The sequence below is a fragment of the Flavobacterium sp. RNTU_13 genome (assembly GCF_046614455.1).
Classification (GTDB): Bacteria; Bacteroidota; Bacteroidia; order Flavobacteriales; family Flavobacteriaceae; genus Flavobacterium.
Genome location: NZ_JBKJHB010000002.1, coordinates 170,268 through 285,610, shown reverse-complemented (window position 1 = coordinate 285,610; position 115,343 = coordinate 170,268). Strand labels below are relative to the sequence as shown.

The 115,343-nt window shown below is 43.1% G+C and carries 104 protein-coding genes and 5 tRNA genes (1 of these 109 only partly in view); 42 read left to right on the top strand and 67 right to left on the bottom strand.

What is annotated here, in order from left to right:
• Together ACLI08_RS06355 and ACLI08_RS06350 are read left to right on the top strand one after the other, a co-directional pair.
• Nucleotides 1-671, top strand: partial view of an acetyl-CoA C-acyltransferase gene (locus tag ACLI08_RS06355; RefSeq protein ID WP_411427625.1) — the 3' portion only. 508 nt of this gene lie to the left of the window's left edge; only the last 671 of its 1,179 coding nucleotides appear in the window; its start codon lies off the left edge, out of view; it ends in the stop codon at nucleotides 669-671.
• A 196-nt stretch (nucleotides 672-867) separates the two neighbouring features.
• On the top strand, nucleotides 868-1,629 hold the full coding sequence (locus tag ACLI08_RS06350) for an NlpC/P60 family protein (protein WP_411427624.1): 762 nt from the start codon (nucleotides 868-870) through the stop codon (nucleotides 1,627-1,629).
• A gap of 52 nt (nucleotides 1,630-1,681) precedes the next feature.
• Here the strand turns inward: ACLI08_RS06350 and ACLI08_RS06345 are convergent, their stop codons facing one another.
• The 3 genes from ACLI08_RS06345 to ACLI08_RS06335 form a co-directional block, all read right to left on the bottom strand.
• Nucleotides 1,682-2,629: a T9SS type A sorting domain-containing protein gene (locus ACLI08_RS06345; protein ID WP_411427623.1), complete on the bottom strand. Its 948-nt coding sequence runs from the start codon at nucleotides 2,627-2,629 to the stop codon at nucleotides 1,682-1,684.
• A 198-nt stretch (nucleotides 2,630-2,827) separates the two neighbouring features.
• Nucleotides 2,828-3,022: a hypothetical protein gene (locus tag ACLI08_RS06340; protein WP_411427622.1), complete on the bottom strand. Its 195-nt coding sequence runs from the start codon at nucleotides 3,020-3,022 to the stop codon at nucleotides 2,828-2,830.
• A gap of 125 nt (nucleotides 3,023-3,147) precedes the next feature.
• A complete protein-coding gene (locus tag ACLI08_RS06335; RefSeq protein ID WP_411427621.1) occupies nucleotides 3,148-3,348 on the bottom strand; it encodes a hypothetical protein in 201 nt (66 codons plus the stop codon).
• A 232-nt stretch (nucleotides 3,349-3,580) separates the two neighbouring features.
• Between ACLI08_RS06335 and ACLI08_RS06330 the strand changes: the two genes are divergently transcribed.
• The 9 genes from ACLI08_RS06330 (at nucleotide 3,581) to ACLI08_RS06290 (ending at nucleotide 11,417) form a co-directional block, all read left to right on the top strand.
• The gene (locus tag ACLI08_RS06330) at nucleotides 3,581-4,516 is read left to right on the top strand and encodes a ring-cleaving dioxygenase (protein ID WP_411427620.1); all 936 of its coding nucleotides are present in this window, start codon (nucleotides 3,581-3,583) and stop codon (nucleotides 4,514-4,516) included.
• A 188-nt stretch (nucleotides 4,517-4,704) separates the two neighbouring features.
• Nucleotides 4,705-5,604: a pirin family protein gene (locus ACLI08_RS06325; protein ID WP_411427619.1), complete on the top strand. Its 900-nt coding sequence runs from the start codon at nucleotides 4,705-4,707 to the stop codon at nucleotides 5,602-5,604.
• Entirely contained in the window at nucleotides 5,604-5,885 is a 282-nt protein-coding gene (locus tag ACLI08_RS06320; RefSeq protein ID WP_411427618.1) for a GNAT family N-acetyltransferase, read from the top strand. Before ACLI08_RS06325 ends, ACLI08_RS06320 begins: the two co-directional genes overlap by 1 nt.
• Nucleotides 5,886-5,926: 41 nt before the next feature.
• Entirely contained in the window at nucleotides 5,927-6,715 is a 789-nt protein-coding gene (locus ACLI08_RS06315; protein ID WP_411427617.1) for an alpha/beta hydrolase, read from the top strand.
• Nucleotides 6,716-6,790: 75 nt separating this feature from the next.
• Nucleotides 6,791-7,177: a rhodanese-like domain-containing protein gene (locus ACLI08_RS06310; protein ID WP_411427616.1), complete on the top strand. Its 387-nt coding sequence runs from the start codon at nucleotides 6,791-6,793 to the stop codon at nucleotides 7,175-7,177.
• Entirely contained in the window at nucleotides 7,177-7,929 is a 753-nt protein-coding gene (locus tag ACLI08_RS06305) for a sensor histidine kinase (protein ID WP_411427615.1), read from the top strand. The genes ACLI08_RS06310 and ACLI08_RS06305 overlap by 1 nt, the downstream gene beginning before the upstream one ends.
• Nucleotides 7,898-8,629: a LytR/AlgR family response regulator transcription factor gene (locus ACLI08_RS06300; RefSeq protein ID WP_411427614.1), complete on the top strand. Its 732-nt coding sequence runs from the start codon at nucleotides 7,898-7,900 to the stop codon at nucleotides 8,627-8,629. The genes ACLI08_RS06305 and ACLI08_RS06300 overlap by 32 nt, the downstream gene beginning before the upstream one ends.
• A 120-nt stretch (nucleotides 8,630-8,749) precedes the next feature.
• Nucleotides 8,750-11,020, top strand: a complete 2,271-nt coding sequence (locus tag ACLI08_RS06295) for a cation:proton antiporter (protein WP_411427613.1) — start codon at nucleotides 8,750-8,752, stop codon at nucleotides 11,018-11,020.
• A gap of 4 nt (nucleotides 11,021-11,024) precedes the next feature.
• Nucleotides 11,025-11,417 carry a hypothetical protein gene (locus ACLI08_RS06290; protein WP_411427612.1) on the top strand — a complete coding sequence of 131 codons (393 nt, stop codon included), beginning with the start codon at nucleotides 11,025-11,027 and terminating at the stop codon, nucleotides 11,415-11,417.
• 218 nt (nucleotides 11,418-11,635) lie between these two features.
• Here ACLI08_RS06290 and ACLI08_RS06285 read toward each other — a convergent pair whose 3' ends face one another.
• The gene (locus ACLI08_RS06285; RefSeq protein ID WP_411427611.1) at nucleotides 11,636-11,968 is read right to left on the bottom strand and encodes a toxin-antitoxin system YwqK family antitoxin; all 333 of its coding nucleotides are present in this window, start codon (nucleotides 11,966-11,968) and stop codon (nucleotides 11,636-11,638) included.
• 202 nt (nucleotides 11,969-12,170) lie between these two features.
• On the opposite strand from ACLI08_RS06285, the gene ACLI08_RS06280 reads away from it, so the two are divergent.
• Nucleotides 12,171-12,911, top strand: coding sequence for a carboxypeptidase-like regulatory domain-containing protein (locus ACLI08_RS06280; protein ID WP_411427610.1), 741 nt, complete (start codon nucleotides 12,171-12,173; stop codon nucleotides 12,909-12,911).
• Between the two features lie 49 nt (nucleotides 12,912-12,960).
• On the top strand, nucleotides 12,961-13,602 hold the full coding sequence (locus tag ACLI08_RS06275; RefSeq protein WP_411427609.1) for a carboxypeptidase-like regulatory domain-containing protein: 642 nt from the start codon (nucleotides 12,961-12,963) through the stop codon (nucleotides 13,600-13,602).
• A 77-nt stretch (nucleotides 13,603-13,679) separates the two neighbouring features.
• Here the strand turns inward: ACLI08_RS06275 and ACLI08_RS06270 are convergent, their stop codons facing one another.
• The 3 genes from ACLI08_RS06270 to ACLI08_RS06260 are packed head-to-tail and all read right to left on the bottom strand — an operon-like array spanning nucleotide 13,680 to nucleotide 19,387.
• On the bottom strand, nucleotides 13,680-14,771 hold the full coding sequence (locus ACLI08_RS06270; RefSeq protein WP_411427608.1) for an efflux RND transporter periplasmic adaptor subunit: 1,092 nt from the start codon (nucleotides 14,769-14,771) through the stop codon (nucleotides 13,680-13,682).
• Nucleotide 14,772: 1 nt separating this feature from the next.
• Nucleotides 14,773-17,994 (bottom strand): efflux RND transporter permease subunit, encoded by a 3,222-nt coding sequence (locus ACLI08_RS06265; RefSeq protein WP_411427607.1) that lies wholly within the window; start codon nucleotides 17,992-17,994, stop codon nucleotides 14,773-14,775.
• Nucleotides 17,995-18,004: 10 nt separating this feature from the next.
• Nucleotides 18,005-19,387 carry a TolC family protein gene (locus ACLI08_RS06260; RefSeq protein ID WP_411427606.1) on the bottom strand — a complete coding sequence of 461 codons (1,383 nt, stop codon included), beginning with the start codon at nucleotides 19,385-19,387 and terminating at the stop codon, nucleotides 18,005-18,007.
• 170 nt (nucleotides 19,388-19,557) lie between these two features.
• Between ACLI08_RS06260 and ACLI08_RS06255 the strand changes: the two genes are divergently transcribed.
• From ACLI08_RS06255 to ACLI08_RS06245, 3 genes are all read left to right on the top strand, one after another.
• A complete protein-coding gene (locus tag ACLI08_RS06255) occupies nucleotides 19,558-20,586 on the top strand; it encodes a sensor histidine kinase (protein WP_411427605.1) in 1,029 nt (342 codons plus the stop codon).
• Nucleotides 20,583-21,290, top strand: coding sequence for a LytR/AlgR family response regulator transcription factor (locus tag ACLI08_RS06250; RefSeq protein WP_411427604.1), 708 nt, complete (start codon nucleotides 20,583-20,585; stop codon nucleotides 21,288-21,290). Before ACLI08_RS06255 ends, ACLI08_RS06250 begins: the two co-directional genes overlap by 4 nt.
• A gap of 131 nt (nucleotides 21,291-21,421) precedes the next feature.
• Nucleotides 21,422-22,471: an NAD(P)-dependent alcohol dehydrogenase gene (locus tag ACLI08_RS06245; protein WP_411427603.1), complete on the top strand. Its 1,050-nt coding sequence runs from the start codon at nucleotides 21,422-21,424 to the stop codon at nucleotides 22,469-22,471.
• Between the two features lie 86 nt (nucleotides 22,472-22,557).
• Here the strand turns inward: ACLI08_RS06245 and ACLI08_RS06240 are convergent, their stop codons facing one another.
• The 7 genes from ACLI08_RS06240 to ACLI08_RS06210 all read right to left on the bottom strand — a co-directional run bounded on the left by ACLI08_RS06240 (nucleotide 22,558) and on the right by ACLI08_RS06210 (nucleotide 27,578).
• A complete protein-coding gene (locus tag ACLI08_RS06240) occupies nucleotides 22,558-23,028 on the bottom strand; it encodes a hypothetical protein (RefSeq protein WP_411427602.1) in 471 nt (156 codons plus the stop codon).
• Nucleotides 23,029-23,075: 47 nt separating this feature from the next.
• On the bottom strand, nucleotides 23,076-23,552 hold the full coding sequence (locus ACLI08_RS06235) for a hypothetical protein (RefSeq protein ID WP_411427601.1): 477 nt from the start codon (nucleotides 23,550-23,552) through the stop codon (nucleotides 23,076-23,078).
• 30 nt (nucleotides 23,553-23,582) lie between these two features.
• Entirely contained in the window at nucleotides 23,583-24,308 is a 726-nt protein-coding gene (locus ACLI08_RS06230; RefSeq protein ID WP_411427600.1) for a hypothetical protein, read from the bottom strand.
• A 113-nt stretch (nucleotides 24,309-24,421) separates the two neighbouring features.
• Nucleotides 24,422-25,810, bottom strand: coding sequence for a dihydrolipoyl dehydrogenase (gene lpdA / locus ACLI08_RS06225; RefSeq protein ID WP_411427599.1), 1,389 nt, complete (start codon nucleotides 25,808-25,810; stop codon nucleotides 24,422-24,424).
• A gap of 250 nt (nucleotides 25,811-26,060) precedes the next feature.
• Nucleotides 26,061-26,375 carry a rhodanese-like domain-containing protein gene (locus tag ACLI08_RS06220; protein ID WP_411427598.1) on the bottom strand — a complete coding sequence of 105 codons (315 nt, stop codon included), beginning with the start codon at nucleotides 26,373-26,375 and terminating at the stop codon, nucleotides 26,061-26,063.
• 37 nt (nucleotides 26,376-26,412) lie between these two features.
• Nucleotides 26,413-27,030: a thioredoxin family protein gene (locus ACLI08_RS06215; protein WP_411427597.1), complete on the bottom strand. Its 618-nt coding sequence runs from the start codon at nucleotides 27,028-27,030 to the stop codon at nucleotides 26,413-26,415.
• An 11-nt stretch (nucleotides 27,031-27,041) separates the two neighbouring features.
• Nucleotides 27,042-27,578 carry a TlpA disulfide reductase family protein gene (locus ACLI08_RS06210; RefSeq protein WP_411427596.1) on the bottom strand — a complete coding sequence of 179 codons (537 nt, stop codon included), beginning with the start codon at nucleotides 27,576-27,578 and terminating at the stop codon, nucleotides 27,042-27,044.
• Nucleotides 27,579-27,813: 235 nt separating this feature from the next.
• On the opposite strand from ACLI08_RS06210, the gene ACLI08_RS06205 reads away from it, so the two are divergent.
• The 10 genes from ACLI08_RS06205 (at nucleotide 27,814) to ACLI08_RS06160 (ending at nucleotide 35,327) form a co-directional block, all read left to right on the top strand.
• A complete protein-coding gene (locus tag ACLI08_RS06205; RefSeq protein WP_411428008.1) occupies nucleotides 27,814-28,209 on the top strand; it encodes a MarR family winged helix-turn-helix transcriptional regulator in 396 nt (131 codons plus the stop codon).
• A 25-nt stretch (nucleotides 28,210-28,234) separates the two neighbouring features.
• Entirely contained in the window at nucleotides 28,235-28,873 is a 639-nt protein-coding gene (locus ACLI08_RS06200; RefSeq protein WP_411427595.1) for an NAD(P)H-dependent oxidoreductase, read from the top strand.
• Between the two features lie 33 nt (nucleotides 28,874-28,906).
• Nucleotides 28,907-29,476: a YceI family protein gene (locus ACLI08_RS06195; protein WP_411427594.1), complete on the top strand. Its 570-nt coding sequence runs from the start codon at nucleotides 28,907-28,909 to the stop codon at nucleotides 29,474-29,476.
• A gap of 105 nt (nucleotides 29,477-29,581) precedes the next feature.
• Nucleotides 29,582-30,214 (top strand): porin family protein, encoded by a 633-nt coding sequence (locus tag ACLI08_RS06190; protein WP_411427593.1) that lies wholly within the window; start codon nucleotides 29,582-29,584, stop codon nucleotides 30,212-30,214.
• 71 nt (nucleotides 30,215-30,285) lie between these two features.
• Nucleotides 30,286-31,503: an RsmB/NOP family class I SAM-dependent RNA methyltransferase gene (locus ACLI08_RS06185; protein ID WP_411427592.1), complete on the top strand. Its 1,218-nt coding sequence runs from the start codon at nucleotides 30,286-30,288 to the stop codon at nucleotides 31,501-31,503.
• Nucleotides 31,504-31,580: 77 nt separating this feature from the next.
• Nucleotides 31,581-32,666, top strand: coding sequence for an endonuclease (locus ACLI08_RS06180; protein ID WP_411427591.1), 1,086 nt, complete (start codon nucleotides 31,581-31,583; stop codon nucleotides 32,664-32,666).
• A 99-nt stretch (nucleotides 32,667-32,765) separates the two neighbouring features.
• A complete protein-coding gene (locus tag ACLI08_RS06175; RefSeq protein WP_411427590.1) occupies nucleotides 32,766-33,521 on the top strand; it encodes a hypothetical protein in 756 nt (251 codons plus the stop codon).
• Complete coding sequence (locus ACLI08_RS06170) at nucleotides 33,473-34,225, top strand: hypothetical protein (RefSeq protein ID WP_411427589.1); 753 nt, start codon at nucleotides 33,473-33,475, stop codon at nucleotides 34,223-34,225. Before ACLI08_RS06175 ends, ACLI08_RS06170 begins: the two co-directional genes overlap by 49 nt.
• Nucleotides 34,177-34,788: a hypothetical protein gene (locus ACLI08_RS06165; RefSeq protein WP_411427588.1), complete on the top strand. Its 612-nt coding sequence runs from the start codon at nucleotides 34,177-34,179 to the stop codon at nucleotides 34,786-34,788. The genes ACLI08_RS06170 and ACLI08_RS06165 overlap by 49 nt, the downstream gene beginning before the upstream one ends.
• A gap of 5 nt (nucleotides 34,789-34,793) precedes the next feature.
• Nucleotides 34,794-35,327, top strand: a complete 534-nt coding sequence (locus ACLI08_RS06160; protein ID WP_411427587.1) for a hypothetical protein — start codon at nucleotides 34,794-34,796, stop codon at nucleotides 35,325-35,327.
• Between the two features lie 26 nt (nucleotides 35,328-35,353).
• Here ACLI08_RS06160 and ytxJ read toward each other — a convergent pair whose 3' ends face one another.
• On the bottom strand, nucleotides 35,354-35,746 hold the full coding sequence (ytxJ, locus tag ACLI08_RS06155; protein WP_411427586.1) for a bacillithiol system redox-active protein YtxJ: 393 nt from the start codon (nucleotides 35,744-35,746) through the stop codon (nucleotides 35,354-35,356).
• Nucleotides 35,747-35,874: 128 nt separating this feature from the next.
• Between ytxJ and clpB the strand changes: the two genes are divergently transcribed.
• Nucleotides 35,875-38,481, top strand: a complete 2,607-nt coding sequence (clpB, locus tag ACLI08_RS06150; protein ID WP_411427585.1) for an ATP-dependent chaperone ClpB — start codon at nucleotides 35,875-35,877, stop codon at nucleotides 38,479-38,481.
• Nucleotides 38,482-38,581: 100 nt separating this feature from the next.
• Here clpB and ACLI08_RS06145 read toward each other — a convergent pair whose 3' ends face one another.
• Nucleotides 38,582-38,824 carry a hypothetical protein gene (locus ACLI08_RS06145; protein ID WP_411427584.1) on the bottom strand — a complete coding sequence of 81 codons (243 nt, stop codon included), beginning with the start codon at nucleotides 38,822-38,824 and terminating at the stop codon, nucleotides 38,582-38,584.
• A gap of 219 nt (nucleotides 38,825-39,043) precedes the next feature.
• Between ACLI08_RS06145 and ACLI08_RS06140 the strand changes: the two genes are divergently transcribed.
• Nucleotides 39,044-39,244: a hypothetical protein gene (locus ACLI08_RS06140; RefSeq protein ID WP_411427583.1), complete on the top strand. Its 201-nt coding sequence runs from the start codon at nucleotides 39,044-39,046 to the stop codon at nucleotides 39,242-39,244.
• Between the two features lie 3 nt (nucleotides 39,245-39,247).
• Here ACLI08_RS06140 and ACLI08_RS06135 read toward each other — a convergent pair whose 3' ends face one another.
• From ACLI08_RS06135 to ACLI08_RS06120, 4 genes are all read right to left on the bottom strand, one after another.
• The gene (locus tag ACLI08_RS06135) at nucleotides 39,248-39,931 is read right to left on the bottom strand and encodes a response regulator (RefSeq protein WP_411427582.1); all 684 of its coding nucleotides are present in this window, start codon (nucleotides 39,929-39,931) and stop codon (nucleotides 39,248-39,250) included.
• 12 nt (nucleotides 39,932-39,943) lie between these two features.
• The gene (locus tag ACLI08_RS06130) at nucleotides 39,944-40,714 is read right to left on the bottom strand and encodes a sensor histidine kinase (protein WP_411427581.1); all 771 of its coding nucleotides are present in this window, start codon (nucleotides 40,712-40,714) and stop codon (nucleotides 39,944-39,946) included.
• Complete coding sequence (locus tag ACLI08_RS06125) at nucleotides 40,704-41,228, bottom strand: hypothetical protein (RefSeq protein WP_411427580.1); 525 nt, start codon at nucleotides 41,226-41,228, stop codon at nucleotides 40,704-40,706. The genes ACLI08_RS06130 and ACLI08_RS06125 overlap by 11 nt, the downstream gene beginning before the upstream one ends.
• Before the next feature lie 129 nt (nucleotides 41,229-41,357).
• Nucleotides 41,358-42,056 carry a hypothetical protein gene (locus tag ACLI08_RS06120; RefSeq protein WP_411427579.1) on the bottom strand — a complete coding sequence of 233 codons (699 nt, stop codon included), beginning with the start codon at nucleotides 42,054-42,056 and terminating at the stop codon, nucleotides 41,358-41,360.
• A 442-nt stretch (nucleotides 42,057-42,498) separates the two neighbouring features.
• On the opposite strand from ACLI08_RS06120, the gene ACLI08_RS06115 reads away from it, so the two are divergent.
• Both ACLI08_RS06115 and ACLI08_RS06110 read left to right on the top strand, forming a co-directional pair.
• Entirely contained in the window at nucleotides 42,499-43,374 is an 876-nt protein-coding gene (locus ACLI08_RS06115; RefSeq protein WP_411427578.1) for a carbon-nitrogen hydrolase, read from the top strand.
• 134 nt (nucleotides 43,375-43,508) lie between these two features.
• A complete protein-coding gene (locus ACLI08_RS06110; protein ID WP_411427577.1) occupies nucleotides 43,509-44,579 on the top strand; it encodes an agmatine/peptidylarginine deiminase in 1,071 nt (356 codons plus the stop codon).
• Between the two features lie 153 nt (nucleotides 44,580-44,732).
• Here ACLI08_RS06110 and trxA read toward each other — a convergent pair whose 3' ends face one another.
• Nucleotides 44,733-45,071 carry a thioredoxin gene (trxA, locus tag ACLI08_RS06105; RefSeq protein WP_411428007.1) on the bottom strand — a complete coding sequence of 113 codons (339 nt, stop codon included), beginning with the start codon at nucleotides 45,069-45,071 and terminating at the stop codon, nucleotides 44,733-44,735.
• A 75-nt stretch (nucleotides 45,072-45,146) separates the two neighbouring features.
• Nucleotides 45,147-46,559, bottom strand: coding sequence for an MBL fold metallo-hydrolase (locus ACLI08_RS06100; protein WP_411427576.1), 1,413 nt, complete (start codon nucleotides 46,557-46,559; stop codon nucleotides 45,147-45,149).
• A gap of 244 nt (nucleotides 46,560-46,803) precedes the next feature.
• Here ACLI08_RS06100 and ACLI08_RS06095 point away from each other — a divergent pair, with 244 nt between their 5' ends.
• The gene (locus ACLI08_RS06095; RefSeq protein ID WP_411427575.1) at nucleotides 46,804-48,381 is read left to right on the top strand and encodes a L,D-transpeptidase family protein; all 1,578 of its coding nucleotides are present in this window, start codon (nucleotides 46,804-46,806) and stop codon (nucleotides 48,379-48,381) included.
• A gap of 85 nt (nucleotides 48,382-48,466) precedes the next feature.
• Here ACLI08_RS06095 and ACLI08_RS06090 read toward each other — a convergent pair whose 3' ends face one another.
• On the bottom strand, nucleotides 48,467-49,132 hold the full coding sequence (locus tag ACLI08_RS06090) for a hypothetical protein (RefSeq protein ID WP_411427574.1): 666 nt from the start codon (nucleotides 49,130-49,132) through the stop codon (nucleotides 48,467-48,469).
• Nucleotides 49,133-49,153: 21 nt separating this feature from the next.
• The gene (locus ACLI08_RS06085) at nucleotides 49,154-49,705 is read right to left on the bottom strand and encodes a hypothetical protein (protein WP_411427573.1); all 552 of its coding nucleotides are present in this window, start codon (nucleotides 49,703-49,705) and stop codon (nucleotides 49,154-49,156) included.
• A 161-nt stretch (nucleotides 49,706-49,866) separates the two neighbouring features.
• On the opposite strand from ACLI08_RS06085, the gene gcvT reads away from it, so the two are divergent.
• The 3 genes from gcvT to ACLI08_RS06070 all read left to right on the top strand — a co-directional run bounded on the left by gcvT (nucleotide 49,867) and on the right by ACLI08_RS06070 (nucleotide 53,853).
• The gene (gcvT, locus tag ACLI08_RS06080) at nucleotides 49,867-50,949 is read left to right on the top strand and encodes a glycine cleavage system aminomethyltransferase GcvT (RefSeq protein WP_411427572.1); all 1,083 of its coding nucleotides are present in this window, start codon (nucleotides 49,867-49,869) and stop codon (nucleotides 50,947-50,949) included.
• Between the two features lie 85 nt (nucleotides 50,950-51,034).
• A complete protein-coding gene (locus ACLI08_RS06075) occupies nucleotides 51,035-53,071 on the top strand; it encodes a carboxy terminal-processing peptidase (protein WP_411427571.1) in 2,037 nt (678 codons plus the stop codon).
• A 71-nt stretch (nucleotides 53,072-53,142) separates the two neighbouring features.
• A complete protein-coding gene (locus tag ACLI08_RS06070; RefSeq protein WP_411427570.1) occupies nucleotides 53,143-53,853 on the top strand; it encodes a YebC/PmpR family DNA-binding transcriptional regulator in 711 nt (236 codons plus the stop codon).
• Between the two features lie 82 nt (nucleotides 53,854-53,935).
• Here ACLI08_RS06070 and ACLI08_RS06065 read toward each other — a convergent pair whose 3' ends face one another.
• Nucleotides 53,936-54,430 carry a DUF6646 family protein gene (locus ACLI08_RS06065; protein WP_411427569.1) on the bottom strand — a complete coding sequence of 165 codons (495 nt, stop codon included), beginning with the start codon at nucleotides 54,428-54,430 and terminating at the stop codon, nucleotides 53,936-53,938.
• Between the two features lie 178 nt (nucleotides 54,431-54,608).
• On the opposite strand from ACLI08_RS06065, the gene ACLI08_RS06060 reads away from it, so the two are divergent.
• The 7 genes from ACLI08_RS06060 (at nucleotide 54,609) to ACLI08_RS06030 (ending at nucleotide 60,347) form a co-directional block, all read left to right on the top strand.
• Nucleotides 54,609-55,163, top strand: coding sequence for an RNA polymerase sigma factor (locus tag ACLI08_RS06060; protein ID WP_411427568.1), 555 nt, complete (start codon nucleotides 54,609-54,611; stop codon nucleotides 55,161-55,163).
• Nucleotides 55,160-55,717 carry a hypothetical protein gene (locus ACLI08_RS06055; RefSeq protein WP_411427567.1) on the top strand — a complete coding sequence of 186 codons (558 nt, stop codon included), beginning with the start codon at nucleotides 55,160-55,162 and terminating at the stop codon, nucleotides 55,715-55,717. The genes ACLI08_RS06060 and ACLI08_RS06055 overlap by 4 nt, the downstream gene beginning before the upstream one ends.
• Nucleotides 55,701-56,753, top strand: a complete 1,053-nt coding sequence (locus ACLI08_RS06050) for a hypothetical protein (protein WP_411427566.1) — start codon at nucleotides 55,701-55,703, stop codon at nucleotides 56,751-56,753. Before ACLI08_RS06055 ends, ACLI08_RS06050 begins: the two co-directional genes overlap by 17 nt.
• 29 nt (nucleotides 56,754-56,782) lie before the next feature.
• Complete coding sequence (locus ACLI08_RS06045) at nucleotides 56,783-57,499, top strand: head GIN domain-containing protein (RefSeq protein ID WP_411427565.1); 717 nt, start codon at nucleotides 56,783-56,785, stop codon at nucleotides 57,497-57,499.
• Nucleotides 57,500-57,670: 171 nt separating this feature from the next.
• Nucleotides 57,671-58,033 (top strand): BlaI/MecI/CopY family transcriptional regulator, encoded by a 363-nt coding sequence (locus ACLI08_RS06040; protein WP_411427564.1) that lies wholly within the window; start codon nucleotides 57,671-57,673, stop codon nucleotides 58,031-58,033.
• Nucleotide 58,034: 1 nt separating this feature from the next.
• A complete protein-coding gene (locus ACLI08_RS06035) occupies nucleotides 58,035-60,092 on the top strand; it encodes a M56 family metallopeptidase (RefSeq protein WP_411427563.1) in 2,058 nt (685 codons plus the stop codon).
• 108 nt (nucleotides 60,093-60,200) lie between these two features.
• Entirely contained in the window at nucleotides 60,201-60,347 is a 147-nt protein-coding gene (locus tag ACLI08_RS06030; RefSeq protein ID WP_411427562.1) for an SsrA-binding protein, read from the top strand.
• Nucleotides 60,348-60,939: 592 nt separating this feature from the next.
• Here ACLI08_RS06030 and ACLI08_RS06025 read toward each other — a convergent pair.
• The 19 genes from ACLI08_RS06025 to ACLI08_RS05935 form a co-directional block, all read right to left on the bottom strand.
• On the bottom strand, nucleotides 60,940-62,511 hold the full coding sequence (locus ACLI08_RS06025; protein WP_411427561.1) for a vWA domain-containing protein: 1,572 nt from the start codon (nucleotides 62,509-62,511) through the stop codon (nucleotides 60,940-60,942).
• Nucleotides 62,512-62,761: 250 nt separating this feature from the next.
• Nucleotides 62,762-65,026: an aconitate hydratase gene (locus ACLI08_RS06020; RefSeq protein WP_411427560.1), complete on the bottom strand. Its 2,265-nt coding sequence runs from the start codon at nucleotides 65,024-65,026 to the stop codon at nucleotides 62,762-62,764.
• Between the two features lie 55 nt (nucleotides 65,027-65,081).
• Entirely contained in the window at nucleotides 65,082-67,862 is a 2,781-nt protein-coding gene (locus ACLI08_RS06015) for a bifunctional aconitate hydratase 2/2-methylisocitrate dehydratase (RefSeq protein WP_411427559.1), read from the bottom strand.
• A 319-nt stretch (nucleotides 67,863-68,181) separates the two neighbouring features.
• Complete coding sequence (locus ACLI08_RS06010) at nucleotides 68,182-68,538, bottom strand: hypothetical protein (RefSeq protein ID WP_411427558.1); 357 nt, start codon at nucleotides 68,536-68,538, stop codon at nucleotides 68,182-68,184.
• 26 nt (nucleotides 68,539-68,564) lie between these two features.
• The gene (locus ACLI08_RS06005; protein ID WP_411427557.1) at nucleotides 68,565-69,518 is read right to left on the bottom strand and encodes an AAA family ATPase; all 954 of its coding nucleotides are present in this window, start codon (nucleotides 69,516-69,518) and stop codon (nucleotides 68,565-68,567) included.
• Nucleotides 69,519-69,627: 109 nt separating this feature from the next.
• Nucleotides 69,628-71,031 carry a peptidylprolyl isomerase gene (locus ACLI08_RS06000; RefSeq protein WP_411427556.1) on the bottom strand — a complete coding sequence of 468 codons (1,404 nt, stop codon included), beginning with the start codon at nucleotides 71,029-71,031 and terminating at the stop codon, nucleotides 69,628-69,630.
• Nucleotides 71,015-71,872, bottom strand: a complete 858-nt coding sequence (locus ACLI08_RS05995) for a hypothetical protein (RefSeq protein WP_411427555.1) — start codon at nucleotides 71,870-71,872, stop codon at nucleotides 71,015-71,017. Before ACLI08_RS05995 ends, ACLI08_RS06000 begins: the two co-directional genes overlap by 17 nt.
• Nucleotides 71,872-73,896, bottom strand: a complete 2,025-nt coding sequence (locus ACLI08_RS05990) for a peptidylprolyl isomerase (RefSeq protein ID WP_411427554.1) — start codon at nucleotides 73,894-73,896, stop codon at nucleotides 71,872-71,874. Before ACLI08_RS05990 ends, ACLI08_RS05995 begins: the two co-directional genes overlap by 1 nt.
• Nucleotides 73,897-74,163: 267 nt before the next feature.
• Complete coding sequence (locus ACLI08_RS05985) at nucleotides 74,164-76,062, bottom strand: OmpA family protein (RefSeq protein WP_411427553.1); 1,899 nt, start codon at nucleotides 76,060-76,062, stop codon at nucleotides 74,164-74,166.
• A gap of 9 nt (nucleotides 76,063-76,071) precedes the next feature.
• A complete protein-coding gene (locus ACLI08_RS05980; protein WP_411427552.1) occupies nucleotides 76,072-77,010 on the bottom strand; it encodes a type IX secretion system membrane protein PorP/SprF in 939 nt (312 codons plus the stop codon).
• An 865-nt stretch (nucleotides 77,011-77,875) separates the two neighbouring features.
• Nucleotides 77,876-77,949 (bottom strand) — tRNA-Pro (locus ACLI08_RS05975).
• Nucleotides 77,950-78,010: 61 nt separating this feature from the next.
• Nucleotides 78,011-78,643, bottom strand: coding sequence for a carbonic anhydrase (locus ACLI08_RS05970; protein WP_411427551.1), 633 nt, complete (start codon nucleotides 78,641-78,643; stop codon nucleotides 78,011-78,013).
• A gap of 122 nt (nucleotides 78,644-78,765) precedes the next feature.
• Complete coding sequence (locus ACLI08_RS05965; protein ID WP_411427550.1) at nucleotides 78,766-79,371, bottom strand: outer membrane beta-barrel protein; 606 nt, start codon at nucleotides 79,369-79,371, stop codon at nucleotides 78,766-78,768.
• Nucleotides 79,372-79,539: 168 nt separating this feature from the next.
• Nucleotides 79,540-81,672 (bottom strand): methylmalonyl-CoA mutase, encoded by a 2,133-nt coding sequence (scpA, locus tag ACLI08_RS05960; protein WP_411427549.1) that lies wholly within the window; start codon nucleotides 81,670-81,672, stop codon nucleotides 79,540-79,542.
• An 11-nt stretch (nucleotides 81,673-81,683) separates the two neighbouring features.
• Nucleotides 81,684-83,057, bottom strand: coding sequence for a methylmalonyl-CoA mutase subunit beta (locus ACLI08_RS05955; protein ID WP_411427548.1), 1,374 nt, complete (start codon nucleotides 83,055-83,057; stop codon nucleotides 81,684-81,686).
• 12 nt (nucleotides 83,058-83,069) lie between these two features.
• Nucleotides 83,070-83,417, bottom strand: coding sequence for an FtsB family cell division protein (locus ACLI08_RS05950; protein WP_411427547.1), 348 nt, complete (start codon nucleotides 83,415-83,417; stop codon nucleotides 83,070-83,072).
• A gap of 73 nt (nucleotides 83,418-83,490) precedes the next feature.
• Nucleotides 83,491-84,099, bottom strand: a complete 609-nt coding sequence (gene udk / locus ACLI08_RS05945; RefSeq protein WP_411427546.1) for a uridine kinase — start codon at nucleotides 84,097-84,099, stop codon at nucleotides 83,491-83,493.
• A 137-nt stretch (nucleotides 84,100-84,236) separates the two neighbouring features.
• A complete protein-coding gene (locus ACLI08_RS05940; protein WP_411427545.1) occupies nucleotides 84,237-85,829 on the bottom strand; it encodes a peptide chain release factor 3 in 1,593 nt (530 codons plus the stop codon).
• A 157-nt stretch (nucleotides 85,830-85,986) separates the two neighbouring features.
• A complete protein-coding gene (locus ACLI08_RS05935) occupies nucleotides 85,987-86,439 on the bottom strand; it encodes a hypothetical protein (protein WP_411427544.1) in 453 nt (150 codons plus the stop codon).
• Nucleotides 86,440-86,586: 147 nt separating this feature from the next.
• Between ACLI08_RS05935 and ACLI08_RS05930 the strand changes: the two genes are divergently transcribed.
• A complete protein-coding gene (locus ACLI08_RS05930; RefSeq protein ID WP_411427543.1) occupies nucleotides 86,587-86,994 on the top strand; it encodes a 5-fold beta-flower protein in 408 nt (135 codons plus the stop codon).
• A 97-nt stretch (nucleotides 86,995-87,091) separates the two neighbouring features.
• Here the strand turns inward: ACLI08_RS05930 and ACLI08_RS05925 are convergent, their stop codons facing one another.
• From ACLI08_RS05925 to ACLI08_RS05815, 23 genes are all read right to left on the bottom strand, one after another.
• On the bottom strand, nucleotides 87,092-87,403 hold the full coding sequence (locus ACLI08_RS05925) for a DUF3467 domain-containing protein (RefSeq protein ID WP_411427542.1): 312 nt from the start codon (nucleotides 87,401-87,403) through the stop codon (nucleotides 87,092-87,094).
• 6 nt (nucleotides 87,404-87,409) lie between these two features.
• Nucleotides 87,410-91,708, bottom strand: coding sequence for a DNA-directed RNA polymerase subunit beta' (gene rpoC, locus ACLI08_RS05920; RefSeq protein ID WP_411427541.1), 4,299 nt, complete (start codon nucleotides 91,706-91,708; stop codon nucleotides 87,410-87,412).
• A gap of 71 nt (nucleotides 91,709-91,779) precedes the next feature.
• Nucleotides 91,780-95,592: a DNA-directed RNA polymerase subunit beta gene (gene rpoB / locus ACLI08_RS05915; protein WP_411427540.1), complete on the bottom strand. Its 3,813-nt coding sequence runs from the start codon at nucleotides 95,590-95,592 to the stop codon at nucleotides 91,780-91,782.
• Nucleotides 95,593-95,728: 136 nt separating this feature from the next.
• Nucleotides 95,729-96,103 (bottom strand): 50S ribosomal protein L7/L12, encoded by a 375-nt coding sequence (gene rplL, locus ACLI08_RS05910; RefSeq protein WP_411427539.1) that lies wholly within the window; start codon nucleotides 96,101-96,103, stop codon nucleotides 95,729-95,731.
• Between the two features lie 55 nt (nucleotides 96,104-96,158).
• The gene (gene rplJ, locus ACLI08_RS05905; RefSeq protein ID WP_411427538.1) at nucleotides 96,159-96,680 is read right to left on the bottom strand and encodes a 50S ribosomal protein L10; all 522 of its coding nucleotides are present in this window, start codon (nucleotides 96,678-96,680) and stop codon (nucleotides 96,159-96,161) included.
• Nucleotides 96,681-96,703: 23 nt separating this feature from the next.
• On the bottom strand, nucleotides 96,704-97,393 hold the full coding sequence (rplA, locus tag ACLI08_RS05900; RefSeq protein ID WP_411427537.1) for a 50S ribosomal protein L1: 690 nt from the start codon (nucleotides 97,391-97,393) through the stop codon (nucleotides 96,704-96,706).
• A 22-nt stretch (nucleotides 97,394-97,415) separates the two neighbouring features.
• Nucleotides 97,416-97,853 carry a 50S ribosomal protein L11 gene (gene rplK / locus ACLI08_RS05895; protein WP_411427536.1) on the bottom strand — a complete coding sequence of 146 codons (438 nt, stop codon included), beginning with the start codon at nucleotides 97,851-97,853 and terminating at the stop codon, nucleotides 97,416-97,418.
• A gap of 64 nt (nucleotides 97,854-97,917) precedes the next feature.
• Complete coding sequence (gene nusG / locus ACLI08_RS05890) at nucleotides 97,918-98,469, bottom strand: transcription termination/antitermination protein NusG (RefSeq protein WP_411427535.1); 552 nt, start codon at nucleotides 98,467-98,469, stop codon at nucleotides 97,918-97,920.
• 11 nt (nucleotides 98,470-98,480) lie between these two features.
• Nucleotides 98,481-98,675 carry a preprotein translocase subunit SecE gene (secE, locus tag ACLI08_RS05885; protein WP_411427534.1) on the bottom strand — a complete coding sequence of 65 codons (195 nt, stop codon included), beginning with the start codon at nucleotides 98,673-98,675 and terminating at the stop codon, nucleotides 98,481-98,483.
• Nucleotides 98,676-98,706: 31 nt separating this feature from the next.
• Nucleotides 98,707-98,777 (bottom strand) — tRNA-Trp (locus tag ACLI08_RS05880).
• A gap of 61 nt (nucleotides 98,778-98,838) precedes the next feature.
• Nucleotides 98,839-100,026 carry an elongation factor Tu gene (gene tuf / locus ACLI08_RS05875; protein ID WP_411427533.1) on the bottom strand — a complete coding sequence of 396 codons (1,188 nt, stop codon included), beginning with the start codon at nucleotides 100,024-100,026 and terminating at the stop codon, nucleotides 98,839-98,841.
• A gap of 55 nt (nucleotides 100,027-100,081) precedes the next feature.
• A tRNA-Thr gene (locus tag ACLI08_RS05870) sits at nucleotides 100,082-100,153 on the bottom strand.
• An 86-nt stretch (nucleotides 100,154-100,239) separates the two neighbouring features.
• A tRNA-Tyr gene (locus ACLI08_RS05865) sits at nucleotides 100,240-100,320 on the bottom strand.
• A 58-nt stretch (nucleotides 100,321-100,378) separates the two neighbouring features.
• Nucleotides 100,379-100,452, bottom strand: a tRNA-Thr gene (locus ACLI08_RS05860).
• A 90-nt stretch (nucleotides 100,453-100,542) separates the two neighbouring features.
• The gene (gene hpf, locus ACLI08_RS05855; protein WP_411427532.1) at nucleotides 100,543-100,845 is read right to left on the bottom strand and encodes a ribosome hibernation-promoting factor, HPF/YfiA family; all 303 of its coding nucleotides are present in this window, start codon (nucleotides 100,843-100,845) and stop codon (nucleotides 100,543-100,545) included.
• Between the two features lie 36 nt (nucleotides 100,846-100,881).
• Nucleotides 100,882-101,781 (bottom strand): tyrosine-type recombinase/integrase, encoded by a 900-nt coding sequence (locus ACLI08_RS05850; RefSeq protein WP_411427531.1) that lies wholly within the window; start codon nucleotides 101,779-101,781, stop codon nucleotides 100,882-100,884.
• Between the two features lie 79 nt (nucleotides 101,782-101,860).
• Nucleotides 101,861-102,055, bottom strand: a complete 195-nt coding sequence (gene rpsU, locus ACLI08_RS05845; RefSeq protein WP_411427530.1) for a 30S ribosomal protein S21 — start codon at nucleotides 102,053-102,055, stop codon at nucleotides 101,861-101,863.
• A 74-nt stretch (nucleotides 102,056-102,129) separates the two neighbouring features.
• On the bottom strand, nucleotides 102,130-103,488 hold the full coding sequence (locus ACLI08_RS05840; RefSeq protein WP_411427529.1) for an alpha-amylase: 1,359 nt from the start codon (nucleotides 103,486-103,488) through the stop codon (nucleotides 102,130-102,132).
• A 237-nt stretch (nucleotides 103,489-103,725) separates the two neighbouring features.
• Nucleotides 103,726-104,865 (bottom strand): acyl-CoA dehydrogenase family protein, encoded by a 1,140-nt coding sequence (locus ACLI08_RS05835; RefSeq protein WP_411427528.1) that lies wholly within the window; start codon nucleotides 104,863-104,865, stop codon nucleotides 103,726-103,728.
• An 18-nt stretch (nucleotides 104,866-104,883) separates the two neighbouring features.
• Nucleotides 104,884-105,813 carry a ComEA family DNA-binding protein gene (locus ACLI08_RS05830; protein ID WP_411427527.1) on the bottom strand — a complete coding sequence of 310 codons (930 nt, stop codon included), beginning with the start codon at nucleotides 105,811-105,813 and terminating at the stop codon, nucleotides 104,884-104,886.
• A gap of 29 nt (nucleotides 105,814-105,842) precedes the next feature.
• Nucleotides 105,843-106,070: a PspC domain-containing protein gene (locus ACLI08_RS05825; RefSeq protein ID WP_411427526.1), complete on the bottom strand. Its 228-nt coding sequence runs from the start codon at nucleotides 106,068-106,070 to the stop codon at nucleotides 105,843-105,845.
• Between the two features lie 46 nt (nucleotides 106,071-106,116).
• Nucleotides 106,117-107,385, bottom strand: coding sequence for a DUF2851 family protein (locus tag ACLI08_RS05820; protein ID WP_411427525.1), 1,269 nt, complete (start codon nucleotides 107,383-107,385; stop codon nucleotides 106,117-106,119).
• Between the two features lie 730 nt (nucleotides 107,386-108,115).
• Nucleotides 108,116-115,294 carry a YDG domain-containing protein gene (locus ACLI08_RS05815; protein ID WP_411427524.1) on the bottom strand — a complete coding sequence of 2,393 codons (7,179 nt, stop codon included), beginning with the start codon at nucleotides 115,292-115,294 and terminating at the stop codon, nucleotides 108,116-108,118.
• Nucleotides 115,295-115,343 lie beyond the last annotated feature (49 nt).

Sequence of the window (115,343 nt, the reverse complement as noted above, 5' to 3'; positions counted from 1 at the left end):
TAAGCCGTGAAGAGCAGGATGAATTTGCGATAAGCTCATACAAGCGTTCGGCTGCTGCATGGGATGCAGGCAAGTTTAACAACGAAGTAGTTCCGGTGGCTGTACCTCAGCGCCGTGGCGAACCGGTTATCGTAAGCAAAGACGAAGAATATACTAACGTAAAGCTGGATAAAATACCATCGTTAAACGCGGTATTTACAAAAGACGGTACTGTTACAGCTGCAAATGCTTCTACCATAAACGACGGTGCGGCAGCACTGGTACTTATGAGCGAAGACAAGGCAAAGGAACTAAACCTTACCCCGCTTGCTTACATAAAAAGCTATGCTGATGCAGAGCAGGAACCAAAATGGTTTACCACTGCCCCTGCTAAGGCACTACCTGTAGCACTAAACAAGGCAGGAATTACTAAGGAAGACGTAGACTTTTTTGAGTTTAACGAAGCGTTTTCTGTAGTAGGCCTTGCTAATGCCAAAATCCTTGGTTTAGATGGCAGCAAAATAAACGTAAACGGTGGTGCGGTATCGCTGGGCCACCCGCTGGGTGCTTCAGGAGCGCGTATTATTGTTACCCTGATTAATGTACTGGAACAAAACAATGCCAAAATAGGTGCGGCAGCCATTTGTAATGGTGGTGGCGGTGCTTCTGCTATTGTTATTGAAAGAGCATAATACCACAAACTAAATTCTATAAATACCCGGGACACAAATAAATTTGTGTCCCGTTTTTTTATGATAAAAATTTTTCCACAAAAGGCTTGTTAATACCCACAGTTACTAAAAAGCTTCAGAATTACTGCTATATTTGTAGCAACGCGAAAACCGCTACAGCAAATTCTATAGAAAATAAAAAATATTAAGTCAAAGGATGTTTGGTATCTGTAACCTTGCTATTGTACCCATAAGGCTGGAACCCAGCGACCGCAGCGAACTTACCACCCAGGTATTGTTTGGCGAGCATTTTAAAATACTGGAGCAAACCGAAAAATGGAGCCGCATAGAGCTTGGCTTTGACGGATATAACGGTTGGATAGACAACAAGCAGTTTCGTATCATAAGCGAAGCGGCGTATAACTTGATGCAACAAACAGACCCGGTTATGAACGGCGACCTTATAGAATACCTGGCTTCGGCAGATAACCAGTTGTTGCCCATTCCGCTGGGAGCATCGGTTACGGCTCTGGAAAATAGCGAACTTAACGCTGAAAAATATTTTTTTGACGGGCTTAAAGTTTCCGGTAAAAAAGACAAGCAAAAACTTATAGATACCGCCTACCTGTACCTTAACGCACCGTATTTGTGGGGTGGCAAAACGCCTTTTGGCATAGACTGCTCTGGTATGGTGCAAATGGTATACAAGCTAAACGGCCATAAACTATTGCGTGATGCCAGCCAACAGGCCACACAGGGCGAAGCACTTAGCTTTATTGAGGAAAGTGAACCCGGCGACCTGGCATTTTTTGATAACGACGAAGGACGTATTATTCACGTAGGGATTATTATGGAAGACAATTACATAATCCACGCCCATGGCAAGGTACGCATAGACCGACTGGATCACCTAGGTATATACAACGTAGACACCAAAAGGCACAGCCACAAACTAAGGGTTATAAAAAAGATTATATAAAAAACGCGCTGTTTACACAGCGCGTTTTTTATATAATCAGCAAACCACTAAGTTAGTTTACAAGCAATTTAATATCCTGAGAGGTAGTGGCTGTGGCAACTTTTAGTACATACGTTCCATTTTGTACTCCCGCCACAGAAAAGCTATTTTGCAGCACATCATATTTTTTTACTAATCTGCCGGTTATATCATAAAGAGAGGCATCTGTAATCGTTTCTCCTTTTGCAGTGTTAATGGTGAATACATCTTGTGCCGGATTAGGATAAACCGATACCATGTTAGCTTTATGCTCTTTTCTGTTAACTTCGCATGTTTCTGTCAATGAATAGGTGCGATGTTCAGACGTTATACGCCAAGTATTGTAGGGAGCTGAATTTGCGCTGGCCAAATTTTCATCGTCAACTAAAATACAGGTGTGCCCGGATATGTAATCGGGTGGTACACCTCCCATACTATAGTCAATAGTTATAGACATTTGTGGCTGGTTATTACCATTCCTAAGATCAATCAACTCTACCCCTATCGCTAGTATATTTGTAATTAGCGGATTATGGCTAAGATCCAGTTGAGATACTTGGTTCATTGGCCAAAGATCTCCAAGGCCTTGTACTATTAAAGATGTTAGCAATGTATTATGAGAAACATCTAACGAAGTAAGATTGTTATCTGCACAATCAAGACTCCTTAGGTTTGTTAACGCCTGAATATTAAGCTCTGTAATCATGGTGCTGTGAACCGTAAGTGACTCCAGGTTTACAAAAGCTTCAATGCCGGTAAGGTCATAAATGTATTCTCCATTGGAAGAATAATTGCTAATTGATAATGTGGTTAGGGCTTCGGCATCGGCTGTAGCCATTTGTCCGTTCACTACCCCGTCTGTATCAATATTCTTTTCTACAAGGTATGCTTCAAACTTAGCATCCGGTATAGCTGTTATTTGGGCATTACCCGTAGCGCAAAAAGCCAAGGTTACCAGGCTAAATAGTAGTTGTTTCTTCATGGTTGATAGGTTAATGTTTTAATTTAACTATGAGTTGTAAAAATAATAAATAATTCACATAATTTACCCGGCCATCATTTGATTGATAACAATTAAATAATAAAACGGTGACAACCCAACACCTTACCATAAAAAAATAGCAGCTCCGCCTTATAGCGAAGCTGCTCCCCTTAACTACCCAAATTTAAACAAATCCATTTATGGAATTTGCCTGTTTTCCTTCATCTGAATATTATCTGCGCTTTTCTCCATTGTGTTTAGCCGTGGGAAAAGCGGTTTATCAGTAATCGTATCTTGCACCGAAGTATTTTGCGGTGCATTCCCCTTAAAAATAATAGGCCCGAAAATCAGTATACCTACTATATGCTGCTGCTGATTAGGTAAAACATTCATACTTTACTGTTTTTCAACATGTATAGTATAAAGTTACCTACTATAAACCCAACATTTTCTTATCTGTTTCACAATTAAATGATAAAAAAAACCGCCTTAGGGGCGGTTCGCTGATTTAACAATAACTATTGCTTCGGAACAGTATCGGTAGTGGGGGCTACGCTGTCTGATGCCGGGGCTACACTTTCGCCCGATGCAGGAATGCTATCGGTAACGGTGGCAGCGGTGTCTACAGCTGTTCCGGAGTTTTCGTCCGTTTTGTTCGACTTGCACGAAACCATCCCGATTCCGGCAGCCATGATTAAGGTCAGGGCAATCTTTTTCATAAGTACTATATCACATTTAATTGACTCAAAGGTATCTGCATCACTCTTAAAAAAATCACAAGGCAATCATAAATTACTGACTGCCAAAATTTAAACAATCTACTACGGTTACGTATCATCTGTTAATAAAAACGCTTGTGTCCGTTCTTAACCTAGTTCAATGCACAGGAGGATGTATGGAAGTAATTTTACATCATCAAAATACAACAACAACATTTTAAATAACAGCATCATGGAAAACAGGATATACGGCATACACCACATTACTGCGATAGCAGGAGATGCCAAAAAGAACTTTAATTTTTACAGCAACGTGTTAGGCTTACGCTTCATAAAAAAAACCGTAAACTTTGACGATCCGGGTACCTACCATTTTTATTTTGGAGATGAAGTAGGCAGTGCAGGTACTATACTTACGTTTTTCCCTTGGGGAGCCGGTATACCACAGGGCAGGCGCGGTAGCGGCATGGCAACCGAAATAGGTTACTCCGTGCCTAAAGGCAGCCTTGAGAAATGGGTGGCGCGTTTTGAACAATACAATGTTATTTATAACAAACCCGCAACAAGGTTTGGCGAGCGCTACCTTACCTTCCTTGACCCGGACGGACTTAAACTGGAATTGTACGAGGTAGATACAGACGATCGCAAACCTTACGAAACAGCCGAGGTTAAAGCTGATATGGCTACAAGGGGGTTTCATAATATTACGCTTACCCTTAATGACATTACTGCAACGGCAGCGGTACTTACCGATATTTTTGGTTACAAACTAATCAGTGCAGAAGCTAACCGCTACCGCTATGCTACAGATGCCGTAGATCAGGCAGCTATTGTAGACCTTGTAGCTTTAAAAGACGAAAAACGCGGCCATGTGGCAAACGGTATTGTACACCACGTAGCCTTTAGGGTAAAAAATGATGAACAGCTTATGTACTTCCGTGAAAAAGTAGCAAACAGTGGGCTAAATATAACCCCTATGATAGACCGCAACTATTTCCACAGCCTTTATTTCAGGGAACCGGGAGGCGTATTGTTTGAAATAGCTACCGACAACCCCGGGTTTATGGTAGACGAAACACTGGAAGACCTTGGCAAGGGACTAAAACTTCCTGCTAAATATGAAAATATAAGGGAAGATATAGAAGCGCACCTTGTACCACTAAACTAAATATACATTTACAACACAACTACTTTGATGCCCTGCAGTAATGCAGGGCATCATTTTTTTAACAAAAGTTAGCTAACTGAAAACCAGTAATGCAACAAAATAACCGATCAATAATTATGTATTTAACATTTTTTGATTTCTGTATTTTATAATATTTAGTAATTTAACATCACGAAAACGATTATATAATGTCAAACATCAATATGGTCATAGAAGAGCGTCCGGCCAATATTGGTAACTTTTGGGTAGGCAGGCTGTTGCCTTTCCGCGAAAAGCGTACCGTAGGGCCATTTGCTTTTATAGACCACATGGGGCCAGCTAAATTAAGCGACCACGAAAATTTTGACGTGGGCCCGCATCCACACATAGGACTCTCTACCCTAACCTACCTGTTTGAAGGTGCCATAATGCACCGCGACAGCCTGGGCAACGAAATTGAAATTTTACCGGGACAGGTAAACTGGATGACATCCGGCAAGGGTATTGTACACTCTGAACGTACACCCGAGCACCTGCGCCAAAGTGATAAAAGCCTGCATGGGCTGCAGATATGGGTAGCACTACCAAAAGACCTGGAACAGTGCGAGCCATCCTTTGCCCATATAGAAGGAACCGGATTGCCGGAATGGCAGGAAAACGGACTTCAATATAAACTTATAGCCGGGGAAATCATGGGACACAAATCGGCCGTTCCGGTGTTTAGCCCACTTTACCTGCTGGAAATAAAAAGTGACGTAGCGCAAACAGTGCAGTTTAACGGTGCGCTATACGGCGAAAGCGGCCTTTATATACTGGAAGGTGGCGTAGAAACCGAAGGTCATACCTTTGGCCCGAAACAACTTCTGGTAGCAAAGGATGCCACACTATGTGAGTTTGTAATACAGGCGAACACTACGCTCTACCTCTTTGGCGGTGAACCTTTGGCAGAGCCAAGATACATCTACTGGAATTTTGTTTCGAGTGATGCTCAGCTAATCGAAGATGCAAAAAAACGATGGATGAACGATGAATTTCCTAAAATACACGGTGAACACGGGCGTGTACCATTACCCGAGATAAATCCTAACCTGACCATAAAAAAACAATAATGGAAATAAAACACAGCGATAACGGTAGCAAAGGATCATTCAGGGCGTTTGAAAATGGCGCTGAAGCCGGAATTATATCATACACCTGGCACGATGAGCATACTTTTATCATAGAACACACCATAGGTAAACCAGAGTTTAAAGGCGTGGGTACCGTACTGCTTAATGCAGCGGTAGACTTCGCAAGACAAAAAGGCGTTAAAATAATACCGGTTTGCTCTTTTGCAAAACGGATGTTTGAAAAACGTCCGGAAATAAATGATGTGCTGGCAGGAGCGTAAATGCTATTGCCACTCTATATTGCCCCCTACTCCACAATTTAATGAAGAAACAACAAACCATCATATTTATTACCGGTGCCTTTGTACATAACAGCATCTGGGAGCCTTGGATTAACTTTTTTACCGAAAAAGGGTTTAATGCAATAGCCCCGGCATGGCCACATAAGCAGGGAACCGCAGCACAACTAAAACAATCACTGCCTGATAATAAAGCTTTTAGCGCACTCCATTTATCTGACCTTATAGCGCATTACGAAAGAATAGCAAAAGAGCAGCCCGAAAAGCCTATAGTTATAGGCCATGCAATGGGCGGGCTCATAGCGCAGGTATTAGTCAACCGCAATGTTGTAGCCGCCGGGGTGGCATTGCACAGTGTACCGCCAAAAGGTGTGTTTTCGTTTGAATGGTCATTTTTAAAATCAGTTTGGAAACCCATAGGGTTTTTACCTTTTGGCAAAAAAGTGTTTATGATGGAGCAAAACGAATGGAATTATTCGTTTGCAAACGGGCTCAGCGCCGCTGAACAAAAGGCTACCTATGAGCAGTATTGCATACCCGAATCACGCCAGATATTACGGGATGCACTTACAGATATGGCGAAGATAGACTTTATAAAACAGCACCCTCCGTTGCTTTTTATTACTGGCACAGACGACCGCATAACACCCAACTCACTTAACTACGAAAACTATGCACGTTATCTTAAAGATCATTCTATTACAGATTATAAAGAGTTTGGCGGCAGGAATCATCTTTCAATAGCATTGCCTGGTTGGCAACAACAGGCCGAATATATTACAGACTGGATAGAAATCCACAGCCTCAGCTAAAGTAACCTTTAAAAGCCATTTACAACCAAATAAAACATTTTGTACCTTGCGGTACGTAAATCAGCAACAAAAGAAATGAAAAAATATATCCTTGCCCTTACGGCACTGGCATTGCTAACGGCTTGCAAAAAAGAGCAAAAAACAGGTACTGAGCAGGTAACACCGGTAGCCTTTGAACAGGAAATGAAAAATGACGCAGGCCAACTGGTAGACGTACGCATGCCTAAAGAGTACAACGAAGGGCATATTGAGGGTGCTAAAAACCTCCATATTTACGACCAGGATTTTCAGCAAAGGCTGGATAGCCTGGATAAAGACGAAACTGTATACGTATATTGTAAGGCCGGCGCACGCAGTGCAGAAGCTGTACAAGTTATGGAACAAAAGGGTTTTAAGCACATTGTAGAACTGGAGGGTGGCCTTGATGCCTGGAACCAAGCCGGAAAACCGGTAGCCAAATAATGCCAGAACAAACGGTAATAATAGCATTATCTGTAAGTACGGGTATACTGCTCGCGGTATCGGCATGGCTTTTTACGGCCTATAAAAAGGCTAAAAAAGTAACCAAGGAGGTGGAAAAAAAGTTTGTAGAGCTGGAAACAAAAACAAATAACCTGCAACTGCAAACCCTTGAAAGCCGCCTGAACCCGCACCTGTTTAAAAATATACTTAACAGTATACAAAGCCATGCGTACCAAACGTACTTTGCCATGGATAAGCTTAGTAACGTGCTGGACTATATTTTGTACGAAAGCCAAAACCGTTATGTAAGCCCGCGCGAAGAAATAGATTTTGCACTAAATCTCATTGAGATAAACAAAATAAAGCTTAGCCCGCTTTTTTCTATATCGGTTAAAAAGAAAATAGACGAAATGGATGAGCTTTACGAACAAAAAATACTGGCTCCGCTGATTTCTATTGATTTGATTGAAAATGCGTTTAAACATGCTGATTTACAAAGCCCTGACGCGTTTATATCTATAATAATAGAATTTAAAAACAACGTTTTTTCGGTATTGGTGCAAAATAAGATTTCGCCAAAATCGGCTTTTTTAAAAGAGCATAGCGGTATAGGTGCCAGCACGCTGGATCAACGACTAAAAATACTGTACAACAACTGCTATAAGCTGGAAAGATATACCGAAGAAGATGTTTATGTAGCACAATTAAAAATCAACCTGCTTGAACACAAAAATAAGATGCTTACTGCTTGACGATGAATTGCCGGGGCTTACCCTACTAAAAATGATTTGCGAGCAACAACCCGAACTTGAAGTAATTAAGGCATTTAACAGCCCTGCCACGTTATTAGAGGAAGCTCCTAAACTGGAATTTGACCTGCTTATTACTGATATAGAAATGCCGGGCATGAACGGGCTTCAGGTAGCAGACCACTTTAAGGGGAAAGCCATTATTTTTACCACTGCCTATAAAAACTTTGCCGTAGATGCCTTTGACAGGGATGCCATAGACTATGTGGTAAAGCCTGTAAAACCAGAAAGGCTACAGCATGCCATACAAAAAGTAGCACAGTTTTTGGCTGCTGCCACTCCGGCCGCTGCATCGGCCCCGAAACAAATTCAGCTTAATACTGACAAGGGTAAGGCACTTATAAGTACCGATAAAATATTTTGCCTGGTTACCAGTAAGGTAGACAGCCGTGACAAAATACTTTTTATGAGCGACAATACAAAAATGACGGTTAAAAACTGTTCGTTTGAAAAGCTGCTGGATATGCTTCCGGCAGAGGAGTTTTGCCGCATTAACAAAAAGGCTATCATAGCACTTAAACACGTTCAGTTTTACACGCACGACCTTGTTACTGCCGATAAACTATTACCCGATGGTAGCCACTACACCTTTCCGTTAAGCGAAATTTACCGTAACGACTTTATTAAAAAAGTGCGGATTTAAAGGTATTTGTTAAAATTTTAAGATTTCATTACAATTTTTCCCGCCCTTGCTGCAAAACGGTTTTTGCAACTATTGGTTTAAAAAAAAGCTGCCTAATATTGCGCTGCTAAAACCAATAAAATGAAAAAATTCAGGAACAGCATTTTTTACGCCATAGTAGTAGCCGTATTTTCTGCTATTATTTACTGGGCCATGAAAAACGGAAAATCGCTGGAGGCAAACCGTGTTATTACCGAAAAAGCTAGTGGCAAAGGACAGTGGCAGGATTTTGTAGATACGCTGTTTCATAACCTGAGCCATCCGTTGGCACTGCTTTTGGTTCAAATCATAACCATACTTTTTGTGGCACGCTTCTTTGCATGGATATGTAAAAAACTGGGGCAGCCCACTGTTATTGGCGAAATGATAGCCGGTATTGTATTAGGGCCTTCATTAGTAGGTACATTTTTCCCGGAATATTCTGCCTTGCTTTTCCCGCCCGAATCTTTGGGTAACCTGCAATTTCTTAGCCAGATAGGACTTATATTGTTTATGTACGTTATAGGTATGGAGCTGGACCTCAGCGTACTGCGAAACAAAGCTAAAGATGCCGTAATTATAAGCCACGCCAGTATTATAATACCGTTTACGTTCGGTATTGTATTGGCCTATTTTATTTACAACCAATTTGCCCCACAAGGCGTAAGCTTTGGTTCGTTCGGGTTATTTTTAGGTATAGCCATGAGTATAACAGCGTTCCCCGTACTAGCGCGCATAGTACAGGAACGTGGCCTGCACCGCACGCGTATAGGCGCCATGGTAATTACCTGCGCCGCCGCAGACGATGTTACTGCGTGGTGTATTTTGGCAGCGGTAATAGCCATTGTAAAAGCTGGTTCGTTTATAAGTTCACTATACATAATTGCACTTTCTGTAGGTTACGTGCTGCTTATGCTGTTTGTGGTTCGCCCGTTCCTTAAACGTATTGGCGAATTGTATTCTAACAAAGAAAACATTACCAAACAGGTTGTAGCCATATTTTTCCTTACGCTTTTAATATCGGCATATACCACAGAGGTAATAGGTATACATGCGCTGTTCGGGGCGTTTATGGCAGGCGCCATTATGCCCGAAAATATGCGTTTCAGGAGTATATTTATTGAAAAGGTAGAAGATGTATCTCAGGTAATGCTACTGCCACTGTTTTTTGTGTTTACGGGTTTACGTACGCAAATAGGCCTGCTAAACGACGTAGAAATGTGGAAGGTATGCGGACTTATTATAGCGGTAGCCGTAGTAGGTAAATTTGTGGGTAGTGCCGTTACAGCTCGGTTTGTGGGTCAAAACTGGCGCGACAGCCTTACCATAGGTGCTCTTATGAATACCCGTGGGCTTATGGAGCTTATTGTACTAAACATAGGGTTTGACCTTGGTGTGCTGTCTAAAGAAATCTTCTCTATGATGGTTATTATGGCACTTACCACCACGTTTATGACAGGGCCATTATTAGATCTTATAGGGCTTATTTATAACCGTGGCAAAAACTATATTCCTACAGAAATCAGGCAGGCGAGCCGCTTTAAAGTACTGTTTTCTTTTGACAGCCCGGAAAGTGCCAAACCGCTGCTAAAACTTGCCCATGCTTTTGTAGCCAAGATGAACACTAACGCTATGGTTACGGCAATGCACGTTCCGCAAAGTTCAGAAATACATACGTTTAACTTACAGGAGTATGAAGAGCAGGCCTTTAAACCCGTGCTGGTAGAAGCAGAAGATTTAGGCCAAAATGTGACCACGTTGTTTAAAGCAACCAGCGACATAGACAGCGACATAGCTACTGTGGCTAATAAAGGCGAATTTGACCTGGTACTGATAGACATAGGGCAATCTATATTTGAAGGAACCCTGCTGGGTAAAATCCTGGGCTTTACTACGAGGATTATAAACCCGGAAAGCCTCCTGAATACCGTAACGGGTAAAGAAAAACTGTTTGAAAATTCACCGTTTGACGATAAAACCCAGCAAATTCTTAGTAAGACCCAAACTCCGGTGGGTATACTGGTAGACAAAGGTTTTAACTGTACAGACCGTATTTTCCTTACGCTTTTTGATGAAGATGATGCTTTCCTGATAGAATATGCGCACAAGCTTATAGCAAATGCAGGATCTCAGGTAACCATACTGGATGCTGATGGATTTGTAAAGAACAATCCGCATATTAAAGAAAGTATACGTAGCGTGGAGCAAGTAGTGCCAAACCACATTCAGTTACTGAGCCAGAAAAAAATGGAGAGAGAGTATCTGCAAAGCCATGACCTCCTTATTATAAGCAAGGAAAGTTGGAAAAAGCAGATAGAACTGCGCAGTGAGTGGCTAAACAATACACCATCGTTACTTATCATCAAGAAATAGTTTCATGAAAAAATATGTCATTACAGCGTTGCTGATATTTTCGGCAGTGGTTACATATGCCCAACAGCAACCCGCCACCACAGACACCGAGCCTAAAAAAACGATGCCTAAAAACGTCGAAGCTGGATTTGACGGTATGCTTGCCATAAGTTACGGCAGCAAAAGTTTTGGTATAAATGTAGGTGGGCCAAGCCTTAAATATAAGTTCAGCAAGAAGTTTAAAGTGGGCGTGGGTGCATTCCCTTCGCTTTTTGTAGCAAGGGGAAAGGCGGCACCAAAACTCGCTGTATCCCCTATTGTAGAATACAGCCACTTAATGTTTATTACCCCTTATTATGGGTTTGATGCACATAACAACCCAATATGGACGTTTGGTGTGGGCTACCGTTTCTTTTAAAGCAATAAGTGTTTTAAAAAAAATACTACTATAACCCGTTGTACATACTTATTTGGATAATTACTACTGCACCACGGGTTTTTATTTAAATTGAGTAGAACTAACTTCTTTCGTAGAATTGTTTCTTACACGACGTTGGATGAGGCACAAAGAGCACGTTGGGTTGCTATATTACTCAATGGATGTTCACCTGAAAACAAGGTTTATAAAAGAAATATTTATTTAATTTTTTTAAAGAGTTCCCCATTGTGCCAGAAAGAGTGCGATATCAGATTTCCATCTTCATCCCATTGTTTGCATTCACCATGTAACTTATTGTTGCTTGATGTAAAATGTGTAGCAATTTTCCCATTTTCATGATATGTAGTCTCAATTCCCTGCTGATATCCGTCTAAATACTCCGTTTCGCTAGCAAGTTGTTCTTCATTTTCAAAAAAATAGTCTTCTATGATTCCCGTAAAAGGCTTACCCTGATACGTATACATAGCAATTCCGCCGCCATCTATGCCTGCAAATTCTAAATCTTCATCTCTTACTCTTAATTTTTCCATAATTTTTAACAGTAGGTAACATATTTGTAATAAAGCTACTAAACTTTCTTCAAAGAATTTCTTCTTTAGTGAGGTTTAAAGTTCTGGTTAAATTGCAAGCTTACACCCTTTCTGTAATGTCATGCCTCAAACCATTATACTTTTGATAAAGGTTGCTAACGGCAACTGCCTTTTTTCGCCGTAAAATTATTATATTTGGCTTATGACCAACCGTATACGCATATCCATCCCTAAGCCGTGCCACGAAAACTGGGACACTATGGCTCCTGCCGAAAGGGGCAGGTTTTGCATGGCATGCCAAAAGCAGGTGATCGACTTTACCAAAGCATCAGACCGGGAAATTGTGGCTGCAATGCAACAGGATAAAAACCTGTGTGGGCGTTTTGTAAGTACGCAACTAAATCGTAATGTAACAATCCGCAAAGAAAAAAACAGCATAACTACTGTACTTGCTTTTGCGCTTAGCCTAATTACACTTAGTGCTACTGCACAGGAGAAAAAGAAATCTCAACAGGTTACCCATACCAAAACCACAACAAAAAAAATTAAGAAACATCAACTGCATCCTGTTATTATTACAGGCACTGTCGTAGACAGTACTAACAAGCCCCTGGTGAGCGTCACGGTATTAATAAAAGGTAAACCTACATTAACTGAAACCGACAGTACAGGCACATTTAAAATACAGGCAAACATAGGAGATAAACTTGTTTTTGAAACCATTGGTTATTCAACAAATGAGATTTTAATTAAAGATATAACTCCTATTACAACTATATTACAGGAGGATCATGGAGCTGTTGTAACAGCATATCGTTCGCATAGAATATCCGTTATCACCGGTGCGGTAGCGGTTATTGAAAGAAAAATAATTACTCAGAAACGTACTTTTTTCGGACGAATCTTTCACAAAATAGGTAACCTTTTCAGTAAAAATGAATAACCGCATACAAATATCCATCCCTAAGCCGTGCCACGAAAACTGGGACACTATGGCTCCTGCCGAAAGGGGCAGGTTTTGCATGGCATGCCAAAAGCAGGTGATCGACTTTACCAAAGCATCAGACCGGGAGATAGCCGAAGCACTAAAACAGGATAAAAACCTGTGCGGACGTTTTATAAATACCCAACTAGACCGTGATCTTGTAGTTCCTAAAAAGAAAAAAGGCTATTCAGTGCTTGCAGGATTTACATTTTTAAGTCTGCTCCTACCTGCTGCGCAAAAAGCAATGGCGCAGGGATCGCCGATTCTTATTACTGAAAAAGATAATAATAAATTCATTACTGATTCCGCCGAGGCAGCAAAAACATCTTTAATCGGTACTATAAAAGGTAGAGTAGTCGATGAGCAAAAGATGCCTTTACCTTATGCAACAATTAAAAACCTCACCAACGGAAAACAAACTTCATCTGATTCTGACGGGATTTTTTATTTGGAAGCTAACGAAGAAGATAGAATTGAAATATCTTTGATAGGATTTAAAACAAAATCAATCAAAAAATCGGAAGCAATCAACATTATCCTTGCAGAAGATACACCGTTATATGATGAAGTGGTTGTAGGATTCGCACAACCCTATAAACGTACTTTCTTCGGGCGAATCTTTCACAGAATAGGTAATCTCTTCCGCTAAAAAACAAACCCCGCCTGCCTTGGCAAACGGGGTGAGTAACCAAACAAAAAATTATAACTTTATATTTCGAGTAAAATTTACGGATTTACAGGTTCGCCATTACGCATTTCTTCATTGGCTGCCTTTACAAGTTTTTGGTTTACGGTAAGGCTGTCGCTGTACACCTCTACCCTATCGCCAAACTCCCTGCCTTTTACAACGCCTGTGTGGTGGTATTTATTGTCTTTTACACTTACCACATAAATACCTTCGGCACTGTTTACCACTGCTGTTTTTGGCACTACAAACGTGCTGTCTTTAGCATTAAGCGGAAGTATAACCTGGGCTACCATACCCGGCAACAGCTTTTTATCGGCATTTACTACATCCATTTCCACGCGTTCAGAACGCAGCTTCAAATCCAGCGCGCCGCTCATGCGGGTAATCTTGCCTTTAAACGTACGGCCCGGAAGCGAGTTTACCGTAAAACTAAGCGCATCGCCATCGGCTATATAACCTGTATATGCCTCAGGGACCGATACCGCCAGCCTTAGCTTGGTTTGGTCTTGTATGCTAAACAAAGGCAAATCGCTGCCTTTACCCTGTGGCCCTACATAAGCACCCGTGTTTACGTTACGGGCCGATATTACTCCATCAAACGGGGCGCGTATCTGCAGGTAACCCTGCATGGTTTGCAGTTCTTTCATGCTGGCCTTAGCCGCCTGTAGCTGCGAGTAATCGCTACTTTTGCGCGATAAGGCTATATCAAGATCATTTTTGCTGATGGTTCCTTCTACCTTGCTGGTTTCCAGCAGGCGGTTGTAGGTAGCGTTACTGGCGGTATACACTGCCTCCGCCGAATGTAAACGGCTTTGTGCAGCCGCAATCTGCGAACTGATTTCCGGGGCTTCCAGCACAATAAGGAGTTGTCCTGCCTTTACCTGGCTGCCTATATCTACCTTAAGTTCTTTAACGTAGCTCGCCACTTTAGCATAGAGGTCTACCTGGCGGAACCCTTGCAATTCAGCAGGAAGGGTTATCTGGCTCGACAGTTTTTCTTTAGAAAGGTCAAAGGTTTCAAGAACGGGCTGTTCAGGAACTGCGGGTGCGGTTTCCTGTTTTTTGTCGCCACAGCCGTATAGTAGCAGCAACGCCAGTGCTGCCGATGATAATAAGGTGATCTTTTTCATATTATGATTGTGTAGGTACATAATGTTTACTTTGTTCGTCTTCCGGGTCTAATGACGGGCTTTGTATGCTTGCTTTACCTTGTGCCCATGCAAAGATAACGGGTAATATAACCAGTACGGTAAGTGTAGAAAATATAAGGCCGCCTATTACCGCACGGCCCAGTGGCGATGTTTGTTCACCGCTTTCGCCGTGGCCTATAGCCATAGGTAGCATACCTACCACCATGGCCACACTGGTCATTATAATAGGGCGCAGGCGTATGCTGGCAGCTTCTCGTGCCGCTTTAAGGGCATCGCCCCCGTTTTCTTTGCGCAGGTGTTCGGCATTAGTTACCAGCAGTACGGCGTTTGCAATTGATACCCCTACCGACATGATGATACCCATATACGACTGAAGGTTTAATGTACTTCCGGTAGCTAACAGCAATAACACGGCGCCTAACACCACCGCAGGCACCGCAGTAAGGATGACCAGCGACACGCGGAACGACTGGAAGTTAGCCGACAGCATAAGGAAGATAACAACCACCGCTATAAGGAGTCCGCTTTCAAGGCTACCCATGGTTTCGGTAAGTACCTTACTCAACCCTATAGGCTCTATAAAAAGTCCGCGTGGCAGTTCGCCAAGGCCTGCAATAACAGCATTAACGTCTTTTGTGGCGGTACCCAGGTCGGTATGGTCAATGTTAGCTGTTATAGAAATATACGGCATGGCACCCAGATTATCATTTTCGCCATGCGTATCGGCGTGGGTTATGGTAGCTACATCGCCCAATACCGGCCGAACGGAGTTTTTAAGCAACGGAATGTTTTTAATATCGTCTTCCGTATTCATTTTATCCAGTGGCACCTGTACCTGCACGTTATAAGACAATCCTGCCTTTTCATCTATCCAGGTATTTTTTTCGGTATAGCGCGATGAAGATGTACTGGCTATGAGCGAGCGCGAAACATCGCTCATGTCTACACCGAGCTGTGCGGCACGTACACGGTCTATCTCTATGTTAAGCGCCGGGTAATGTATGGGTTGTGCCAGCTGCACATCGCGAAAATAGCTTTTCTTCTTTAGCTCAGCTATCAGCTTGTTTGCATACTGTTCGTTCAGCTTTTTGTTTTTGCCCGCTATACGCACCTCAACGGGTGTAGGCGATCCCTGGCTCAATACCTTATCAGTAAGTTCTATGGGTTCAAATGACACCTGTACACCCGGTACTGCCTTAGCTATTTTTTGGCGCAGGGTATCTTTAAACGTGTCCATATCGGTATGCCAGTCTTTAAGGGCCACCTGGAACACCGCCTCATGAGGGCCCGCCATAAACAGATATATAGGCGAAACCGAATACAACGATGGGTGCATACCTACGTATACCGATGAAATGCCTACGTGGTCCTTGCCCACTGTACCTTCTATGATTTTTAGCACTTTAAGGGCTTTTTCTTCTGTGCGCTCTATACGGGTACCGTTTTCGGCTCGCATGCGTAACTGAAACTGGCTACTGTTTACTTTCGGGAATACATCCTGCCCTATAACATTTAGCATAAGCACCGCCAGGCCACTGATAATAACAAGATATGCCAGGGCTATAAACTTACGCTTAGGCAACAGGCGGTCTATCAACTTAATAAAACCAAGTCGGAATTTATCAAAGCCTTTTACCTTGCCGTCTACATCATAATCTTCGCGTTCGGCAAAATCGTCTTTATGAATATAGTTTTCGGGGTTTTGTCCGTGTGCTTCTTCATTGCCGTGGGTTTTCATAATCCAGTTTGCCATTACCGGCACAAACGTCTGCGAAAGCAAGAACGACACCACCATAGAGAAACCAATGGCCAGTGCCAGCGGCAGGAACAACGCCCCCGGTATGCCTGCCATGGTAAAAGCCGGGGCAAATACAGCAAGAATACACAGCAGGATAAGCAGTTTTGGCAAGGCTATTTCGGTACAGGCATGCCAAATGGCAAGTGCCTTGGGTTTACCCATATCAAAATGCTGGTGAATGTTTTCTATGGTTACAGTACTTTCGTCTACCAATATACCTATGGCAAGCGCCAGTCCGCTAAGCGACATAAGGTTTATGGTTTGCCCAAATAACTTAAGGAACAACACGCCCGATATAATAGAGATAGGGATGGTAAGGATAACAATAAGCGCGGCACGCTTATCGCCAAGAAACAGGATTACCATAAGCCCTGTTAGTATAGCGCCTATTACACCTTCTGTTATAAGGCTTTTAACTGAGTTAATTACGTAAACCGACTGGTCAAACTCATAAGATACCGAAACATCGGGTGGCAGTGTGCTTTGTATTTTGGGCAGGTTAGCTTTTAGCTGCTTCACTACATCCCACGTAGAAGCGTCGCCGGCTTTGGCAATACTTACATACACCGACCGTTTACCGTTTACAAGGGCATAGCCGTTTGTAATATCGGCACCGTCTTTTACGCTGGCTACATCGCCCAGGTAAAGGTTTTGTACACCGCCTTTAAAAATGGGTATTTTTTCGAAATCCTTAATTTCCTTAATGGTATTGTTTGTAGGCGTAATGTAGTTTTTATCGCCCACACGTACGTTACCCGAAGGTGCCGTTTGGTTATTAAGCCTTATAGATTCTACAATCTGGTCTGGCGTAAGGTTGTAGGCGTTTAGCCTGGCAGGGTCTACATTTATTTCTATGGTACGCGGGCTACCCCCAAAGGGTGGTGGCGACAGCAATCCCGGTATACTGGTAAAAGACGCGCGCACATACACGTTTGCCAAGTCCTGGAGCTCGTTATTGGTTCTGGATTTACTGCTCAGTACAAGCTGGCCCACAGGCAGCGAGGAAGCATCAAAACGGATAACAAACGGTGGCTGCGACCCCGGTGGAAAGGCAGCCTGAATCCTGTTACTTAATGCACTAAGCTCGGCAGCGGCCTGTGCCATATTTGTGTTTTCGTAGTAGGTTACCTTCATTAAGGTAAGTCCCTGTATGTTTTTGGTTTCAATGCTTTTTACACCATTGGCAAAAAGCATAATGTTAATGTAGTTTTTAGCAAAGTACGACTCCATCTGATCCGGAGTGTAACCGTTAAAGGGGTGTGCCAGGTATATTACCGGCAGGTTCATTTTTGGTAGTATGTCTACCTTAATGTCTCTTATGGCACCTATCCCGAAGAAAAAGAGCCCGGCCACCAGCACCAGTATAGATATGGGTTTGCGAAGCGCAAAACGGATTAAATTCATGGTAAGGTAATTATAGTTCGTTTATAAACAGGTTAAAATCGCCGGTTGCAGCAGCCTTAAGTAATAATGCCTGCCATACGTTAGTGTAAATTACATCGCGGTCTGTCTCGGCACGGTTTAGCGTATACAACGCCTGGGTAACATCTACCAGATTAGTAAGTCCGTTTTTGTATAGCGTAGTGCGCTGCAAATAGGCCTGTTGCGCGGCCTTTACCTGCCTTGGTGCTTCCCCGTAGTTTTGCATGGCAAAGTTTATACGCGCGTTAGCAGCGTCGAGCTGGGCTTTAAGCTGGTTGTCTACCGCATTATATTCTTCCTGAAGCCCTTCGGTAATCAGTTTTTGGGCGCTTACCTTTTTAGACGAACGTGCTATGGCAGTAAGGTTCCAGGTAAGCCCCACACCTGCCAGATAGTTTTGCCTGTTAGGGCTTACACCATCCCAATAGTTTTGTGTAAAGGCATTTTGGTCGCTGGCATAATTAGACTTAAACCCCGACGCCCTGGTTTGAAACACGCCAAATAAGCTTAACGTGGGCCAGTATTCCCGGCTAAACGCTTTTTGCTGCTGGTTGCTAAGGTCTACCCTGCTTTTGTAAAACTGCAAAATAGGATTAGTTTCTGCGCCGGAAGGCCCATCGGTTAAAATAGCTTTTGGTATACGTGCTACCAGCGTAGTATCAGCTACAAAGTCTTTAGGATCTACACCCATAAGGCGCACCAGTTCTGCATTTTGCATCTTTACCTGCTCCTTTAAATGGTTTAGCGAAATTTTAGCGCGGGATACTTCGGCGGAAGCCAACGTAGAATCTACACCCGGCAGTAAGCCGTTTTTTACACGTACCGCCGCGTTTTTTTGTACTACTATGGTACGGTTCAGGTTTTTTTGCTGAGAAATTACCAGCCTTTGGCTCGCAAGCAGGTTTAGGTAAGCGCCTGCTATGCGCACTTTTTGCTGAAACTGCTCCTGCTCGTAGTCTTTACGGCTGCGCTGGGCATCGGCTTTCGCTACGTTTATACGCTCTTTAGTGCGCCCAAACGTAAAGAAATCCCAGTTAACATTTACCAGGTACAGTGCCCCAAAGGCAGCATTCCAGTTTTGCTGAGGCAGTGGCAAGCCCGATGAAGCCACACCAAGGCCACCTAAGCCATAAGCCGGGCCATTTTGGCCATTTACGGTACCGTAATCCTGCTGGGCAGAAAGGTTAAGGTTTGGCAAATAGTCGCGTTTTACCTGCTTTACCGTTTCGTCTGAAGCCTGGGCGTATTTTTCCTTGGCTTTAACCAAACCGTAATTTGCCATACCGGTATCTACCGCCTCGCGCAGGGTAAGCGTTTGGCTATACGAGTACATAACCGGCAGCAAAAGCAGCAGCATGATCTTTTTTGCGTACATGTGATGGTTATTTAAAAAGTAAGGTTTTGAAAAAAAATTGTAGGGCAAAGGTACACACGCATTTTTTTAAACGTTCGTTTAATTTGTTTTAAATGATGAATTCAATTCGTCATACAAAAACCATCAGTTAGCATATTATGTAGTTACTTTGCATAGTAATTACAATAATAATGAAGCGCACTTTTACAAAAATAGCAGAAAACCCCTGGTGGCAGGAACTCCTGATACTGGTGTTCTGCTTTATATTGTTTACGCTTAACGACTGGATACTTATACGCTCCTGGAAAGGTGTGTGGAGCGGTTCGCTATACTTTTGTATGCTGTACTCTCATGCGCAGATAAACCGCTTTTTACTACTGCCTATATTGCTTAAAAAGCACAGGCCCTGGCTGTACCTAATAGCAAGTGCGGCACTTGTGGCGGTGTTTTCGGTTATTATGTACGAGGCCACCACAAACTGGATTTACCGTAACTGCTTTTTGTACAAAACATCTCAGCAAAAAAGTTACTGGTTTCAAACCGCTACATTAGTAGCTACGCTGGTATGTATAATTTCGGTAACGCTGATCTTTAAGTTTTACCGCGACCGTAAAAAGCTGGACAGCGAAAAACTGCTGTACAACCAGGCGCAGCTAAACTCGCTTAAAGAGCAGCTTAATCCGCACTTTTTATTCAACACCTTTAATACCCTATACGGCATTAGCCTGCAGTACCCGGAACGTACACCTAACCTGATTATGCACGTATCGCAACTTATGCGCTACCAGCTGGAAAGTAATGAACGCCAGTGTGTACCGTTTGACGATGAGGTGAACTTTCTGCAAAGCTATACCGAACTGGAAAAGGAACGTGTGGGCTATCGCTGCGATATTCAGTTTAACGTAGACAACGACGAGGAGGGCGCTTACAAAATACCTCCTATGATGCTTATTTGCTTTGTAGAAAATGCTTTTAAGCACGGTACCAGCACTATAGAACGCAGTTTTGTAGATATACACATTAAGGTAAGGGAAGGTAAAATGGATTTTTACGTAAAAAACTCTGTACCGGAAAACAAGCCCGATGTAGTAAGTACCCGTATAGGTATACGCAATACCACGGAGCGACTTAAGCTGCAGTATGGTAATAACTATACGTTAAACATAGAGGAAAACGGTATATTTTCTGTACATTTACAACTACAGCTAAAACGATTATGACAACTGCCACAACCATACGCTGTATTATAGTAGACGACGAACCCGCCGCACACTACGTGCTGGCTAACTACATTAACCAGGATCCGTTTCTGGAGCTTGTACACCAGTGCTATAATGGTGTGGAGGCGTTAGAATACCTGCAAACCCATATGGCAGATCTTATGTTTTTGGATATAGACATGCCCGGTTTAAGCGGTATGGACTTGCTAAAAAAGCTAAAACAACGCCCTAAAACCGTACTCACCACCGCTTACAGCGAATTTGCGCTGGAGAGCTACGAATACGGGGTTATGGATTACCTGCTTAAACCTATTTTTCACCCCAGGTTTAAAAAAGCCATTAAACGCTACCTTGAATTGTCTGATGCCAGCCCTGCAGAACTTCAGGCAGAGATGAGTGGTACTATTACCGTAAAGGTAGACAGCGATAACATAGAAATAGAACTTGCCTCTATACTCTATGCGCAGAGTTACGGCAATTACGTGAAAATATTTACCCAAAAGCGGTATTACCTGGCCAGCATAACCACAAACGACCTGGAGCACCTGCTGCCATCGGGTAATTTTATGCGGGCGCATAAGTCGTTTATTATAGCGCTTGATAAGGTAGATGAGGTTCATAAAGACCACGTGGTTATAAAACGTACCGATATTCCTATAGGGATTACATACCGCAGGGAACTGGCTGAAAAACTGCAACGGTAATCATTATTTTAAATTTTGAATTTTAACGCGAGCCAGCAAGGCGAACTGAGCGAAGATAATTTTGAATTGGCTGATAGCGAATGCCTAAAAGCCGATAGCCTAAATAAATAACCTAAACAAATTAAACAATTATGATTAAAGTAAATGCTTATGCGGCTTACGACGCTACAACACCTTTAAGGCCATTTGACTTTGAACGTAAGGAAGTAGGCCCGCACCAAATCCAGATTGACATACTATACAGTGGCGTGTGCCACAGCGACATCCACACGGCACGCAGCGAATGGGGCCCTGCTAAATACCCTGTAGTTCCGGGTCACGAAATTGTGGGCCGCATTGTAGCGGTAGGTAGCGAGGTTACCAACTTTAAGGTGGGCGAACTTGCCGGTGTTGGGTGCTTTGTAGACTCTTGCCGCCACTGCCAAAGCTGCCTTGACGGCGAGGAACAATACTGCGACGAGGGTATGACGGGTACTTACAACAGCTACGAGCGCGGTACTAACATACCTACCTACGGTGGTTACAGCACCAGCATAAACGTAGACGAAAACTACGCACTGCACGTATCAGACAAGCTTCCGCTAGAGGGTGTGGCACCACTGCTTTGTGCAGGTATTACTACTTATTCGCCGCTACGCCACCTTAAAGTGGGTAAAGGCCATAAGGTAGCTGTACTTGGTCTTGGAGGCCTTGGCCACATGGCAGTTAAGTTTGCCGTATCTTTTGGTGCAGAAGTTACCATGCTTAGTACATCGCCAAGCAAAGAGGCTGATGCCAAATCACTGGGTGCACATAACTTTGCCCTGATTACTGACCCTGCTGTAATGGCATCATTACAAAACAGCTTTGATTTTATTATTAATACTATCTCTGCACAGCACGAATACGCTACGTATCTGAACCTGCTTCGCAAAAATGGTACTATGGTAGTGCTGGGTGTACCTCCTACTCCATCTACTACCCCTGCGTTTAGCCTTATAGGTAAGCGCCGTAGCATTATGGGCAGCCTTATAGGTGGTATTAAAGAAACCCAGGAAATGCTGGACTACTGCGCTGAGCACAACATTACATCTGACGTGGAAGTAATAGACATGAGCTACATTAACGAAGCGTATGACCGTATGCTGAAAAGCGATGTAAAATACCGCTTTGTAATAGACATGGCTTCGATGAAAAATTAGTTATTAGTTGATGGTTGTTAGTTTTAAGATTTACAGCCTAAACAAAATATGCAACGCCGGGGCAGTAATGTTCCGGCTTTTTGTTATTAAAACCTGAAGTACTCCCGCTGGGCTTCGGTAAGGCCGTAAAGATGCATATCAACGTTAAATTTATGGGAATTACCTTCTTGATGTTGGTACTCTAAATACACAGATTTACCGTAAGAATCAGGATTTATTTTCTTCAAATTTACCAAAGCGTACTGCGGGATGACAGCGTTATATAACTCTTTATTATAAGTTAAAAAGACCGGAACCCCTTTTATAACCGTTTTGTATGTTGCTAAAAAAATGGCATCGGATAAAACATAAACATCACACTTTCTAAAGTTAAATTTCCAATCCTGCGCACCATTTGAAAACACTTCTGCTTTTATATTTTTTATTTTTACTACTATTTTACCGTTGATCGCTAAAACAACCGCTGCCGTCCGTTTTTCGTTAATTGTATGTCTTATGTATAAAGCTGCAATTATTATAATCACAAATATTATGATCTGCAAAAAAAATATATCCATTACTCTACTGTTGGTTAATTCGAATCATACATTCACTGCGATAAAATCTAAAACCTAAAACACTCCCGCTGGGCTTCGGTAAGGCCATAGAGATGAATATCTACTTCCATAGAATGTAATGATATATCACCATATTCTATATATACCGAATGGCTAAAAGAATCTGGGTTAATCTTCTTAATCTCGGGCAAAACACCGCCTGCAATAAAGCGTGCGTATTTCTCCTTGTTCGTTGTAAGCAATAATGGCTTTCCGTTGCCAAAAAAAGTATAGGTAACTAAAAATACAGCATCGGGCAGTACGTAAACATCACACCTTCGGAAGTAAAAGTCTTTAGATCTTTTAGTCCCTGAACCTACCACCTCAGCTTTTATATTCTTAATGATTTCTGTAACATTGTCTTGTAACAACGAGAGGGCAAACTTGGTACGCTCTTTATTGGTCTTAGTCTTTTGGTACACAATAAATATACCGATACCTATAATTACAAACGGATATAAAAATCCTAAATAATATGGTTGCATTTTCTACTTCTTTTAAAGCTAGTATAATAGCTATCGCATCCAGCCTTCGATTTTATAAATCTTCTCGCTTAACTTTTTCTCTTTCCCGCCGGCATCGGGTTTAAACCACAATTCAAAACGGGCAAGGTAAGGATCGCCCCAATCGCCTTCGTAAATGGTGAAATCCTCTTGTGCAGGAAGGCTTAGTATAACAGGAGTATCTATAATAGGTTTTTCTATTTTTATCTCAGAACGATAATGTAAGCGTTCAGCAGAGAGGGGAATGTTTTCTGTAACCTCATAGGCTTTTAGATATATAAATCCTGTTGGTAAATTTGTAACCTCAACATTATAATAGTAAATACCGGGTTGGATTCCGTTGTATAAAGTAATCTCGTTTATGGCACTGTTTGATGGTTTGCCTTGTTCTAAAGGAATATTATACTTTACGCCTTCGGGAACCGTATGCGATTGACCAAAAAAGTCGTACGGGTAAAAAAAGCAAATTATTCCTCCTATATAAACTCCTATAAAACCAACTGCCAGTGAACCTGCCAACTGCAAAGTACCATCGAAATAATCCTTACGTAACAATCGTCTAAACCCTAAAAACAGCGATACTATTACTGCTAAAAAAGGAATAAGCACTGATATTTCAAGCACGTAGTTATACCGCACTGAAACTAGAAAAAAAAAGCAGATTATTCCAGAAACAAGCGCTAACAAAACCGGCGCATACCACTTGTTAAAATAAAAATTCACGAGGTTGGTTTTCATACTTTAAAGATATAAAAAATCCGCCCTTAAAAAGGACGGACTTATAATATAGTTTGAGATTCTTCAACTACGCTTTGTTTAGAATGGAACGCCACATAATCTGAAATCTGAAATTACAGGTGAATTACCTCATCATAAGCAGCAGCAACAGCTTCCATCACCGCTTCGCTCATGGTAGGGTGCGGGTGAACTGCTTTTAGTATTTCGTGGCCTGTTGTTTCAAGTTTACGTGCTACAACAGCCTCAGCAATCATATCGGTAACGCCCGCACCAATCATATGGCAGCCCAGCCATTCGCCGTACTTAGCATCGAATATTACTTTTACAAAACCATCCGGAGTACCGGCAGCCTTAGCTTTACCTGAAGCCGAGAACGGGAATTTACCCACTTTGATTTCGTAACCTTTTTCCTTAGCTGCTTTTTCAGTAAGCCCTACCGAAGCAATTTCTGGAGTAGCGTAGGTACAGCCCGGTATGTTACCATAATCAAGCGGCTCTACGTGTAAGCCTGCAAGTTTCTCCACACAAAGAATACCCTCTGCCGAAGCTACGTGTGCAAGCGCCTGACCCGGAACCACGTCGCCAATAGCATAATAACCCGGTACGTTTGTAGCGTAGTACTTGTTTACAAGGATTTTATCCCTGTCTGTAGCAATACCTACATCTTCAAGGCCTATGTTTTCAATGTTTGATTTAATACCTACAGCCGAAAGCAGTACGTCTGCCTCCAACACTTCTTCGCCTTTAGCGGTTTTTACAAACGCTTTAACACCGTTTCCTGTAGTATCTATACGCTCTACAGATGAGTTTGTCATAATCTCGATACCCGACTTTTTAAGCGAACGCTCAAATTGTTTTGATACATCCTCGTCTTCTACCGGAACTATGTTTGGCATAAACTCTACAATGGTAACCTTAGTACCCATAGCATTGTAGAAGTGGGCAAACTCTACGCCTATAGCGCCAGAACCTACTACTATCATGCTCTTAGGCTGCTCAGGAAGCGTCATGGCCTGGCGGTAGCCTATTACTTTTTTACCGTCCTGTGGCAGGTTAGGCAGTTCACGGCTGCGTGCACCTGTAGCAATAATAATGTTATCGGCACTGATTTCGCTTACTTTTCCGTCAGCATCTGTAACCTCAACTTTTTTGCCCGGTTTTACTTTACCGTAACCGTATATAACTTCAATTTTGTTCTTTTTCATAAGGAACTGAACACCTTTGCTCATACCCTCGGCTACGCCACGGCTACGTGCTACAACAGCGCCAAAATCCTTGTCAAACTCTTTTACGGTAAGGCCGTAATCAGATGCATGTTTCAGGTAATCAAATACCTGTGCACTTTTAAGCAGTGCTTTTGTAGGTATACACCCCCAGTTAAGGCAAATGCCACCAAGGCTTTCTTTTTCTACAATGGCTACCTTAAAGCCCAGTTGCGATGCCCTAATAGCAGTAACATAACCACCCGGGCCGCTGCCTAGAACAATGATATCGTATTTCATCAGCTCGTAAATATTTCGCGTTAAAATTTGTGCGCTACGAAATTAAGGATTTATTTGGAATGAGGGAAATGTTTTAGGGAATTGTGAAGGGGTTGATACGTGGATTTGTTAATTTGTTAATCTGATAAAATGATAAAAGACTCACACTAATTTCACGAATTAGCACAAATCAGTTCGTGTTAATTCGTGAAATTAGTGGCTAAAAAAAATCCGCCCGAAGGCGGATTCTTAATACTATAAAAGATAAATTTTACTCCGGTGCTACTAAAGGGCCATCCCAAGCCATGATTCCACCACTAAGGTTAAAGGCTTTTTCAAAACCAAGCTGGCTCATAAGTCCGCATGCGTTACCACTGCGCCCACCCGAACGGCAGTACACGTAATAACTCTTGGTTTTATCCAGCGCATCTATGGCATTTATAAACTCCTGCCCCTGAAAAATATCTATATTAATGGCTCCGGGTATAATACCCTCATTCCATTCCTGCAGGGTGCGCACGTCCAGTATTACCGCATCGGCGTCTGCCTGTGCGCCATCCCACCACTCTTGCTGATTTAAGTCCATGTAAAAAATGTTTGTTTGTGTTACAGCCGTAAAGGTATTATGCTTTTATGGAACAGCCAATAGCCTTTGTTTCTTTTACCGGCACCTCTTTACCGGCAAGCAGTGCATTTACGGCGTCTTCTACATAATGTTTTTTAGCCAGCTTACCATCTTCATAGTTGTCATCTATAGCACCTATGTACTTTACTACGTTGCCGTTTGCAGTTTTTTGTAGCACGTATACATGCGGGGTTTTGGTAGCGCCGTATTGCGGATAAATTTTTTGGCCCTCATCCAGCAGGTACGGGAAACTGTACTTCTTCTCTTTCGCACGCTTCTGCATATTTTCAAAGCTGTCTTCGGCTACCTTGTCCGGGTTGTTAGGGTTAATGGCAATAACCGGATAGCCCTTTGCCTTAAACTTTTTATCGAGCGCCAGTACGCGGTCTTCATACGCCTGTGCATACGGGCAGTGGTTACAGGTAAACACCACTATAAATCCTTTGGCCGACGTAAAATCTTTAAGGCTTACCTTTTTACCATTAATGTTTTTAAGGCTGAAATCAGTGGCTACGTCGCCCACTTTGTAACCTGCTGCGGGAGCATCGGCAGTGGTAAAGGCTGCAAGCGCGCCCATTATTAAAACCAGCGAAAGAAATTTTAAAGTCTTTTTCATTATTGTAGTTATTATTTATGAATTGTATTCAGTTCTTTTTCCAGTTCGGCAAGGGTAAACGAGCGTTCGTAAAACGACCGTTTGTCTTTATTGTAAATTACCGTTGCCGGGATAGCCCCACTCCAGTCGGCATTTACCTTTGGCACCCAGGTGTTTTGGTCGGGGTCGCGCATTAGCAATACCTTGCTTTTTATTTTCTGGCGTTCTATAAAGGGCAGTAACCGGGTTTCGGCCTGCTTAGGCATATCAAGGCTTACCAAAATAACTTTTACCTTTTGCGACTTGTATTTTTGGGCGAGTTGCTCAAAAGCGGGCAACTCTTTTACGCACGGCACGCACCACGTAGCCCAAAAGTTTACCACATAAGTAGTATCGTTTTTTTGGTTAAGAAAGTATTCCAGCCCATCCCACTCGTAGGCTTTTACAGTGGTTTTACCGTTAGTGTATACCTTTACCGGCTTAGGTTCTCCCGCCCTGCTCCGCGCAGAAAAGGCTGTTGCCAGAATAAAAATTGCCAATAAAGGGATTAGTATAAGTATCTTTTTCATGTTTGTAAATGCCTTGTGGCTTTTATTTAAAGTATAAAATTACCCCAAAAACAGGCTGTCTTTTTCTGTTAACAAAAAATTAACAACCGTTTTAACGGCGGATATTCTTTTTACACTTACATTTGTATATACAAATATTGTAAATACAATTGTTGAGAATACAAATGACCTTGAGCTAATGAAAATTCAGGATGTAATAAAAAGCCCTAACATGTCTATAGAAAAACAGGTACTTATGAACCTGATCTATACTGCACGCCTTATGGGCGAAATGGTGCAAGACACTATGAAGGCGTACGACCTGAGCCAGGAACAGTTTAATGTACTGCGCATATTAAGGGGGCAAAAAGGAAACACGGTAAACATGTGCGTAATACAGGAGCGCATGATAGCCAAAACCAGCAACACTACCCGCCTGGTAGACAAGCTGCTGCTAAAAGGCCTGGTAAGCCGCGAAGTATGCCCGGGTAACCGCCGTAAAATGGAAATAGGCATTACAGAAAAAGGCCTGGAGCTGCTTAAAAATCTGGATCCGTTGGTAGAGGAAGCCGAAAACAGGTTTGCAAGAAACCTTTCTGCCGAGGAACTGGAAACGTTAAACAGATTGCTGGAAAAATATAGGAAACAATAATATATAATAGCACATTATATTCATCATGAAAAATTATTTAGATAGTCAGAAATGGCGTTATGCCACAAAAAAATACGATACCACTAAAAAGGTATCGGCAGAAGACCTTGCCCTGCTAAAAGAGGCGGTGCAGCTAAGCGTATCTTCTGTAGGCCTTCAGCCTTACAAGGTGTTTGTTATTGAAAGCCAGGAAATGAAAGAAAAACTTGCCGCAGGCGCCAGCGGAAACAACGCTACGCTTTTTAAAGAGTCATCTCACATTTTCATTTTTGCCAATGAAGTGAACGTGGGCAATGAGCAGGTAGACAAATACATAGAAAACGTAAGCGAAGTACGTGGTATACCTGTAGAGGCAGTAGCCGGTTTTGGCGATTACATTAAAGGCTTTATAGGTACCCTTACCGAAGAGCAAAAAAACACCTGGACTGCCAAGCAAACTTATATAGCACTGGCAAACCTTATACACGCTGCGCCACTACTTAAAATAGACGCAACACCTATGGAAGGTTTTGACCCTGCAACTATAAACGAAATACTTGGGCTAAGTGCACAAGGGCTTAATGCCTCGCTTGTAGCCACCATAGGTTACCGCCATGAAGAAGATGCTAACCAGCATTTTATAAAGGTACGTAAGCCTGAAAATGAATTATTTGTAACAATTTAATTATACCTTTTAATCCTAAAATTTTAAACACAGATGAAAAATCTAAAATCAATTGCTATCGCTCTTGTAGTGGCGCTTACAACTCTTACTACTACAGCACAAACTAAAAAAATCGACGTTAAGAAAAGTACTATTGCATGGGTAGGTAAAAAAGTAACCGGCCAGCACAGTGGTACTATCAGCTTTAAAGACGGTGCTCTTACCTTTAAAGGTGGTAAAGTAGCCGGTGGTGCTTTTACTGTAGACATGAACTCTATTAACTGTACAGACCTTAAAGCAGGTGAAGGTAAAGAGAAACTTGAAGGCCACCTTAAGGCAGACGATTTCTTCGGTACTGACAAATATGCTACTGCTACAATTAAATTTACTTCTGTAAAAGAAAAATCTAAAGGTGTTTACACTGTTACTGCAGACCTTACAATTAAAGGTAAAACTGCTCCTGTAACTTTTGACCTTACTGCTGGTAAAAATGCTGCTTCTGCTGCATTTAACATCGACAGGACTAAATACGACATTAAATACGGTTCTAAGAGCTTCTTTGAAGGCCTTGGCGACAAAGTAATCTATGACGAGTTTGAAGTTTCTGTAAAACTTGTATACTAATTACAGATTTTAAATTGATATGAAAGCCGTTCCGAAAGGAGCGGCTTTTTTAATGTTAAAAAAACAAAACTATAGTTTTTTTCATATATTTGAAAAAACCAACCAATGAAGAAAATACTTCTCTGCTTACTAATCTTGTTAGCCATAAGTGCATATTCACAACAAAAATTAGGCTTCGTTGTGGGTACGGGATATTCTATGTTTACAAATGGTTTTGCTAAACAAATAAACGGCTCAGACGGGTTGAGTTATCACTTTGGAGCTGTGTATGAACTTCCGCTAAACGCCAAAATAACTTTTCGACCAAAACTGTTATACTCTCAACAAGGCAACAGAACACCAAAAAAGATTAGCTTAGCTTCAATCTTAGATGGATATGAAGAGTCAGACGCGGCTAAATCACATAAACTGGACTACGTGACTTTACCTCTTGATTTTAAATTTTGGAGAAATATATATATAATAGCTGGGCCACAAATAGGCTTCCTTATAAAGCAGGAAAACTACAGCTATCTCCCCCCTAAGATAGATAAAAAAACAGACTTAGGATTACATTTGGGTACCGGTTTTACGGTTAACAATTTCTTTGCCGAACTTAGCGCCTACCAGGGTTTAAATACATTATTTATCTATAAAGAATCCGGCCTCATTAATACAAAAGAAGTACGAAATGCAACCTTGCAACTTAGTGTAGGATATACATTTCGGGTACGTAAGGATGTTGTATTTGAAGACTAACCCACTTGCGTACACATTAAATAGCGAAACATCCGCTAAAATATAGTACCTTTGCAGTTCAATTTTTTGCAATGAGATTACACAGAAATTTATGCTTTACGGTGATTGATTCCCTGGGCTATATTTTTAATGACGGAGAGTATGCCGATAAGGTAGTAGCCCGTGCGCTTAAAAAAGACAAGCGCTGGGGCAGCCATGACCGCAAGTTTGTGGCCGAAACCATTTACGAAATTGTACGATGGAAACGCCTTTATGCCGAAATAGCCGAGGTAAAAGAACCGTATGACCGTGATAACCTGTGGCGTATTTTTGCCGTATGGGCTGTCCTGCGCGGGATTCAGTTACCCGACTGGAAATATTTTGAGGAAACTCCCATACGCCGTATTAAAGGCCGTTTTGACGAGCTTAGCAAAATACGCAAATTCCGTGAGGCCATACCAGACTGGATGGACGAGCTGGGTGTAAAAGAACTGGGCGAAGAAAAATGGAGCAAGGAAATTGCCGCCCAAAACGAGCAGGCTCAGGTAATTCTTAGGGTAAATACTCTAAAAACTACCCGCGAAAAACTTCAAAACATACTTCGCGAAAGCAATATAGAAACCATTACTTTAAAAGAATATCCGTTTGCACTAATACTAAAGGAACGCGCTAACGTTTTCCTTACCGATGCTTTTAAGGAAGGTTTGTTTGAAGTACAGGACGCTTCGTCTCAGCTTGTAGCACCGTTTCTTGATGTGCAACCGGGCATGCGTGTGGTAGATACCTGTGCCGGTGCCGGAGGAAAAACCCTGCACCTTGCTGCCCTTATGGAAAACAAAGGCCAGCTTATAGCCATGGATATCTACGAAAGTAAGCTAAAACAGCTTAAGCTTCGCGCCAAGCGCGACAGCGCCTTTAACATAGAATATCGTGTAATTGAAAACACTAAGGTGATTAAAAAACTACACGAAAAGGCAGACCGTGTGCTTATAGATGCCCCTTGTAGCGGCCTTGGCGTACTAAAACGTAACCCAGACTCTAAATGGAAACTGGAGCCTGAGTTTGTAGATAACATCCGTAAGACACAGGCTGAGGTACTGGAAAACTACAGTAAAATCGTAAAGCCGGGCGGTAAACTGGTGTACGCTACCTGTAGTGTTTTACCAAGTGAAAACGAGCAGCAGGTAAAACGATTTTTAGCCGAAACCGAGATAGGTAAAGAGTTCACTTTTGTACAGGATCGTAAAATCCTGGCATCAGAAGGAGGCTTTGACGGGTTCTATATGGCACTCATGGAGCGAAAAAAATAACTTTACACACATTTGTTGTTAAAATTAAGCCAACATTAATGTATTTGTATTTACATTTGTTGGCTTAATTTTTTTAAATGAAAAAAATAATTACTCTGTCTCTGGGGCTTTTATGCGCCCTAGGGTTTGCTCAGGACGGTGCTCCTGCTGCGCCGTACTACAACGGTTTTAACTTTAACCAAACCGGTATGGCATTAAAGGCGGCACTTGCCGACAAAATTTCTACAACCCACACCCGTCAGTTAACTTACTCACAAGTTTGGGATGCGATTAAAAATACCGACCTCGACCCTAACGATTCTCAATACGTACTACTGCTTTACGGTTTTAGCGCTAATGTGTGCCCTGCATCGCCTTCAGACGACAGCGAGCACCGCCGAAGGCTAAAAGAAAGTAACGGTGGTGCTACCAGCTGCGAATGGAACCGCGAGCACGCTTTTCCGCAATCGTTAGGTAATCCTGAACTTGGGCAAATGGGTCCAGGTGCCGATGCTCAGTTACTCCGCGCATGCGACGTAGACCGCAACGGTGCCCGTGCCAATAAGCCATACGCTGCCGGTTCTGGTAACTCAGGCCCTGTAAGTAACGCATACTGGTATCCGGGAGACGAGTGGAAAGGAGATGTAGCACGTATACTTATGTACATGTACCTGCGCTATGGCGACCAGTGTTTGCCTAAAGTAGCCGCTACAGGCGCAACAGTAGCCAGCGACAGCAATATGCCTGAAATCCTGCTACAATGGAATGCCGAAGACCCTACAAGCCGCTACGAGGATAACCGTAACACCTATCTGGGTAACGCCAACAATACGTACGGACAAGGTAACCGTAACCCGTTTATAGATAACCCTTACCTGGCTACACTTATATGGGGTGGCCCTGTGGCACAAGACCGCTGGGGTATAGCCGGTACGGTAACCGTAAACGACCTTCAGGTGGCGGTATTCCCTAATCCGGCGATAAACCATGAAGTAAACGTGTACACCAGCAACGATATAGAGCAAATTGAGGTGGTAAACCTAAATGGGCAACTGGTACAAAAGGTAAGCAAGCCCCAGGCTGTAAACCATACGTATACTGTAAAAGACCTCCCTACAGGCTTTTATATCTTAAAAATGACATCGGGTAATCAATCTACCGCTAAAAAGGTGATTGTAAACTAAACTTGAAAAACATACTTTTAAAACCTCTGCTTTGCGGAGGTTTTTTTATGCTTGCGAACGAAATATTTAGTTACATTTGGATCAAATCATTACCACCAAATGAAATCTTTACAATGGGCTGCGATACTTATTTCATTAAGCCTTTTAGCACAGTGCCATCCTAAAAAAACCGAAACCAAAGCTAAAGGAATCGTAGCTGCTAAAGACACTGTAGCCTATATTACCTTTGAGAAAACAGCCCCGGTAAACGATAGTTCTGACATTGGCGTTGATTGGAAAACCGAAAAACCCACATCAGAATTTACACTTAACGGTAAAAAACCTCTCGCTTACAAATTTGAACTTCTAAACGATAGCATTGCATTGCTTTCGCAAAGGATTGATGATAGGTGGCACGAGCAGGATAGATCTGAATTTCAGCCATGGCATTGGATTATAACAGAAGAAGGGATAGTATCACAATTTGAAATAAAAGATTTTAATAACGATGGTAACGATGACCTTGTGTGCCTTATTTCAAGTAACGTAAATGCAAACGAGTGGGTATATATTTATCTCAACAATGGCAGTAAACTTATAAAGCTTTATAATACTGCCGATGACGATTATATTTGGGATAACCCTCAGTACAATCCAAAAACCAAAACCATAAACACTGAATTATTTTCAAGTGCATATGGTATCTCCAATACTGCAACTTATAAGCTTGATGATTTGATAGCCAAACCATTAGAAAAAAATGAGTCTGACAGTGCAACAAAGGCTGATGCAATAATAAACAAAACCTATATTGGTAAAAACGGCAAATGGAAACTCGTAAAAACAGAAACGGAAGAAATAACGGAGCAGGAATAATATTAGCTGCCTGCTTAGCAATGTGCATGCTTTCTTGTGTTAAAACAAAAATTGTTCCCCGCAATGTTGAAATTACATTTACATCTGTAATGACCAATGAAGAACAAGATAGCATTAACTGGACATCGGGTAATAAACTACGCAATGAATTTGAATTAAACGGTAATAACCCTATCCGTTGTGCTTTAACCGTCGTTGCCGATGAATCGGTAGTTTTTTCGCAATATATAAACGAGCATTGGCAAACTATAGATACACTTCGTTATTCTGTTCTTCCTGGAGTTACTCCTGCATTTAGGATAACGGACTTTAACCAGGATGGAAACGAAGATTTTATGTGCTGGACACATACCAATGTACACGGGAACGAATGGGAGCAAATTTTCCTTAATAATTCTGCAAAGGGTGAGTTGCAAAAACTCCATACCACGCCAGATGAACAGAATGTGTGGTGCGCACCGCAATACAATGCAAAAACAAAAATAATCAGTTGCACAGAAGTATCTGGTGCGTTTGGGATAAGTTCAGGGTACACATACAAACTTGACGGCTTCGCGGCAGTGCCAGTAAAGAAGGAAGTTCAAGATAACACGCAAATAGATACCTACACAGGAGAAGGAGCAGAAATACGTAAATATAACGGCAAAAACGGCAAATGGAAACTCATAAAAACAGAAACGGAAGAAATAACGGAGCAGGAATAATATTAACAGCCTGTTTAGCAATGTGCATGCTTTCCTGTAGTAAAAAAAATATCCCGGAACAGGTAATTGCTTTTAAGGATTTAAACGATACTACACTTTATGCTGATAGCATTTACTTATACAACGGTATACCCGAAGCGCTTACAAACAGCATAACAAAAAAAGTCCTGGAAGATTACTACAAGCCAAAAGGTTTTTATCCGGAGGGAGCATTGAGCTTAGACTCACTGTTAGGTACAAATGATAGTGTCTCACCACGATGTTTTAATTTACTTGACCTTCGTAAAATAAATATAAAAAACCGTAGGTATCCATTGGGTATCGTTAGGTATTTTAAAGGCGATTGTTTTGAAAACGGCAACCATATACGTCCGCATACCGCCATGATTACGGCTAACGAAAATGGAGATTACATACTTGTAAACGAAGATTTTTTACCCGACCATTATTACATAGATAATATTTTGGGTGGTAATGGTATACTCCACATAAAGGATAGTATACTGGACCGTTCACACCCCCCTACTGCTACACCCTACACCGCAAAAATAATTTTGAAGTAAGCAATATGAAACAAACCATAACAATAATCATCGTACTATTAGCTATAATTGCCGGTTCAGCTGGTACAAGACGTGTAAAAACTTTAGCTAACCCTACTCCCGACCTTGATACATTGTTACAGGCAGATAGCCTTACATTCCTGCAAAAGGGCAATAATGATAACCTTACGTTAGAAATGGCTGAAGTAGCACTACAAGAATACTTTTCTAAGAAAAAATCATTTCAAAGTGGTGACTGGCAAATGTGCACAAGGGTAGACAAGCTTTATAAGCTGCATCTCAATAACGACAGATATGTAGATGCTGTATTACGATACGATATATCGCCTTGTGTAGGCAATGGTCAGTATGTTCCGCATACTGCATTGCTCACCCATATTAAAGGTAAGTACCGAATGATTTCACAGGATATTATTCCTAATAATTTCTTTGTTGATACTGTATATCAAAATGGGAAACAAACTATTATAAAAGGTTCACATGATGATGTAATCAACCAGGTTAGATTGAGAAAATTTACTGCCAGGTTAAATAAATAAGTAAAAGATTAAATGAGCATTTTTTGTTAAATACTCCCCTTTACCTCATTGGCATCAATATCGCCGTGTGATTCATTGTACACAGCAACTCCGTTTTTAATTACAATTACCTGTGGGCTTTGGTGCATTACCCCAAAACGGTTGGCTATTTCGTTGCTAATATCGCGGTGGTTCAGCAGGTCCAGGTAATAGGGTTTGGCGTGCTCCTCCCCTATACTGTAATTGCCTTCAAAACCTTTCAGCGCCATGCGGCTGATACCACATCTGGTGCTGTGTTTAAAAATGATTACAGGTGTTTCTACTGATTCCACTACAATATCATCCAGCTGTTTTATTTCTGTTAAATCGTTCCACTTTACTGCAGAAGTGTTTGTATCTTTATTGTCAGAATTACCGAATATACCACCAAACAAACCCATATTTTTAAATATTTACGACATTTTGACGCTTTTTGTTATAATTTCTACAACCAAAACCGTCAATTCGTCAGATTACACGTATTGGAACATAAATTGTCTTACAGATATCAAATTTAAGAAAATACGATATGAACTTTGCCAATTATACTATAAAATCACAAGAGGCCATACAAAGGGCACAACAAATAGCCCAGAGCTTTGGCCACCAGCAGATAGAAAACGAACACATTGTTAAAGCTATCCTGGAAGTAGACGAAAACGTAACGCCGTTTTTGCTTAAAAAGCTAAACGTAAACGTAGCCCTTTTCGGTCAGATACTAGACAGTACACTGAACAGTTTCCCTAAGGTACAGGGCGGCGAAATGGGAATTTCGCGCGAGGCAAGCACTGCACTTAACGAGGCAAGCAACATTGCCCGTAAAATGAACGACGAGTACGTAAGCATAGAACACTTACTGCTTGCCATATTCGGCACAAAAAGCAAGGTAGCCCAGATATTAAAAGACCAGGGCGTTACCGAAAAAGGCCTCAGAGCTGCCATAGACGAGCTTCGTAAAGGCGAAAGGGTAACCAGTGCCAGTGCTGAAGAAACCTACAATTCGCTAAACAAATACGCTAAAAACCTGAACCAACTGGCTAACGATGGTAAGCTAGACCCTGTAATAGGCCGTGACGAGGAAATTCGCCGTGTGCTGCAAATACTGAGCCGACGTACCAAAAACAACCCAATGCTTGTGGGTGAGCCCGGCGTAGGTAAAACGGCTATTGCAGAGGGGCTTGCACACCGTGTTATTCAGGGTGACGTGCCCGAAAACCTTAAAAACAAGGTGGTGTACTCGCTTGATATGGGCGCGCTTATCGCAGGAGCAAAGTACAAAGGTGAGTTTGAAGAAAGGCTAAAATCAGTAGTAAAAGAGGTAACCTCTGCCGAGGGCGACATTGTACTGTTTATAGATGAGATACATACCCTTGTGGGCGCCGGCGGTGGCGAGGGTGCCATGGATGCAGCCAACATACTAAAACCTGCACTTGCCCGAGGTGAACTGCGTGCTATAGGTGCCACTACACTGGACGAGTACCAGAAATATTTTGAAAAAGACAAGGCACTTGAAAGGCGTTTCCAAAAAGTAATGGTAGACGAGCCTGATACTGAAAGCGCTATCTCTATATTACGTGGTATTAAGGAAAAATACGAGGCACACCACCAGGTACGCATTAAAGACGATGCTATTATAGCCGCAGTAGAACTTTCGCAACGCTATATTACCAACCGTTTCTTACCCGATAAGGCGATTGACCTTATGGATGAGGCCGCAAGTAAACTCCGCATGGAAATTAACTCCAAACCCGAGGAGCTTGATGTGCTGGACCGTAAGATAATGCAGCTTGAAATTGAGATTGAAGCCATAAAACGCGAGAATGACGAGCCGAAGCTAAAATCGCTGGGACTGGAACTCGCCAATCTTAAAGAGGAGCGCAACGAGATATTTGCCCGCTGGAAAAGCGAAAAAGATGTGGTAGACAGCATTCAGGCTACAAAAACAGATATTGAGAACTACAAGCTGGATGCCGAAAAGGCCGAACGCGAAGGTAATTACGGTAAGGTGGCTGAGCTGCGTTACGGTAAAATAAAAGAATCTGAAGAAAAGCTGAACAGCCTGCAACAGCAGCTACAGGAAACCCAAAAAGGCCAAAGCCTTATAAAAGAGGAAGTAACCCACGAGGATATTGCCGAAGTAGTAGCAAAATGGACCGGCATACCGGTAACTAAAATGCTGCAAAGTGAACGCGAAAAGCTACTGAACCTGGAAGCCGAACTGCACAAACGCGTAGTAGGTCAGGAAGAAGCCATTGAGGCAGTAAGCGACGCTGTGCGCCGTAGCCGTGCAGGACTTCAGGACCAGCGGAAACCTATAGGTTCGTTCCTGTTCCTGGGTACCACGGGTGTAGGTAAAACAGAGCTCGCAAAAGCCCTTGCCAGTTACCTGTTTGATGACGAAAACGCCATGACCCGTATAGACATGAGCGAGTATCAGGAGCGCCATAGCGTGAGCAGGCTTGTGGGTGCGCCTCCGGGATACGTAGGTTATGACGAAGGTGGACAGCTTACCGAAGCGGTACGCCGTAAACCGTACAGTGTAGTATTGCTGGATGAGATAGAAAAAGCCCACCCAGATACGTTTAACATATTGCTACAGGTATTAGACGAAGGTAGGCTTACCGACAATAAAGGCCGCCTTGCCGATTTTAAAAACTCGATTATTATTATGACGAGTAATATAGGCAGCCACATTATACAGGAAAAATTTGAAGCCGTTAAAGATATAGACACTGCCATTGAGGCCGCTAAGGTAGAAGTACTTGGCCTGCTGAAACAAACCGTAAGGCCGGAGTTCATTAACCGTATAGATGACATAGTGATGTTTACCCCGCTGAGCAGTGCTAACATCCGCGAAATCGTAGGCTTGCAGCTAAACAGCGTTAAAAAGCTGTTGGCTCAGCAAAGCATTACGCTGGATGCTACGCCGGAAGCTTTGGATTATCTATCTAAAAAAGGGTATGATCCTGACTTTGGGGCACGCCCAGTAAAACGTGTAATACAAAAAGAAGTAATGAATCAACTGAGTAAAGAAATCCTAAGCGGAAAAGTTACTACAGACAGTATTATATTACTGGATAGCTTTGATGGGCAACTGGTGTTTCGTAACCAGAGCCACCTTGTAAACAACAACTGAACAACACTTTTTGATAATGAAGAAGCCACCTGCTAAGGGTGGCTTTTTTTATAATGACAAAACCGACTATAACGTCGGTTTTTAATGTTTTTTAGGTGATTTACCTTGCACTTTTATACATGTAGTATTGCCTTATGGTCATAAACCCGCGCCCAGACCTTCGTCTGCGTACTTCGGCAGCTAACCATACCAGTGCAATAACAAATGATAAACCCGTGAGCAGGTACAGCGCATCGGTAATAAGAACCTGAAAGGCTTTATTACCCAACTTTACATAACCGGAGCCTAACGATGCTCCTAACCCCATAACTGACATTGCCAGAAATACATACACCGCTTTCATGATTAACAGGTTTAAACATTAGCTCTTCAAATATCATAAATTAAAACGCTACATACCAGAACTTTATTACACTATAACATTTCATTCAGAAGGTTTTAACACAACTACCCTTACCCAGTTGAATTAACAAAACTATAAGCGTTAACCTATTGTGAAATAACACATTGTATTACAAAAAAATAAGGAATTTTGAGGTTATAACCTTAAAAAACTGAAACTATGAACCTTAAACGTATATTTGGTGCCGTCCTTACCATTTTAGGTATTATAGGCCTTATTTATGCTGCCTATATTTTTATAAATACCAACACCGGAGAAAGCAGCATTAAAGTGCTGGCTATTTACGGAATACTTGGTCTTATATTCTTTATATCGGGCATTGGCCTTATTAAAGGCACACGCGACAGCAGTGCTATGTAAAAATTAATTAAAAGGTGGGGTAAGTTTGTTTTTATAGGAAAACAGTACTAATCCCACTTTTGACTTTATTCCGAACTTATCAAACAATGCACTACGGTAAGCTTCAATGGATTTTACAGACACGCACATAATATCAGCCATGTGATCGTATGTAAGTTCACGCTCATCGCATACCAGTTTAAGGAATTCAAATTCCCTGGCGGTAAGCTCTATTTTAGGTTTGCTTTCCTGATTTACAGCCGCTATATCAAACTTCTTTACCCGCTTTAATATTTCCATTACGTTTACATAGCCCGTGGTAGCTATAGCATCAATAGCATATTTAATATCGGCTGCGGTACAGTTTTTATGTAAAAAACCACGTGCCCCGAAATAATATGCTTGGTCTATAATAGTTTCATCAAAATGCTGGGTTAGCAGCAACACCTTAAACTCTGTTTTATGCTCTTCTGAAGACTGCTGTAATTCGTCTAAGCGCTTTAGAAGATCTACACCTGTAAGTCCCGGCATAGAGTAGTCTACAATAAGCACATCGGGCACAGATTGTAGTGGTAAAGAGGCTATAAAAGCCGTAGCGGTATCCCACTCTGCCACAACTTCGTAATTCCCTATTTTTTCAAGCAGCTGCGCAAGCCCCTGCCTTACAATTTTATGGTCATCTATTAATCCAAGAGATATCTTCTGCATAACTTATTTGGTTTATTTCTCACTTACACATACTGTTGTACCCGCGGGAGAGGAAGTTATTCTTACGTCCATCCCTACAAGTGCTGCACGGTTTTCAATATTAGCAAGCCCCATGCCTTTGCTACCGGAAGCCTTAATAGCCTGGTAGTCAAAACCACACCCGTTATCGGATACTGTAAATTTAAATCTTGGTTCGGTTTTAATACTAATGGTTACTTCGGTAGCATTAGCATATTTTAAAATGTTGTTGGTTATTTCCTGAAAGATACGAAAAATCACGATTTGCGCATTAGGCGCCAGCGATTTTGTTTCATCGGCATCGGTAACAAAATTAACCTTAAAGGCGTTTAGCTGCGTTAGCCGTTGTGTTTCAGCCTGTATGGCGCGCACTATGTTTTGCTGTACCAGCATTTGCCCGTTTAATGAGTGGCTCATCCGCCGTACCGAATTAGATAAATTAGCAAGCGCATTACTTAAGTTATCTAGTCCAGGCGTTATTTCGGGCGCATCGTATTTTAAATGCTCTACCATAAAATTAAGGTAGGTAAGCTGCTGCCCGGCATCGTCATGTAACTCCCTTGATACGTTTAACAGTAGTTGCTCCTGTGTTTCCAGTATGGTTTGCTTTAGCGTACGCTCGTAATCCAGATCTTTTTCGTAAATCAGTTTGGTGTAATTTTTAACCTTACGGATATATAATTTTATAATGAGTGCACAAAAAAGTATAATAAGGCTAACCAGTAATATACTTACAATAATGCCAAAGGCTACGTTATCTTGCATACTTAGGTTGGTTTACTTTTAAAATATAAATAATTAAAAATGTGTAGTATATAATGTTTACAAAATAGCTTATAAAAGTGTATAAACGCACTAAACCGAACACAAGACTGTTACCAAGCTCATAGTTCCTGAAACTAAACTCAAAACTTAAACCTAAAAAAAACATAACCGGGGCAAAAAGCATTAAATACGACGGAGCCGAAAAAAAGTCGAAATTTTCTCGCTGTAATTGCCGGAAACTTTCTGTAATAAAAACAATAAGATACATAAACGAACCTATTATAAAAGTGTTACAGTTAAAGTTATCTATGCCTTCGCCGAAAATCAGGTTGCAAACGCCAAAAATGAAAAAGGATACGGGTACTAAATAGAGTTGTTTTGTGTAGCCAAATTGTCTTACAATAAGCAACAGCCACAGTGTGTGGTGTAACAGCAAAGCGGTATTGTAAGCATAGTTAATACTAACATTATGGTAAACCAGTATAAGTGACCCTATTTCGCTTAACAGGCTCACTGTAATTATGGTTTTTAGTTCTGTATTATTGCTTAATCCGCGGCGTAAGGCCAGCATTAAAAAAAAAGTAACTAAAACGTACAACTGAACAAAATTTAAGTACCCGTATACACTATCCATACTATACCATTAACGTATAGGAGGGTTGTTAGAAAAATCGTAATACATGTAATTACCCCCCGTATTTTTCACCCTAAATATAAGGGTATTTTGGCTATTAATAGTGGCTTGGGCAAATTCAAAAACAGTAATATTCGGGTTAAGCTGATTATTAGCTACAATACTGTTTATTAAAGGCATAGAATAGCATGTGCCGTTTTGCACATAAGGAGCAGCCTGCACCGTTGCCTCTTCGTCTTTTACAGAAAAACTTAAAAAATACTGAAAATGGTTACCAAACACGGCTCCGGAACCCTCAATAGTACTTCTTATATCGGGCAGGGAAATGGCTTTAAAATCGGTATCTGGCACTAAAAGTACCTGCGGATACAGTGCAAGATCTAATTTGTGCGAGGCTTCTATGTTTTGATATGAAGCCAGATAATCTATAACATCATCGTTGTTTATAAGCCAGTTTACAATTTCAGTTACATCTGACTCTAAAGACAAGTCAACATAGTAAAAAATGGAGTCGTTGTCTGCGATTATTTTTGAATAAGATGTAACAAACTTATCGGTAACAGAGTTTTTTCTAACCAGCAAAGGCCAGTTGCCCCCCGGTTTTTTTGTAATAGAGGATGAAACATTTGTTTCAGTTGAAGGCATAGATTCCTCTGCACACTGCACAAATAGAAGTGCGAGTGCGAACACTGCGATAATTTTTTTCATGGTAATGGTTGTTAAAAAATTGGTATTAAAAAGTTGGATAAATAGTGTGTTTACTTCGAAGTAGAATAGTATCGGTTTTGCGCGCGTAGAAAACCAATTTGGGCTCAGTATAAAGTTACCGCCGCGACATGGCGTATGTTATAGGCAAACACCTATAGTTTTTATAGTGAAAATCCTAGCTGATAACTGAAATAAGAGCACTAGATTAGCCATGAAGAAACTTGCTAATCCCTATAATGAAAGATATTAACAGGGGGCTCGTTAATATATAATGCCAACCAACCTGAAAAAGATTGCTGTGCCGGGGCATCGGTACGGCAATCTTATTTTTTTGCCCGCTAGTAACCTTGTTTTTAATTAACCAAACACTAACTATAGCGGTAGATTTAATCCCGAAAAAAATGCGTAAATTTGCCGTTCAAATTTTTATAAACACCAAGAAATGGGTAAAGTAAAAGTAGGATTGGTACAAATGAGCTGCGTAAAAGAAAAGCAGCCAAATATAGATAAGGCCATACGCGAAATTCGTAACGCCGCTGCTAAAGGCGCTCAGATTGTATGCCTTCAGGAACTGTTTACGTCGCTTTATTTTTGCGATGTAGAAGATTATGAAAACTTTAAACTGGCCGAGGCTATACCGGGACCAAGCACAGAAACACTTAGCGAAGTGGCTAAGGAGCTGGGCGTGGTTATTATAGCATCGTTATTTGAAAAACGTACCGAAGGCCTGTACCACAATACTACCGCGGTTATAGATGCAGATGGTACCTACCTGGGCAAATACCGTAAAATGCACATACCGGATGACCCAGCGTTTTATGAGAAGTTTTACTTTACACCGGGCGACCTGGGTTACAAAGTATTCCAGACTAAGTTTGCCAAAATCGGTGTGCTTATCTGTTGGGATCAGTGGTATCCGGAAGCGAGCCGCATAACCGCCCTTATGGGTGCAGAAATTATGTTCTACCCTACGGCCATAGGATGGGCTACAGACCAAGACGAAGACACTAACAAAGAACAATATGACGCTTGGCAAACCATACAGCGCAGCCATGCTGTGGCAAATGGTGTGCACGTAGTAAGCGTTAACCGTGTAGGTTATGAGCAAGACGGTGCCATGAAGTTTTGGGGCGGCAGCTTTGTAGCTAACCCGCAGGGTAAACTGTTGTACCTCGGCACGCATGATGAGGAAGAAACCGTAGTGGTAGATGTAGATACTAAACTTACAGACCACTACCGCACGCACTGGCCTTTCCTTCGAGACCGCCGCATAGACAGCTACCAGCCGATAACAAAGAGGTATCTGGACAACGATTAGTCTGAAGTCCGAAGGTAAAAGTTTCAGGTTGTTTATCCGCATGTCATTGCGAGGAGGTACTACGAAGCAATCTTAATGTTTCACGTTAGCCTATCCTAAAATAAATTAAGGAATAGAGGCTCAATATCAAAAAAATGTCATTACTTACAGATATACAAACGCCTAAATCGTTAGGCTTTAGCTTCCCCGCCGAGTTTGCACCACAGCGTGCGCTTTGGCTTTCATGGCCTCATAAAGAAGAATCATGGCCGGGTAAGCTGCATACCATATATAAGCCCTACTGCGAGTTTATACTACAGGTAAGCCGACACCAAAAGGTATGCATTAACGTGGCCGATGAAGCCATGAAGCAGTTCGCATTAAACGAGCTGAATACCTACTTGCCACTGGTTAAAAACGCTAAGCTGAGCGAAGTTACTTTTTACTCCCACCCTACTAATGATGCCTGGTGCCGCGACCACGGCCCGGCGTTTGTAGTAAACAAACAAACCGGAGAAAAAGCAGTAGTAGACTGGGGCTATAACGCATGGGGCGGTAAGTACCCTCCGTTTAACCTGGACGATGTTATTCCTACCCGTATAGGGGAGGCATTAGGCCTTAAGGTTTTTAATGCCGACATTGTTATGGAAGGCGGTAGCGTGGAGTTTAACGGCAAAGGCACACTGCTTACTACCACAGCTTGTTTGCTTAACGAAAATCGTAACCCGCACCTTAACCAGAGCCAGATTGAAGAGTATCTTACCGAATATTACGGTGTAGAACACATTTTATGGTTAGGCGACGGTATTGTAGGCGATGATACCGATGGCCATATAGATGATATTACCCGTTTTGTAAACGAAGACACCGTAGTTACGGTTGTAGAAGAAAACAAAAACGACGACAACTATCATCTGCTGCAGGAAAACCTGAACCTACTAAAAGGCATGCGCCTTCAGGATGGCAAACAGCTAAATATTATAGAGCTTCCTATGCCAAAGGCTGTTATATGGGAAGACCAAAGGCTACCGGCGTCGTATGCTAACTTTTACATAGCTAATGAAAGCGTGATTGTGCCTACGTTCCAGGATAATATTAACGATAAAAAGGCTTTGGATATACTAACTGACTGCTTTAAAGGGCGTGAGGTTATAGGCATAGACAGTACAGACCTGATTTGGGGCCTTGGCAGTTTCCACTGCCTTAGCCAACAGGAACCTTTATAGATTTCAGCATTAAAATTTTAGATTTTAGATTTCAGATTAAATAACACTCCGATTTTAAATAGAGTGGAATCTGAAATCTAAAATCATATATATACCTTCTCATTTATTAGTACTGGTATATCCAGACTGAGACTGAAAACTGAGACTGAAAACTTAACAGACGCTTTTAATCCGGCTTACAATTTCTTCTTTAGGCACTACGCCGGCTTGTTTCCACAGTACTTTTCCCTCCTTAAAAAGCATAAGCGTAGGCACACCCCTAAGCTGAAACTGCGGGCTTGCCATAAGCGACTGGTTTTTATCTACATCAATTTTTATTATCGTTACGCTGTCGCCCAGGGTTTCCTTTACTTCGGTAAGTATGGGCGCCATCATTTTACAAGGGCCGCACCAGGTAGCAAAAAAATCTACCAGCACCGGCTTGCTTCCGTTTATGAGCGATTGAAATTTATCCATAGTAATTTGCTTATTTTGCTGTTTGTGTCTTAAAATTACTGAATTAAAAAAGCCCCGCCAATAGTATTAACAGGGCTTTAAAAAAAGTGAAAATGGCAACATATTTTTAGCCTACAACAAAGTGCTTGGGCACACGTAGGCAGTTTTCGGCACAGTTGTTTTAGCTATTTCTGCAAATCCCCCCACCACATCGGCAAAGTTATCATAGCCCAGTTGTTTTAATATACTTGCCGCAATCATGCTGCGGTAACCGCCCGCACAGTGCAGTATAAATTCTTTATCCTTAGGGAACAATGCCAAATTCTCGTAGATGGCATTAAGCGGTACATTCTCCACATTAATAACGTGCTCGCTATCATACTCGCTGGCCTTACGCACATCAAAAACAGGTACATTCTTATTATAGTACGTTTCAAACTCGGCAGCTGAAATGCGGTTTACCGTGTCAACGGGTTTACCCTCGGCTTTCCAGGCTTCAAATCCACCTTTAAGGAAACCTATAGTATGGTCATACCCCACCCTACTAAGTCGAATCATAGCCTCTTCTTCAGTACCCGGCTCGGTAATAAGTAGTATCTTTTGGTTAATATCTTTAACCATCTCCCCTACCCACATGGCAAAACTTCCGTTTAACCCTATGTTTATACTGTTAGGCACAAAACCTTTGGCAAATTCCTCAGGGTTGCGTACATCGAGCACAAGGGCGCCGGTTACATTTGCGGTAACCTCAAACTCTACCGGGCTCAGCGGATGTTTTGCACGTTTAAGAACCGCATCAAGGCTTTCGTAGCCCTTTACGTTCATTACCACATTTTTAGGAAAGTAACCCGGTGGTGTGGTAAGCCCGTTAAGCACCTCGTGCACAAACTCATCCTCAGTCATATCCGGGCGCAGGGCATAGTTGGTTTTCTTTTGGTTGCCCAGTGTATCGGTAGTTTCCTTACTCATTTTTTTACCGCACGCACTACCTGCCCCATGATTAGGATATACAATTAAATCATCCGGCAGTGGCATAATCTTATCCCGAAGCGAATGATACAGGTGCCTTGCCAGTTTTTCCTGTGTAAGTTCAAAAACCACGTGACGTGCTAAATCCGGCCTGCCTACATCGCCTATAAATAAGGTATCGCCTGTTATAATACCGTGTTCCTTACCGTTTTCATCTATAAGCAGGTAGGTAGTACTTTCCATGGTATGTCCGGGCGTGTGCAACACCTTTACTTTGCTGTTACCCACGCTAAACACCTGTCCGTCTTCGGCTACAATAGCTTCGTAACCGGGTTTTGCAGTAGGGCCAAACACTATTTGCGCCCCGGTTTTTTCTCTCAAATCCAGGTGACCGCTTACAAAATCGGCATGGAAATGCGTTTCGAAAACGTACTTAATGGTAGCGCCATCTTTTGCGGCACGGTTTATATACGGCTGAACCTCACGTAGCGGATCAAAAATCGCAGCCTCACCGTTACTCTCTATATAATATGCGGCATGCGCCAGGCAGCCTGTGTATATTTGTTCTACTTTCATAGTACTGTAATTAATTTATACTGTAAAATTAGTGCGGCGATGTTACTACCACAGTAACATAAGTTACACTGGTATTACGCAACATAAAGGTAGTGGCGCCTACATCAAAAAACTATGACAAATATCATGTAAGGCACTTTAACAGTCTGTTAGCCAATAGTGCTAATTATGCGTTAATGGTGTATTGGGCTCTTTTATTTATTAAAATTCTTCCTACATTTATAAAAAAAAGGAAACCTACTTTATGAAGAAGATTTTAGCAGTGCTGGGCATTGCCTTATTAACCAGCCTTACGTCTTGCAAAAAAGACAACAAAGACAAAGTGGACGCGTCTACCGAAACGCACGACCACGAAGACAAAATATTACCGCTGGATACTACAGCATTTGTCGGCTTTTTTAATCAATATCCGGATTATAAAACCTACAGCAGCCAGATACGCAAGCTGTACCGTAAACACCCGCATTACATTTGGCACGAAAAACGTGGGCTTATAGAATTTGCCGAGGTTATTTACAACCGTGTAAACCAGCTCGACGACGAGGGTTTACCGGCTAAAGTACCTTACAAAAACGTACTCGACGATTTGTTCCAGGATTCTGGCCGGGGCGAAAAGCCAAACGTAAACTCTGAGTTGCTTATATCTGGTATGTACTTTTACTGGGCAGATAAGACCATGGGCGGACTGCCTACCGATAAAAGCCGCGAAACGGGTTGGTACCTGCCACGCCAGCACACGGATTATGTAGCCTACCTGGACACGCTTATGCAGGATCCGCAAAAGATAAACGGTAGTTCGTCTAAAGTGTTTAGCCAGTACAACAATCTTAAAAAAGGATTACAAAAGTACAGGGACATCGAGAAAAAAGGCGGATGGAAAACCATTACTCTTGACGAAGGACAAAAATCACTTAAAGAGGGCGATACCGGTACTGCTGTAGCGGCCTTAAGGGCGCGCCTTGCCGTAGAGGGGTACCTGAAAAGCGACGATAAAAAACGCGAATTTGACAGCGAACTGAATGACGCAGTTAAAAAATACGAAGATAGCCACTACCGTACTTATAAAGGCGTAGTTACAGAAAGTATTATAAAGGAACTAAACATACCTGTGGCAGAGCGCATACGTACCATTGCCGTTAATATGGAGCGTTGCCGCTGGGTACCTACAGATATAGATAAGGAAAAGGAATACATAGCTGTAAACATACCATCGTACAGGCTGCGCTATGTAAGGGATGGAAAAATAGACCTTACCTCTAATGTAGTGGTGGGTAAAGAAGCTAACCGTACGGTTATTTTTAGCGGAAAAATGAGCTACATAGTGTTTAGCCCATACTGGAACGTGCCGCCGAGCATTGTAGAAAAAGAAATTAAGCCGGGCATAGCTAAGAACCCTAACTACCTTGCCGACCACAATATGGAATACTATAACGGCAAACACATAAGGCAAAAACCGGGCGGAACCAATTCGCTGGGGCTTGTAAAGTTTATGTTCCCAAACACAAACAATATTTACCTGCACGATACACCTGCAAAAGGCTTGTTTAATAAAGACGACAGGGCCTACAGCCACGGCTGTGTACGTGTGGAAAAAGCCCGTGAACTTGCCATAAAAATTACCGGTAAAGATGGTGGATGGAATGAGGCCAAAGTAGATAAGGCTATGAATGCGGGTAAAGAAAACAGTTATGTACTGAAAAAGAAAATACCAGTATACCTTACCTACTTTACCGCATGGGCAGATGAAAATGGTAACGTAGCTTTTTTTGACGACGTGTACCAGCGTGATGCCAGCCTTGCATCGTTATTGTATACCAAATAAACAATGTAACTTCCCTAACCTAAGTGTATAAAAAAAGCCCGTAACCATTGTAAAGTTACGGGCTTTTATATTTTCAGTTAGATTTTTAAAAAACTTTTGTGGCTTCGTTATAATCAAAGCCTTCCATGTAGGATATTTTCCATTCACCACCGTCCTTTACTACCCTGAACTTGTAGCTGAAATCTTTCCAACTTTGATCATCGTTAGGGCTTGTCCGAAATTTCCATTTAAGCTCACCCTTATTATCATCCAGGCTAATAACCTCTGTTTCTACTTCATCCCACTCAAAATTATCCTGGCAGTTGCACCATGGATTTACATCGTTATAAATATTAAACGGTGGAATTTCACGCGTATCCCACACGCCATATTTACCTGCCTTTAAATTCTTGTCTATTGTTTTTGCTATGTTACTGGCGTTATCCACAAACTCCTTAGAAAAAAAACCGGAAGCCTTTAAAATGTTAAGATTTACAACCTGCTTTTTAAAATCGATGCCTGTAGAAACCGTATCCCCTGGATTTTCTAAAGCAGGCAACAAATCAGGGGCTTTCCCGTCTGCCCACACTAATGTTCTGCGTATAAGTTGGGTTATTTGTTCCTTGTCTGCACTTTGATTATCCTTTGGCAATTTAGATGGTGTAGTAACCACAGTATCCGTTTTTTCCGGAGCGGGTTCTTTTTTTTCATTTTTACATGAAATAAATGTTGCGGCAACTAATACAGCCACAAAAGAAATTGATTTAGACATGATTGGTTTATTTGTTTTTTGTTACTTTTTTTCGAGTACTACATCTATAGGCTTATTCATTTTCCGGCCAAACTTTATAGCTGCCTGCTGGCTTTCGTTACTACAAAGCACATACATATTGTATGAATACAGTGGCTGTATCACAGTTTTAAACTGGCCGCCATTTTCCTTACCGTCTACATCTTCTATCTTTAAGCTAAAACGGTCTGCCGGGAAAGTGTTGGCTACTGAGAGTACATAATTATCTTTAGCGTACGGAAAAAACCAGCGTTCCTTTCCGGTAAGCTTAGTGCCTGCGGGTAATGGTTGGTTGTCATCGCCTATGGCGTAGTTTTGCTTAAACTTAAGCGGCTCGTTGGCACGGTTCCAGCTGTATATGTTACCTACATTTATAACATCCCTACCCAGGCTGTCTACCACGGTAACCTTCAGGTTTTTTATGTTTTCTGTTTTTCCGCTTTCATGCGCGTCAATTACCAGGTACGACGTAAAATCGTAGCCGCAGTGCATGGTTACCTGCTGGGCTTTGGCTGAAAAGCCCACGAATAATAATAGTATTACAATATATCGCATAATGCAAATGTACATAATTTGGCTGTTTGGCACACAGGGTTTAAAAAAGGGGAGTCCAATTTTATAACACTGAACAATAAAACAGTTATATCGTAAAATTAGGAGCCTTTATTGTGATTTTTTCAATAAATTAGCGTCCGGAAATTTTATTCTTTAAAAAAATGAAAAACACAGCGCTTACACACATTCACGAATCGTTAGGTGCCAAAATGGTACCGTTTGCAGGCTACAACATGCCCGTACAATATGAAGGAGTAAACATAGAACACGAAACCGTGAGAAGCGGTGTGGGCGTATTTGACGTGTCGCACATGGGTGAGTTTTTACTTACCGGCCCTAATGCCCTTGCCCTGATACAAAAAGTAACCAGTAACGACGCTGCTACCCTTACCGTGGGCCGTGCACAGTACTCTTGCCTGCCTAATAACAACGGTGGCATTGTAGACGACCTTATTGTGTACAAAATTAAAGACGAACAATACCTGCTGGTAGTTAATGCCAGCAACATAGATAAAGACTGGGAATGGATATCTAAACACAACGACCTGGGTGTAGATATGCGAAACCTTTCAGATGACTATTCGCTACTGGCCATACAGGGGCCTAAAGCGGTAGAGGCCATGCAGGCACTTACCAGCATAGACCTTTCGGCAATAAAATACTACCATTTTGAAGTAGCTGATTTTGCAGACATTGAGCACGTTATTATCTCGGCAACAGGTTATACCGGTAGCGGAGGTTTTGAAATTTATGCCAAAAACACCGAGATAGAACAAATATGGAACAAGGTGTTTGAAGCCGGTGCTTCTTTTGGTATTAAGCCAATAGGCCTTGCTGCCCGCGATACACTTCGCCTGGAAATGGGCTTTTGCCTGTACGGTAACGATATTAACGATACCACCTCCCCTATTGAGGCCGGCCTGGGCTGGATAACCAAGTTTACTAAAGACTTTACAAACAGCGAGGCACTTAAAAAACAAAAAGAAGAAGGCGTAAGCCGTAAACTTGTAGGGTTTGAACTTACAGAGCGTGGTATTCCGCGCCATGATTACGAAATTGTAAATGCCGCAGGCGAAGTTATAGGTATAGTAACATCGGGCACGCAATCGCCATCGTTAGGCAAAGGCATCGGGCTGGGTTATGTCCCTACCGAACTTGCTACAGAAGGCAGCGAAATTTTTATCCGCATCCGTAAAAATGATGTAGCTGCAAAAGTGGTAAAACTTCCGTTCTACAAAAAGTAGGTATTTTTTTATAAAATATTTAAGCCGCAAACCGTAAGGGTTTAGCGGCTTTTTTCGTTACATTTGGCATACAATCACGCCGTTTATGAAGAAAACCGCCTTACTATTTTTACTTTTTTCCTGCCATCTGTTTGCACAACAGTATGATGAGGCATGCGACAAGTTTTCTAAAATAAACGCACTGCTACAGCAAAAGCACTTTAAGCCAAAGCCGCTTAACGACAGCCTTTCTGCCTACGTATTTAATACTATAATAGATGACCTGGACGAAAACCACGTACTGTTTACCGAGACAGAGTATAAGGCACTGAGTGTACACCGTTTAAAAATAGACGACTACATACAAAAAACGCAATGCGGCTTTTTAGGTGATTTTGCCAAGACCTATAAAACCGCTTTGTTAAGGCGAAAAAAAATGGTAGAGGAAATACAAAGCGAGCAGCTGAGCTATTTTACCAAAGACACCATTTTTTATTCTAAAAAAGCATTCCCCTTTATAAATGATGTAGAACGCATAAAACGTTATTACCGTAAAAAAATAACCTACGACATACTGGAAGAAATAGCCGAAACCAGCAGCAATAAAGATTCGCTGCTAAAGGTATTGCCAAAGCTTTTTCAGCAAACAAAAAGTAAGGTTACAGATACCTACCTGTGCCGTATAAACAACCTGCTAAACCCTGCCGAAGGATTTGAGAATGCTTTATTCAACAGGTTCTTCTCGGTGTTCTGCTCGTATTTCGATCCGCATTCTACGTACTTTAACTATAACGAAAAATCGTCGTTTGTGTCTAACATCTCCACCCAGGGGTATTCGCTGGGGCTGTATGTAACCACCGAAGATGAAGAAAACCTGGTGGTAGAAGACGTAATTCCCGGAGGGCCATCATTTAAAACCCGTAAAATAGACAAGGGCGATAAAATAATACGGGTAGCGGCAAACGGGCAGGATTTAACCGTGTCTTGCGCCACATTGCAGTCGGTTAATACGTTTTTAACCAGCGACACCTATAAAAGCGTAACGCTTACACTGCGTAAAAAAGACGGTACTACCACACAGGTTGCCGTAGAAAAAGAAGTAATGAAAGACGACCAAAACCTTGTATACTACTATATACTGGGCAAAGGAGATAATAAAACGGGATACCTTAAAATACCCAGCTTTTATACTGATTACGACAATCCTGATGGTAAAGGCGTAGCGGCAGACGCGGCGGCGGCGGTAGCAAAAATGGAAGAACAGGGCATTAAAGGCCTTATAGTAGACCTCCAGTTTAACGGTGGTGGCTCTATGGACGAGGTAATACAACTGTGCGGCATGTTTATAAACTACGGCCCTGTAGCTACCCTTACCGATAAAGACCTTCAGTACAATACCATTCGTGATTATAACCGGGGCATGATTTACAGCGGCCCTATGGTGGTGTTGGTTAACGGTTACAGTGCTTCGGCCAGCGAATTTTTTGCAGGTGTAATGCAGGATTATAACCGGGCGGTTATAGTGGGCAGCACCACGCACGGCAAAGCATCAATGCAAAATATATTGCCCCTTACCGAGAAAGATGAAAACGACTTTGTAAAGGTTACCATAGACCGGTTTTATCGCGTAAGCGGAAAAAGCGCACAGTACAGCGGCATAGTGCCCGATGTAAACATACCGACCCTTTTTGATTTACTGGTACAGCGCGAAAGTGCGCTGCCAAATGCGCTTCCGAACGATTCCATACCTCTAAAACTGCGTTATGCAAAATTGCCCGAACTGCCTATAAAAGAGGCGACCAGCCTTAGCAATGAACGCATAAAAACAAATGCATGTTTTGTAGCTATGCAAAAGCTAAACGACCAGATTAAAAAAGTATACTACGAGGATCGCAAAAAGCTGCCGGTAACGTTTAACGCGATTTTTAACATGGTGCACAGCACAGATGCATTGTATAAAGACATAAAAAAAATAGCCGAAACAGAGCAGGACATCCCCGTAACGGGCAGCTACGAGGCCGAAGGAAGCCCTGAGTTTGTAAAAACGGTAAACGAATTTAAGATAAAAAGCATAAAAACAGACCCTTACATAGCAGAGGGGATAAATATTCTGCACGACCTTAACAAATACAAAAAGCACTAAAAAACGCTTTCGTTTTGTTTTGGCAAAAAGCATGAATAATTATATTTTTGTGCTCCAAATACGTAAACATTATGGGAAGAGCGTTCGAATTCAGGAAAGCCAGGAAAATGAAACGTTGGTCTGCCATGGCCAAAACCTTTACCCGTATAGGTAAAGATATTGTAATGGCGGTTAAAGAAGGTGGGCCAAACCCTGAAACCAACTCAAGGCTAAGGGCTGTTATACAAAATGCCAAGGCAGCAAACATGCCTAAAGACAATGTAGAGCGTGCTATTAAAAAAGCATCTGATAAAGATACCGCTAACTTTAAAGAGGTACTTTTTGAAGGATACGCGCCGCACGGCATTGCCATACTTATAGAAACCGCTACAGATAATAATAACCGTACCGTAGCTAACATACGCAGCTACTTTAATAAGTGTAACGGTACACTGGGAACCCAGGGGTCTGTAGAGTTTATGTTTGACCACACCTGTAACTTCCGTATACCTGCCGAAGGCCAGGATGTAGAAGAACTGGAACTGGAAATGATAGACTTTGGTGTAGAGGAAATCTTTGCCGATGAAGACGGTATTGTTATGTACGCACCGTTTGAAAGCTTTGGAGCCATACAGAAAGAGCTGGAAAACCGCGGCCTTGAAATCCTTTCTTCAGGATTTGAGAGGATACCTCAGGTAACAAAACAGCTTACCGAAGAGCAGGTGGCTGATGTGGAAAAACTTCTTGAAAAAATTGAAGAAGATGACGACGTTATGAACGTGTACCACACCATGCAGGAGTAATTTATTTTAAATTATAAATTTTGAATTATAAAGCGAAAGGCTGCCCATGGGCAGCCTTTTCGCTTTATATATACATTCTACATTACAGGTTAAAGGAAGCCCCTACCTGAAACGTAAACTGGTTATTATAATAATCATACCCTACCGGGTTACTTTTGTATCGGGCAAAAGGCGCAGCAACTTCAGAATATAAACCAAAGCCATCGGTAAAGAAATAACGTACCCCCAGGTGTCCACCAAAGTTACGCAGCCCCAGGTTTAATCCCGGGTACACATCCAGCTTATCTGAAATACCAATTACATCGCCTATGTTAGCATTAAGGCGCGCTTTAAGGTCGGCACGGTCATCAAAACCTGCCTTTTTTGGCTCTATCCTGTCGGCATTTAATAAATATGTAGCCGAAAAACCGTACGAAAGATTTTTGCCTAAGCCAAAGTCTACCGTTCCGGTAATACCGTTAGCATGATCCTGTGCATTAAAACCTATTTGCAGTTTAGTATCGCCTTTACCCTTATAGGCCTGGGCTCCCGCAACGCACGAAAAAGCAAGCGCTGCCATAAGTAGTATTTTTTTCATTAAAATGTATTTAATCAGAATTAGTGTAAAGATACGGTAAAACCCGCACAAAGACAACGCTATTACACTACCGTAAACACACGATAACGATATTCCTTCAAAAAAAAATTATTACAAACTGTAACAAACACTACCTTACAGCTGTCATTATATAAAAGCAACAAACAAACGCAAAACATTGACGGTAACAAGCCAGCATACAGATCCGCTAATAGCCCTTTGCAGGGAGGGTAACCGCAGTGCACAGTTTGAGCTGTACAACCGCTATTATAAGGCCATGTACAACACAGCACTGCGTGTGGTAAAAGATGCGCACTGGGCCGAAGATGTAATGCAGGAGGCGTTTCTTAAAGCATTTACAAAAATAGATACGTATAAGGGAGAGGTGGCCTTTGGCGCCTGGCTAAAACGTATAGTGGTAAACCACAGCCTGGACTGCTATAAAAAACTGAATCAGGGTGCCATGGACCCGTTAGAAGACGTACTGTACAAGGTAGAAGACGATGGCTACAAAGAAGAGATAAAAGTCGACTTTCAGCAAATGCAGGTACAGCAGGTAAACGCCGCCATAAACAGCCTCAAGGAAAATTACCGCATTATCCTTACACTGCTGTATATAGAGGGCTACGACCAGGAAGAAATTAGTGAAATTATGGGTATATCGGCAGGGAATTGCCGCACCACCCTTAGCAGGGCTAAAGAAAGCCTTATTAAAAAACTGAAAGGAATATGAACGAAGAGAAAAAACATGACGACCTGAACCACCTTTTTGCACACCTGCAAGGCCAATGGGATACCGAAGAACCGCCATTGGGGCACCATAAACGCTTTATGGACCGGCTGGAAGAAAAACAACAACCACGAAAAAAAGGTATATTCTGGGTAATTACCCCTGTGGCTGCAGCGGTAATTATGGTACTTGGGCTTGCGTTTATTTTTGTAAACCGCCCTACTGACCACGAGGTGGCGCTAAACAATATGTCGGCTAAAACACGCGAAACACAGGAGTATTTTAATATGGTTATTAAAAAAGAACTGGCCAAGGTAGCCCGCGAAGACAGCCCCGAAACACGAAAACTGGTACAGGATACACAAGCCCGCATGAACGGCCTGGAAGCTGACTATAATAAGCTGGTGAATGAACTGAATACCAAAGGCGAAAGCAAAAAAATACTCCACGCTATGATAACCAACCTGCAAACACGGATATCGTTTCTGGAACATGTACTTACTGAGATAGAAAACATTAAAAAAATAAAGGAAAATTATCATGAAAGCAATACATAAAATTACCTTACTGTTACTGCTGTTTCCCGTGCTTTCGTTTGCCGGGATTACAAAAGGGAAGTATTTAAAAGAGAAAAAAATAAACCGTGCGTTTAACGTAAACAGCACCGCAGCCCTTCAGGTAATGAACAAATACGGTAACGTAACCATTACCACCTGGGATGAAAATAAAACCAACATAGATGTGGTAATTACCGTTAGCGGTAACGATGAGGAAGATGTAAACAACCGCCTTGCAAGTATAAATGTGGAGTTTAAAGACAGCCCGTCTTTAGTGGAAGCCTACACCCGTATGGGTAAGTTTAAAGGCAGGAACATAAGCCTTGAAATTAATTACACCATAAAAATGCCAAAAAACGGCACGCTGGGCATAGGAAACACGTATGGCGATATACGCCTGGGCAAAATGTATGGCGGTATGAATGTAAAAATTCAGTACGGCAGCCTTAATATAGATGAAGCAAATTCTGAAAACAATAAACTGGATTTACAGTATGCTTCGGATTCTAAAATAGGCTATGTAAAATCAGCGGAAATAAGTATGCAATACAGCAGCATTGATGCCGGTAAAATAGGCACTGCCAATGTAAAAAGCGAATATTCTGACCTTAAGGTAAAAAGCGTAATCGACGTAAAAACAAATATGGCATATAGCGAATTTGTTGCAGGCTGGGCAGATAAGGTAATAGTAGATGGCGATTACAGCAACGTAAAATGCGACCGCCTTAATGGTATGCTTACAGCATCATTAAACTACGGCGACCTTAAAGTAAGTACCATTAGTAAAGATACCCGTGTAGTAGCGGTTAAAAACGAGTATGGCGAAACACGCTTAGGGTTTGCAACAGATGCTGGATTTACTTTTGACTTCACTACAGAATATGGCAGCATAAGCGGTAAAGACCTGCTTAACTTTAACGAAGCATCTGAAAAAAGCTTTACAGCCCACTACACAGGATCTAGTAAAAGCGGAAGCGGCAACTGTAAGGTAACCGCAAAAACAAGCTACGGCGACATTAAAATAAGCCGCAATTAATTACACCATCAATCACATACATCTGCATTATGAAAAAAATTGTTTTACTTTTTAGTCTGGGCATCCTTGCATTTGCCTGTAACAGCGTAAGTAATATGGCGGGCATTACACCACAGGGCCCTACCGTAACCGAAAACCGCGAAACCGGAAGCTTTACAAAGCTGGATGCGCATACATCGTTCCTGGTAAAACTGGTACACAGCAATAAAGACGCTGTAAAAATAGAGGCGCCGGAAAATATTGTGCCCCTTATAGAAACCCAGAGTAAGAACGGAGAACTGTACATAGGCCTTAAATCTGGTTATAACCTTAAAAATGGTAAAGGAATAACCGTAACCGTGTACTTTACAACTTTAGAAAAAATACACCTTAGCGGCTCTGGCGACATTGTATCTAATGATGTAATTACTAATAACTGCGCCATAAGCCTAAACGGATCAGGAGATGTAACCGTTCCGGTAAAAGCAAACAAAATTGAGGTAAGGCTACAGGGCTCAGGAGATATTAACGTATCGGGCAGCACAGATGCGCTTGAGTGCAGCTTAACCGGCTCCGGCGATATCCATGCCGATAAACTTACCAGCAGCACTACCGATGTTACCGTTACCGGCAGTGGCGATGTAAGTACCACTACTACATCAGCCATTACAGGCCGTATTACCGGTTCGGGTGGGGTAAGTTACGGTGGCAACCCTGCTAAAAAAGACCTGTCTGTTACGGGCAGCGGAGAATTTTCTACATTTTAATTTCACCAATACAAGTTGTTTTACAGCCTCTTACCTTGAGTAAGGGGCTTTTTTGTTTCAAAAAAAATTGCCTGAACACAATAAAAAACGTATTTTGTAGTTATTAAACTATAAAATTAGTTTGAAAACTAAAAAAATAGTTATACATTTGAATTACTAAAAAAATACACCATGCAAAAGCTAACAAATAAGGAAGAAGAAGTAATGCACATACTATGGAAGCTGGAAAAAGCTTTTGTAAAAGATGTACTTGCCGAAGCGCCCGAAGACAAGCCACACTACAACACCTACAGCACCATTATACGCAACCTGGAAGAAAAAGGATACGTAGGCCATAACGCATACGGTAATACCCACCAGTACTACCCTGTAGTTTCTAAAGAAGACTACCGCACACATTTTGTAAGCAACACGCTGGAAAATTACTTTAACAACTCGTACAAGAGTATGGTATCTTTCTTTGCCAAAGAAGAAAAAATCAGTGCCGATGAGCTTCGCGAAATACTGGATATGATAGAAAAAAATAAGGAATAGTATGGAAACACTGCTACTGTATACGCTTAAGGCTTCGGCATTGCTGCTTACGTTTTTTGCAGCCTATCACCTGTTGCTAAAAAAAGAAACTTTTTTTAGTGCTAACCGGGGCTTTTTACTGGCGGGGCTCATTACCTCTGCCCTATTGCCGCTGGTAGAATACACGCGTGTAATTTGGGTAAACCCAAAACCCGTACAGCAGTTAAGCGCCGCGCAGCTGGCCTACCTAGCCACCGCGCTTAAAGGGCAGGCAGTACAGGTAGCACAACCACAGCCTTTTAACTGGTGGTACGTAGCCGGTGCGGTGTATATACTGGGCATAGCTTTTTTTATGGTGGCACTTTTTACCGATATTTTTAAAATCCGAAAAATGCTGCGTAATAAACAGGTTATACGGCAACAGCCTTACAAACTGGTAGATTCGCCTGCGGTAGCCTCACCGTTCTCTTTTTTTAATTACATCGTTTTTAATTCCTCTACCCTGGCCCCACAGGAACTGGAAAGCATTATAAGCCACGAAAAAGTGCACAGCAGGCAAAAGCATACGCTTGATATGCTACTGTCTCAGGCCTACTGCATACTGTTTTGGTTTAACCCTGTAGCGTGGCTGTATAAAAAAGCCATAGCGCAAAACCTGGAATTTATAGCCGACGCCGAAGCATTAAAACAGGTAGCCGATAAAACGGCGTACCAAAAAACCATGCTACGGTTGGCACTGGGTACACAGCCCATTAGTATTACGAATCATTTTTATCAATCTTTAATCAAAAAACGAATAGTTATGTTAAACAAACAAAGATCGCACAGGTACAGCACGTGGAAATACGCGCTTGTACTGCCTGTATTAGCGCTTTTCACAATGGCGTTTCAGGTAAAAACAGTAGCCCGCGAAAAATCAGCACCGCAAACCACGACCAGTAGCCATTCTGAGGAGTCGGTTACCATTCAAACGGAAATCAACAAAGATTCAGACAAGAACAAGGAGCTGGATGGGCTGAAGAAAAAGTTTGCCGAAATAGGGGTTGATTTTAATGTGAGTTTCATTGAAAAAAATGACAAGGGAGAAATTACCGCCATAAAAGTGGAACTTAAAGGCGAAGGCCAGGAACAGGCTTATAATGTAAAAAGCTCTGACCCCATAAAACCCTTTATAGTAACCGCCAAGCAGCAAAATGGAAAGCTGGTAGGCATATCTGTATACCCGGGGATAAAAAAACTGCCTAAAGACGCTGTAATGGCCGTTGACGCCGCAGATGATGCAATGCCCATAGAAGAAGCCGAAGTAGCCGCAGACATGATACCCGCTCCACCGGTACCCGGTTTAGAACCGCCTATGGCACCACCGGTTCCGCAGAGGGGGTTTGGGCAAGACCCAGACGGTAGTACCGTAGCCATGAATATAACCGACAACACTCTTGTGCTGGTAGATGGTATAAGACAACCTAAAGGTGCACCCGTAAAATTACCTATTGACCGTGAGATAGCTTCGGTAAATGTTTTAAAAGGTAAAGAAGGCAAAAAGAAATACGGCAAGGAGGCAAAAGATGGCGCCATAGAAATAACCACAGCTAAAAAACGTGCTGATAAAGTGAGTGTTAACCGCATTAACGTACCGGGTTCGGCAGCGTTTGCGTTTAGCATGCCCGATGGTGATGTTTCGGGGGACATTATTGAGTTTCACGGCGCATTCCCTGAAGGGCTGGAAGCCTTTGCAGACTTGGGCCAACTTGATTTCTCTGAGCTGGAAAAACTGGGCGACCTAAAGATATTTTCTGATATTGAAAGTATGAGTAACGACGACATAAACGCCTGGGCTGCACATGCTTCAAGGCTTGCCGAACGTGCCGGACGCCAGGCAGAACTGGCAGCAAGGCGTGCTGAAATAGCCGGAAGAAAGGCCATTATTATTGATAAAAGAGCAGACAGGGAAAACCGCAATGCCGATAACGCTACGCTACGCAGGCAACTTGAAGAAGCGAAAAAGCAACTTGAGGAAACAAAAAAGGAGCTGAAAAAACAGATTGCCAAGCAAAAAGCAGCAGCGGGCAAAAAAGCATAAGCTATATTTTGGGTTAGTTTTACATATAGCATAACAAACTGTTATGAATAAAGGCAGCTGATAATCAGCTGCCTTTTGTTATTTTTACAGTACCAAAAACAATGCACCATGTATAAACTACTTGCAAAACTAAATAAATGGCTGTTGCCCAACTATACCCGGCAGCAGCTGGACCTGGCTAAGGCATCTAAACTGCAAAAAGCGATTATAGGATGGAAGTACTGGGTAACTACGCATGCACTGGACGAAAAGTAAACAGCTGCATATCAAACATATAAAATACAACAAGTGGTAGGTATTTTTACCTGATTTTATTTTTCGGGTATTTTCCGATTTTTTTTAGGAGTATGTTTGCAATGTTAAACAGAAACAAAAACAATTCAGGAGCATAAATACTGATACTGAAAGGTTTAAAATATACCTACCAATCTACTGGCAGCCCCCAAATATGCCGGTATCATACAAAGGTGCAGCTTGTAAGAGAATCCCACCTGCACCTTATATTGCCAAAAATGAGTCGCGATACCGTATAAGGTGCGCGACTTTTTTATTTCCGAAAATTCAGTCCACCTTGTAAATCAGGGTGTTTACCGCGCATAGTCTTAAAATCGCTTAAGAAATCATTTTTTAACGAAATTTTATTTTTTTAAATACACAAAATTGTAGTACATTTGTACTATAAGTTTTCTGCACTAGGAAAACTTATTTGGTTGGTTGGTTTTGCCCCTCTCTCAGAGGGGCTTTTTTTTTGGTTGTGGGTGAAATTCAGCTTTACTAATGCCATATCGTCAAACAAAAAACTCCCCAAGAGATTCTTAAGGGAGTTTTGCACTAAAAACCAATATTGTTATCCTTTCTTGGAAGAAAGAGTAGCAGCTTCTTTTACGAGTTTAATAAATTCCTCTTTAAAGTCATCATTACCCGCCATACCTGATTTGGCAAGATCTTCTACCATATCATAAGACAGGGAACCTTTATACTTGCTGTCGCGAAGTAACATCCCGAAACCTGCCACCGCAGAAACAAACCGGGCATCGTTCCCCGGGGTTACGGAAACCGGCGCTACAGGCTGCTCAATCAGTAAACTTTTGTGTTCGCCAATAGACTTGTATCTAAGCTTCACCGTAAGTAAATCGCCGCTGTTACCCGAGGTTACGGTAGGCTTTTGGTACTTCAGCTTATCGGTTTTACGGGTTTCAAAATTAACCCCTACAGGAACCACCTCATACAATGCCGTTACGCGGTGGCCTGCCCCCAGTTCGCCTGCATCTTTAGTATCGTCGTTAAAATCTTCGTTTGCCATAACGCGATTTTCGTAGCCTATAAGCCGGTATGCCTGTACTTTTTCGGGATTAAACTCTACCTGAATCTTTACATCTTTTGCAATCACAAAAAGATTAGCCAGCAATTCTTTTTCAAAAACTTTTTGTGCTTCCTTCATGTTGTCAATATAAAAGTAATTGCCATCGCCCCAATTGCTGATTTCCTCCATGGTGGCATCTTTATAATTACCCATACCAAACCCGCAAATCGTAAGGAAAATTTCGTTGCCCTTATTTTTTTCTATCAGGTCTAAAAGACCTGACCTCGAGCTTACCCCTACATTAAAGTCGCCATCGGTTGCCAGGATAACGCGGTTGTTGCCCCCTTTTATAAAGTTAGCCGCAGCGGTTTTATACGCCAGCTCCAGCCCTTCTCCTCCTGCGGTAGAGCCTCCCGCCTGCAAACTCTGTAACGCCTCTTTAATTTTATCCTTTTCATCTACAGACGTTGAGGGCAACACCAGCCCCGCGCTACCGGCATACGTTACTATAGATACGCGACTACCGGCAGGCAGGTTATCTACCATAAGCATAAAGGCATCGCGCAGTAACGGAAGCTTGTTAGGATCGTCCATAGAGCCGCTGGTATCGAGTAGGAATACCAGATTACCCGGTTTTACGCTGCTGTAATCCAGTTTTTTCCCCTGAAGGCCTATACGTACCAACTGGTGGTCTTTGGCCCAGGGTGCATTCCATACTTCGGTTGTAACAGAAAAAGGCAAATCGCCCGCAGGTTGCGGATAGTTATAGTCAAAATAGTTAATGAACTCCTCAATACGCACAGCCCCTTTTTCTGGCAGGTTACCGGATTCTATGATGCGGCGTACGTTACTGTACGAAGCGTTGTCTACATCTATAGAAAACGTAGAAAGCGGATTTGAAGTAGCGTCTTTAAAATCGTTTTCCACAATACGGTCGTACTCTTCAGTGTTATGCGGTGCGGCGTCTGCCGTTGTTTCTTTAGAAACGGCTTCGGGTATTTCAACCATTTCCATACTTGCAGCATCGGCTGCATCGGCTTCGCCCCCGTCAGCCTTTTTACAGGCGGTAAGCATCATCAGTGCGGCAAAGGCACTGCATAATAAATTAGTTTTCATGTGAAGAAAAAATTGGTGGTTAAAAATAATTGTTAACGGTTAGTGTACACTGTTTTTGCACCAACGCAGTATACCAACCTCATATTTTTAACACGTGCAGATTATAACAGTTTGTTTATAACTAACGGATGTGGGTATGTAACCGATGTTAAAAAATGAAATTAAATTTTAACACTTCGCTCTTCCGCATAAAAAAACTCCCACCGTGTACCGATGGGAGTTTTTGTGTATTTAAGAACTATACTGTGGCTTAGTTAGCGCCGGCAGCAATCAGGTTTAGAGCGCTACCTGCTTTAAACCATTCTATTTGTCCCTGGTTGTAGCTGTGGTTAGCAATAATGTTTTCCACACTGCTATCGGCATGTACAACCTGAAGCGTTAGCGGCTTGCCCGGTGCAAATTCTGTAAGGTCTATAAAGTTAAAGGTATCGTCTTCCTGTATTTTGTCGTAATCAGCCTCGTTAGCAAAGGTAAGCGCAAGCATACCCTGCTTTTTAAGGTTGGTTTCGTGTATACGTGCAAACGACTTAACCAGCACCGCCTTAACGCCAAGGTGGCGTGGCTCCATAGCGGCATGCTCACGAGACGAACCTTCGCCATAGTTGTGGTCGCCCACTACTATACTTGGTACGCCTGCGGCCTTGTAGGCACGCTGTACAGCAGGTACAGCATCGTACGCGCCGGTAAGCTGATTTTTAACGTTGTTTGTTTTTTGGTTAAAGGCGTTTACCGCACCTATAAGCATATTGTTAGAAATATTATCCAGGTGGCCACGGAAACGTAACCATGGACCTGCCATAGAAATGTGGTCTGTAGTACACTTACCAAAGGCTTTAATAAGCAGCTTGGCACCCATAATATTTTTACCATCCCACGGCTGGAACGGATCCAGCAACTGAAGGCGCTCAGATGTAGGGCTTACCGCCACCTGCACACTGCTACCGTCTTCGGCAGGAGCCTGGAAACCAGGATCATCTACGGCAAAACCTTTTTCAGGCAGTTCGTGCCCGGTAGGTTCATCCAGCATTACTTCCTGTCCGTCTTCGTTAATAAGTGTATCGGTAAGTGGGTTAAACCCAAGGTCGCCCGCTATGGCTATAGCCGTTACAAGCTCTGGCGAACCTACAAACGCAAGGGTGTTAGGGTTACCGTCGGCACGCTTAGAGAAGTTTCGGTTAAACGAGTGTACAATAGTGTTACGCTCTTCTTTTTCGGCACCTTCCCTGTCCCACATACCTATACAAGGTCCGCAGGCATTAGCAAATACCGTAGCGCCAATTTTATCAAATGTATCAATAAAACCATCGCGCTCTATAGTGTAGCGCACCTGTTCTGAACCCGGGGTTATGGTAAACTTGGCTTTCGTTTTAAGTTTCTTTTCGGCAACCTGTTTTGCCAGGGAAGCCGAACGCGAAATATCTTCGTAAGACGAGTTTGTACAAGAACCTATAAGGCCTACCTGTACCTGTAGCGGCCAGTTGTTTTTAGCTGCCTCTTCCCTCATTTTAGAAATAGGCGTAGCTAAATCCGGAGTAAAAGGCCCGTTTAGGTGTGGCTCCAGCTCAGAAAGGTTAATTTCTATAACTTGGTCAAAATACTGCTCAGGGTTAGCATACACTTCGGCATCACCGGTTAGGTAACCTTTCACTGCGTTAGCAGCATCGGCTACATCGGCACGGTTTGTAGCGCGCAGGTAGCGGTCCATAGACTCATCATACCCAAAGGTAGATGTAGTAGCACCAATTTCGGCACCCATGTTACAAATGGTACCTTTACCTGTACAAGACATGGCCTGTGCACCTTCGCCAAAATATTCTACAATGGCACCGGTACCCCCTTTTACGGTTAGTATACCGGCTACTTTAAGGATAACATCTTTAGGGGCAGTCCAGCCGCTTAGCTTACCGGTAAGTTTAATACCTATAAGCTTAGGGAATTTAAGCTCCCATGCCATACCGCTCATTACGTCTACCGCATCTGCACCACCTACACCTATGGCAAGCATACCAAGGCCGCCGGCGTTTACGGTGTGAGAGTCGGTACCAATCATCATACCGCCAGGGAACGCATAGTTTTCCAGCACTACCTGGTGGATGATACCGGCACCCGGTTTCCAGAACCCGATGCCGTATTTATTAGAAATTGAAGACAGGAAGTCAAAAACCTCATTGCTTTGCTCTTTAGCACGCTTAAGGTCGGTAGCAGCATCTACTTTTGCCTGTATAAGGTGATCGCAGTGTACTGTGGTAGGTACGGCTACTTTGGCTTTACCGGCATGCATAAACTGCAAAAGGGCCATTTGAGCGGTTGCATCCTGACAGGCTACCCTGTCTGGTGCAAAATCTACATAATCTTTACCTCTTGTAAATGCCTGGGTAGGCGTGCCTTCCCAAAGGTGAGAATATAGGATTTTTTCAGAAAGCGTAAGCGGACGGCCTACCAGTTCGCGTGCTTTATCTACACGCTCGGCCATCTTAGCATACACATTTTTGATCATTTCGATATCAAAAGCCATATGTTTATAATTTAGAATTATACAATGTATTTATGAAACGGCTAAAGCACCACAATTATCCTACCAACTCTTTCTGAGCCGGTGCAAATTTTGTAAGGTTAATGCCTTCAACCGCTGTTTTGTATTCGTTAATTGTAGGGATGCGGCCTAAAATTGCCGACAATACCACTACCGGTGTAGAGGCCAGTAACGATTCGCCTTTTTTGCGCTCGCTGTCTTCTACCACACGGCCCTGGAACAAACGGGTAGACGTAGCCATTACCGTATCTCCTTTTGCCGCTTTTTCCTGGTTACCCATACACAGGTTACAACCCGGACGCTCCAGGTACATCATATTTTCATACTCTGTACGGGCGGTGTTTTTAGGTAACAGGTCGCTAAACTCAAAGCCGGAGTACTTTTGCAGTAAATCCCAGTCGCCCTCCTCTTTAAGTTCGTCTATAATATTATATGTAGGCGCAGCCACTACAAGTGGCGCGTTAAACTTCACTTCGCCCTGTTTTTCTTCCAGGTTCCTTAGCATCTGAGAAACAATCTTCAGGTCACCTTTGTGTACCATACAAGAGCCCACAAACCCAAGGTCTACTTTTTTATCGCCACCATAGTAAGACAAATCGCGGATGGTATCGTGGGTGTATCGTTTAGAAACATCTTCGTTGTTTACATCCGGGTCGGCTATCATTGGCTCAGCAATAGCATCCAGGTCTATAACTACCTCTGCATAATACCTGGCGTTATCATCTGGTGTAAGTGCCGGCTTAATGCGCGATTGTATTTCTTCAATACGCTTGTCTGCCTTATCTATTAGGCCCTGCAGTACATGATTGTGGTTATCCATACCTTTATCAATCATAATCTGGATGCGGCTTTTTGCAATTTCAAGTGACTCAATAAGGGTATCGTCCTGAGAGATGCATATAGATGCCTTAGCTTTCATCTCCGCAGTCCAGTCTGTAAAGGTAAACGCCTGGTCTGCAAGCAACGTGCCAATGTGTACTTCTATAATCCTGCCCTGGAACACGTTTTCGCCATCAAACTGCTGAAGCATTTGCAGCTGTGTAGCGTGTACCACATCTCGGAAATCCATGTGGTCTTTCATCTGGCCTTTAAAGGTAACTTTTACCGATTCAGGAATTGGCATTGAAGCCTCTCCCGTAGCCAGTGCAAGTGCCACAGTACCAGAGTCGGCACCGAAAGCAACACCTTTAGACATCCTTGTATGCGAGTCGCCACCAATAATAATAGCCCACTCATCTACCGTAATATCGTTAAGAACCTTATGAATAACGTCGGTCATAGAATGGTACACCCCTTTAGGGTCGCGTGCCGTAATAACACCAAAGTCGTTCATAAACTTCATAAGCTTAGGTATGTTAGCCTGCGCTTTTTTATCCCAAACCGAAGCGGTGTGGCAACCCGACTGGTACGCACCGTCTACGCTTGGCGAAATCACCGTAGCCGCCATAGACTCCAGCTCCTGAGCCGTCATAAGGCCTGTAGTGTCCTGAGAACCTACTATATTTACCTTAACACGAACGTCTGAACCGGCGTACAGCAGTTTACCCGGAGTAACACCCACGGCGTTTCTGTTAAATATCTTTTCAACCGCGGTAAGACCCTGTCCTTCAATAGTAATTTCTTTTGACGGGGCAAATACCGTTGGCGCTTCGATACCCAATGTCTGGGCTGCGAATGTTTGTATTTTTTTACCAAATACCACCGCGTAAGAACCGCCGGCTTTGATAAATTCTAACTTTTGCGGCGTAAATGATTTAGAAAGGTCTATTAGTTCCTGATCGCCGTTGTATAGTTTTTTTGTTTTTGTATTGATGGTTAAAACCGTACCTGTAGCTACAGAGTAAACCTCCTCAAGCACAGGTTCGCCTTTGTCGTTACGCACAAGGTTACCATCGGCATCATGCTTTTTCACCCAGTTTTTAAGGTCGATACCTATACCACCGGTAACGTCTACGGTTGTAAGGAAGATAGGCGAAATACCGTTTGTACCACCCACAATAGGCGCTATGTTTACAAACGGAATATATGGGCTGGCCTGCTTACCGGTCCAAAGTGCCACGTTGTTTACACCAGACATACGCGATGAACCTACACCCATAGTACCTTTTTCGGCAATAAGCATAACGCTTGCATCCGGGTGCTGCGCCTGAAGGTCTTTAATTTCCTGCTGTTGTGCAGGAGTCATCATGCAAAGGCCGTGCAGTTCGCGGTCTGAGCGCGAGTGCGCCTGGTTACCCGGCGAAAGCAGGTCGGTAGAAATATCACCTTCTGCTGCTATGTAAGTTACCACTTTTATTTCTTCCGGCACCTCTGGCAGCTTGGTAAAAAATTCTGCCTTAGCGTAGCTTTCCAGTATTTCTTTAGCGATTTCGCTTCCGTTTATGTAGGCACCCTTAAGGCGGTCTGTATCTGCCTCGTAAAGGAACACCTGGGTTTTAAGCACATTAGCAGCATCCTTTGCAATAGCAAGATCTTCGCCAAGGGCTAAATCAAGCAGTACCTCAATAGACTTACCACCTTTCATGTGCGATAGTAGTTCGAAGGCAAATGCAGGGGTAATTTCGGCAACAACCTCATTACCAAGAATGATTTCTTTTAAGAACGATGCTTTTACAGCAGCAGCAGGTGTAGTACCAGGAAGCGTGTTGTAAATAAAGTACTTAACAGAATCTGCTCGGTGCGGATTGTTTATATCTTTTATTTGGGCGATTATTGCAGTTAATAATTCTGCTCCGTCAATTGGTTTTGGGTGAAGTCCAAGGGCTTTTCTTTCTTCAATTTCTTTGATATAATCGTTATAAATAGTATCAAAAGCCATATTTAAATATTTATGTTTGTTTGTAAAAATGTGCGTAAATTTACTCAAACTAATTTCAATTAAAAAATTTTTATCGATTCTTTAATTTAGCAAAATTATTATTTATAAAGATTCTACTTTGATGCAGATAATTCAAAAATTTTGTGATAAACAGCCAATTTATTAAGAATTATCATTTATTTAACCTGATATTGCCAAAATGTAAAAATTCAGCCTAAAATTGTATAAACCTGACAATATGCAAAAAACAGCAACGCTGAAAAAAGTAACTAAAACGATATAGTAAATTAGCAAATGTATAATCGGGAGCAGTAATATTTTACGCTTTTTGACTGTAATAACGGTTGTAATACACCATTAAAACAGCCATTATAAACGTAAACCCGTAAATACCCAACTGCATATACAACAGGCTATAGGTGTTTTTAGTAACAATCTCTGTACCGGTAAACATGGTTACGGCATACGAAATCATAAAGCCCGAAAAAAGCAAAAACAAAATACCGTACAAAAACCCTGTGGTTTTGTTGTTAGTAAACAACTGCGCTACCAGAGCCACAAAAAACGCTATAGAAACGTAATGATATGTACCTGTTTCGGCATACTGCTGGTAAAACCAGAACAGCGAAAAAAGGATGAAATATATGGTGGGTGTAAATCGGAGGAGTTTGTTCATAAACATAATATTACAAAAAAAGCTGTTTAAAACAGCTTTTTGATTATCATTTCTTCGGTAATGCCTTCGGCATCGGCCTTGTAGTTTTTAATAATACGGTGGCGCAGTATGCCTGTGGCTACAGCCTGCACATCCTCAATATCAGGGCTAAACTTGCCGCTTAGTGCCGCGTGGGTTTTAGCCGCAAGGATAAGGCTTTGCGATGCACGTGGGCCCGCACCCCAGTCCAGGTACGTTTTTACGTAATCCGTACTCAGCGCATTACCCGGGCGGGTTTTGTTAACCAGTTTTACTGCATATTCTATAACATTATCGGCCACAGGTATGCGGCGTATAAGCTGCTGGTATTCTACAATTTCTTCGGCGGTAAACAGCGGGTTTACGGTAACCTTAGCATCGGTAGTGGTGCTTTTCACCACCTGAACCTCTTCCTCAAACGTAGGGTAATCCAGCTTTATGGCAAACATAAAACGGTCTAGCTGCGCCTCAGGCAGCGGGTAGGTTCCCTCCTGCTCTATGGGGTTTTGTGTAGCCAGTACAAAGTACGGCAACGACAGTTTATGGTGCTGGCCGGCTATGGTAACCGATTTTTCCTGCATTGCCTCAAGCAGAGCCGCCTGGGTTTTAGGTGGCGTACGGTTAATCTCGTCTGCAAGGATAATGTTACTGAATATAGGGCCTTTTATAAACTTAAAATTTCGGTTTTCATCCAGTATTTCGCTACCCAATATATCGCTGGGCATAAGGTCTGGCGTAAACTGTATACGCTTAAAATCGAGTCCAAGTGCCTGGCTTATGGTGTTTACCATAAGTGTTTTGGCAAGCCCCGGAACACCCACTAAAAGCGCGTGCCCTCCTGAAAATATACTCAGTACTATTTGGTTTACAACTTCCTGCTGGCCTATGATTACTTTAGCTATTTCCTGCTTCAGCGCGGCCTGTTTTTGCACTAAATTTTGTATCGCTGCTACGTCTGACATAGTGTGTTTATGGTTCTTTGATTAAAATAAAAGCTAAGGCGTGTACCTTAGCTTTCAAACTTAATAAATTATTTTAAAGCCTGCCCGGTTTATGGAGGCAAAAGTGTTGTTATTTTTTTAGCCAGTTGTTAGCAAACTTGCATCCCTGGTAATCAGCGTTTACCTTAATGTAAGTAGATTTAATTTTTTCCTCGCTCCATTTAGCAATGGTTTTAATCTGCTTTTCCTTAAGAGCCAGCTCTTTGATTTTTATATAGTCTTTAGCGTAGTCTGCAGGGTGCTCGTCGTACCTGTTAATTACCGTGTACAGTTTGTAGCTTACTACGCCCAGCCTGTCCATATCTTCAATAGGTTCTGAAACCTCGTTGTTTTTTAACCCTGAAATTTCGTTGTAAATGTTAGGATCCATTTTAGTAAGTTCAAAGCGCGTACCCAGGTTTGCCGGGTTTATAAGGAGGCCACCGCTGTTACGTGTTTCCTTATCGTTAGACTCTGATTTGGCAGCATCCGAAAACGAGATTTCACCCTTAGCAATGCGCTCCCTTATCTTACTGATTTTTTCTTTCGCTGCTTTTTTAGACTCCTCTGTAACCTTTGGTACCATAAGTATGTGGCGCACATCGCGCTCCTGACCACGTACTTTTTCCACGTAAATAATGTGGTAGCCGTATTCGGTTTCAAAAGGTTCAGAAATCTGCCCTTCCTCTGTACTAAACGCCGTGTCTTTAAACTCCTTTACCAGCTGCGACTTACGCGTTACCGGTATATATCCGCCCGAAGCGCCTGAGCCACGGTCCTCAGAATACAGTACGGCCTTGCTGTAAAAGCTACTGCCCTCCTGCACATCTTTTTTAATCTGCTTTAGCTTATCTATTACCTTTTGCTTTTCGTCTTTGGTAATTTCGGGTTTAATAACAATTTGTGCCACTTCCATTTCGGCACCAAAAACAGGAATATCCTCTTTTTGGAACTTCATAAAGAACTGCCTTACCTCTTCCGGTGTGATTTCTACATCGTCTATAACCTTTTTGCGCATGCGCTCTGTAAGCTCCTGCGTTTTTACAAGGTCAAAAAGCTCCGTTTGAAACGAGTCGAAGTCTTTCTTCTTAAAGTACTCCACCATCTTTTCTTTAGAGCCCAACTGCTCCACAAAGTAATCTACCCTGCGGTTTACCTGCTCGTTTACCTCAGCATCGCTTACCACAATACTGTCCTGAATGGCATGGTGGGCATACAGCTTTTCTTCCATAAGCTTACCCAGTAGCTGACAGCGGGTAATACCCTCTGTAGATATATTTTGTGTTTGAAGCTCTTTATACTGCAAATCAATATCAGACTCTAATACTACATAATCACCCACTACAGCCACCACTCCGTCTACCTTGGCTTTTCCTTTTGGCGCTGTTTGGGTTTTAGGTTTTACGGTATCTTTTATTATTTCCTGTGCGGCCAGTGTAGTACCCACAAAAAGCATTAATAAAAGTACGGTAAACCTACTACTTATAAACTTCATATTTATTGTTTTTAATCGCATCGTCTGTAATGTCTTTTTCAATCTTTTTAAGTAACTCCAGTTTCCTGTTGTTTATTATAACCTCTTTTAAGGTAGGCTTTATGTATTCGTACGGCGCCACGGCATTACGGTCTATAACCTTGTTTACCTTAACAATGTACACATCTGCCGAATCAGGGTACTGGTACGAAATCCCGCTGCTTATATACCTGCCCCTGTTGTCCGGGGTTATAAACGGCAGTTTTTGGTATACCTCATTCATGCTGGTCCAGGTGGTATCGTTAAACGCGTAGCTTTTAAAGTAAAGCGACATATCATTAATCGCCTTTTTATCTTTTTTATTGCCACTTAAAAAACGCTGCCTTGCCAGTGCAAATTTAGGGTGATTTTTTTCCATGCGAAGGTAGCGCATTTTAACGAGCATACCCGTAGTACGGAAATTATCTTTGTTTTTATTGTAATACGCCGCCAGCTGATCTTCGGTAATTGTAGTATCTACACTCTGTTTTACCATTTCTTCCAGGTAGGCACGGGTGTACAAATCCGTTTTATACTGCTGTATAAGCTTATCCAGTTCGGCCTGTTTTTCTGCACTTGTATTTACAATGGCCGCGTCAAACAACAGCTTTTGCGATGCCCAGCGGTCTATGTACGATTTTATAATGGCAAGGCTGTCTTTTTTAGATGTCCCTGCCGGCACCAGCCCTGCAAGCTCCTCTTTACCCAGGTATACGTCGTTAACGCGTGCAGCGGCATCTTCCTTTTTTACGGTAGCATCTTTTTTACCGCAGGAAACCAGTACACACAACAACAGTATAAAAAACCCGGGGCAGGTACGCATTATTTTTTCGTATTGATTTCGGTTTTTACTTTTTCAAACACATCCTGGTTTACTTTTACAGTAAACTCTTTTTTAAGCTGCTCTACCCATGTAGACTCCAGGTACTGCTGATAATCATTAATCACACGGCCTTTGGCGTCTTCAAATGTTTTTTCACCTGCAGGCAATACTTTGTTGGTTTTTACCACGTAGTAGTAATCGCCTTCTTTCACTACATCGCTTACACCGGCTTTCCATACGGCAAGCTTAGGCATGGCATCGGTACCGGTTTCAAACGTACCCGACTTTTCTATAATGTTTACCTTGTCTTTAGTATTAAGCTTGTCTTTTACAGCTTTGGCATCTTTACCTTTAAGCAGTAAAGCACGTGCATCTTTTATCACTTTTTCGTTAGTAGACGAATACACCTCTACATCAGCCCTTTGTTTCCATACGTATTCTGCCTTGTGCAGGTTGTAGTAGTTTTGCTGACCTATTGTGTCGTTTTTAGCTTTTTCCCAAATTTCTTTCTCCATCAGGTCAAACAGCAACAGGCCATCCCTGTACTCCTGCATTATAGCATCAAACTCCGGGAATTCCCTCTCAAGGTTTTGGTTATAGTACGCGTTAAGCTGCTCATCGGTGTAGCGCTCAAAAAGTACCTCAGCAGCACGCGAAAGCGGCTTGGCAGAAACACCATTATTTTGCTGGGAATTAACATAGGTAAGGAAGTCTTTACCGGTAAGCTCTTTGTCTTTGTTAATGGTTATTAGCGGCTTGTTGTACACCTCTATGTTTTTAGGCAGTTTCCACTCCATAACATAAATACTGTCGGTAAGTGCGCCCACCACTTTTTTATACATTTCCTTATCTTTTACCACCGGGTACTTAGCCCTAAGGTTAGCGGTAAGGCTTTGCGCTATAAGTCGCGAACGCTCATCGCGCTTAATGCGGTTTTCAAGTTCCGGCTTAAGGTCTTCAAAACTCTTTATAGGCTTTTTCTCTATCAGTTTTACAATATGCCAACCGAATTGCGACTGGAACGGCTTGCTGATTTCGCCCGGTGTTTTTAATCCGAAAGCAGTATCTTCAAACTCCTGAGAGGTTAACTCCCCTGAGCTGAATGGGTTTAGCACACCGCCTTTTTCTGCACTGGTCTTGTCTTCGCTAAGCTGTTTTGCCAGTACTGTAAAGTCTTCACCCTGTTGCAGTTTTTTGTAAATATCTTCTATTTTAGATTTGGCTTTATTCTCTGCAGCCTTATCATCCTCTTTTTGTGGCCTTGCCACCATAATATGTGCTACAGCTACTTCTCCCCTGTTGTCCCTTACATCGGTAACCTTAATTAGGTGGTAGCCAAAACGCGTACGTGCCGGCCTGCTTACCTGGCCTTTTGGCGTGTTGTACGCGGCGGTTTCAAAAGGGTACACCATACGGAAAACCGTAAAATACCCCAGGTCGCCTTTATTGTCTTTAGCCGATGGGTCTTCTGAAAGTTCTGCGGCAAGCTTGCCGAAGTCTTCTCCGGCCACAAGCCTTTTGCGCGCTTCTACAGCTTTGTTGTACGCCTTAAGCGTATCTGCAGGGGAAGCGTTTTCATCTACCATAAACAGTATGTGAGACGCCTTTATTTCTTTCTGCATACGGTTGTATGCTTCCTGTACAAGGCCTGTGGTTACTTTACTGTCAGTCAGGTAATTTTTAGCAAGCTGGTTACGGTAGCTTTTTAATTCGCCCTGGTATTTTTTGCCTTCCTGAAGGTTTAGTTTATACGCCTTATTTACTTTTAGCTTGTAGCCAATAAATAAGTCCAGGTAGTTGTTAAGGTCTTTTTGCGAATCATCTTTTACAAGATCAAGGTTCTTTTTGTAAACCCTTATAAACTCGTCTGTATAGTACGGTTTGTCATTTACGGTAAAAAGAACATCTTTTTGCTGAACCTTAGCGGTAGTTTGTGTAGCGGGAGTGGTATCTTTTGTTGTTTTACAACCGGTTACAAGAATTGTTGCAGCCAATAGGCCTGAATAAAACCTGTTAATTTTCATTATAAATACGAATTTATTTTATCGGTATACGGTTAAGTAAACGCAGCCTTATGGGTTATAGTATACATAACGCTGCTTTGCAACCCACAAAAGTAAACATATATAGGTATTGTGCAAGATTTATGGGGTAAAAAGCTACAAGTGTAGGGTGTATATTAAAACGTAAGCGGCTTTACCGGCAGAAAATACAACCCTAATAAAGCAGACCGGTAATCAAAAAAAACAAATTATCACATTCCGCTATGCTTTGTTAGCAAAGATGTCCAACTATTTTTTTACAATAATAAAGTTGCTTCGCCTGTTTAGCTGATGGTCTTCCTCGCTGCACTCCACGCCGTTGCTGCACTTATTAAGCAATCGGCTTTCGCCAAAACCTTTTACGCTTTCTATACGCTTAGGATCTATGCCTTTACTCACAAGATAGCTATAAGTACTTTTGGCACGGTCATCGCTTAGGCGCAGGTTGTAGTCGTCCTTGCCCCTGCTGTCTGTATGCGATTCTATTTTAATAACCACATTAGGGAAATGCTCCATTAGGTACACCACCTTATCCAGCTCTGCGGCTGCCTGCGGTGTTATATAGTACTTATCAAAATCAAAGTAAATCGGGTTAATGTCTACCATTTCCTGGTTGCCTTCGCCTTTTTTAACCAAATCAGTGTAGGCCTGCAGGTTAATATTGCCCTTATCGTCAGGGGCATTGGCGGCATAGCCTTCTTTTTTAGCACTGGTAATTGGTGTGCCTTCGCACGGTACGGTAATGCTGTAGCTGCCGTCTTCAGCGGTTGTTTCGGTAAGCTGTTTTTCGCCCACGGTAATGGTTACTTCTACACCTGGTATGGGTTGGCCCAACTTTTTATCGGTTACTACGCCCGCTATTACTTTTTCGCAAGGCGTTTCGGCTTTTGGCACCACAAGGTAAATATCGTCATCGCCCCTGCCGCCGGCCCTGTTGCTGCTTAGGTACACCAGCTTACCGTCTGCCGACTGCACATACGCAAAATCATCGCGGTTACTGTTTACCGGTTTACCCAGGTTCCGCGGAAGCGAAAACTGCCCCACACCGCTTACGCTGCTGCTAAACACGTCGAGCCCGCCCAGGCCGTAATGACCATCTGAAGCGAAATACAGTACATTCTCTTTCAGGAAAGGGAACATTTCCTTGCCTTCGGTATTAATCATTACCCCGGCGTTTATGGGTTTACCCAGCTTACCATCGCTGTATATTTCGCAATAGTAAATATCGGTTTCGCCATAGCCCCCCGGCATATCGCTTACAAAGTACAGCCATTTACCATCGGCACTTACCGCAGGCTGCCCCACAGAATAGTCTTTGCTGTTAAAGGGTGCATACTGTTTTTTATCAAAGCGTTCGCCCTGTATTTTTCCGTAAACCAGCTGAATGTTATTCGTCCCCGCCTTGTCGTTTTGCAGGCGGTTGGCTTTATTTACATTATTTACACTTACGTATACCGTTTTATAATCCGGCGAAAAAGCTACAGCCGCATTATGGTAATCGGTCTGGGCACTGTTAAGAAATGGCTTTTCCTTGCCAAAGGAACCATCGGCATTCAGGTCGGCTACAAACAGCGAAAGGTAGGGCTGCTTGTTCCACGCGTAGGTTTTGGCACCATCGCGTAAGGTATCTTTTGCCGACGTGTATACTATCTTCTTCCCAAAAAACGTAGCCCCAAAATCCGACTTATCAGTATTTGATGCCAGGCCTTTCAGTTCGTATTTTTCTTTCTGCTTCAGCAGCACATCAAGCGCTTGCTTTTGGGCTTCAAGGTTAGATTTAAGCGTGTCGTTCAGGGCTGTATATTGCCAAAGCAGAGCATCAGCCCTATCATAACGTTCCTCTCCCCTTAGTGCCAGGATGTACATACGCATATACTTGGCGGGCAGCGTATTGCCACCTGCCTGGTAAGCCTTTTCGAGCCAACGCGCAGCGGCACCTGTGTTACCGGTATAGTAGTTAGCCTCGGCTGCGTGCATTAACACCTCAGCTTTTGGTGTTTTATTGTTTTGCAGATACTCCTCGTATGCGGCAGCGGCCTCAGTATAGGCAAGGTCGCGATAATGGAGTTCTGCCTTACGCAATGCGCCCTGCCCCATCATGGTACCGATGCAAAAAAACAAGGCTGCTATGTAGTAATGTTTTTTCATAATCATGATTTAGAAGAAGCGTGGCGATTTAATGCGTTTGGTTTTTGGTGCTACCTCAAAGCGCAGCATAAACTCGTGCGTGCCGTTATTGTACTTGTTCAGTTCGGTTACCGAGTAGTCATACGAATAACCAACAAATACATTTCGGGAAATCTGTATTCCGGCAAGCGCGCTAACCGAATCGTCCCAGCGGTAGCCGGCTCCCAGCGTTACAACATCCTGAAACAGGAAGTTAGCCGAAACATCGGCCGTTATGGGTGCGCCGTTAACTACCTTGGCTAAAACGGCAGGCTTAAACTTTATATCATCCGAAAGCGTAAACACATAGCCACCAATTACATAGTAATGCTGGCGGTCGTTCATCAGGCTTTCCTGAACATCGTTGTAATAGTTATTCCGCAAAAAATTAGGGATAGAAACCCCGGCGTACCAATTATCTGTATAGTAGTATATACCTGCACCTATTGTGGGGTTAAAACGGTTGTTGATGTTGGTATTAAGCAGTGGGTCGCCTTCCTGGCGGTAGGTGCCTTTACTCCAGTCGATATTAAGCACCCGCACACCTGCCTTAAGCCCGAAAGCCAACTTGCCTTGTTCGCCCATTTTAAGGGTGTAGCTAAAGTTAGCATCGGTATACACCTCATTGCTTGGCCCCAGCCTGTCGTTTACCACGCTAAGCCCCACGCCTATTTGCTCGTACATTTCGCTCCACGGGGTATGTATGCTAAAGGCCTGCGTTTGTGGCGCGCCGCGCATGCCCACCCACTGGCTGCGGTGCAGCAAATTAGCCTGCAACACGCCGGGCGAACCCGTGTAGCCGGGATTTACCGTAAGTGTATTGTACATATACTGGGTATACTGAGGTTCTTGCTGGGCATAGGCGGTAGTACCGCAAAGCAGCAGGATAAGGGATAAGCAGGATATACGAAACGTAGTTTTTATTGGCATAGGCTCCGGTGGTAATGGGCTGTGTGCCGTAAAAATAACATTTTTTTTCTGCCGTTAGCAGATTTACCCTTAAGCTTTTAATAACGGGAGGTAAATATCTTTACAATATATTTATTTCCTGACTTTCAACAAAACGAGTCCGGTATCTGAAATTACCTGGAATCCAAATCTTATTTCTCCCTAAAATGTCCGGATTTTGCTAAGGCTTCCTTATTGTTTGAAACTATCATCGCATGCTCCTCTCTGTTGAAATCAGGATGTCTTTTATCTCAAAGGGTAGGGCTATCGCTAACTTTAAACAAAGATTTTTTTCAAAAGCCTCAGAAATAAATTCCCTATCATAAAGTATATCCACACGAAAAAGGTTATCATTGCTACTGTAAACGGAGTAAAAAGAATTATCACAATAACTGCTTTAAATCCGAAAATTTGCTTACCATTAAAATTAACTGGTATAATATGCAAAAGATTAAAAATAATATGCAACACTGCAAAGGGTATATACCCAAACAAAAAGTTAACGTATAACAACTTAAATTGTCCTTTTTGTTGTACCGAATATTTTTCAAGAAAGTTTCTCATGTTTTATAAATTGGTTGGTTTTTAAATATTTCTATAAAACAATTCAATTATAAATAAAATTGTCCTTGCGAAAATAACAAACAATATTAATATTACTATTTATTTTCTTCCATCTTATAACGTGATTACGCACTTCTTTCTCATAAAACAAACATTTATTTTCATACCGTTTTGTATCTAATGATAACCCCAAGGCGTAAAATAGCAATTTTTATCGCTTAAAAGTAAAAGTTTGGGATATCAAAAAAACCACCTGATTGCTCAGATGGTTTTTTGTAAATTGTCGGGATGACTGGATTCGAACCAGCGACCACTAGCACCCCATGCTAGTACGCTACCAGGCTGCGCTACATCCCGAATGTGCCGTAAAACACATGGCAAATATAGCATTTCTGCACCCTGAAAGCAATACCTTGCACTATTCTGTATCGATACGGTAAATATCTACAATACCATGAGTTATATTTTCAAAATCGATATTCAGGTCTATAAGCTTACCCGTTTTTATGTCAAAAATCCATCCGTGTACGGTAATACCGCGTTCTGCCGCTGCTTTTTGTACCTCGGCAGTCTTAATCACGTTAATACACTGCTCCTGTACGTTTAGCTCTACCAGGCGGTTATAGCGCTCTGCCATATCGGCTATACCGTTTAGTTCTTTGCGGTGCATACGGTACACGTCTCTAATGTTACGCAGCCATGGGTTTAGTATGCCTAAATCTGTTTGTTCCATAGCGGCCTTAACACCACCACAGTTATAATGCCCGCATACCACTACGTGATTTACCTTAAGGTGGCTTACCGCATAGTTTATAACAGACATTACATTCAGGTCGGTATTCGGAACCATGTTAGCAATGTTACGGTGTACAAACGCCTGTCCCGGAGCTATCCCCATAAGTTCTTCGGCGGTAACGCGGCTGTCGCTGCATCCTATGTAAAGAATTTCAGGCGACTGCCCCTGGTTAAGATGCTCAAAGTACTGGTCGTCTATGCTTAGCTGCTTATCTATCCACTCGCGGTTGTTTTCAAAAACCTTTTTAATGTCCATTGTGTAGTTTTTTGTTGCGGGATAAAGTTAAATAAAGTAAACCAAATTATACACACCCATTTTTTCATTATTAACAAAAAAAGCCGGACTAACAGCCCGGCCATACTAACTACGTATATCAATTAAAGTTTGTACAAAAGACCAAATGATAGGTTGCTAAAATCAATACCTGCATCAAAACCGGTAGAAGTATTTTCTGCACCGCCTGATTTTGTTTTCGAGCTTCCGTAAGACAATAAGCCCAACGAGGTTTGTAACGAAAAACGGGGCGAAATAAAGTAATTTATACCAGGGCCTGCCTGTACGCCAAACCCATTGCCTGTCCTGTCGGCTAATTCATTACTGTCAAGCTTATTGTGGTTATAGCTTACCCTTACATTACCAAAAAAGGAAAACTTATTTGCCGGGGTAAAGTAGTACCTGCCAAAAACACCTGCACTGTAACTGTTTGTTTTGTTAACCGAAGGATACGTAATACCTTCAGATTTAATTGCTGAATACGAACCAGAGAATCCAAGCGCTATTTTATCGCTTACAAAATAGCCAACAGCCGGCCCCACACTAAATTGATTTACTTTGCTGGCATCATTTTTTGTGTAGTCATACGAAACGCTGCCTGTAATAAACGCGTCGCCTTTTTTAAAGCCTTCGCTAGCGGTTTCTGATTCCTGGGCAGATAATGCGCTAACCGCAAGCAATGCCACAACAGATAATAGTGATTTTTTCATAAAATGGTTTATTAAAGTTTGTACACTTTATTATCCAATTTTATGCCGAAAATTTTCACAAAACCATGTTACGTGATTTTTCATCAAGTAAAACAGAGACTTTAACACTAAGTACTTTAATAGTATAACATAGCATAAAAAAAGCTCCCGGTTTTCGGGAGCTTCTTTCTATTCAAATCCTTTGAGCAGGATTTCCAGTATTTTAATCGCGGCATCGCTGATTTTGGTTCCGGGCCCAAAGACCGCTACGGCACCGCAATCAAACAGGTATTGATAGTCCTGCGCCGGTATTACACCGCCCACAATAACCATAATATCATCGCGACCGTATTTTTTAAGTTCCTCTATAACCTGTGGCACCAGTGTTTTGTGCCCTGCGGCCAGGCTAGATACGCCCAGGATGTGAACATCGTTCTCCACCGCCTGCTTGGCTGCCTCAGCCGGGGTTTGGAAAAGCGGCCCAATGTCTACATCAAAGCCCACATCGGCATAACCCGTAGCTACTACCTTAGCACCCCGGTCATGCCCATCCTGACCCATTTTTGCTATCATAATACGCGGCCTGCGGCCTTCCTGTTTTGCAAAGGCATCGGCAAGCTGACGTGCTTTCTCAAAGCTTTCGTCGTTTTTAATTTCTTTACTGTACACGCCACTAAACGATCTGATTTGTGCTTTATACCTACCGTATACTTTTTCCAGCGCATCGCTTATTTCGCCCAGTGTAGCCCTGTTTCGCGCAGCCTCTACCGCCAGTGCCAAAAGGTTACCCGTGCCAGATTGTGCCGCGGCTGTAAGCGCCTCAAGGCTTGCGGTTACTTTAGCCGTATCACGCGTGGCTTTTATTTGCTCCAGGCGCGCTATCTGCTGGCGGCGCACCGTTTGGTTATCTACCTCAAGTATTTGCAGCGGATCTTCCTTTTTAAGGCGGTATTTGTTTACCCCCACTATTACATCCTGTCCGCTGTCTATGCGTGCCTGCTTACGTGCGGCAGCTTCCTCTATGCGTAGTTTAGGTATACCGGCTTCTATGGCTTTGGTCATACCGCCCAGCTCCTCTACCTCCTCTATAAGCGCCCATGCCTTACGGGCTATTTCATCGGTAAGGTATTCTACGTAGTAGCTACCCGCCCATGGGTCTACCGTTTTGGTTATCTTGGTTTCTTCCTGAAGGTAAATCTGGGTGTTACGCGCTATACGCGCACTAAAATCGGTTGGCAGGGCTATGGCCTCATCCAGCGCGTTTGTGTGTAACGACTGCGTGCCGCCAAAAGCCGCTGCGGCAGCCTCTATACAGGTACGTGCTACGTTATTAAACGGATCCTGCTCTGTAAGGCTCCAGCCGCTGGTTTGGCAGTGGGTGCGCAGGGCAAGTGATTTTTCGTCTTTCGGGTTAAACTGTTTCAGGAGTTTTGCCCAAAGCATACGCCCGGCCCTCATTTTGGCAATTTCCATAAAATGGTTCATACCAATGGCCCAAAAGAACGAAAGGCGTGGTGCAAAATCATCTATCTTCATGCCTGCCGCAAGCCCGGTACGTATATAGTCTAAACCGTCGGCAAGGGTGTAGGCAAGCTCAATATCGGCAGTGGCACCGGCTTCCTGCATGTGGTAGCCCGATATACTTATTGAGTTAAACTTAGGCATATACTTGCTGGTAAACTCAAAAATATCGGCGATGATTTTCATAGATGGCGCCGGTGGGTATATGTATGTGTTACGCACCATAAACTCCTTAAGAATATCATTTTGTATGGTACCGGAAAGCAGCTCCTGTTTTACGCCCTGCTCCTCGGCAGCAACAATATAAAACGCCATAATGGGCAGTACGGCACCGTTCATGGTCATGGAAACCGACATTTCGTCGAGCGGAATCTGGTCAAACAGCACCTTCATGTCTTCCACGCTGTCTATGGCCACACCTGCCTTACCCACATCGCCCACAACGCGCTCGTGGTCGCTGTCGTAACCGCGGTGCGTGGCAAGGTCAAACGCTACCGAAAGCCCTTTTTGCCCGGCAGCAAGGTTACGGCGGTAAAACGCGTTACTTTCTTCAGCGGTACTAAATCCGGCATACTGACGAATGGTCCATGGCCTGCGCACGTACATGGTAGCATACGGGCCACGAAGGTTTGGCGCAAAGCCCGCCCCAAAATCCAGGTGTTCCATACCCTCGTTATCGGCCTCTGTATATGTAGGCTTTACGGTAATACCTTCGGCAGTGGTAAATCCTGTAGCGGCATCTTGTGTTTGCACGCTGCCATCGGCTTTAGTAAGCTGTATATTTTGTATGTCTTTTCTCATAGATGGCAGATTTAAGCGGTTGTTGATTGAGTTTCACTTTCCAGCCTTTGCTGCTCGTATTTTTCGGCAAGCCTTTTTTCAATCACCGGGCTTATCAGCGTTTTGCGCGGATTGGCCTTTACAAACGGGTAAAGTTCCAGGTCGGCACTCATGCGGTCGTTTTTATTAGGGTACTTGTTAGTACCCAGCAACACTTCCTTCCCGTTATCAAAAAGCTCCTGCTCTTTAGCGGCGCTTTCGGCTATCTTCCGCTGAATGTTGCCTTCTATAAGCTGTTTAAGGAAACCGCCGTGCGCCTCTATATCTTTTAGCAATACTAGTGCTTTTTCGGCAAGCTGTGTGGTAATTTCTTCTATGTAATACGCCCCGTCTGCCGGGTTGTTTACCTTATCAAAATAGCTTTCGTTTTTAAGGATAAGCAGCTGGTTACGTGCTATCCTGTCGGCAAACTCATTGCTCTTGTGATATATGGCATCATACGGCAGGTTAATTACCGTATCGGCACCGCCCAGTATGGCGCTCATACACTCTGTAGTAGTACGCAGCATATTTACGTTATAGTCGTACAGGGTTTTGTTTCGCCTGGTAGGCACCGCTATAATGTGTAGGTTTTCGTTAACGCCATAGGTTTTTGCTACGGCAGAAAATACCATACGCAAGGCGCGAAGCTTGGCAATTTCAAAAAAGTAATTACTACCCACCCCTACCGTAACGGTATACGGTTGCTGCACATTTTTAAGGCGGCTAAAGTATTCTATGGCATGCCCTACCGTGTATGCAATTTGCTGTACCATATTAGCCCCTGCATTTTGGTACAACGCGCTGTTGATGGTTACAAAACTTATGTTTTTACAGCTTTCGCCCAAAAGGTTCAGTTGCTCAAAATTATCGCCCCCATCGTGCCAGTTGCCCTCTTTTGCAAGGTTACCCACAGGATCCAGCAGCACGTAGTAGTGTGCGCCGTTTGCTGTGGCAACAGCATCAATCTTTTTTACGAAATCGATTGAAAAGAATTGCAAATAAAAATACACCGGTACGCGGGCATCAAGGCCCTGTACCAGTGTAGTAATATCGGTTTTTTCGTCTGGTATGGTAAACCTCAGAGCCTCGGCGCCACGCTCCAGCGTAGACTGGGCACGGGCGGCACTCTTAGCCACATCCTGAACAAAAATGTCTTGCCCTATTTTATAATAAGCCGCGGCAGTATGCACCTGTAGCGGGTCTTTAGCCTCATCTATATGATAAAAAGGCCTTACCTTAATACCCTCTGGGCTTTCCCAAATCAGGGTTTCGTTGTAATCGGCGCCCTTAAGTTCGTACTGAATTTGCTGTTTCCACAGCTTAGACGACACGGGGCCAAATTCATTAAAGAGGTTATTGCTCATGCGTTGTACTTTTTAAAGAGATGTAGAGTCTTCAACCTTCTTTGCATCTTCTTCAAATTCTATAATATACACGTCTTCGTTTTCGCGTTTCATAAAATACTTTTCCCGGGCGTAGTGCTCAGTCTGGTCCGTATTTTTAAGCTGCTTAATCGCCAGGCTGTCTTTTTTAATTTCGTTTATGTAGTACTCTTTATTATCCTGAAGCTCGCGCAGCTCTTTATTTAGCGTGCGGTGCTCCAGGTACGAGTAATTATCCAGGAACAGCAACCATACCGTTACAAAAATGATAACCAGCAGATACCGGTTTCCCAGCACCTTAAGTACCGGATAGCGCAAAAACAGGTTTTTTATTGATGCCATTCTTGTATTACAAAGTAAGGTTATTTTATAATTGCTTTGCTAAAATGTATAGTAATTAACCAAAGATAGTTTTTTAACTAATACGCTGGTTAATTACCGCCCTAACCACATCTATGGCTACGGTATTGTATTTATCGTTTGGTATAATAATATCTGCAAACGCCTTAGTAGGTTCTATAAACTGCTCGTGCATGGGTTTAAGGGTGCTTTGGTAGCGGCTTAGTACCTCTTCCATATCTCGGCCACGCTCTGCAATATCCCTGCGCATACGGCGTATAAGCCTTTCATCCGGGTCTGCGTGAACAAACACTTTAATGTCAAAAAGCTCGCGCAGCTTAGGATCTGCCAATATAAGGATACCCTCTACAATCATTACCTTACGCGGGTGGGTAAGAATGGTATCATCTGTACGGTTGTGGGTTACAAACGAATACACGGGTTGTTCTATGGTTTTACCTTCTTTTAGTTCTTTAAGGTGCTGATACAGCAGGTCAAAATCTATGGCACGGGGGTGGTCAAAGTTTATTTTGGCCCGGTCTTCGTAGCTCAGGTTACTGTTATCCCTATAGTAATGATCCTGAGACAGCACACCTACCTCTGTAAGTGGTAACTGGTTCATAATCTGGTGTACTACTGTAGTTTTTCCGCTCCCGGTACCGCCGGCAATCCCTATTACAAGCATTTGTATAATTGTGTTATTTATAATTTTGGCAAAGGTAACAAATCTGCCGTGCTATTGCTAACGGGTATTTAAATAATCTTATGCACGCCGAGCCTTGCGGGCATAAAAAAAAGCTCCCGTTGCGGGAGCTTCAATATTTATTTTATTTCTTCAGACGTAAAGAACAGTTTTACGCTTGGGTATTTTTGCTGTGCCATTTGTATAGAAAACTCAGAATCGGCAAGGAACACCAGCTGGCCGTATTTATCCTTAGCCATAAACTTCTGCTTAATCCTGCAAAACTCTGCAAACTCTTCGTTTTTAGGATCCTCAGGCCTTACCCAGCACGCCTTATATGCCGGGAAGTTTTCGTAGCTACACTTGGCCCCGTATTCGTGCTCCAGCCTGTACTGAATAACCTCGTACTGCAGTGCACCCACGGTACCTATAACCTTACGGTTGTTTAGCTCCAGGGTAAAGAGCTGCGCCACACCCTCGTCCATAAGCTGGTCTATACCTTTTTCCAGCTGCTTGGCCTTCATAGGGTCGGCATTGTTAATATAGCGGAAATGCTCCGGTGAAAACGCCGGAATACCTTTAAAGCTCATGTTTTCGCCTTCGGTAAGGGTATCACCTATTTTAAAGTTGCCCGTATCATGAAGCCCCACAATATCTCCCGGGTACGATATGTCTACAATTTCTTTTTTTTCTGCAAAAAACGCGTTCGGGCTGCTGAATTTAAGGTTTTTGCCCTGGCGTACGTGCAGGTACGGCTTGTTCCTTTCAAAAGTACCCGACACTATTTTTACAAACGCAAGGCGGTCGCGGTGCTTAGGATCCATATTGGCATGGATTTTAAACACAAAGCCACTAAATTTCTTTTCATCTGGCGCTACCAGGCGGGTATCGCTTTCTTTAGGGCGTGGTGTTGGTGCTATTTCTATAAAGCAATCCAGCAATTCGCGCACACCAAAGTTATTTAATGCCGAACCGAAGAATACCGGTTGCAGCTGCCCTTCCAGGTACTGCTCGCGGTTAAACGGAGGATATACCTCTGAAATCAGCTCCAGTTCCTCGCGCAGCTTTTGTGCCGGCTTGGCGCCAATAATGCCTTCCAGCTCCGGGGCGTTAATATCGTCAAACGCTATGGTTTCCTCTATGTCTTTACGGCTGTCGCCACTAAAGAGGTTAATGTTTTTTTCCCAAATGTTGTAAATACCCTGAAAATCGTAGCCCATACCTATAGGGAAACTCAGCGGGGTAACTTTAAGCCCCAGCTTTTGCTCCACTTCGTCCATAAGGTCAAATGCGTCTTTACCTTCCCTGTCCAGCTTGTTTATAAAAACCAGCATGGGTATGTTACGCATACGGCATACCTGAACCAGTTTTTCAGTTTGTTCCTCCACACCTTTTGCCACGTCTATCACCACAATAACACTATCTACAGCGGTAAGCGTACGGAAAGTGTCTTCGGCAAAATCCTTGTGACCCGGGGTATCCAGGATGTTGATTTTTTTGTCTTTGTAATTAAACGCAAGCACCGATGTAGCTACCGAGATACCACGCTGGCGCTCTATTTCCATAAAGTCGCTCGTAGCGCCTTTCTTAATTTTGTTGCTCTTTACGGCACCGGCTTCCTGAATGGCACCACCAAAAAGTAGTAGCTTTTCGGTTAGGGTTGTTTTACCCGCATCGGGGTGGGATATAATGCCAAAGGTTCGCCTGCGTGCAATCTCGTCTGTAAAACTCATAGGTGTGCTTAATTTTCAGGGCGCAAAGGTACGGTTTTATGTTGGAAAGTCATAAAGTGGAAAGTCATAAAGTGGAAAGTTCAAAGTCCGAAGTCCGAGGTTGGAGGTTCTATGCTAATCTCCCGTTAGCAAGGACTGCAAATCTGTGTCATCAGGATTATGTGGTAAACATATACACAAACACTTCGTTGTTGTTGGTAAAAAAACAGTAACCATTAACTAAAGGCGATTTTTCAAACTCTTTGGGGTTTTCCCAAACAACTACAGAAACAAAACTCCCGTTATCTTTTATGCAGTTTTTAACCGACTGTGGAAACCAATCCTTTACAAAGTCTTTAGTGCGGTCTGCGTAGTGGGCTGCTTCTAATTTATACTTGGTTCTGAGTTCCTTAAAGTCGGCATCGTTTAGCTTTATTACAGCCGTGATTGCGTAATCACTGGGGCCTAATAGGCCATTCCCGGAACGCCGGTATGCCCATTTAACCGATAAAGGTTTTGCCGGAAGATTTATAAATTCACTAAGTTCATTAACATTGGTACTTACCTCTGATTCTTTATCTGAACACGAAAATACGACCAGGCAGGCAAAAAGAATGAATAAACGTTTCATACAGATTATTATGGTTGCTTTTTTCTACTAATATAATCCTTTTACCCTAACTAAGCAGATGAGCTGTTACTATTATTTATTTCGTACCTTGTCCTTAAATCGGGGATACAAAAGCCCTTAAACTAACCATTTAAATACGTTTTAAGCATGAGAAAACTTTTCTTTATCGCTACCTTCGCCCTTTGCGGGATAGGCGCAAAAGCACAAACCATTGAATCCGGCAGCCACAGTACCACAGGGTACATTAAAAGCGATGGCACCATAGAAAACAGTAGCCACAGCACCACGGGCTACATTAAAAGCGATGGTACCATAGAAGACCGCAGCCATAGTACCATAGGCTACATTAAAAGCGATGGTACCATAGAAAACCGAAGCCATAGCACCGTAGGCTACGTAAAGAGCGATGGCACCGTAGAAAACAGCAGCCACAGCACAATAGGCTACATTAAAAGTGATGGCACAGTAGAAAACAGCAGCCACAGCACACTGGGCTATGCCCGGGGTATAAAAAAGGAATGGGCGGCTGTAGCATTCTTCTTTGTGAAGTTTTAAATATCATTATGCATACAGCATTGACTAACGGCACATTAAAAAACCCGAAACGCATAAAAACAAAAAACCCACTCTTTCGAGTGGGTTTTTATATGGTTTAGGCCTGGCCGGCAGGACCGAAATTTAGCGGCACATGAGGCGCCTCTGTTTCGGTAATAATGCCGTGGGCACTTTCATAACGGTGTACGTTTTCGGCAAGTGCTTTCAGCAGCCTTTTGGCATGCTGTGGCGTAAGCACTATACGCGATTTTACTTTAGCTTTTGGCATACCCGGCATAATGTTTACAAAATCAAGTATAAACTCTGTCGGCGAGTGGTTAATAATGGCAAGGTTACTGTAAGTGCCCTCTGCCACCTGTTCATCCAGCTCTATGCTTAGCTGTGCCTGTTGCGGTTTTTGATCGCTCATAGCTTATTAGAAATTAAATTCTTCTTTTGGCGTAAGCAATTCGTTGTATTCTTCTTTAGAACCTACAATAGTGTTATCATAATCCCTCATACCTGTACCTGCAGGAATGCGGTGACCCACGATTACGTTCTCTTTAAGGCCTTCAAGGAAGTCTACCTTACCGGCAACAGCGGCTTCGTTTAGTACTTTTGTTGTTTCCTGGAACGATGCTGCAGAGATAAACGACTTAGTTTGTAGCGACGCCCTGGTAATACCCTGTAGTACAGGTGTAGCAGTAGCCGGGATAACATCGCGGGCTACAACCAGGTTTTGGTCATTACGCTTAAGTATAGAGTTCTCATCGCGTAGCTGACGTGGCGTTACAATCTGGCCCGGTTTAAGGTTTTGCGAGTCACCTGCGTCCTCAACAAACTTCATACCGTATAGCTTATCGTTTTCTTCAATAAAGTCGGCAGTGTGTGCCAGCTGGTCTTCCAGGAACAGGGTATCTCCCGGATCCTCGATTCTTACCTTACGCATCATTTGGCGGATTACAACCTCAAAGTGCTTATCGTTGATTTTTACACCCTGAAGGCGGTATACCTCCTGAATTTCGTTTACAAGGTACTGCTGTACTGCAGATGGGCCTTTAATCCTAAGGATATCCTCAGGGGTAATAGCACCGTCAGACAGTGGCATACCGGCTTTAACAAAGTCATTCTCCTGTACTAGGATTTGGTTAGACAGTTTTACAAGATATTTCTTGATTTCACCGAATTTCGACTCGATAACAATCTCGCGGTTACCCCTCTTGATTTTACCGAACGATACCACACCGTCAATTTCAGATACCACAGCAGGGTTACTTGGGTTACGTGCTTCAAGAAGCTCTGTAATCCTAGGAAGACCTCCTGTAATATCGCCTGCTTTAGACGAACGCCTTGGTATTTTTACAAGGATTTTACCAGCCTTGATTTTTTCTCCATTATCTACCATAAGGTGGGCACCTACCGGTAGGTTGTACGAACGGATAAGCTCGCCATCGTTACCATAAATAAGTAGCGTAGGGATAAGCTTTTTGTTACGCGCTTCAGAGATTACTTTCTCCTGGAAGCCGGTCTGTTCGTCAATTTCTACAATAAACGACTGACCTTGCTCTATATCTTCGTAAGCTACCTTACCGGTAAACTCAGAGATAATAACACCGTTATACGGGTCCCACTTACATATTATAGCTCCTTTATCTACAACTTCGCCGTCTTTTACAAAGATGCTGCTACCGTAAGGTATGTTGTGCGTATTAAGCACTATACCGGTATTAACATCTACAAGCTTAAGCTCTGTAGAACGAGAAATTACAATATCTATAATGTTACCTTCGTTATCTTCACCCTTAACTGTTTTAAGATCTTCTATTTCAAGACGACCTGCAAAACGTGTAACGATGCTTGATTCTTCCGAGATACCACCCGCAACACCACCAACGTGGAACGTACGTAGTGTAAGCTGTGTACCCGGTTCACCAATAGACTGTGCAGCAATAACACCTACAGCTTCACCCTTCTGAGTCATTTTACCTGTAGCAAGGTTACGTCCGTAACACTTGGCACAAATACCTTTTTTAGCCTCACAAGTTAGTGGAGAGCGTACTTCTACGCTATCTATAGGGGCAGCATTAATGGCGCGTACTTCGGCTTCGGTAATATGCTCACCTGCAGCAGCAAGTACTTCACCTGTTAGTGGGTTTACCACATCGTTAAGTGCTACACGGCCCAGTATCCTTTCGCCAAGGCTTTCTACAATTTCTTCGTTTTTCTTAAGCGCTGTAACCTCAATACCACGTAGTGTACCACAGTCTACAGAGTTAACAATAACGTCCTGAGCTACGTCATGAAGCCTACGTGTAAGGTAACCCGCGTCAGCCGTTTTAAGCGCCGTATCCGCAAGACCCTTACGGGCACCGTGGGTAGAAATGAAGTACTCAAGGATTGAAAGACCTTCCTTAAAGTTAGAAAGAATCGGGTTTTCAATAATTTCACCACCTCCGGCAGTTGATTTCTTAGGCTTAGCCATAAGACCACGCATACCGGTAAGCTGACGGATCTGCTCCTTACTACCCCTCGCTCCTGAGTCTAGCATCATGAACACCGAGTTGAAACCTTGCTGGTCTTCGCGGATGTTTTTCATGGCAAGCTCTGTAAGTGTGGCGTTAGTAGAAGTCCATATATCAATAACCTGGTTGTAACGCTCGTTATTGGTAATAAGACCCATGTTATAGTTCATGGTAATACCTTCAACCTGCTCGTTAGCCTCTGCAATAAGCTCCTGCTTGCGCGGCGGGATAATAATATCACCTAAGCTGAACGACAGACCTCCGCGGAATGCGAAACGGTAACCCATGTCTTTCATGTTATCAAGGAACGCTGCGGTAGTAGGTACATCTGTAGCATTAAGAATTCTACCAATGATATCCCTAAGTGATTTCTTGGTAAGGATTTCGTTAATGTAACCTGCTGCCTCTGGTACCACCTCGTTAAACAGTACCCTACCTGCAGTAGTTTGTATGATTTGGTAAACAAGTTCACCTTTATCATTAAAATCTTTAGCACGTATTTTTACACGGGCGTTAAGATCAAGCCTGCCTTCATTTATAGCAATGTTAACCTCTTCTGCCGAATAGAAGGTAAGACCTTCACCTTTAATTTTAAGGGTTTCGGTAGACAGGCGCTCTTTGGTCATGTAATACAGACCCAGTACCATGTCCTGAGAAGGTACGGTAATAGGAGCACCGTTAGCCGGGTTAAGAATGTTGTGCGATGCAAGCATTAACAACTGCGCCTCTAGTATGGCCTCCGGGCCAAGCGGAAGGTGAACCGCCATCTGGTCACCATCAAAGTCAGCGTTAAACGCCGTACATACAAGTGGGTGAAGACGGATAGCTTTACCTTCTATAAGCATAGGCTGGAATGCCTGGATACCTAGTCTGTGAAGCGTAGGAGCACGGTTTAGTAGTACCGGGTGACCTTTAATTACGTTTTCAAGGATATCCCATACCACCGGCTCTTTTTTGTCGATGATCTTTTTAGCCGATTTTACCGTTTTAACGATACCGCGCTCTATAAGCTTACGGATAACAAACGGTTTGTACAGCTCGGCAGCCATATCTTTAGGAAGACCACACTCGTACAGTTTCATTTCAGGACCAACGACGATTACCGAACGCGCAGAGTAATCTACACGCTTACCTAGTAGGTTTTGACGGAAACGACCTTGTTTACCTTTAAGTGAATCAGAAAGTGACTTAAGCGGCCTGTTGCTTTCTGTTTTTACAGCAGAAGCTTTCCTTGTGTTATCAAATAGTGAATCTACAGATTCCTGTAGCATACGCTTTTCGTTACGAAGGATAACCTCAGGAGCTTTAATCTCCATAAGCCTTTTAAGACGGTTGTTACGTATAATAACCCTTCTGTAAAGGTCGTTAAGGTCAGACGTAGCGAAACGGCCACCATCCAGCGGCACTAGCGGACGAAGCTCTGGTGGGATAACCGGTATAACTTTAAGGATCATCCACTCTGGGCGGTTTTCCCTGTTAAAGTTACTTTCGCGGAATGATTCCACTACCTGTAGCCTTTTAAGCGCTTCGGTTTTACGTTGTTTAGACGTTTCATTGTTTGCACTGTGGCGTAGCTGATACGAAAGCGCATCAAGATCTATGCGTGCAAGCAGGTCCATGATACACTCTGCGCCCATTTTAGCAATAAACTTATTAGGGTCAGTGTCATCAAGGAACTGGTTCTCCATAGGAAGCGTATCCTGGATGTTTATGTATTCTTCCTCAGTAAGGAAGTCCAGCTCATGAAGCGTGGTACCGTCTGGGTTTTTAGCAATACCCGGCTGAATAACTACATACCTTTCATAGTATATAATCATGTCCAGCTTTTTAGACGGAAGGCCAAGAAGATAGCCTATTTTGTTTGGCAGTGAACGGAAATACCATATGTGTGCAATAGGCACTACAAGGTTGATATGCCCTACCCTGTCACGACGTACTTTTTTCTCAGTAACTTCAACACCGCATCGGTCACAAACAATCCCTTTATAACGGATTCTTTTGTACTTACCACACGCACATTCAAAGTCTTTTACAGGACCGAATATACGCTCACAGAAAAGGCCATCCCTTTCTGGTTTGTGTGTACGATAGTTAATGGTTTCCGGCTTTAGTACCTCACCCCTTGATTCTGCAAGGATGGATTCCGGAGACGCAAGGCCTATCGAAATTTTGTTAAACCTTTTTACGGTATTCTTATCTTTTAATTTTGTCATGATATGAAATCTACCAAATTATTTAAAAGTATGAAAAGACAGCAGTGCCGTAGCACCGCTGCCGTAATAAATTATTCTTCTAATCTGATGTCCAGACCCAGACCTTTCAGTTCGTGCATCAATACGTTGAACGATTCTGGTAAGCCCGGTTCAGGCATGGTTTCTCCCTTAACGATAGCTTCGTAAGTTTTAGCCCTACCGATTACGTCATCTGATTTCACTGTAAGGATTTCGCGTAGCGTGCTCGATGCACCGTAGGCCTCAAGAGCCCACACCTCCATCTCACCAAAACGCTGACCACCAAACTGCGCCTTACCACCAAGTGGCTGCTGTGTAATAAGCGAGTACGGACCGATAGAACGGGCGTGCATCTTATCATCAACCATGTGGCCCAGTTTAAGCATGTAAATAACCCCTACAGTAGCCGGCTGGTGGAAACGCTCACCGGTACCACCATCGTACAGGTACGTGTGGCCGAAACGAGGTATACCTGCTTCATCAGTAAGTGCATTAATCTGGTCTAAAGATGCACCATCAAAAATTGGTGTTGCAAACTTCTTGCCCAGTTTAAGGCCTGCCCATCCAAGAACGGTTTCATAAATCTGACCGATGTTCATACGCGAAGGTACACCCAGCGGGTTAAGAACGATATCTACCGGAGTACCGTCTGCAAGGAACGGCATGTCTTCTGCACGTACAATCCTTGATACAATACCTTTGTTACCGTGACGACCCGCCATTTTATCACCCACTTTCAGTTTACGCTTTTTAGCAATGTAAACTTTGGCAAGCTTAAGGATACCGCTAGGAAGCTCATCACCCACTGTAATAGTGAATTTCTCTCTCCTTAGTGCACCCTGAAGGTCGTTCAGTTTAATTTTGTAGTTGTGTACAAGGTCGTTCACCATGGCGTTAGTGTCATCATCTGTGGTCCACTGGCCTTTTGTAAGGTGCGCAAAATCTTCTACCGCATACAGCATCTTTTGGGTAAACTTCTTACCTTTTGGAAGAACTTCTTCGCCAAGGTCATTCATTACACCCTGAGATGTTTTACCATTTACAATCTCAAACAGTTTTTCAATCAACCTGTCTTTAAGCTCGTTGAACTTCACTTCAAAGTCCATCTCCAGCTTAGTAAGATCGTCTTTATCTTTAGTACGCTTACGCTTGTCTTTTACAGCGCGGGCGAATAGTTTCTTATCAAGAACCACACCATGAAGTGACGGAGACGCTTTTAATGAAGCATCTTTAACATCACCTGCCTTGTCACCAAAGATGGCGCGAAGTAGTTTTTCTTCTGGCGTAGGGTCTGATTCACCTTTAGGGGTAATTTTACCTATAAGGATATCGCCAGGCTTCACCTCTGCACCAATCCTAATCATACCGTTCTCATCAAGGTCTTTAGTAGCCTCTTCAGATACGTTCGGTATATCATTGGTAAGTTCTTCATTACCCAGTTTAGTATCCCTTACTTCAAGCGAGTAATCATCTACGTGGATAGAGGTGAATATATCATCACGCACTACCTTTTCAGAAATTACAATCGCATCCTCAAAGTTGTACCCTTTCCAAGGCATGAACGCCACAAGTAGGTTACGACCAAGAGCAAGTTCACCATTTTGTGTAGCGTAACCCTCGCACAGTACCTGGCCCGGAGCCACCCTGTCGCCCTTACGAACAATAGGTTTAAGGTTAATACTGGTACTTTGGTTCGTTTTACGGAACTTGATAAGGAAATATGTTTTCTCGTCCGGATCAAAGCTTACGCTTCTTTCACGATCTGTACGGTCATACTTAATAGTAATTTTATCAGCATCTACATACTCTACAGTACCATGCCCTTCAGCATTAATAAGTACACGAGAGTCTGAAGCTACCTGGCGCTCAAGGCCGGTACCCACGATTGGCGAATCAGGACGTAACAATGGTACGGCCTGGCGCATCATGTTAGAGCCCATCAGCGCACGGTTCGCGTCATCGTGCTCAAGGAACGGAATCAGCGATGCTGATATAGAGGCAATCTGGTTTGGTGCAACGTCTGTATAATGTACCACGTTTGGCTCTACCACCGGGAAGTCACCTTCCTCACGGGCAATAACCCTCTCTGCAGTAATCACACCCACATTGTCCATGTCAATGTTTGCCTGTGCAATCAGTTTGCCTTCTTCTTCTTCTGCGCTCAGGTAAATTGGTTCTGTTTCCAGGTCTACTTTACCGTCTACCACTTTGCGGTAAGGCGTTTCTATAAAGCCCATACCGTTTACTTTGGCATATACACTCAAAGAAGAGATAAGACCAATGTTCGGACCTTCAGGCGTTTCGATAGGACATAGACGGCCATAGTGTGTATAGTGAACGTCTCGAACCTCGAAACCTGCCCTCTCCCTAGAAAGACCACCCGGACCTAGAGCAGAAAGCCTACGCTTGTGGGTAATCTCAGCAAGTGGATTGGTTTGGTCCATGAACTGAGAAAGCTGGTTTGTACCAAAGAATGAGTTAATAACACTGCTCAGCGTTTTAGCGTTAATAAGGTCTATCGGGGTAAATACCTCGTTATCCCTTACGTTCATACGCTCGCGGATGGTACGTGCCATACGGGCAAGACCTACGCCAAACTGTGCAGACAACTGCTCACCCACCGTACGTACACGACGGTTAGAAAGGTGGTCAATATCATCAATCTCAGCCTTAGAGTTAATCAGCTCTATAAGGTACTTAACTATGGTAATGATATCCTCTTTGGTAAGCACTTGCTTATCCATAGGGATGTCCAGGTTAAGTTTCTTGTTCATCCTGTAACGGCCTACATCACCAAGGTTGTAGCGCTGGTCAGAGAAGAACAGTTTATCTATAATGCCACGAGCCGTTTCCTCATCAGGTGGTTCTGCATTACGCAGCTGACGGTAAATGTGCTCTACAGCTTCTTTTTCAGAGTTTGTAGGGTCTTTTTGCAGCGTGTTATGGATAATCGCGTAATCGGCCTGGTTGTTATCCTCTTTATGAAGAAGGATACTCTTAACGTTAGCCTCCAGGATTTCCTCTACGTTATCCTTATCAAGGATAGTATCACGGTCAAGGATAATCTCGTTACGCTCTATCGATACCACTTCACCAGTATCTTCGTCTACGAAGTCTTCGTGCCATGTATTAAGTACACGTGCGGCAAGCCTGCGGCCTATGTATTTTTTAAGGCTGCTTTTAGACACTTTAAGCTCTTCCGCAAGGTCAAATATTTCAAGGATATCCTTATCCCTTTCAAAACCGATGGCGCGGAAAAGTGTAGTTACAGGAAGTTTTTTCTTCCTGTCGATGTACGCGTACATCACATTATTTATATCGGTAGCAAACTCAATCCAAGAACCTTTAAAAGGGATTACCCTGGCAGAGTATAGTTTTGTTCCGTTTGCGTGGAACGACTGACCAAAGAATACACCCGGTGATCTGTGAAGCTGAGAAACAACAACACGTTCGGCACCGTTGATAACAAACGTACCGCTTGGAGTCATGTACGGAATGGTACCCAGGTAAACGTCCTGTACAATAGTTTCAAAATCTTCATGTTCAGGGTCTGTACAGTAAAGCTTTAAACGCGCCTTTAGGGGCACGCTGTAAGTAAGTCCCCTGTCTATACACTCCTCGATAGAGTACCTTGGCGGGTCTACAAAATAATCGAGAAACTCCAGTACAAACTGATTGCGGGTATCAGTAATCGGAAAGTTTTCCTTGAAGGTGTTGTAAAGACCTTCATTGCCCCTTTCATCCGACTTGGTTTCCAGCTGGAAGAAATCCTTGAACGACTTTATCTGAATGTCAAGGAAGTCCGGGTAGCTCGGAATGTTCTTCGTCGAGGCAAAACTTATTCTTTCAGTCTGATTTGTTATCATCAATGGACAAAATTTATATTTAAAGTATAAGTAAAATGGCTTCGTATAATTTAAAAAAGTTTATTATACGAAAAATGGTTTAGGCCATTGAGATTCCTTCTCAAGGCCTAAACCTTAGGTTTTATACGCTAAAAGCTTATTTAAGCTCTACAACAGCACCAGCTTCTTCAAGGGCTTTTTTAAGACCTTCAGCTTCGTCTTTAGATACAGCTTCTTTTACGTTAGCAGGAGCGCTATCTACAAGATCTTTAGCTTCTTTAAGACCTAGGCCTGTAAGCTCTTTAACAGCTTTAACAACACCAAGCTTAGAAGCACCAGCATCTTTAAGAACTACTGTAAATTCAGTTTGCTCAGCAGCAGCAGGAGCATCAGAAGCAGCAGCAGGACCAGCAACTACAGCAGCAGCTGCAGGCTCAATACCGTACTCTTCTTTTAGTATGTTTGCAAGTTCGTTAACTTCTTTAACTGTTAGGTTAACTAGTTGTTCAGCGAATTGTTTCAAATCTGCCATTTTTCTATCGTTTTAAATAGTTTGTAAAATATGATTTATTAAGTGCGTTCTGCGATTAACCTTCCTTTTCAGAAAGGGTTTTAAGGATACCTGCAATTTTGCCTCCGCCTGATTTAAGAGCGCTAACAACATTTTTAGCAGGCGATTGAAGAAGGCCGATGATTTCGCCGATAACTTCTTCTTTCGATTTAAGAGCAACAAGAGCATCAAGCTGGTTGTCACCAATAAATACCGCTTCGTGGATGTAAGCACCTTTAAGGATAGGCTTGTCTGACTTTTTGCGGAACTCTTTTATAACCTTTGCAGGTGCGTTACCGTTGTCAGATATAAGGATTGCCGTGTTACCTTTAAGTATTGTTGGAAGATCGCTGTAATCGTTCTCAGCAATTTCCATTGCTTTTTCAAGCAGGGTGTTTTTAACTACCTCAAGCTTAATACCGGCTTTAAAACAAGCCCTCCTAAGGTTAGAAGTAGTCTCTGCATCAAGACCAGATATATCAGCAACATATACTACGTTTGCTTCGGCTAACTGTGCAGTTAAATCTTTAATTACGCTTGATTTTTGTTCTTTTGTCATGGTAAAAACTTTTTAACTACCAATTATACCGCCTTAGGATCTAGAGCGATAGCCGGGCTCATAGTACTAGAAAGGTGGATACCTTTAATGTAAGTACCTTTAGCCGCAACTGGTTTAAGTTTAATTAATGTTTGGATAATTTCGTGAGCATTCTCAGCAATTTTATCTGCCTCGAAAGATACTTTACCGATACCGGCGTGTACTATACCTGTTTTATCTACTTTAAAGTCGATTTTACCAGCTTTAACTTCCTGAACTGCTTTACCAACTTCCATTGTTACAGTACCAGTTTTAGGGTTTGGCATAAGGCCACGAGGACCAAGAATCCTACCTAGAGGACCTAGCTTACCCATAACAGCAGGAACGGTGATGATTACATCTACGTCTGTCCAGCCGTCTTTAATTTTTTGAAGGTAATCATCAAGACCTACAAAGTCTGCACCGGCAGCTTTAGCTTCAGCCTCTTTATCTGGAGTTACAAGGGCAAGTACCCTTACATCTTTACCTGTACCGTGAGGAAGTGTTACTACACCCCTTACCATCTGGTTTGCTTTTCTAGGATCTACACCAAGGCGAACCGCGATATCTACTGATTCATCAAATTTAGCGGTAGCTACAGTCTTAATTAATGCAGCAGCATCTTTAAGAGAGTAAAGCTTACCTTTTTCGATTTTAGCAGCAGCTTCTTTCTGTTTTTTTGTCAATTTTGCCATTTCTTTCTTGTCTTTTTAACGATTAAAAAGGAGCTGCGCCTGATACGGTTATACCCATAGACCTTGCTGTACCAGCTACCATACTCATAGCTTTCTCTATTGTGAAAGCGTTAAGGTCTGGCATTTTGTCTTCAGCAATAGCCCTGATTTGATCCCAGGTTACGCTAGCCACCTTCTTACGGTTAGGCTGACCTGAACCACCTTTGATTTTTGCAGCTTCTAAAAGCTGGATTGCAGCAGGAGGCGTTTTTACAACAAACTCGAAAGACTTGTCTTTGTACACAGTAATTTGTACTGGTAATACTTTACCGGGCTTATCCTGAGTCCTTGCATTAAACTGCTTACAGAACTCCATGATGTTAACGCCCGCAGCTCCCAAAGCAGGTCCTACCGGTGGCGACGGATTCGCAGCACCTCCCTTAACTTGTAGTTTTACTACTTTACTAATTTCTTTAGCCATTTCTTTAAAAGATTAGCACATCATCAATTGGAAGCGAGGATGTGATTTATAAATAATTGTATAATTATACTTTTTCAACCTGCATAAAGCTTAGTTCCAGCGGGGTCTTCCTTCCGAAGATTTTCACCATAACTTCCAGCTTACGCTTTTCTTCGTTAACCTTTTCTACCGTGCCGTTAAAGCCGTTAAAAGGTCCGTCGATTACTTTTACTGTTTCGCCAACCGCGTATGGTATTGCACCGTTGTCTACTTTTACAGTAAGCTCATCTACTTTACCCAGCATCCTGTTTACCTCGGTAGCCCTAAGTGGCACAGCATCGCCGCCTTTGGTTTCTCCAAGGAAACCAATAACTCCGGTAATAGATTTTATAATGTGGGGAACTTCTCCGGTTAGGTTAGCTTCAATCATTACATAACCAGGAAAGTAAACCCTGTCTTTACTGATTTTCTTACCATCGCGTACCTGAACAACCTTTTCGGTTGGTACCAGTACCTGCGACACGTAATCAGAAAGGCCGGCTTTACTAATTTCTGTTTCTATGTAGTTTTTAACTTTATTCTCCTGACCGCTTACCGCTCTAACCACATACCATTTTTTGACATTGTTATCAGTCATCTCAAATAAAATTATTGTTTTATGAAAGCATACAACTTAGCTACGACAACTTCGAAACCTTTATCAACACCAAAAGTTATAAGGGCAAATATTACTGAGAATACAGCCACAATAATGGTAAGGCGTTGCACTTCTGCCCATTCAGGCCAGGTTACGTTTTCTTTAAGCTCAGTAAATGCCTCAGATATATAATTGGTTAATTTCATTGTATATCGCGTTTTAAATTTGCTTTATTTGCACGGGTGGAGGGATTCGAACCCCCATCAACGGTTTTGGAGACCGCTATTCTACCCTTGAACTACACCCGTTTGATTAAAAAACCGGCCGGTAAAGTCACCAGCCGGTTTCTTTATTTATTTAAGACTATAATTAGTCTAGGATTTCAGTAACCTGACCAGCACCTACTGTACGACCACCCTCACGGATAGCGAAACGTAGACCGATGCTTAGAGCGATAGGGCTAAGTAGCTGAACCTCGATAGTAAGGTTGTCACCAGGCATAACCATCTCTACACCAGCTGGAAGAGAAATTGTACCAGTTACGTCAGTTGTACGTACATAGAACTGAGGACGGTAGTTGTTGTGGAATGGAGTGTGACGTCCACCTTCTTCTTTCTTAAGGATATAAACCTCAGCTTTGAAGTGAGCGTGTGGCTTAACAGATCCTGGCTTGATAATAACCATACCACGACGGATATCAGCTTTATCTATACCACGAAGTAGAAGACCTACGTTATCACCAGCTTCACCACGGTCAAGGATTTTACGGAACATCTCAACACCTGTAATAGTAGATGTAAGTTTTTCTGCACCCATACCGATGATTTCTACCGGATCACCTGTGTTAGCAACACCAGTTTCGATACGACCTGTAGCAACAGTACCACGACCAGTGATAGTGAATACGTCTTCAACAGGCATAAGGAATGGCTTATCAACGTCACGTTGAGGAAGCTCGATCCACTCGTCTACAGCAGCCATAAGTTGCATTACTGTATCAACCCATTTCGGCTCACCGTTAAGTGCACCTAGAGCAGAACCCTGGATAACTGGACCATTATCACCATCATACTGATAGAAAGAAAGTAGGTCACGGATTTCCATTTCTACTAGCTCAAGTAGCTCAGCATCGTCAACCATATCCACTTTGTTCATGAATACTACGATACGAGGCACACCTACCTGACGGCCAAGAAGGATGTGCTCACGAGTTTGTGGCATAGGACCATCTGTAGCAGCAACTACAAGGATAGCACCGTCCATCTGAGCAGCACCAGTAACCATGTTCTTAACGTAGTCAGCGTGACCTGGACAGTCAACGTGAGCGTAGTGACGGTTTTGAGTAGAATATTCTACGTGAGATGTATTAATTGTAATACCCCTTTCTTTTTCTTCAGGAGCATTGTCAATTTGATCGAAAGATTTAGCTTCAGAAAGACCTGCATCAGCAAGAACTTTAGTGATAGCAGCAGTCAAAGTTGTTTTACCGTGGTCTACGTGCCCGATAGTACCTATGTTAAGGTGCGGCTTCGACCTATCAAAAGTTTCCTTTGCCATGATTTAATAATTTAATCTTAGTTTATAATTAGTGTTCAAATTCTTTTAAACTTTGAGCCAATGACGGGATTTGAACCCGTGACCTCTTCCTTACCAAGGAAGCACTCTACCCCTGAGCTACACCGGCCTTTAGCGCATCTTGAAAATTAACATTTACCTGAATCGCGGCGCAAAACTACAATTCAATTTTTAATATTCAAAATATTTTTTTTGTGGGGAGAGCAGGATTCGAACCTGCGAAGGTTTCCCAACGGATTTACAGTCCGTCCTCGTTGGCCGCTTGAGTATCTCCCCTAACCTTTTTGCTTTTTCTAGTCAGTTCCAATATGTAAATGAACTAAGTTTTTTTTTGAGCCGATGGAGGGACTCGAACCCACGACCTGCTGATTACAAATCAGCTGCTCTAGCCAGCTGAGCTACACCGGCAACTCATAAAAAAAGTCCGCTATTTCTAACGGACTGCAAATGTAGACAATTTATTTTCTAATCAAAACTTTTTCATAAAAAAATTTTAAATCACGATGTCGCCCTGATTTTTTGCTTTCTTTTCATTAGCAAACGCTCCATAGAGTCGGCCGCCAGTTCTACCGCCTCCTCAAAAGTTTTACACTGCTTCTTTACAATAAACTCGTCTCCCGGAACACTTATTTTAACCTCCGCTATCTTGTTTTCTTTCAGGTTAGTATTATCCAGTTTAAAAAAAACATCCGAACAAACCACCCTGTCATAAAACTTCTCAAGCTTATCTAGCCTGCCTTGTACATAGCCAACAAGTTTTCTGTCAACTGTAAAGTTAACCGCATGAACGTTTACTTTCATAATAAAAAAAGAATTAGGTTAAACAATGAAGAACTGCTACTGCGCGTTTCGCGGGTGTGCACCTTTGTACACCGCTTTTAGCTCTGCCAGGCTACTGTGTGTATATACTTGGGTAGAAGCTAAACTTGCATGGCCCAGCAATTCTTTTACTGAATTTAAATCGGCCCCGTTGTTTAATAAATGTGTGGCAAAAGTGTGCCGTAGAACGTGTGGACTCCTTTTTACCTTAGCGGAGACAACACTAAAGTAACAATTTATTAACCTATATACAAAAGTTTCGTTAAGTTTTTTGCCCCGGTTGCTTAAAATTAACATTTCGGGATTTTGCACCTCCTCAAGCCCTGAGCGCGCCTGCAGATACTCCTTTAAAAGCGCTATGGTACAAGGCAATAGCGGCACTATGCGCTCTTTATTTCGCTTACCTAAAACCTTTACAGTGCCGTTACCCGCATCGTAGCTGTTTAATGTAAGCCCTATAAGCTCGGCACGGCGCATGCCGGTGGTATAAAAAAGCTCCAGCACCAGCCTGTTTCGCACGCCTTCAAACCCGGCAGGGAAATCATTAACGGTTACCACATCCTGCATTTCCTTCTCACTAAAAGGAACCAGTACTTTTTTTTCGGTTTTAAGTGCTTTGTGTTTTTGTAACGGGTTTACCGTTACCTGTTTTATTTTCAGCAGGAATTTATAAAACGATTTAAGCGAAGAAATTTTACGGTTAATGCTTCGGTTACCCAAAGCCTCGGTTTCAGACATATATATTATCCAGCCCCGCACCTGCCCGTACACCACTTCATGAAGCTGCGCGGCGGGTTCTTCCTGCTGTATAAATTTTTCAAACGCATACAGGTCGTCCAGGTAGGCACGCGCTGTAAGCGGGCTGTAATTTTTTTCTTTTAGCAAATAGTCTGCAAAAGCCTGTTTGTTATCAACCATATACAAATAAAAAAACCGCTAACAGCAAAGTTAAACTTTAACTGCTAACGGCTGCTATTTAAAGCCCCAAAAAATTATCTTAAGCTTCAAGTGAGTCGCGAAGACCTTGAATGTAAGCTGCTTTTTGTATTTCGGCACGCCTTTTTACAGATGGCTTAATGAAAGCCTGGCGAGACCTTAACTGACGAACAGTTCCTGTTTTGTCGAATTTACGCTTATAACGTTTAAGCGCCCTGTCGATATTTTCTCCGTCTTTAATTGGAATTATTAACATATGCGATACACCTCCTCTCGTTTACGGCTGCAAACATACATCAATTATTTAGATATCCAAAATAAAAATAATAATTATTTAACAGACCATACAGTATACCCGTGTGGTGGCGCCTGTATAAGCACCCACTTGCCACTTTGGGTGGTAGGCTCCCAGGTGCTGTTACCGGTATAGTCTTTAATAACGGTACTGGCCCAGTTGGTTTCTACCCAGCGTTGCTGCCAGCTGTCGCTGTTATTTATATATACTACAAGGCCGGGAGTACCGTTTCGGCGGGCTACGTACTCGTCGTTATCGGCATAGAGGTAGCTGGTGGTACCGCTTGCCTTATTATTATGTATCCATATAAGGTTATTCAGCTTGTTTTTATCCAGCCATTCCTCATAGTCGCGGTAAAACAGGCACGGATAGCCTTCGTGGGTAAGGATGTAGGCATAGGCCAAAAGCTTGTTGTTGTAAATCTCATTAGTATCATGGTTGGTTACAAAGGTAACGGCCTTCATGGGGCTGCGCTTAAGGAGCATATCGCCATTTAACTGGGTAAGGTCGTTGTTGTTAAGGGCATCGCGCATTTTGTAGTAGCAGGCAAAGTCAAACGCGCTACTCTCTGCGCTATTTGCCCAGGTTTCCAGTGTGGCGGCGTTACCATCCCAGTACTCCCCTACGGTAAAGCCAGGCGAAGCATTTTTAAAGTTCTTTACCACCCATGGGTCAAATCCCTTAACCATATCAAAACGCCAGCCGTCAAAGCCCATTACGTTTTTATAGTACTTGGCTATAGAGTTGCTGTTAGCATACAGCCAGCCCTGCACATAGCTTTTATCATGGCAAAGATCCGGGAAACCGCCAAAGGTACCCGCATCGGCACTGTGAACGTCATTTGGATGGAAATCGTAATACGAACGTGCAAACATACCCGAGGCCGGCGTAAAACTGGTATACGTATTACCGCCTGTAAACGGGTTGTATTGCGATGCCCCTCCGCCGCAGTGGTTTACCACAATATCGGCAATAACACTCAGGTCGCTGTTGTGTGCCGTGGTGATAAGGCTTTGCAGTTCGGTAAGCGAACCGAAGCGTGTTTCGGTATTACCCATTTGATTGTAACTGCCAAAGTCGTAATAATCAAAGGGGTCGTACCCCATAGAGTAGCCTCCGCTCTGGCCTTTTGTAGCCGGTGGCAGCCAAATGGCATCTACACCCGCACTGGCCCACGAAGGCACTTTTGCAGCAATGGTATTCCACCAGGTTCCTCCCCCGGGACAGTCCCAGTAAAAGGCCTGCATCATTACCTTACTGCCTGTAGAACGGGCGGTTAGGTTACTACCTACGGTTTGTTTTGGTGCAGCCGCCTGCTCTTTTGGCGCATCGGGTTCGTTTGTACAGGCGCACAACAGCAGCACGCCCATAAGGGTTGTAGTTGTTTTCTTCATAATGGTATGAGGTTTGGATATACCCGAAGTTACAAATTTGAAACACCCATTTTTCGGGCTTCGAAAACGATATAGCACTACAACGTTATAGTGTTGATAAAAAGTTAAATTCCAAAAGATTAAACGCAAATATCATCGGGGAACGGAAAACAGCCATAACAAAAAGGCACAAAAAAAAGCCCTCCGTATAAGGGAGGGCTTTCCAATCGTTTAGTGTAATATAAATAGGTAGTGAAGTTATTTCAGAATGTTTCTTGAAATTACCAGTTTCTGGATTTCGGTAGTACCCTCGCCTATAGTACACAGCTTACTATCACGGTAAAACTTCTCTACCGGGAAATCTTTAGTGTAGCCGTAACCTCCGTGGATTTGTACCGCCTCGTTAGATATGCGTACACAAGCCTCGCTGGCAAACATCTTAGCCATGGCACCCGCAGTGGTTACCGGCTGGTGGTTATTTTTAAGATGTGCCGCTTTGTGCAGCAGTAACTCACTGGCTTCTATTTCGGTAGCCATATCGGCAAGCTTAAACGAAATCCCCTGGAAGTTGCTTATAGGCTGGCCAAACTGATAACGCTCTTTACTGTATTTAAGCGATGCCTCGTAAGCACCCTTAGCTATACCCAAAGACAGCGCACCTATAGATATACGTCCGCCATCCAGTATTTTCATGGCCTGGATAAAGCCCTCGCCTACTTCGCCCAGCCTGTTTTCGTCTGGTATGCGGCAGTTATCAAACACAAGCTCAGCAGTTTCGCTGGCGCGCATGCCCAGTTTATTTTCTTTTTTACCGGAGCTAAAGCCCGGTGTACCTTTTTCTATAACAAAGGCTGTCATGCCGCGGCTGTCGCCTTTTTCGCCGGTACGTACAATAACCACGGCTACATTACCACTTTTACCGTGGGTAATAAAGTTTTTGGCGCCGTTAATAACCCAGTGGTCACCATCTTTAACGGCGGTGGTGTTCATACCGCCCGCGTCGCTGCCGGTGTTGTGCTCTGTAAGGCCCCAGGCGCCTATCCATTCGCCGGTAGCCAGCTTAGGAATCCAGCGCATTTTTTGGTCTTCGTTACCAAACATAAGTATATGATTGGTACAAAGCGAGTTATGCGCGGCAACCGACAAACCTATAGATGGGTCTGCTTTTGAAAGTTCCTCTATAACAGTAATATACTCGTGGTAACCAAGGCCACTGCCTCCGTACTCTTCCGGTACAAGTACGCCCATGTAGCCCATTTCGCCCAGTTTTTTAAACAGGTCGAGCGGAAAGTACTGGTTTTCATCCCAGTCCATATAATAAGGTAAGATATTAAATGCTGCAAACTCACGTATAGACGCAGCAATCATAGCTTGTGTTTCGGTCGTTTCAAAAACCATAAAATCTTAGTTTATATTTTAGTATTCCAAATATAAGCTAATTATTTTTGAATTAACCAAAATTATTTGTTGAATTTTTAATAATTCATCAAAATTATGAATTTTACCATTCATGCTTCTGGCGGTAATTATGGCACGCGCCATATCCCGGTTAAAGTACGGAAACCGCGACAGTTGCTGTAATGATGCCGTGTTTACGTTTATTTTGTTTACCAAAGTCCCGTTACCCACAAAAAAGCGTTTCTTAAGGTCGGCGACTGCTTCAGGCGAAAAATCTTCAAAATCAGCCATTTGATCCATGCTAACAAACGCACCAAGCGCATCACGTCGTTTAATGATACGATTTGCATACGCCGGGCCTATTCCGTAAGTCTTTTCCAGTTGCTCTGCGGTGGCGGTGTTTATATCAAGCTGGTTAACAGCAGGTTTATCTTTTTTAAAGGGTGGTAATGAAGTTTTTTCAGCCGTTGTGGCAATGGTACTATTATAAGGAGTGGGCTGTGCTGACTGCCCCGCGTTTTTTCGGGTAACCCAATCGGGGAATTTAAAATAGGGAGATACCGTAGCCAGCAAACTATCTGAAACACCAGTAACCGCCTTAAAATCAGCGGGCGAGTTTAGCCACTTACCGCTACTCCTGTATGCTTTTAGCCGGTTGTACTGCGCAGTAGTAAGCCCAAGCATATATGCCTTATAATCAGATATAAAGTTAGGATTAAACGGATACACTTTATGAGTTGCTGTATCATTTTTGGCCTTCAGGACATCAAGCTGTTGCTGGTGTGCCAGCCATGCTTTTTCGTCGGGGTTATGGCCAATTGAATGATCAGTACGAGTGTAAAGCAGGTAGCCTGCCTGAAGTGCTGCTGCAATGCCGGTTAGTGCCAAAAGGCCTTTGCGCTGTAATGAGGTAAAGCGGAACAGGATAACAGGTTGGGTTGGTTTCATGCTGGTTTGGTGGTGGTTAGGTGTGCTAGTTACAAATCAAACACCGAACTCCGCTTGGTATAAATCATGTCTTTTAAGCGCAGCCAAAACGCCAGGGTAAGGTATACGCCAAACCAAAGCCCGGCGGTAACAAACGTTATGTAAATAAAAAACAGGCGTACGTTTGTGGCACGCATACCCAGCCTGTCGGCAAGGCGGCTGGCCACCTCAAACCCGTGTTTTTCAAAGAAATGACGTAAGTTAGTTACAATAGCCATACCGTAAAAATGATGTTAGTAATGTACCCCAAAGATAGCAAAAATATTATTGCTGCAAGAGGCTTAAGCCTATGGCGCATTGCAGGCATTTGTAATGGTTACAGTACTCATTTTTAAGCTGTAACAATGCCTGGCTGTCGTAAGCGGATGTTACAGGAACCTTGTAATGTGCAAACTTATCGGTTATGGCGTTTTTCTCTGGTTTAACCTGTTGTAAAAGGGGGATTAAGTCTTCCACATTTTCGCGGGCAAGGCTGCGCTCGTAGGCAAATTTAAACGGAACTATAGTATTAATGATAAGCAAATCTATAAACGATGCCGAAAGCTGCTTACGTTTGCTAACACTCTCTTTATCAAACCTGTAATGCGTGTTCCAGTACGGGGAAACGGTCACTGAAAACAGTGCATAAAAATCATCTGTAGCCTGCGCGTGCATAATTTTGCTAAACAGGTTTTGGTGGGTGTGGTACAGGGCTGCCAGCTGTGCCAGGCGCAGGGTAGGGAAATTATCTGGCCGGTGCCTGAAAAACTCCGCCTGCGGAAGTGTAACCTGCTGTAGCTGATACTTTTGAACCAAATAGGCATAGCGTTGCTGCAAGTCTTTAGGGTACAGCTCCTCAAAATCGCCGGTGAGCATACCCGCACTGCCAAACAACAGTGCTTCAAGGTTTTGTAAATCAAAACTCTCCTTGCGCAGCACGCTGAACGGTATGGCCGAAGCGGTGGTAAAAAACAAATCGCCGTTAGTATTTAGCCCGAAGTTTTTTGCCAGGAAACGGAACAATACCGCCTCCCAGTCGCCCATGGTTTCTTTAGCCAAACCTATGATGGGCAGGCTCTTACGCTCAAGGCGTTCCAGAAACAAACGTTCTTTCCAGTTGCTTAGGGTAAAATCAGTTATGGTGGCAAGGTCTTTTTCGCACGGAATCCAGGTCTTGGCGCGTATAAGCTCCTGATAAATAAGCAGTAACGATGGGTCTACGGCATCGCGCAGTGCTACCACGGGCAGCTCTGAACCATCGGGGCGCAGCACCTCAGCATCGTGCTCCCAAACCACGTGCAGTACTACGCTATCGTACTGAGGGTCAACCTCATGGCTGTGCAGGTACCAGTCTGAACTTTTAAGGTGGATTTCTACGTTACCCGCCCAGCGCTGGTCTGCTATAACTACCTGAGCGTTAAAGAAATCAGGGCCACTTTGTTGCAGGTATTGACCACAGTGAATTACTTGCACGCTTTCGCCAAGGGTGGTTTGTAATAAGGCAGGATCATATTTTTTGAACTGCCACACGTAGTGCAAAAAATCTTCTCTCATTTTTTGAAGGGGTTGGTAGTGCCAAGATACAAAAATTGGCCACAGCCCCAAAAAAATATATTTGAAGGATTTTTCCTGTATAGCTACTTAGCAATTTTTTATTGTTCCGCAATTGGTATAAAAATTTTCGGTTTTTTGGGGGCATTTGTTCCTTTTGCTAAAAAAAGCGTGTTACTCATTTTCAGCCTTGTACTAAAATTTATCGGCGAAACTGTTCCCTGTATTCTTCGGTAGGAAAATGTATAGGGTTTACAAATTACTGAAGCGGCTTTTGCAGTATTTTTTTCGATAAAAATATTTTGCGTATGAAAACCAAAATTTCATTTTCATGTTCTTATTCTTTTTCTATTTTCATTTTCACTTTCATCTTCTAAAGGCTTTTTCTGGCTTTGGGTTTGGGTTTGATTTGGGTTTTAGTTTTTTTGAGGATTCTTTTTGTGGTTTACTGAAGGATTGGCTTCAGTACTTTATGGGCAAAACCGGTTGTAACTTTGCAGCGGGGTTCAGGGGAAAAAAATCGGGTTTTGGGAGGCAGGGCATTCGGGGATAGTTTTGTTTTTTAGGAAGCAGCGCGCTTTCGGCAGGATTGGTTTTTGGGTAGCAACCGAGTATTCAGATAACGTTGGACTTTTGGCAACAGCCAACGGCATTTGGCAACAAAAAAAATGGGGCTGCCCCTTTGCAGAGACAACCCCATTAGCTTTTTGGGAATATTAAAAAAAGTCAGCCGTTAGTACACAACACGCTTGTTAACAGTGCCTTTGTTGGTAACGATTTCTACAATCAGTACCTGTTGCTCTGCCACAAGATTAGTAATTTGTGTAGTGTTGTTATTTACGGCACTGCGTGTAAACAGTTTTCTTCCGTTAATATCAAATATGTTTACGGTTTGTATTTGCAGTGTACCTGCATCTATACCTATAACACCTTTGTTGTTATATACCACCACGTTAGCCGCTGCAGCCACAGGGTTATCTGTACCAAGCGCCTGTGTAGTGTACACTACTTCAAAACGGTTTTCAAATGTACCCGCTTCTGTAGTAAAGGTATAGTTGTTTTCGGTAAGCTCCCTTGTAATACCCTCAGTGTTATCTTTAAGGTATACCGTTTGCCCCTGGTTAAATACGCCATCTTTACCGCCTATAGCTATGGTGTACGTACCTGCCGCAGCAGCGGTGTAGCCAAGTGTAACCACATCTGTAGGGGTAAACTGTGGCCTTGCCTGTACTGCAAGGGCAGTATTAGCCGCTACCGAATACAGGTTGATGTTGTTGTTGTCTGTAAACTTACGTCCATCAAAACCAAAGTCTATGCCGTTAGTAGCACCCTGCATGTAAGCCACAGCCGTTTGAGAAGCTGTACCGTCCTGAGCGGTAATGTTTAGCCAAAGCCTTGAAGCCGTATCGGCACCGTGCCTGAAGAACGCTGTACCTGCCGATGGCTGTACCCTACGCATGCTGTTTGTAAAGGTTACTACCGGCGCAGGCTGTGTAGTAGACGCTTTTACAATAAAGCCCTGGCCAGGAGCCAGTAACCAGTCTGAAGATGAACCCGTAAAGAACGTGTCGTTGTTGCTTCCGCCGCCCTCTGCAGGGTTAGCTGTAAAGGCTGCCAGTGTAAGTGTAGCGTATGATGAGCTAGAGCTGTTGTTACGCTTCCTCCAGAAATAAAGACCTGACGAAGCATCAATCACCTGGGCATTAGCAAGCAGGAAGTCATAAATGTTTATAGGAGACGGGTAAGGGTTACCCACCGCGTTGTAGCCGTTACCTTCGGTAGAAACCGGAATGGTTACTGTACCGTTGTTTGGCTGGCCTGTAAACACCCCTTTAAATTGTATTGCAGTGGTTCCTGCATCATAACCCGTTTCTGTGCTGGTATTTGGCATACGTATAAGGTAACCTTTAGCCGCCTGGAAAGGTGTAGCAATATCGGTTACGCGCGAGTATACATCGCCGGAAGACTTATAGGTATAAAAACGTGTGTTAACCGTTTCAGGAGAAAATGCCTGAAGCCCCTGCCCTGTTACCGGAGATGACCACATGGTATAGTCATTTTTATATAGGGCACTTCCCTTTTTGTTAAACACAATGTTACCGCTGTTAGCATTAGTTACTGTAGCCGCACCCTGTAACAGTGCACCCGTATCTTTTACGGTAAGGGTAGCTGTAGCGTTTACATTTAATATGTTATTTACGCTAAGTGTAGCCCCTTCGTTTACGGTAAGTGCAGCATCGGCGCCCAGGGTAAGGTTGTGGGTATAGGCCACACCGGTACTGATTACCGGGTTATTAGCTGAAGCAGTAATGGTTACATCGTCTGTAGCAGCAGGTACTACCCCACCGCACCAGTTTGTAGCAGTACTCCAGTCGTTGCTTGTTGTACCGATCCATTCGAAACACTTACCGGCTGTACCAAATACGGTAACATCATCTATACGGAATGTACCCGATGTAGCCGAAGCACCCGCAAGGTCAGCACGTGTAGCACCGTACGGATAAAGCCTGAAGGTTACCGTACCACCTACGGCACTGGTAAAGTCGGCAAAATCCCATGTTAAATACGTACCCACGGTAGGCGAAGCCGGAGCCGTGTATGCTGTGTAGTTAGTGGTAGCAAAACCATCTGTACTGTAACGTAGTTCAAGTTGGTTTGGCGCGCTGTTACTTGCCTGGCGGAAGAACGACAGCGATGTAAGGTTTAGCCTGCTATCTGCGGCGGCGCTTACGCTGAATTCTATGTACGAATTTTCAGATGGCGATGCCGTATTGTTAAGCGTGGTAGAGTTGAACACGTTACCGGTGCTTTGGCAGGTCATGCTACCGTTTCTCAGTACTGCCGAACCTGTAGCGTTTGTAGCCGTAAGGGCTACGTTTCCGTTTGTAGGACACGCCGATGCACCTGTAAACTGGTTAAGGTAAACACCCGGCTGTACGGTTATTACCTGCTGGGTTGTAGTACCGTTATAGTTTTGGCTTTCGGCCTGTGCAGCGGTTATGGTTGCTGTACCTGTACCCACTACGCTAAGCGTCCATGTAGTAACACCATTTGTAGTGCTTTGGCCCACAACAGCAACAGCGTCATTGCTGCTAAAGTACGTTACAGGGTTAACCTGAGATGTAGTAGAGAAAGATGTTAATGTAATTACAGGCTCCAGGTTAGATTTTACCGGGAAAGCGGCAAAGGTAATGGCCTGGTTAGCCTTGGTTATTGTACCGGTTACAGCAGGCTGTACTACCGTGTAGCGGTAAGCCTGTGCGCCTGTTAGTGTAAAGGCTGTTGTTACGGCAATGTTAGTGGCAGCATTAGCATCAGCAAATGTACCTCCGCCGTTTACAAGAGATACCACATCGGTACCTACTACGCCGTTTAGCGTGCCACCGGTTACGGTAGCGGTAGTAGTACCATCATACGTTTTTGTAGTTACCAAAACATCGGTTACCGTAAGTGGCTTAGGCGCTATGGTTAATGGTTGTACCATATCTACCGCGGCGTTATAGTTGCTGTCTCCCGGTTGAGAGGCTGTAATGTTCACTGTACCTGTGCTCAGTACCGTTACTACGTTACCCGAAATGGTAGCGATAGATGTATCTGAACTGGTGTACGATACGGTAAGACCCGATGACGAAATGGCGTCAAGGTTAAATGTGCCTACGCCATAGGTTTGTGTAGGGATAGTATTAAAGACGATGTTTTGGCTGGCAAGGGCCGCCGAAGTAACCACCTGTGTTTGAGCTACAGACGGTGCAGCATTATAATCGTTGTTACCTGCCTGAGAAGCAGTGATTGTTGTAGAACCCACACCTGTTATGTGTACCACATTACCCGTTACGGTAGCTACCGCAGGGTTAGAGCTGGTATAGGTAATAGGGTTTATAGCCGATGTAGCCGACGTAGCGTTAAGCTCAAAATCAGCATCGGTAACTTCTTTAGGATCCAGCGCGTTAAAGGTTATAAGCTGGTTGCCTTTTGCTATGGTGATTACCAGCGTGCGCGAATCAGTACCGGCAGCATTGGTAGCCGAAATGGTAACGCTAAACGTACCGGCGTTAAGTGGCGTACCGCTTATAACACCTGTTTGGGTGTTTATGGTTACACCTGCCGGAAGGCCTGTAGCGTTGTAGCTTTGTGGCGCGTTATCGGCAGTAATGGTGTAGTTAGCAAGGGCTACGTTAAGATCTCCCGAAAGGGTAAGCGTAGTGTTAGTAATCGCAGGTACCTTAAGCGCAGGGGCAAATGCAATACCGCGGAATGCTGTATTAGTAGCCGCTGTGGCTATAGATGTAAGTGTAATACCGCTGCCTGTAAGTGTAGCGTCGTAAGCGGTAGTATCTACCATTTTGTAAATGTTAGCCGGGCTGGTAGCGTATACTTCTACGTTACCATCGTCTGTTTTGCGTGCGGTAACGCCATAGAAGCTCACCGCAGCCACAGCCACTTTACCTTGTGCGGTCCAGGTAGTACCGTTTGCAGAAGACCATTTGTAAATACCTCCGCCCGATGTACCCGAAGCCACATACAGGTTAAACTGGTTATCGGCTCTTTTTACAATTACCGATGCATAAGGGTCTATGCTGCCGGTAGCTAAGAACGTAGACGAGGTAGCTGTACCAGTTGGCAAGCCTGTACCTACCGTATAAATTGCAGGAGTACCCGAAGCACTGCCCACATATAGTTGCCCGTTAAATATAGATATGGCACGTACGTTAGCTGGTGTACTGGCTACTAATGATGCAGCACCTGCACCCGGCTGTACGGTAAAGATACCACCTGTACCACCTACTGTCCAGAAACGAGAACCGTCGTTACTGGCAGCACCACGTATGTTGTTACCACCATGCGCCGAACTACCTAAAGAGGTAATTTGGAATTGCCTGTTGGCAGATATACGGCCTACCACACGGTTTACAGTTGAAGCCGAAGAACTTGCTACAGAAGCCGTACCTGTAGCGGCATCATAACCTGCTATGGTAAGGTATTGCCCGTCGGCAGAAAGGTTTAGCTGACCTTCAGAGGTAGCGCTACCACTCATTACAAGCCTGCTGCCTGCCGTAGCCGATGGCACATCCACACTCACCGTAGCATCTCCTGTTGTTGTATATTCTGCAAGTGATACAGGTACACTGCTGTTACTTAAAGTACCCGAGCCTGTACCTACTTTTACTACTACCAGGTTACCCTCGCTAAAGCTGCCATCGGTTACTCGTAGCGTGCGGGCCACGCTTACCGGGTTGTAGTTGTCGCTTTCTGCCTGAGCAGCCGTTATGGTTGTAGTACCAATACCTACTATATGTATAGTGCTTCCGGTTACGGTAGCCACCGCCGTGTTAGAGCTGGTATAGGTTATAGGGTTAACCGATGATGTAGCCGAAGTAGCCCCGGCGTCAAAATCAGGATCTGTAAGGGCTTTACTTGGTATACTGGCAAAAGTAATGGCCTGGTCTGCCTTGGTTACTGTACCGTAAAGGGCATGCGCCACAATGTATTTGGCTGAATCTGCTCCTGTAAGGGTGTAGAATGCCTCTACGTATTTGTTTACACCGGCATCAGGGCCATAGATATATGTACCTGTAACCGATACTACCGAAACCACATCTGTACCTACAACGCCGTCTAACGTTACTCCGCCAGAAATGTCTATGGTACAGTTAGTAGTACCGTCATAAGGCCTGGTTTGTACAATAGCACCTGTGGCGGTTATTATTTTTGGCGAAACAGTAAATGTACTGCTTACCTGTGGTGCCGCGTTATACGCATTGTTACCCGCCTGGTTAGCGTAAATGGTTACCTCACCTACTCCCGTAAGGGTTACGGTGTTACCCGATACTGTAGCGATTGAAGTATCTGATGATGTATAGGTTACCGTAAGGTTTGATGAAGCCGTAGCACCCAGTGCAAACGGAGCATCGCCATAGGTAGCATTGGCTATAGCCGGGAAGCTGATGGTTTGGTCATCCAGATGCGGAGACGTTACCGTACTCTGTGCCGTAGCTATGGTTGTTGTTGTAACGCCCGAAGAACTTACAGTTATATCTCCCGAATACTGTCCGGCTGTAGCCGAAGCTGCAAGGCGTACATATACGGTAGTGGTAGCAACGTTACCTGCGCCACCCACCACAAGTGGTGTTGTAGCGTTACCTACGTTAGCCGAAAAATCTGCCGTGGTAGAAACCTCAAACCCTGCAGGTGGCGTTACGCTGATGCCTGCTGTAAGGTTTTGGCCAGATACGGTAAATGTGGTAGTAGATGAAGCAGTACCCTGTACCGTAGTAAGGGCCGCTAAAGTACCCGACACGGTGATAGTGCGGGAAAGTATGGTAAGTGTAGCGCCTGTAGGGGCATTAGTACCTATGGTAACTAATGAACCTCCCGCGTTACCTACATTAGACGTATAGTTAACACCGTTTATGGTACGGTTTGATGCTATGCTGGGGATAAACGTAGCACCCGAAGTAGCCGTGTTGCTTACATCGCCTATAACAAGGAAGTTTTTCTGGCCTCCTTCATTCATATAACCGGCTGAAATGCTGTTAAAGCTGATAGTGCTGCCACTAACGCTTCCTGTAGCTAATGATGCGGCGATTTCAGATGATTCTGCTACGCCGTTATTGTTTGCATCTTCAATAAGCCTGAAGTTACTGATATCGTTACCCGAACCCAGGGTAGCTGTACCGCCCTGGCTCAGTATAATTTTCTTTATGGTAGAATAACCTTCGTCTGCCGTAATGCTGAAACCGAAAAGTACTGCATTAGCCGCAGCAGCCGAAAGGTTAGCCGCAGCAGGGGCGTTAGTTCCTTTAAATACGGTTTGTTTTACCGGAGAAAAAGCAAGACCACGGAACGCGTTGTTACCGCTTATAGTGCGTAGCGTAGTGGTAGTAATGGCACCTGTACCGTTATCTGTACCGCGTACCAGTGTGGTAGGGTTACAAGCGTATATTACGGCTCCGTTTGCGCCCGTTGAAAAAGAATATGCATTCCAGTCTACGGCAAGTCCTGTAGCACCATTGATAGAAAAACCTGTAGATGCAGTACTCCAGCTACCACCACTGTACGTAAATGTAGCAGGATTATAAGTACCGCTGTATGTATATCGTACCACGGTACTGGTACTGTTTACGGTATAAATTGTTAAACCGTCCGGACTTATAGAAAAACCGTAAGGCGCCGAAGGTGCTGCTAAAATTGTAGCCGATTGGCCTGTGGTAACCGGCTTACCGGCACCTACCTGATAAATACCTGTAGCAGGGTTACTTGAACCGGTTGCATAAAACAGCTGACCGTTAAATATATTAACCACACGGGTGTTTGTATAACTGGTTGTAGTACCGCTTTGTATAGTAGATACGGTAGTACCGTTATTTGTATAACGTGTTCCTAATGAACCTCCGCTAAACCAAAAATTAGTACCATCGTCTGTAACAGCACCCCTAAGGTCGTTGTTTGTGGTATAAAAACTTCCTGTTACACCCGCACTCATAGTACCACTACCATTAAGTATACGTGCAGTACCGTTAGTGTTAAAGGTAGTATTAGCAGCGCCTACTGCAGCCGCATAACCGGGAAGTACCAGGTAACGTCCGTTCTCTGAACGTGTCATGGCACCTGCAGAACCCGCCGAACCCGAAATCACAACGCCCGATGTACCCGAAGGCGCCGAAAAGCTGTAGTTTGGTGCCGATTGCGAAGCCGTAGCAGGCAGGTATTCTTCAATCACAACTGCCGTACCTGTATTTGTTAGGGCAGCGTTGCTTGTAACCTTAAATACCGTAAGGTAACCGTCATTAAACCTGTTGGTGCCCTGTGCATGCAGCGCCCCGCCGGCTAACAATAAAACAACCGGCAAAACCACTCTTACGAGGGCTTTAAAAAGCTGTTTTAAAGAAGGTTGCGTAAAATTTTTCTTCATAAAGTATAAATTAATCAGTTTACTGAAATTCAGGAAACAAAGAACATCA

What these genes read in the sequence shown, in the direction of transcription:
- ACLI08_RS06350 (WP_411427624.1), top strand. Translation starts at nt 868, where the DNA reads ATGTTTGGTATCTGTAACCTTGCTATTGTACCCATAAGGCTGGAACCC.
- ACLI08_RS06345 (WP_411427623.1), bottom strand. Translation starts at nt 2,629, where the DNA reads ATGAAGAAACAACTACTATTTAGCCTGGTAACCTTGGCTTTTTGCGCT.
- ACLI08_RS06340 (WP_411427622.1), bottom strand. Translation starts at nt 3,022, where the DNA reads ATGAATGTTTTACCTAATCAGCAGCAGCATATAGTAGGTATACTGATT.
- ACLI08_RS06335 (WP_411427621.1), bottom strand. Translation starts at nt 3,348, where the DNA reads ATGAAAAAGATTGCCCTGACCTTAATCATGGCTGCCGGAATCGGGATG.
- ACLI08_RS06330 (WP_411427620.1), top strand. Translation starts at nt 3,581, where the DNA reads ATGGAAAACAGGATATACGGCATACACCACATTACTGCGATAGCAGGA.
- ACLI08_RS06325 (WP_411427619.1), top strand. Translation starts at nt 4,705, where the DNA reads ATGTCAAACATCAATATGGTCATAGAAGAGCGTCCGGCCAATATTGGT.
- ACLI08_RS06320 (WP_411427618.1), top strand. Translation starts at nt 5,604, where the DNA reads ATGGAAATAAAACACAGCGATAACGGTAGCAAAGGATCATTCAGGGCG.
- ACLI08_RS06315 (WP_411427617.1), top strand. Translation starts at nt 5,927, where the DNA reads ATGAAGAAACAACAAACCATCATATTTATTACCGGTGCCTTTGTACAT.
- ACLI08_RS06310 (WP_411427616.1), top strand. Translation starts at nt 6,791, where the DNA reads ATGAAAAAATATATCCTTGCCCTTACGGCACTGGCATTGCTAACGGCT.
- ACLI08_RS06305 (WP_411427615.1), top strand. Translation starts at nt 7,177, where the DNA reads ATGCCAGAACAAACGGTAATAATAGCATTATCTGTAAGTACGGGTATA.
- ACLI08_RS06295 (WP_411427613.1), top strand. Translation starts at nt 8,750, where the DNA reads ATGAAAAAATTCAGGAACAGCATTTTTTACGCCATAGTAGTAGCCGTA.
- ACLI08_RS06290 (WP_411427612.1), top strand. Translation starts at nt 11,025, where the DNA reads ATGAAAAAATATGTCATTACAGCGTTGCTGATATTTTCGGCAGTGGTT.
- ACLI08_RS06285 (WP_411427611.1), bottom strand. Translation starts at nt 11,968, where the DNA reads ATGGAAAAATTAAGAGTAAGAGATGAAGATTTAGAATTTGCAGGCATA.
- ACLI08_RS06280 (WP_411427610.1), top strand. Translation starts at nt 12,171, where the DNA reads ATGACCAACCGTATACGCATATCCATCCCTAAGCCGTGCCACGAAAAC.
- ACLI08_RS06275 (WP_411427609.1), top strand. Translation starts at nt 12,961, where the DNA reads ATGGCTCCTGCCGAAAGGGGCAGGTTTTGCATGGCATGCCAAAAGCAG.
- ACLI08_RS06270 (WP_411427608.1), bottom strand. Translation starts at nt 14,771, where the DNA reads ATGAAAAAGATCACCTTATTATCATCGGCAGCACTGGCGTTGCTGCTA.
- ACLI08_RS06265 (WP_411427607.1), bottom strand. Translation starts at nt 17,994, where the DNA reads ATGAATTTAATCCGTTTTGCGCTTCGCAAACCCATATCTATACTGGTG.
- ACLI08_RS06260 (WP_411427606.1), bottom strand. Translation starts at nt 19,387, where the DNA reads ATGTACGCAAAAAAGATCATGCTGCTGCTTTTGCTGCCGGTTATGTAC.
- ACLI08_RS06255 (WP_411427605.1), top strand. Translation starts at nt 19,558, where the DNA reads ATGAAGCGCACTTTTACAAAAATAGCAGAAAACCCCTGGTGGCAGGAA.
- ACLI08_RS06250 (WP_411427604.1), top strand. Translation starts at nt 20,583, where the DNA reads ATGACAACTGCCACAACCATACGCTGTATTATAGTAGACGACGAACCC.
- ACLI08_RS06245 (WP_411427603.1), top strand. Translation starts at nt 21,422, where the DNA reads ATGATTAAAGTAAATGCTTATGCGGCTTACGACGCTACAACACCTTTA.
- ACLI08_RS06240 (WP_411427602.1), bottom strand. Translation starts at nt 23,028, where the DNA reads ATGGATATATTTTTTTTGCAGATCATAATATTTGTGATTATAATAATT.
- ACLI08_RS06235 (WP_411427601.1), bottom strand. Translation starts at nt 23,552, where the DNA reads ATGCAACCATATTATTTAGGATTTTTATATCCGTTTGTAATTATAGGT.
- ACLI08_RS06230 (WP_411427600.1), bottom strand. Translation starts at nt 24,308, where the DNA reads ATGAAAACCAACCTCGTGAATTTTTATTTTAACAAGTGGTATGCGCCG.
- lpdA (WP_411427599.1), bottom strand. Translation starts at nt 25,810, where the DNA reads ATGAAATACGATATCATTGTTCTAGGCAGCGGCCCGGGTGGTTATGTT.
- ACLI08_RS06220 (WP_411427598.1), bottom strand. Translation starts at nt 26,375, where the DNA reads ATGGACTTAAATCAGCAAGAGTGGTGGGATGGCGCACAGGCAGACGCC.
- ACLI08_RS06215 (WP_411427597.1), bottom strand. Translation starts at nt 27,030, where the DNA reads ATGAAAAAGACTTTAAAATTTCTTTCGCTGGTTTTAATAATGGGCGCG.
- ACLI08_RS06210 (WP_411427596.1), bottom strand. Translation starts at nt 27,578, where the DNA reads ATGAAAAAGATACTTATACTAATCCCTTTATTGGCAATTTTTATTCTG.
- ACLI08_RS06205 (WP_411428008.1), top strand. Translation starts at nt 27,814, where the DNA reads ATGAACCTGATCTATACTGCACGCCTTATGGGCGAAATGGTGCAAGAC.
- ACLI08_RS06200 (WP_411427595.1), top strand. Translation starts at nt 28,235, where the DNA reads ATGAAAAATTATTTAGATAGTCAGAAATGGCGTTATGCCACAAAAAAA.
- ACLI08_RS06195 (WP_411427594.1), top strand. Translation starts at nt 28,907, where the DNA reads ATGAAAAATCTAAAATCAATTGCTATCGCTCTTGTAGTGGCGCTTACA.
- ACLI08_RS06190 (WP_411427593.1), top strand. Translation starts at nt 29,582, where the DNA reads ATGAAGAAAATACTTCTCTGCTTACTAATCTTGTTAGCCATAAGTGCA.
- ACLI08_RS06185 (WP_411427592.1), top strand. Translation starts at nt 30,286, where the DNA reads ATGAGATTACACAGAAATTTATGCTTTACGGTGATTGATTCCCTGGGC.
- ACLI08_RS06180 (WP_411427591.1), top strand. Translation starts at nt 31,581, where the DNA reads ATGAAAAAAATAATTACTCTGTCTCTGGGGCTTTTATGCGCCCTAGGG.
- ACLI08_RS06175 (WP_411427590.1), top strand. Translation starts at nt 32,766, where the DNA reads ATGAAATCTTTACAATGGGCTGCGATACTTATTTCATTAAGCCTTTTA.
- ACLI08_RS06170 (WP_411427589.1), top strand. Translation starts at nt 33,473, where the DNA reads ATGGAAACTCGTAAAAACAGAAACGGAAGAAATAACGGAGCAGGAATA.
- ACLI08_RS06165 (WP_411427588.1), top strand. Translation starts at nt 34,177, where the DNA reads ATGGAAACTCATAAAAACAGAAACGGAAGAAATAACGGAGCAGGAATA.
- ACLI08_RS06160 (WP_411427587.1), top strand. Translation starts at nt 34,794, where the DNA reads ATGAAACAAACCATAACAATAATCATCGTACTATTAGCTATAATTGCC.
- ytxJ (WP_411427586.1), bottom strand. Translation starts at nt 35,746, where the DNA reads ATGGGTTTGTTTGGTGGTATATTCGGTAATTCTGACAATAAAGATACA.
- clpB (WP_411427585.1), top strand. Translation starts at nt 35,875, where the DNA reads ATGAACTTTGCCAATTATACTATAAAATCACAAGAGGCCATACAAAGG.
- ACLI08_RS06145 (WP_411427584.1), bottom strand. Translation starts at nt 38,824, where the DNA reads ATGAAAGCGGTGTATGTATTTCTGGCAATGTCAGTTATGGGGTTAGGA.
- ACLI08_RS06140 (WP_411427583.1), top strand. Translation starts at nt 39,044, where the DNA reads ATGAACCTTAAACGTATATTTGGTGCCGTCCTTACCATTTTAGGTATT.
- ACLI08_RS06135 (WP_411427582.1), bottom strand. Translation starts at nt 39,931, where the DNA reads ATGCAGAAGATATCTCTTGGATTAATAGATGACCATAAAATTGTAAGG.
- ACLI08_RS06130 (WP_411427581.1), bottom strand. Translation starts at nt 40,714, where the DNA reads ATGCAAGATAACGTAGCCTTTGGCATTATTGTAAGTATATTACTGGTT.
- ACLI08_RS06120 (WP_411427579.1), bottom strand. Translation starts at nt 42,056, where the DNA reads ATGAAAAAAATTATCGCAGTGTTCGCACTCGCACTTCTATTTGTGCAG.
- ACLI08_RS06115 (WP_411427578.1), top strand. Translation starts at nt 42,499, where the DNA reads ATGGGTAAAGTAAAAGTAGGATTGGTACAAATGAGCTGCGTAAAAGAA.
- ACLI08_RS06110 (WP_411427577.1), top strand. Translation starts at nt 43,509, where the DNA reads ATGTCATTACTTACAGATATACAAACGCCTAAATCGTTAGGCTTTAGC.
- ACLI08_RS06100 (WP_411427576.1), bottom strand. Translation starts at nt 46,559, where the DNA reads ATGAAAGTAGAACAAATATACACAGGCTGCCTGGCGCATGCCGCATAT.
- ACLI08_RS06095 (WP_411427575.1), top strand. Translation starts at nt 46,804, where the DNA reads ATGAAGAAGATTTTAGCAGTGCTGGGCATTGCCTTATTAACCAGCCTT.
- ACLI08_RS06090 (WP_411427574.1), bottom strand. Translation starts at nt 49,132, where the DNA reads ATGTCTAAATCAATTTCTTTTGTGGCTGTATTAGTTGCCGCAACATTT.
- ACLI08_RS06085 (WP_411427573.1), bottom strand. Translation starts at nt 49,705, where the DNA reads ATGCGATATATTGTAATACTATTATTATTCGTGGGCTTTTCAGCCAAA.
- gcvT (WP_411427572.1), top strand. Translation starts at nt 49,867, where the DNA reads ATGAAAAACACAGCGCTTACACACATTCACGAATCGTTAGGTGCCAAA.
- ACLI08_RS06075 (WP_411427571.1), top strand. Translation starts at nt 51,035, where the DNA reads ATGAAGAAAACCGCCTTACTATTTTTACTTTTTTCCTGCCATCTGTTT.
- ACLI08_RS06070 (WP_411427570.1), top strand. Translation starts at nt 53,143, where the DNA reads ATGGGAAGAGCGTTCGAATTCAGGAAAGCCAGGAAAATGAAACGTTGG.
- ACLI08_RS06065 (WP_411427569.1), bottom strand. Translation starts at nt 54,430, where the DNA reads ATGAAAAAAATACTACTTATGGCAGCGCTTGCTTTTTCGTGCGTTGCG.
- ACLI08_RS06055 (WP_411427567.1), top strand. Translation starts at nt 55,160, where the DNA reads ATGAACGAAGAGAAAAAACATGACGACCTGAACCACCTTTTTGCACAC.
- ACLI08_RS06050 (WP_411427566.1), top strand. Translation starts at nt 55,701, where the DNA reads ATGAAAGCAATACATAAAATTACCTTACTGTTACTGCTGTTTCCCGTG.
- ACLI08_RS06045 (WP_411427565.1), top strand. Translation starts at nt 56,783, where the DNA reads ATGAAAAAAATTGTTTTACTTTTTAGTCTGGGCATCCTTGCATTTGCC.
- ACLI08_RS06040 (WP_411427564.1), top strand. Translation starts at nt 57,671, where the DNA reads ATGCAAAAGCTAACAAATAAGGAAGAAGAAGTAATGCACATACTATGG.
- ACLI08_RS06035 (WP_411427563.1), top strand. Translation starts at nt 58,035, where the DNA reads ATGGAAACACTGCTACTGTATACGCTTAAGGCTTCGGCATTGCTGCTT.
- ACLI08_RS06030 (WP_411427562.1), top strand. Translation starts at nt 60,201, where the DNA reads ATGTATAAACTACTTGCAAAACTAAATAAATGGCTGTTGCCCAACTAT.
- ACLI08_RS06025 (WP_411427561.1), bottom strand. Translation starts at nt 62,511, where the DNA reads ATGAAAACTAATTTATTATGCAGTGCCTTTGCCGCACTGATGATGCTT.
- ACLI08_RS06020 (WP_411427560.1), bottom strand. Translation starts at nt 65,026, where the DNA reads ATGGCTTTTGATATCGAAATGATCAAAAATGTGTATGCTAAGATGGCC.
- ACLI08_RS06015 (WP_411427559.1), bottom strand. Translation starts at nt 67,862, where the DNA reads ATGGCTTTTGATACTATTTATAACGATTATATCAAAGAAATTGAAGAA.
- ACLI08_RS06010 (WP_411427558.1), bottom strand. Translation starts at nt 68,538, where the DNA reads ATGAACAAACTCCTCCGATTTACACCCACCATATATTTCATCCTTTTT.
- ACLI08_RS06005 (WP_411427557.1), bottom strand. Translation starts at nt 69,518, where the DNA reads ATGTCAGACGTAGCAGCGATACAAAATTTAGTGCAAAAACAGGCCGCG.
- ACLI08_RS06000 (WP_411427556.1), bottom strand. Translation starts at nt 71,031, where the DNA reads ATGAAGTTTATAAGTAGTAGGTTTACCGTACTTTTATTAATGCTTTTT.
- ACLI08_RS05995 (WP_411427555.1), bottom strand. Translation starts at nt 71,872, where the DNA reads ATGCGTACCTGCCCCGGGTTTTTTATACTGTTGTTGTGTGTACTGGTT.
- ACLI08_RS05990 (WP_411427554.1), bottom strand. Translation starts at nt 73,896, where the DNA reads ATGAAAATTAACAGGTTTTATTCAGGCCTATTGGCTGCAACAATTCTT.
- ACLI08_RS05985 (WP_411427553.1), bottom strand. Translation starts at nt 76,062, where the DNA reads ATGAAAAAACATTACTACATAGCAGCCTTGTTTTTTTGCATCGGTACC.
- ACLI08_RS05980 (WP_411427552.1), bottom strand. Translation starts at nt 77,010, where the DNA reads ATGCCAATAAAAACTACGTTTCGTATATCCTGCTTATCCCTTATCCTG.
- ACLI08_RS05970 (WP_411427551.1), bottom strand. Translation starts at nt 78,643, where the DNA reads ATGGACATTAAAAAGGTTTTTGAAAACAACCGCGAGTGGATAGATAAG.
- ACLI08_RS05965 (WP_411427550.1), bottom strand. Translation starts at nt 79,371, where the DNA reads ATGAAAAAATCACTATTATCTGTTGTGGCATTGCTTGCGGTTAGCGCA.
- scpA (WP_411427549.1), bottom strand. Translation starts at nt 81,672, where the DNA reads ATGAGAAAAGACATACAAAATATACAGCTTACTAAAGCCGATGGCAGC.
- ACLI08_RS05955 (WP_411427548.1), bottom strand. Translation starts at nt 83,057, where the DNA reads ATGAGCAATAACCTCTTTAATGAATTTGGCCCCGTGTCGTCTAAGCTG.
- ACLI08_RS05950 (WP_411427547.1), bottom strand. Translation starts at nt 83,417, where the DNA reads ATGGCATCAATAAAAAACCTGTTTTTGCGCTATCCGGTACTTAAGGTG.
- udk (WP_411427546.1), bottom strand. Translation starts at nt 84,099, where the DNA reads ATGCTTGTAATAGGGATTGCCGGCGGTACCGGGAGCGGAAAAACTACA.
- ACLI08_RS05940 (WP_411427545.1), bottom strand. Translation starts at nt 85,829, where the DNA reads ATGAGTTTTACAGACGAGATTGCACGCAGGCGAACCTTTGGCATTATA.
- ACLI08_RS05935 (WP_411427544.1), bottom strand. Translation starts at nt 86,439, where the DNA reads ATGAAACGTTTATTCATTCTTTTTGCCTGCCTGGTCGTATTTTCGTGT.
- ACLI08_RS05930 (WP_411427543.1), top strand. Translation starts at nt 86,587, where the DNA reads ATGAGAAAACTTTTCTTTATCGCTACCTTCGCCCTTTGCGGGATAGGC.
- ACLI08_RS05925 (WP_411427542.1), bottom strand. Translation starts at nt 87,403, where the DNA reads ATGAGCGATCAAAAACCGCAACAGGCACAGCTAAGCATAGAGCTGGAT.
- rpoC (WP_411427541.1), bottom strand. Translation starts at nt 91,708, where the DNA reads ATGACAAAATTAAAAGATAAGAATACCGTAAAAAGGTTTAACAAAATT.
- rpoB (WP_411427540.1), bottom strand. Translation starts at nt 95,592, where the DNA reads ATGATAACAAATCAGACTGAAAGAATAAGTTTTGCCTCGACGAAGAAC.
- rplL (WP_411427539.1), bottom strand. Translation starts at nt 96,103, where the DNA reads ATGGCAGATTTGAAACAATTCGCTGAACAACTAGTTAACCTAACAGTT.
- rplJ (WP_411427538.1), bottom strand. Translation starts at nt 96,680, where the DNA reads ATGACAAAAGAACAAAAATCAAGCGTAATTAAAGATTTAACTGCACAG.
- rplA (WP_411427537.1), bottom strand. Translation starts at nt 97,393, where the DNA reads ATGGCAAAATTGACAAAAAAACAGAAAGAAGCTGCTGCTAAAATCGAA.
- rplK (WP_411427536.1), bottom strand. Translation starts at nt 97,853, where the DNA reads ATGGCTAAAGAAATTAGTAAAGTAGTAAAACTACAAGTTAAGGGAGGT.
- nusG (WP_411427535.1), bottom strand. Translation starts at nt 98,469, where the DNA reads ATGACTGATAACAATGTCAAAAAATGGTATGTGGTTAGAGCGGTAAGC.
- secE (WP_411427534.1), bottom strand. Translation starts at nt 98,675, where the DNA reads ATGAAATTAACCAATTATATATCTGAGGCATTTACTGAGCTTAAAGAA.
- tuf (WP_411427533.1), bottom strand. Translation starts at nt 100,026, where the DNA reads ATGGCAAAGGAAACTTTTGATAGGTCGAAGCCGCACCTTAACATAGGT.
- hpf (WP_411427532.1), bottom strand. Translation starts at nt 100,845, where the DNA reads ATGAAAGTAAACGTTCATGCGGTTAACTTTACAGTTGACAGAAAACTT.
- ACLI08_RS05850 (WP_411427531.1), bottom strand. Translation starts at nt 101,781, where the DNA reads ATGGTTGATAACAAACAGGCTTTTGCAGACTATTTGCTAAAAGAAAAA.
- rpsU (WP_411427530.1), bottom strand. Translation starts at nt 102,055, where the DNA reads ATGTTAATAATTCCAATTAAAGACGGAGAAAATATCGACAGGGCGCTT.
- ACLI08_RS05840 (WP_411427529.1), bottom strand. Translation starts at nt 103,488, where the DNA reads ATGAAGAAAACAACTACAACCCTTATGGGCGTGCTGCTGTTGTGCGCC.
- ACLI08_RS05835 (WP_411427528.1), bottom strand. Translation starts at nt 104,865, where the DNA reads ATGGTTTTTGAAACGACCGAAACACAAGCTATGATTGCTGCGTCTATA.
- ACLI08_RS05830 (WP_411427527.1), bottom strand. Translation starts at nt 105,813, where the DNA reads ATGAAACCAACCCAACCTGTTATCCTGTTCCGCTTTACCTCATTACAG.
- ACLI08_RS05825 (WP_411427526.1), bottom strand. Translation starts at nt 106,070, where the DNA reads ATGGCTATTGTAACTAACTTACGTCATTTCTTTGAAAAACACGGGTTT.
- ACLI08_RS05820 (WP_411427525.1), bottom strand. Translation starts at nt 107,385, where the DNA reads ATGAGAGAAGATTTTTTGCACTACGTGTGGCAGTTCAAAAAATATGAT.
- ACLI08_RS05815 (WP_411427524.1), bottom strand. Translation starts at nt 115,294, where the DNA reads ATGAAGAAAAATTTTACGCAACCTTCTTTAAAACAGCTTTTTAAAGCC.